The sequence below is a fragment of the Streptomyces sp. CNH189 genome (assembly GCF_000527195.1).
The window spans coordinates 227,597-342,939 of the sequence record NZ_AZUS01000001.1; the positions used below are offsets into that span (position 1 = coordinate 227,597).

The following is a 115,343-nucleotide window of genomic DNA, read 5'->3' on the forward strand; positions in this document are numbered from 1 at the left end:
CGAGGGGTCCGCGCTTGCCGTGCGCCCTGCTGCTCACGGCCTGGTCCTCACCCGGGGCACCCCGCCACGGACGGAGGGTTGCCGGACAGCCGGCCGGGGCCTTGTGGCTGTCACTCATGACCTGACAGGGAAATTACGTGAGGTGACCGGCGTCCCGCAACCCGAGTCCGGATCGCGGGACAACCGCACGGTTCTCAGGCGTTGCTGACGGCCACCCAGCGCTCCAGGACGCGCTTGGCGGAGCCGGAGTCGACCGACTCGGCCGCCTTGTCCATCCCGGCGCGGATCTGCTCGGTGAGCGTGCCGCCGCCCGGCTCCAGCGCCACCAGCGCCGCCGCGGAGTTCAGCAGCACCGCGTCCCGCACCGGGCCCCGTTCGCCGTCCAGCAGGCGGCGGGCGACCTCGGCGTTGTAGGAGGCGTCGGCGCCGCGCAGCGCCTCCACCGGCACCAGCTCGATGCCGACGTCACGCGGGTCGAAGCTCTCCTCGGTCACCGCGCCGTCGCGGACCACCCACACCCGGGAGGTGCTGGTGGTGGTCAGCTCGTCCAGGCCGTCGTCGCCGCGGAACACCAGCGAGGAGTGGCCGCGCCCAGCGAACACCCCGGCCATGATGGGCGCCATCCGCGGGTCGGCGACGCCGACCGCCTGGGCCTTCACCTGGGCCGGATTGGCCAGCGGGCCGAGGAAGTTGAACACCGTGCGGATGCCGAGCTGGCCGCGGGCGGCAGCCACGTGGCGCAGCGCCGGGTGGAACTTCACCGCGAAGCAGAAGGTGATTCCGGCCTCCTCGGCGACCTCGGCGACCCGGCGGGGGGTGAGTTCGAGGTTGACGCCCAGCTTCTCCAGGACGTCGGAGGCGCCGGAGGCGGAGGACGCGGCGCGGTTGCCGTGCTTCACGACCTTCGCGCCGGCGCCGGCCACGACGATGGAGGACATGGTGGAGATGTTCACCGTCTTGGCGCCGTCGCCGCCGGTGCCGACGATGTCGACGGTGGCGCCCGGTACGTCGATGACGTTGGCGTGGGCGTACAGCGCCCGGACGCAGCCGGTGATCTCCTCGACCGTCTCGCCCTTGGCGCGCAGGGACACCGCGAAGCCCGCGATCTGCGCGTCGGTCGCCTCGCCGCGCATGATCAGGTCCATCGCCCAGGCGGTGTCGTCGGCGGACAGGTTCCGTCCGTCCAGGAGGCCGTTCAGCAGGGCGGGCCAGGAGCGGCCCGCCGCGTTGTCGCCTCCAGCGGGGGTCACAGCGCTCATGGTCGCTCCTGACGGTCGTAGCGGGTGGCCGGGACCGGCGCGGTCCCGGACCCACCCTATCCAGCCCCGGGTACGGCGAAGGGCCCCCGTCCGCAGAACGGACGGGGGCCCTTCACTGTCGTGTGGCGACGGGTGGAGTACTTGAGGGATCAGTGGTGGCCGTGGCCGCTCGTGATCTCCTTGTACTCCTCGACGGTCGGCTTCGGAATCTGGGACTCCTCGCCGTAGAAGCCCTTGCTGAGCTTCGCGCGCAGCTTCTCGCCGGCCTTCACCTTGCGCCGGACGCCGTTCTCGTCGACCTCCGGGCCGAGCTCGAGCGGCCGGGGCTGCTCGTGCGCGGTGAGGGTGTACAGCTGCTCCTGGCTGAGCGGCTCGTGCACCTCGATGAACTCACCGTGCGGCAGGCGCTTGATGATGCCCGACTCGCGGCCGTGCAGCACCTTCTCCTTGTCCCGGCGCTGCAGACCGAGGCAGATGCGCTTGGTGATGACGAACGCCACGACCGGGGCGACGAAGAACGCGATCCGGACGAACCAGGTGATGGCGTTGATCGACAGGTGGAAGTGCGTGGCCCAGATGTCGTTGCCGCCGCCGATGAGGAGCACGAAGTACAGCGTCATCCAGGCGACACCGAACGCCGTGCGCGTCGGGGCGTTGCGCGGGCGGTCCAGGATGTGGTGCTCGCGCTTGTCGCCGGTGACCCAGGACTCGATGAACGGCCACACCGCGATGGCCGCCAGGACCAGCGGGAAGATCATCAGCGGGATGAACACACCCAGGACGAGCGTGTGACCCCAGAAGTTGATCTCCCAGCCCGGCATGACACGGATCAGGCCCTCGGAGAAGCCCATGTACCAGTCCGGCTGGGCACCGGTGGAGACCATGTCCGGCCGGTAGGGGCCGATGGCCCAGATCGGGTTGATCGTGGCGATCGCCGCGACGGCCGCGAGCACACCGAAGACCAGGAAGAAGAAGCCTCCGGCCTTGGCCATGTACACCGGCAGCAGCGGCATGCCGACCACGTTCTTGTTGGTCTTTCCGGGGCCCGCGAACTGCGTGTGCTTGTGGTAGAAGACCAGGATCAGGTGCGCCACCACGAGGCCGAGCATGATGCCCGGCAGCAGCAGGACGTGGATCGAGAAGAACCGGGCCACGAAGTCGTCGCCGGGGAACTCGCCGCCGAAGAGGAAGAACGAGATGTACGTGCCGACGATCGGCACGGACAGGATCGCGCCCTCCATGAAGCGGATACCGGTGCCGGAGAGCAGGTCGTCCGGGAGCGAGTAGCCGGTGAAACCGGTGAACATGCCCAGGACGAGCAGCAGGAAGCCGAACAGCCAGTTGATCTCACGCGGCTTGCGGAACGCGCCGGTGAAGAACACGCGCATCATGTGCACGAACATGCCGGCCACGAAGATCAGCGCGGCCCAGTGGTGGATCTGCCGGATGAGCAGACCGCCACGGACGTCGAAGCTGATGTCCAGCGTCGACTTGTAGGCCTCACTCATCAGCTGGCCCTGCAGCGGGACGTAGCTGCCGTGGTACTCCACCTCGTTCATCGACGGGTGGAAGAACAGCGTCAGGTACACACCCGTGAGGATGATGATGATGAAGCTGTACAGGCAGATCTCACCCAGCATGAACGACCAGTGGTCGGGGAAGATCTTGCGCATGTTGGCCTTGGCCAGGGAGTAGATCCCCAGCCTGCCGTCCGCCCAGTCGGCGACCCGCTCACCGGCCGGTGCCTTCCCGCGCGAGCGGGAATCGGTGCTGGTCGTAGTACTCATCCGCGCTCCCAGAAAGCAGGGCCGACGGGCTCTTCGAAGTCGCCGAGCGCTTCGAGGTAACCCTCGTCGTTCACGCCGATGCGCAGCTGCGGCAGCGGGTGACCGGCGGGACCGAAGATCACCTTGGCGCCGTCGGAGAGGTCGAAGGTGGACTGGTGGCAGGGGCACAGCGCGTGGTGCGTCTGCTGCTCGTACAGGGAGATCGGGCAACCGACGTGGGTGCAGATCTTCGAGTAGGCAAGGATGCCCTCGTGCGACCACTCGAGCGAGCGCCTGTCCTTGATGTCGTCCGGCTGGATGCGGACCAGCATCAGGGCGGCCTTGGCGATCTCGGTCTGGAACCCGTGGTCGTGCTCCTCCAGGCCTTCGGGCTTGGCGAAGGTCAGCGAACCCACGATCAGGTCCGACGGGCGCAGCGGCTCGTTGGTGTTCATGTTGACGAGCAGCTTGCCCTTGCCCCACAGGGTGTGGCGCAGCTTGTCCTCGGGCAGCGGCCCGAGGTCGCGCAGCAGCACCACACCGGAGAGCGGGAACAGCGCCAGCGCGCCGAACATGGTGTTGCGGATCAGCTTCCGGCGGCCGATCACCGACTCCTTGGCGCCCTGGCGGAAGTCGTCCATGACCTTCGCCCGGAGCTCGGGAGAGGCCTCGATCGGGTGACGTTCGTCGGTCAGCTCGTGGTCCGACATCAGCGTGCGGGCCCAGTGGACCGCGCCGGCGCCGATGCAGAACAGGGCCAGGCCGAGCGTCATGCCCAGCGCGAAGTTCAGCGCGCTGATGTGGCCGAGCGGCCAGATGTAGACCGACTTGTCGACCGGGATGGCCACGTACGAGGCGATGAAGCCGACGGTGGCCAGCATCGACACGGTGAACAGCAGGGCCACCATGCGCTCGGACCGTTTGGCGGCCCGCTCGTCGATGTCCTGGATCCGCGGCTCGTGCGGCGGCAGGCCGGGGTCGGCGAACGGGTTCTGCTCGTTGGCGAGCTTCACCGCTCCGTGGCCGGTCTCCTGCGCTGCGGGCAGGTTCTCTTCGGGAATGTCTTGGCTACTCATGACTTCTTGGCCTTTGCGGTCCGAGCGGCGACCCAGACGGCGACCGCGATCAGGGCGCCCAGTCCGAAGACCCAGGCGAACAGACCCTCGGAGACGGGGCCGAGGCCTCCCAGCGACAGGCCGCCGGGGCTCTCGGTGTCCTCGCCGTTGACCGCGTTCAGGTACGCGATGACGTCCTTCTTGTTCTGCTCCGACAGCGTGGTGTCGGGGAAGGAGGGCATGTTCTGCGGGCCGGTGAGCATGGCCTCGTAGATGTGCTTCGGCGAGACGCCGTCCAGGCTCGGGGCGTACTTGCCGTGCGTGAGCGCACCGCCCTTGCCGGTGAAGTTGTGGCACTGCGCGCAGTTGTTGCGGAACAGCTCACCGCCCTTGGCGGCGTCGGCACCCTCGGGGCCGTACTGCGCCTCCGTCGGGATGGCCGGGCCGGCGCCCAGGGAGGCGATGTACGCCGCCAGCTGGTCGATCTCGGCCTGGCTGTAGATGTTCCTCTTGCGCGGGACCTGCGCGCTCTGCGAGGTGGCGGCCGGCATGCGGCCGGTGCTCACCTGGAAGTCGACCGCCGCGGCGCCCACGCCCACCAGGCTGGGGCCGTCGGACGTGCCCTGGCCACCGGTGCCGTGGCAGCTGGCGCAGCCGACCGTGTAGAGCTTCTGGCCCTCCTTGATCGTGAGGGACTGGGCGGTTTCGTCGGCCTGCGCCTTGTCCGCGGGTGCGAACACGGCGTACAGCCCCCCGGTGCATGCCAGCGCGAGGAGTAGGACGACGAGCGCCGCCAGCGGATGGCGTCGTCGTGCGGAGAGCTTTTTCACGGATTACCCCGGTGTCAGGATCTTCTGCGTCGATGCTTCTGTTGGGTGCGCTGTGTCCAGCGCGCGCGGATGAGGGCCCGCCTACTTGATCATGTAGATCGTGGCGAAGAGGCCGATCCAGACGACATCGACGAAGTGCCAGTAGTAGGACACGACGATGGCCGCGGTCGCCTGTTCGTGGGTGAACCTCCGGGCCGCGTAGGTCCGGCCCAGGACCAGCAGGAAGGCGATCAGGCCGCCCGTCACGTGCAGGCCGTGGAAGCCGGTGGTCAGGTAGAAGGCCGAGCCGTACGCGTCGGAGGAGAGGGACAGGCCCTCGTGCTTGACCAGCTCGGTGTACTCGAAGACCTGGCCGCCGATGAACACCGCGCCCATGATGAAGGTGACGATGAACCACATCCGGAGCTTCTTCACATCACCGCGCTCGGCGGCGAAGACGCCGAGCTGGCAGGTGAGCGAGGAGAGCACCAGGATCGTGGTGTTCGTCGCCGAGAACGGGAAGTTCAGCAGGTCGGCCTTCTCCGACCAGAATTCCGGTCCCGTCACCGATCGCAGGGTGAAGTACATCGCGAAGAGGGCCGCGAAGAACATCAGCTCGGAACTCAGCCAGATGATGGTTCCGACGCTGGTGAGGTTCGGTCGGTTGACCGACGGGTGCGCGTGCCCGGTGTCTACTGTCGTTGCTGTCGCCACGCCGACATTATGTCGGTCGCTTATCCCGCCCTCACTCCCGGGGGTGCCGTTCGGTGTGTTCGCCCCTCCTGGACTGCCCGTATGGCCCATGGAAGCCCCCTTCGAAGCCGTGTCCGAACCAGTGTTGACGGGCGGTCCGAGGGGGTAGCATCCGCGCCATCGGTACCCGAGGGTCCCGACCGAGCCGTGCCCTCTCTCTTACGCGTGGAGGAACAATGCAGGCGACCGCCACGGTGCTGGTCTACAGCGACGACGCCAACACCCGGGAGCAGGTGCGGCTCGCCACCGGGCGGCGCCCGGCGCCGGACGTGCCCCTGGTGGAGTTCGTCGAGTGCGCGACGCCGGCGGCCGTGCTCAAGGAGCTGGACCGCGGCGGCATCGACGTGTGCGTGCTGGACGGCGAGGCCGTTCCGATGGGCGGCATGGGGATGTGCCGCCAGATCAAGGACGAGATCTACAACTGCCCGCCGGTGCTGCTGCTGATCGGGCGGCCGCAGGACGCCTGGCTGGCGACCTGGAGCCGCGCGGAGGCCGCGGTGACGCTTCCGGTGGAGCCGGTGGAGTTCGCGTCCGCCCTGGCCTCGCTGCTGCGGCGGAAGGCGCTGGCGGGCGCCTGAGCCACCCTGCCGCGGCGGGGCGGTGCCCCGCCGCGGTCCTGTGACGCCTCCCGCGGGCCTCATACGGTCGCGGGACGCAGGCGCGCCGCCTCCCCGGTGTCGGGCGCCGTCCCGCCGGCTGTCAGGGCGCTGCCGGCGCGCCACTTGTCCCAGTCCAGGTTCCAGTCGCCGAAGCCGTTGCCGAACGGCTCCATCGTGTCGCCCTCGGAGTTCACGACCTCGACGAGGTCGCCCTGACGGAAGGTGTCGAAGAACCACTCGGCGTCGGCGGTGCTCATGCCCACGCAGCCGTGGCTGACGTTGGCGTGGCCCTGGGAGCCGACGGACCACGGGGCGGCGTGCACGTACTCGCCGCTCCAGGTCACCCGGGTGGCGAAGTGCACGTCCAGGTCGTACGACTCGGACGAGCCCTCGGCGATGCCCACGGTGGTGCTGCGCATGCGTACGAAGCGTTCCTTGGCGAGCACCACCTTGACGCCGTTGCGGGTCTCGAAGCCGGGCTTGCCGGTGGTGACGGGGATCTGCTTGATCTCCTCGTCGTTCTTGAAGACCGTCAGCCGGTGCGTGGCCGCGTCGGTGAGGGCTATCACCCGGTCGCCGGTGCGGATCGTCAGCGGCTTCGCCGCGCCGCCCCTGAGCCGGTCCCCGATCCTGATGCCCTCCAGGTTGCTGCGCACCTGGACGGTGGCCTGGGCGGGCCAGTAGTCCTTGGGACGGAAGTGCAGCTTCTTGTCGTCGACCCAGTGCCAGGCGCCGGTCACGGCGGGCGTGGAGTCGACCTTCAGGCCGCGTTCCACGACGGCCCGCTGGGCCCGGTCCTTGACCGGCTCGCTGAGTTCCGCGACGAGCGGCTGGCCGACGCCGTACGTGCCCGCCTCGGGGCCGAAGGTGACGCCCAGCCGCTTGGCGGTGCCCGGCTTGCCCGTCGTGAAGGTGAGGACCTTGCGGCCCGGCGCGCCGTCCTCGTCCTCGGTGCTCACGCGGACCGTGTACTGGACGTCGGCGGCCAGCGGGGTGGTGCTGTGCCAGCGGCTGCCGTCGGCGGCCAGTTCGCCCGCCAGACGGCGTCCGGCGGCGTCCACGGCGATGACGTCCGTGATACGCCCGTCGGAGTCCTCGGCGACGATCTCGAGGGGCTTGTCGGGGTCGGCGGGCTTGCCCTCTTCGAGGGAGCCGCTGAAGGAGATCTGGTCCGCCGCGTCGTACGGCTCGGCGGACAGCGGGCTGCCGTCGGAGGAGCAGCCGGTGACGCCCGCGCCGAGGGCCGTCACCAGCAGCGTGCAGCCGATGAGGCGGCCCCGGCGGGCCCGGGGGCCCCGGCGGCCGGTCCGGGGGGACTCTGTGTCTCTCATGGCCTCACGCTAGGAAGCCGGGGCCGCACCGGCTCACCGGGGCGGCCCGAACGGGTGAGGCGGATGCGGCAAAAACGGGAGCCCGGACCCTCCTGACGGAGTGTCCGGGCTCCCGGGTGCCTGGCGGCGTGCTACTGGGTGCGGTTCTCACCGCGGTAGTACTCGAAGACCCAGCCCCACAGGCCGATCAGCAGGATCGGCGCCGAGAAGTACATCAGCCACCAGCCGATCGCCACGCCCATGAAGGCCAGGGCGCCGCCCACGGCCAGGGCCAGCGGCTGCCAGCTGTGCGGGCTGAAGAACCCGACCTCGCCGGCGTCGTCGGCGACGTCCGCCTCCTTGTTGTCCTGGGCACCCACGTCGACCCGCCGGGCCGTGAAGCCCAGGTAGAAGCCGATCATGATGCTCAGGCCGAAGGCCAGGACGAGGGCGGTGGTGCCGACCGGCTCCTTCGACCAGAGGCCGTAGACCACGGCGATGGCCAGGAAGAAGACACTCAGCCAGACGAACATCTTGCCCTGGATCTTCACTTGCCGGCCTCCTTGCCGCCGGAGAGGGCCTTCTCGCCGTGACCGGCGTTCTCGAGCTCGTCGAGCGCGGCGATCTCCGGGTGGTGCAGGTCGAACGCCGGGGATTCGCTGCGGATCCGCGGCAGGGTGAGGAAGTTGTGCCGGGGCGGCGGGCAGGAGGTCGCCCACTCGAGGGAACGGCCGTAGCCCCACGGGTCGTCGACCTCGACCGGCTTGCCGTACTTGGCCGTCTTCCAGACGTTGTAGAAGAACGGCAGCAGCGACATGCCGAGCAGGAACGAGGCGATCGTCGAGACCGTGTTCAGGGCCGTGAAGCCGTCCGCGGCGAGGTAGTCCGCGTACCGGCGCGGCATGCCCTCGACACCCAGCCAGTGCTGGACCAGGAAGGTGCCGTGGAAGCCGATGAACAGCGTCCAGAAGGTGATCTTGCCGAGCCGCTCGTCGAGCATCTTGCCGGTGAACTTCGGCCACCAGAAGTGGAATCCGGCGAACATCGCGAACACCACGGTGCCGAACACCACGTAGTGGAAGTGCGCCACCACGAAGTACGAGTCGGAGACGTGGAAGTCCAGCGGCGGCGAGGCCAGGATGACGCCGGTCAGACCGCCGAAGGTGAACGTGATGAGGAAGCCCAGCGTCCACAGCATCGGTGTCTCGAAGGACAGGCTGCCCTTCCACATGGTGCCGATCCAGTTGAAGAACTTCACACCGGTCGGGACCGCGATCAGGAAGGTCATGAAGGAGAAGAACGGCAGCAGCACACCGCCCGTGACGTACATGTGGTGCGCCCACACCGTCACCGACAGACCCGCGATCGCGATGGTCGCGCCGATGAGGCCCATGTAGCCGAACATCGGCTTGCGGGAGAACACCGGGATGATCTCGGAGACGATGCCGAAGAACGGCAGCGCGATGATGTACACCTCTGGGTGACCGAAGAACCAGAAGAGGTGTTGCCAGAGCAACGCCCCGCCGTTCGTCGAGTCGAAGATGTGTGCCCCGAACTTGCGGTCCGCCTCCAGGGCGAACAGCGCGGCGGCCAGCACCGGGAAGGCGAGCAGCACCAGCACACCGGTGAGCAGCACGTTCCAGGTGAAGATCGGCATGCGGAACATCGTCATGCCGGGAGCGCGCATGCAGATGATCGTGGTGATGAAGTTGACCGAGCCGAGGATCGTGCCGAAGCCGGAGAAGGCCAGACCCATGATCCACAGGTCGGCGCCCAGGCCCGGCGAGCGGACCGCGTCCGACAGCGGCGAGTAGGCGAACCAGCCGAAGCCGGCGGCGCCGTCGGGCGTGAGGAAACCGCCGATCGCGACGAGCGAGCCGAACAGGTAGAGCCAGTAGGCGAACATGTTCAGCCGCGGGAACGCCACGTCGGGCGCGCCGATCTGCAGCGGCATGATCCAGTTCGCGAAACCGGCGAACAGCGGCGTCGCGAACATCAGCAGCATGATCGTGCCGTGCATCGTGAACGCCTGGTTGAACTGCTCGTTCGACACGATCTGCAGGCCCGGGCGGGCCAGCTCGGCGCGCATCACCAGGGCGAGCACGCCACCGATGACGAAGAACGCGAACGACGTCGCCAGGTACAGCGTGCCGATCGTCTTGTGGTCCGTGGTGGTCAGCCACTTGACCACCACGTTGCCACGGCTCTGGCGCCTGACCGGCAGTTCGTCCTCGTAGTGGGACCCTGCTGCCGCGGCACCCTGGGGTTCGTTGAGGATGCTCACAGGATGTTCGACTCCCGGTTCTTCTCAGGGCCGGACTGCTCGATGCCCGCGGGCACGTAGCCGGTCTGCCCCTTCTTCGCGAGGTCCTTCAGGTGCTGCTCGTACCGCTCGGGGGAGACGACCTTCACGTTGAACAGCATCCGGGAGTGGTCGACGCCGCAGAGTTCGGCGCACTTGCCCAGGAAGGTGCCCTCACGGTTGGGGGTCACCTCGAAGGCGTTGGTGTGGCCCGGGATGACGTCCTGCTTCATCAGGAACGGCACCACCCAGAAGGAGTGGATGACGTCACGCGAGGTCAGCACGAAGCGGACCCGCTTGCCCTCGGGCAGCCACAGGGTGGGGCCCGGGTTGTTGGTCTGCGGGTTCCGGGTTCCGGGGATGCCGCAGTCGTAGACACCGCCGGCGTCGGCCGGGAAGGCCTCCTTGTAGCGGTCCGGAATCGGGTCGAGTTCCTTGGACGTCTTGGCGTCGCCCGTGGAACCCTCGACGTTCTCGACGTAGTTGAAGCACCAGCTCCACTGGAAGCCGACCACGTTCAACGTGACGTCGGGCTTCTTGTCGAGCTTCAGCAGCTCGGATTCGTCGCGCGCGGTGAAGTAGAAGAACACCGAGACGATGATGAGGGGGACCACCGTGTACAGCGCCTCGATGGGCATGTTGTACCGGGTCTGCGGAGGTACTTCGACCTTGGTGCGGCTGCGCCGGTGGAAGAAAGCACTCCACAGGATCAGGCCCCACACCAGCACGCCGACGGCGAGCGCGGCCGCCCAGGACCCCTGCCACAGGGAGAGGATCCTCGGGGCCTCTTCCGTGGTGGGGGTGGGCATGCCGAGGCGGGGGAAGTCCTCCCATGTGCAACCGGTGGCGGTCGCCAGGACCAGGCCCGCGGTCAGTGCCTGCAGCAGCTTCCGCCGCATCGGGCGCCGCGGCTTGGGGGTACCGCCCACGCCTTCCAGGCCGTGGGGGAGGTCGGAGCCGTTGGGACTCACGTAGCGCCTTCCCGAGAGTCTCGCCCGCGCTGTTCGGCTGCGGCCTGGCCTTCTCGCTGGTCGGTCGCCGCCCTGCGTCGGGCAGGGGTTTGGATGTTTATGCGGACCAAACCCTAGCCGACGCTCTCCGAGGGGTCGCGGGGAGGGGTGCCGTACGCGCCGCGGGTTACGTCGAGCGCCTCATCATCCGGGGGTACGGGCGTCGTGGCGGCTGCGGCGTCGTCGTGGTCGATCGCGCAGTTCCCCGCGCCCCTGAGGGGGTTAGCGTTGCCGTGTGTCCTACTTCGATGCTGCTTCCGGTGCTCCTCTTCATCCCGTCGCCCGTCAGGCGTTGATGGCCTCTCTGGACGAAGGGTGGGCGGATCCCGCGCGGTTGTACAAGGAGGGGCGGCGGGCGCGGCTGTTGCTGGACGCGGCGCGGGAGGCCGCCGCGGAGGCGGTGGGCTGCCGCCCGGACGAGCTGGTGTTCACGCCGTCCGGCACCGCGGCCGTGCACGCGGGGATCGCGGGCGCGCTGGCGGGCAGGCGGCGCACCGGGCATCACCTGATCGTGTCGGCGGTCGAACACTCTTCTGTACTCCATGCGGCGGAAGTTCACCGGGCGGGCGGCGGCACGGTCACCGAGGTCCCGGTGGACCGTTCGGGTGCCGTGAGCCCGTCCGGGTACGCGCGGGCGCTGCGGGAGGACACCGCACTGGCCTGTCTGCAGTCCGCCAACCACGAGGTGGGCACGGTCCAGCCGGTGGCCGCCACGGCGGAGGCGTGCCGGGCGGCGGGGGTGCCGCTGCTGGTGGACGCGGCCCAGTCGCTGGGCTGGGGACGCGTGGAGGGCGACTGGTCGCTGCTGGCGGCGAGCGCCCACAAGTGGGGCGGACCGTCGGGGGTCGGGCTGCTGGTGGTGCGCAAGGGTGTGCGCTTCGCGCCCCAGGGTCCGCACGACGAGCGGGAGTCGGGGCGGGCGGCCGGGTTCGAGAACCTGCCGGCGATCGTGGCCGCGGCGGCGTCGCTGCGGGCGGTGCGGGCGGAGGCGGCCGGGGAGGCGGCCCGGCTGCGGGAGCTGACGGAGCGGATCCGGGTACGGGTGCCGGGCGTGGTGCCGGACGTCGAGGTGGTCGGTGACCCGGAGCGGCGGCTGCCGGGCGTCGTCACCTTCTCCTGTCTCTATGTCGACGGGGAGACGGTGCTGCACGAGCTGGACCGGGCCGGCTTCTCGGTGTCGTCCGGCTCCTCCTGCACCAGCAGCACCCTGACACCGAGCCATGTGCTGAAGGCGATGGGGGTGCTCAGCGAGGGCAATGTGCGCGTCTCGCTGCCGCCGGGCACGAAGGAGGAGGACGTCGAGCGCTTCCTCACCGTGCTGCCGGAGGTGGTGGCCGGGGTGCGGGAGAAGCTCGGCGCGCCGGTGTCCCGGACGGACGTGGTGACCGAGGAGCGGGACGAGGCGCTGGTGGTGGACGCGCTGGGACGCCGCTGCCCCATTCCGGTGATCGAGCTGGCCAAGGTGATCGGCGAGGTGCCGGTGGGCGGCCTGGTGCGGGTCCTCGCGGACGACGAGGCGGCCCGGCTGGACATTCCGGCGTGGTGCGAGATGCGCGGGCAGGAGTACGTCGGTGAGCAGCCGGCGGACCGGGGCGCGGCCTATGTGGTCCGCCGGCTGTCCTGACCCGGGTCAGCTCAGGTGCTGACGCACCTCGTTCGCGGCGTCGTCGCCGTAGGCCTTGGTGAAGCGCTCCATGAAGTGGCCGCGGCGCAGCTGGTACTCCTGGGTGCCGACGGTCTCGATGACGAGCGTCGCCAGCATGCAGCCGACCTGCGCGGCGCGCTCCAGCGGGACGCCCCAGGCCAGGCCGGACAGGAAGCCCGCGCGGAAGGCGTCACCGACGCCGGTGGGGTCGGCCTTGCGCTCCTCGTCGGGGCACGCGACCTCGATCGCCGGCTCGCCGGCCCGCTCGATGCGCACGCCGCGGGCGCCGAGGGTGGTGACCCGGTGGCCGACCTTGGCGAGGATCTCCTCGTCGCTCCAGCCGGTCTTGGTCTCGATGAGCCCCTTCTCGTACTCGTTGGAGAAGAGGTAGGTCGCCCCTTCCAGCAGTATCCGGATCTCCTCGCCGCTCATCCGGGCGATCTGCTGGGAGAAGTCGGCGGCGAACGGGATGCCGCGGGAACGGCACTCCTCGGTGTGCCGCAGCATCGCCTCGGGGTCGTCGGCGCCGACGGACACCAGGTCGAGGCCGCCCACGCGGTCGGCGACGGTCTTCAGCTCGATCAGCCGCGCCTCGCTCATCGCGCCCGTGTAGAAGGAGCCGATCTGGTTGTGGTCGGCGTCCGTGGTGCACACGAAGCGGGCGGTGTGCAGCGTGTCGGAGATGCGGACCGAGTCGGTGTCGACGCCGTGCCGCTCCAGCCAGGCACGGTACTCGTCGAAGTCGAAGCCGGCGGAGCCGACCAGGATCGGGCGGGTGCCCAGCTGGCCCATGCCGAAGGCGATGTTCGCGCCCACCCCGCCGCGTCGCACGTCGAGGTTGTCGACCAGGAAGGACAGCGAGACCGTGTGCAGCTGGTCCGCGACGAGCTGGTCGGCGAACCGGCCGGGGAAGGTCATGAGGTGGTCGGTGGCGATGGAGCCGGTGACTGCGATGCGCACGGCGTGGATTCTCCTGAGGGAGGCGGTTTGACACTTCACGCTACCGGGTGTGAACGGCCCGTAGAAGCAGCCGAAACTACCCGATAGTAGCTCTTTCTTCGCAACCTCCGGCGTGCGTACGGTGCCGACATGACGAACATCAAGGTCCACAGCACCGCTCCGGCCGACCTCGAGGGCGACCTGACCTCGCTGCGCGGCGACTGCGCCCGGATGGTCCCGCACTGGTCGGTCCCCGAGCGGGCGGCGGCACGGCCGGTGTCCCCCTCCCTCATCCACGGCGTGAGCGTGCCGTCCACGTCCGCGCGGCTGCTCGACGCCATGTCGGACTACGGCGACTGAGCGGGCGCGGGGAACCGCGCGCTCCCCCACTGCGTCCCATCGCTGTCCCCCGTAGAGGGGATGTGGGATACGAACCCTCGGCGACCCCGGTGCGACCGGGCAGGGTCCGCATGGGACAGCTGTGCAGGCGAAGGAGCGATGCGGTGAACACCGAGCGACCCGACCACGACGACGAGCCGCGCCCCGCCCCGGGCGACGCGCCCGACACCGGGGGCGCACCGCAGGAGCGCGAGCCGGGGCGGGCGCGGGCGGACGCACCGGATCGCGGTGCCTCCGCGTCCGCGCCCTCCGACGGTCCCGCGGACGCTTCCGCCGCCTCCGAGGCCGGGGGGACCGAGACGGTCACCGCGGGCGCGGGCGCGAGTGAGGCCCGGCCTTCCGAGGCGGAGGCCCCCGGCCCGGCAGCCGCGGAATCCGCCGCGAGCGACGGGGAGCCGTCGGCCGGTCCCGAGAAGTCCGGCCGGCCCGGCGCGAGCGCCGCAGGCCCCGGCGCGAGCGCCGACAGGGCGGAGGAACCGGCCGCGGGCGAGGAGCCCGGCGCGACGGCCACGGGCGAGGCCCAGACATCCCACGCGCCCGGGGCCGGCTCCGCCGGGGCCGAGGCCGGCGACGACGAACCCGTGGTCGGGGGGTCGCACGACGCGCACGGCCGCTCCGGCGCCCCCGCCGGCCGGCGCCGGTCGCCCGTGCTCGTCGCCTCCGTCGCCGCCGCCGTGCTCCTGGTCGGAGGGGGTGGAGCGTACCTCGCGGCCGGTGCCGGTGAGGACAAGGGGGCCGGTACGACTCCCGGGGCGAACGGTGACCCCACTCCCCCGCCGCTCGCCCTGGACGGCTTCTCCGAGAGCGGCCCGAACGGCATCGCACCGGGCGAGCCCAACCCCTACGGCGCCACCTACCGCGCCGACGGCACGCTTCCCGAGGGCCCGGACACGGCGCCGGTGTACCACGCGCGGGGTCAGGTGACCGAGGACAAGGTGGTCGCGCTGGCGAAGGCGCTGGGCATGCAGGGCCGGCCGGTGGCCGAGGGCGCCTCGTGGCGGATCGGCGGCCAGGACGGCTCCGGACCGACCCTGCGCGTCGACAAACAGGCCCCCGGCACCTGGACGTTCAGCCGGAACATCCCCGGCGGCGACAACTGCAAGGGCGCCACCTGCAAGGCACCGTCCGGCACCGGCGGTCCCGCGGTGAGCGAGGCCGCCGCGAAGAAGGCCGCCGCGCCCGTGCTCAAGGCCGTGGGCCAGGACGAGGCCAAGCTGGACGCGAGCCAGCTGCTGGACGGCAGGCGCGTGGTGAACGCCGACCCGGTGGTCGGCGGGCTGCCGACGTACGGCTGGACGACCGGGGTGGTCGTCGGCGCCGGCGGTGAGGTGGTCGGCGGCAGCGGCCGGCTCGCGGAGCCGGTGAAGGGGGACACCTACCCCGTGGTGAGCGCCGACGAGGCGCTGGCCTCGATGAACGGTGCTCCCGGCGCCGGTGACCGGGTGGAGATCGGCGGCTGCGCCACCCCCGTACCGCTGGAGGACGGGCAGCAGCGGGAGGAGCCGTGCGCCCCGGCGACGAAGCCGGCCGGTGACACCGTCTCGGTCGACGACGCGGTGTTCGGGCTGGCCGCGCACTCGGTGGACGGGCGGCCCGCGCTGGTGCCGTCCTGGCTGTTCGAGGTGCGGCCGGCGGGTTCGGACAGTCCGTTCACCGTGACGCACCCCGCGGTCGCGCCCTCGTTCCTCGCCTCGCCGACCGGGTCCGGGGAGCAGCCGGGCGAGCGTCCCTCGCGGCCGGGTGACGAGCCGACGTCGGCGCCGGCCACCAGGGACGTCGCGGTGGAGGGCTACACCGCCGAGGGCGACGAGCTCACGGTGACCTTCTCCGGCGGCGTGTGCGCCGACTACGCGGCGACGGCGAGCGAGAGCGGCGGCCGGGTCACGGTGAAGGTGACGGAGACGCCCTGGCCGGACAAGGTGTGCATCATGATCGCCAGGCAGTACCAGCAGACGGTGCGGCTGGACGCGCCGCTCGGCGACCGCAAGGTCGTGGACGCGCGGGGCGAGGCGGTGCCGCTGCACAAGGAGGGCGCCCGCCTGCCTGCGCCCCGCACCCGCTGACCGCCGGGCGCGTACGACGAAGGCGGCGGCTCCCGTGTCCACGGGGCCGCCGCCTTCGTCATGTTCCGGAGCGATACTCCGGGCCGAGCGGTCCGCTCAGCTGAAGGAGTCGCCGCAGGCGCAGGAGCCGGTGGCGTTCGGGTTGTCGATCGTGAAGCCCTGCTTCTCGATGGTGTCGACGAAGTCGATGGTGGCGCCGCCCAGGTACGGGGCGCTCATGCGGTCGGTGACGACCTTCACACCGCCGAAGTCCTTCACCACGTCGCCGTCGAGCGAGCGCTCGTCGAAGAAGAGCTGGTAGCGCAGGCCGGAGCAGCCGCCGGGCTGGACGGCGACGCGCAGGGCGAGGTCGTCACGGCCTTCCTGGTCGAGCAGGGCCTTGACCTTGGACGCGGCGGCGTCGGTCAGGACGATGCCGTCGGTGACGGTGGTGGTCTCGTCCGATACGGACATCTACATCTCTCCCGGGTTGTACGGAGACTGCTTGCCGACGGTTGCAACCGGCGGGACCGCGGATTCATTCCGGGCCGGGCGCGTGATTTCCTCGCCTCGCTCTTCATGCTCGCACACGCCGTGCGGAGCGGAAACCGTCCCTTGTCGGGCCTGACGGGAATGAACGGGCGGCCGCCTAGATTCACGTCACATGGACGCTATCGCCATCGTCAAAGTGACGTGAACCGGTTATGATAGATAGCGTCATTTCGACGAGAAGTCGCCAGAACAGAAAGGGTGCGTGTCGTGACCACCGCCCAGACCCCGGAGCTCGACGTCCAGCCGACGCCCCTCGCCCTGCTGCTCCTCGGCCGTGAGGCCGACCCGAGGAGCGAGCGCGGTGTGGAGTGTCCCGGCGACCTCCCCTCGCCGTCCGACCCGGACCTCGTGGAGCGCGCCCGCGCGGCCAAGGAGAAGCTCGGGGACAAGGTCTTCGTCCTCGGCCACCACTACCAGCGTGACGAGGTCATCCAGTTCGCCGACGTCACGGGCGACTCCTTCAAGCTGGCGCGGGACGCGGCCGCGCGCCCGCAGGCCGAGTACATCGTCTTCTGCGGTGTGCACTTCATGGCCGAGTCCGCCGACATCCTCACCGGCGACGACCAGAAGGTGGTCCTGCCGGACCTCGCGGCCGGCTGCTCCATGGCCGACATGGCCACCGCCGAGCAGGTGGCCGAGTGCTGGGACGTGCTGACCGAGGCCGGGGTGGCCGAGCAGGTCGTCCCCGTCTCGTACATGAACTCCTCCGCCGACATCAAGGCCTTCACCGGCAAGCACGGCGGCACGATCTGCACCTCGTCCAACGCGAAGCGGGCTCTGGACTGGGCGTTCGAGCAGGGCGAGAAGGTCCTCTTCCTCCCCGACCAGCACCTGGGCCGCAACACGGCGGTGCGTGACATGGGGATGTCGCTGGACGACTGCGTCGTCTACAACCCGCACAAGCCGAACGGCGGTCTGACCGCCGAGGAGCTGCGCGCCGCGAAGATGATCCTGTGGCGCGGCCACTGCTCGGTGCACGGCCGGTTCAGCCTGGACTCGGTGAACGAGGTCCGCGAGCGCATCCCGGGCGTCAACGTCCTGGTGCACCCCGAGTGCCGTCACGAGGTCGTGGCGGCGGCGGATTACGTGGGCTCGACCGAGTACATCATCAAGACGCTGGAGGCGGCCCCGGCCGGTTCCAAGTGGGCCATCGGCACCGAGCTGAACCTGGTCCGCCGCCTGGCGAACCGTTTCGCTTCCGAGGACAAGGAGATCGTGTTCCTCGACCGCACGGTCTGCTTCTGCTCGACGATGAACCGCATCGACCTCCCCCACCTGGTGTGGGCCCTGGAGTCCCTCGCCGAGGGCACCCTGGTCAACCGCATCGAGGTGGACAAGGAGACGGAGGCGTTCGCCAAGCTCGCCCTGGAGCGCATGCTGGCGCTGCCGTAGCCGGCCACCCCGCCCTCACCCCGGCACGGGCTCCCGGTCGGGGTGGGCGGGGTCCAGCGAGAACAGATCGCCCTCGAACGTGCTGACGACCAGGGCGCCGTCGTGCAGCAGCACCTGCGCCGACTCCCGGCCCAGGTTCTCCGCCCGTCGGGCACGCGGCAGGGTCTCCCACAGTGGGGTTCCCTTCGTGGCGTCGAGGGCGGCGACCCGGCCGCTGGCGGTGGAAAGGTAGACCACGCGGGCCCGCGGATCGTGGGTGACGCCGGAGGGCTGCTCCAGGCTGGTCCGGGTGGTCCACAGCCGGGCGCCGGTCCGGGCCGACACCGCGGTGAGCCGGCCGGAGGACGAGGCGCACCACAGGACGCCGTCCGCGAGCGTCACGTCTCCTTCGAGCTCGTGCGCGAGCCGGGTCGTGGTGGAGCGGCCCGTGCCGGTGTCGACCAGCCGGATGCGCGTGTACGCGTCCCTCTCCTCGTCCTCGGACCGGTCGAGCAGGAGGACGCGCCCGTCGAACGATCCGAGGGGCACGGAGCCGTAGGGCGCCTCGGCGGTGTGCGCCGTGCCGTCGGTTCCGTCCAGGGTCAGGAGCACCCGGTTCTTCGCGGGCGCCTGGGCGGGCCCGCACAGCAGGAGGGCGTCGGCTCGGGAGCTCGCCCAGTCGCAGTACTGCCCTTCCGGCAGCGCGGCCGTCCAGCGCTCGGCGCCGGTGCGTGCCGAGCGGGCGACGAGCGTCCGGCCGCTGTCGTCGTCCGGGACGACCACGAGATCGCCGTGGAGGTGAGCGCGGGCCTGACCGGCATTCAGGCCGCGGTGCCACAGGCGCTTTCCGGTGCGCGCGTCGAGGGCGCTGACCGAGGTCCGGATCCCTCCGTCCTGGCTGGGGAGGTACTGCTGCTCGACCACCACCGTGCCGTCCACGACCCCGAGCACCGAAAAGCCGAACCCGCCCTTTCCTTGGGCGGACGGCACCCCGTCGGCGCGCCAGACGACCTGCCCGGTGGACGCGTCGATCCGCAGGGGCAGTGTCCCGTCGCCCGCGCAGAACACGGCGTTCCCGTCCGCCGCACACCGCGGGGCGGAGAAGCCGCCCAGCCCGGCCACGTCGGACGCCCGCCTCACCCCGCTCGCTGCTGTTGCCTCCACCGTCGTCTGCCACGGCCGCCATCCGTCCGGTGGGGCGGCCCACCGCGAGGACGCGGCGACGTCCGTGCCCTCCCGGCGGCCGTCGTCCCCGGGGCCGGAGAGGACGTAGGCCGTCAGCCCGAGGGCGAGCGCGACGGCGGTCCCGGCCACGGCCCACCGTCTGCGGGCACGGCGCCGACGGCGGGCGGGCGGCTCCGAGGCGGACAGGGCGTCCGAGCCGGTGCCGGGGGTTCCGGCGGGCTGTGTCCGTACGAGGGCCAGCTCGCCGGTGCGCAGCCGGACCGTGGCGCCCTCCTCGTCGCCGGTCCCCGGCAGCGCGGCCATGAACCCGGTTGCCAGGGAGCCCGGTCCCGGCCGCTCCCCGGGGTCCTTGGCCAGGCAGCGCTCCAGCACCGGGCGCAGGGGGTCCGGAACGTCGTCCAGGACCGGGTCGTCGTGGACCACCCGGTACGCCGTCAGATAGGGGCTGTCCGCGTCGAAGGGGCCGCGGCCTGTGGCGGCGAAGACGATCAGGGCGCCAAGGGAGAACACGTCGGAGGCCGGGCCCACCGAGCGGGCGTCGGTCAGCTGCTCCGGGGACATGAACGGCGGGGTGCCGATCATCTGGCCGGTCTCGGTGAGGGTGTTGTGGTTCTCGACCGCGCGCGAGATGCCGAAGTCGATGACCCGGGGGCCGTCGTCGGCCATCAGCACGTTGGCGGGCTTGAGGTCGCGGTGGACGACCCCGGCGCGATGGATGTCCCGCAGCGCCTCCACCAGGCCGAGCGCCAGCCGCCGCAACTCGGTGCGGTTCAGCGGGCCCTCGTCGCGGATCCGCGCGGCGAGCGAGGGGCCGGGCACGTACTGGGTGGCCATCCAGGGGCGTTCGGCGTCCGGGTCGGCGTCCACGACGGGCGCAGTGAAGACGCCGCTCACCTTGCGGACGGCGGCGATCTCCTGGCGGAAACGGGTCCGGAAGACGGGGTCCTCGGCGTACTGGGCGTGCACCACCTTCACGGCGACCTCGCGGCCGGACCGCGATCTGCCCCGGTAGACGGCGCCCATGCCGCCGGCGCCGAGCCGGTCCAGCAGCCGGTAACCACCGACCGACTTCGGGTCGTCCTTGCGCAGCGGCACCCCGAGCCCCTCCCCCGTGAGCCAGTTCGAGGCCCCAGCATAGGGAACGGCGAAACGGTGACGGCCGGTTCCCGAACCGGTTGTTCCGGTTCGGGAACCGGCCGTCACGCGTCACGCGGTCAGACGGACGCGGGCCGCGTCTCGTCGGAGGAGGCGTCCGGCGCGTGCGGCGCCGGCTGCTCGGGCAGGCCCGCCTTCCCGGCCCGCTTCGCCGCGCGCTTCTTCGCGCGGCGCTCCTTGCGGAGCTCCAGCATCGCGTAGAGCGTCGGGACGAGGAGCAGGGTGAGCAGGGTCGACGTGATCAGACCGCCGATCACCACGACCGCGAGCGGCTGGGCGATGAAGCCGCCCTCGCCGGTGACGCCGAGCGCCATCGGGAGCAGGGCGAAGACGGTCGCCAGGGCCGTCATCAGGATCGGCCGCAGTCGGTGCCGGCCGCCCTCCAGCACGGCCTCGACCACGCCGTAACCCTGCTTGCGGTACTGGTTGATCAGGTCGATCAGCACGATCGCGTTGGTGACCACGATGCCGATCAGCATCAGCATGCCGATCATCGCCGGGACGCCCATCGGGGTGCCGGTGATCAGCAGCAGGCCGATCGCGCCGGTCGCCGCGAACGGGATGGACACCAGCAGGATCAGCGGCTGGGCCAGCGACCGGAAGGTGCCGACCAGCAGCATGAAGACGATCGCGATCGCGGCCAGCATGGCCAGACCCAGGTTGACGAACGCCTCGTCCTGGTCCTCGGTCACGCCGCCGATCTCGGCCGTCGCGCCCGCGGGCAGCGTCAGCTCGTTGATCTTCGTCTGGAGCTTCGTGCCCACGGCGCCCGTGTTGTCACCGACCGGGCGGGCGGTCACGGTGGCCGAACGCTGGCCGTCGATCCGGGTCATGGAGACCGGACCGTCCACCACCTGCACGGTCGCGATGTCACCGAGCTTCACCGCGCCGAGGCGCAGCTCGCGCAGCTGGTCCACGGTCGTCGCGGGCCGCGCCGAGCGGATCACGACGTCGCGCTCGGCGTCGTCGAGGACCGCCTTGCCGACCGGGGTGCCCTTCACCGACTGGGCGACGGCCATCCCGAGGGTCTGGGCGTCGAAGCCGGCCGCGGCGGCCTTGTCGTTGGGCTTCACCGAGATGCGGGGCACGCTCTGCGCGAGGTCGCTGGTGACGTCCGTGACGTCGTCCAGCGAGGCCACCGCGTCGCGCACCTGGTCGGCCGCCTTGCGCAGCACCTGCGCGTCGGCGGCCTTGACCACCACGCTCAGGTCCTGGCTGCCGAAGCCGTCGCCGGCCGCCACGGTGGTGGTGCCGATGCCGTCGAGCTCGCCGAGGCCCTTCTCCAGGCTGTCCCGCACGTCCTCGGAGGACGCGGAGTCCTCCAGCATCACCTGGTAGCTCGCCTGGTTGGTGTCCGTGCCGCCGCCGAAGGCGGCCATGAAGCCGGACGAGCCGACCGTCACCTGGTAGTCCCGCACGCCCTCGGTGTCGTCGAGCAGCCGCTCGACCTTCTTGGCCTGGGCGTCGGTGGCGGCCAGGCTGGTGCCGGGCTTCAGCTTCTGCTGGACGGTGAGGACCTGCTGCTCGCCCGCGTCGAAGAAGTTGGTCTTCAGCAGCGGCGCCATGGCGAAGGTGGCGATCAGCACGACCACGGCGATGGCCACGCTGGCCAGCCGGCGCCGGGTCGCGAACCGCAGCACGCTCACGTAGGTGCGCTGCAGGCGGCTCCTGGCCTCCTTCTCCTCCGCCAGCCGGCGGGCCTGTTCGGCGTCCTCCGGGGTGTCCTTCGGGGGGCGCAGGAACCAGTACGACAGCACCGGGACGACCGTCAGCGACACCAGCAGGGACGCCAGCAGCGCGGCGGTGACGGTGAGACTGAAGGAGCCGAACAGCTCGCCCACCATGCCGCCGACCAGGCCGATCGGCAGGAACACGGCGACCGTGGTGAGCGTGGCGGAGGTGACCGCGCCGGCCACCTCGCGCACCGCGTTCATGATGGCCGTCTGGCGTTCCTCGCCGTAGCCGAGGTGCCGCTTGATGTTCTCCAGGACGACGATGGAGTCGTCCACGACGCGGCCGATGGCGATGGTCAGGGCGCCGAGCGTCAGCATGTTCAGGGACAGGTCGCGGGTCCACAGCACGATCAGCGCGAGCACCACCGACAGCGGGATGGACACCGCGGTGACGAGCGTGGAGCGGACCGACGCGAGGAAGACCAGGATCACCAGCACGGCGAAGAGCAGGCCGAGCGCGCCCTCGACGGTCAGGCCCTCGATGGCCTTGGAGACCGCGGGGCCCTGGTCGCTGACCACGGTGAGGGTGGCGCCGTCGCCGAGGTCCTCGCGCAGCTCGGGCAGCTTGTCCTCGACGGCCTTGGAGATGGCGACCGCGCTGCCGTCGTGGTCCATGGTGGCCATCACGGCGAGGCTCGGCCTGCCGTTGGTGCGGGTGAGGGAGTCGGAGCCCGCCTCCTCCTGACGCACGGTGGCGACGTCACCGAGGCGGACGGGCTTGCCCGCGCCGGGCGCGGCGGTGACCATCAGGTCCTGGATCTGGCGCACCGAGGTGAGGCCGCCGCCCACCTGGACGGTGCGGTTGGCGCCGTTCTCGTCGAAGGAGCCCGCCGGTACGGTCGCCCCGCCGGCCTGCAGGGCCTGCGCTATCGACTGGGTGCTCAGGCCCGCCCGGGCGAGCTTCGCGGCGTCGGGGACGACGGTGACCTGGAGGTCGCGTACGCCGTCCACCAGGACCTGGCCGACGCCGTCGATGCCCTTCAGCGCGGGTACCACCGTGCGGTCCAGCTGGTCGGCGAGCGCCTGCTGGTCCTGGTCGGAGGTGACGGCGAGCACCACGGTCGGGATGTCGTCCGTGGAGCCGGCGACGACCTGCGGGTCCACCCCGGTCGGCAGCCGGGGGCCGGCCCGGTTCACGGCCTGCTGCACATCGGCGACGAGCTGCTGCGTGTTGTTGCCGAAGTCGAAGGACGCCATGATCACGGCGTTGCCCTCGCTCGCCTTCGAGGTGACGCCGGAGATGCCGTCGACGGCCTCCAGGCTGTCCTCGATGGGCTCGACGACCTGCTTCTCGACCACGTCCGGCGAGGCGCCCTGGTAGGGCGCGATCACGGAGACCATGGGCAGTTCGATGGTGGGCAGGAGCTGCTGCTTCAGCTGTGGAATCGCGATCGCCCCGAAGACGAGCGCGATGATCGACATCAGTCCGATCAGCGCCCGTTGCGCGAGGCTGAATCTGGACAGCCAGGACATGGGTCAGGGTCTCTTTTCCGTCGAGCGGCGAAAGTCCGGCAGGGGGCGCGCGCACAGTGGGCGGCCCGCTCTACACCCTGAGCCATCGCGGGGGCCGATCCGTAGACCCGAGGTCCAATCTCTCCGGGGGCTCGTACTCCCGCCGCAGTACGCCCGCCCGGGCTCAGTCCACCCTTGGACGGACCAGCCCGGACTCGTAGGCGATCACCACGAGCTGCGCCCGGTCGCGGGCGCCCAGCTTGGCCATCGCGCGGTTGACGTGCGTCTTCACGGTGAGCGGGCTGACCTCGAGGCGTTCGGCGATCTCGTCGTTGGAGTGGCCGCCGGCGACCTGGACGAGCACCTCCCGCTCGCGCACGGTGAGCGAGCCGAGGCGCTCGGCGCGATCGGGGTCGCTGTCGGGGCCGGAGGGGCCTTCCTGGGCGAGGAAGCGGGCGATCAGGCCCTTGGTGGCCACCGGGGACAGCAGTGCCTCGCCCCCGGCGGCGATGCGGACCGCGCCGAGCATCTCGCCGGGTTCGGAGCCCTTGCCGAGGAAACCGGAGGCGCCGGCCCGCAGCGACTGCACGACGTAGTCGTCGACCTCGAAGGTCGTCAGTATCACCACCCGCACCCCGGAGAGCGCGGGGTCGGCGCTGATCTCGCGGGTGGCGGCGAGCCCGTCGGTGCCGGGCATGCGGATGTCCATGAGGACGACGTCGGGGAGGTGCTCGCGCGCCAGCCGGACCGCCTCCGCGCCGTCGGACGCCTCGCCCACCACCTCCATGTCCGGCTCGGAGTCGACGAGTACCCGGAAGGCGCTGCGCAGCAGGGCCTGGTCGTCGGCGAGCAGGACACGGATCGTCATGCGGTCTCCAGCGGTGCGTCGGTCACGGGCGGCCGCCCGGGGCGGTGGAGGTGCGGGGCTCGACGGGCAGGATCGCATGCACGCGGAAGCCGCCGCCGTAGCGGGGGCCGGTGGTCAGGGTGCCGCGCAGGGCGGTGACGCGTTCCCGCATCCCGAGCAGGCCGTGCCCGCCGCCGGGAGTGTGCTCGTGGCCCCCGTCGCTGCCGTCGTCGAGCACGGTGACCTCGATGTGCGGTCCGATGCGTACGACGCTGACCTCGGCCCGCGCGCCGGTCCCGGCGTGCCGCTGCACGTTGGTCAGCGCCTCCTGGATGATCCGGTACGCGGCCAGGTCCACGGCGGCGGGCAGTTCGGTGCCCTGGTCGGCGCGGGCCACCTCGACGCGCAGGCCGGCGTTGCGGAAGGTGCCGGCGAGTTCGTCGAGGCGGTCGAGACCGGGGGCCGGCTCGGTGGGGGCCTCCGGGTCGCCGGACTGGCGCAGCAGGCCGACGGTGGCGCGCAGTTCGCCGAGCGCGTGCCGGCTGGCCTCGCGGACGTGGGCGAGGGCCTCCTTGGCCTGGTCGGGCCGCTTGTCCATGACGTGGGCGGCGACCCCGGCCTGGACGTTGACCAGGGCGATGTGATGGGCCACCACGTCGTGCAGGTCGCGGGCGATGCGCAGCCGCTCCTCGGCGACCCGGCGGCGGGCCTCCTCCTCCCGGGTGCGTTCGGCCCGTTCGGCGCGCTCGCGGATGGCCTGGACGAAGGCGCGGCGGCTGCGCACGGCGTCCCCGGCGGTGGCGCCGATGCCGGTCCAGGCGAAGATCGCCAGGTTCTCCTGGGCGTACCAGGGCAGGGGTCCCGCGGCCATCGCGGTGCCGGTCAGGACGGTCATGGTGAGCAGGCCGAACCGCCAGGTGGTGGGGCGGTCGGTGGTGGCGGCGACGGTGTAGAGGGCGATCACCGCGCACATGGCGACGGGCGCGCGGGGGTCGCCGGTGACGGACTCGACGACGGAGAGACCGCCGGCCACGCCCAGCACCGTGCGGGGGGCGCGGCGCCGGAAGACGAGCGCGGCGGCGGCGAGCGTCATCAGGACCAGGCTGAGCGGGTCGGGGGTGCGCAGACCCCAGCGGACCCCCTCGGGGTCGTGCGGGTCGACGAACGACCCCGCGACCATGCACAGCAGGACGCCGACGGCCAGCGCCGCGTCCACTGCGGTGGGGTGGGCCCGCGCCCTGCACCGGGCGCGCGTCAGGGTGCTCACGGCTGCTTGCGGTGACCGGGGCGGACGCCCGTGCGGCGCGCCCCGGCTCCCCCCTCTCTGCGGACGATCGGACCAGGTCTTCCCGGGACGCCTCAGGTCCCCGGGATGAGGCCGTCGTCGGTGAGGAGGTCACGGACCTCCTCGAGGGTGGCGTCGGGGGACGGCAGGATGAGGTCGGACGGCTCCAGGGAGTCGTCCGGCACCGGCTCGCCCAGCTCGTGCACCTTGGCCAGCAGTGCCTTGAGCGTCGCGCGGAAGCCGGGACCGTCGCCGTTCTCCATCTCGGCGAGCAGTTCCTCGTCCAGCTTGTTCAGCTCGGCGAGCCGGCTCTCGGCCAGCGTCACCTGCCCCTCCCCCATGATCCGTACGATCATGTCGCCCTCCTCGGCGTGGGCTACTGCTTGTCGAAGCGCGGGGTGTCCTGTGGCTGCTGCTGGGCCTGGGGCTCGGCCTGTCCCTGGCTGCCCTCGATGGCCTGCCGGTCACCGGAGCTTCCGCCGGCCAGCTCGGCCTTCATGCGCTGCAGTTCCAGCTCCACGTCCGTGCCGCCGGAGAGGCGGTCCAGCTCGGCCTGGATGTCGTCCTTGTGCATGCCGGACTGGTCGTCGAGGGCGCCGGAGGCGAGCAGCTCGTCGATCGCGCCGGCCCGCGCCTGGAGCTGGGCGGTCTTGTCCTCGGCGCGCTGGATCGCCAGGCCGACGTCACCCATCTCCTCGGAGATGCCGGAGAAGGCCTCGCCGATCCGGGTCTGCGCCTGCGCGGCGGTGTAGGTGGCCTTGATGGTCTCCTTCTTGGTGCGGAAGGCGTCCACCTTGGCCTGGAGCCGCTGCGCCGCGAGGGTCAGCTTCTCCTCCTCGCCCTGGAGCGTGGCGTGCTGCGTCTCCAGGTCCGTCACCTGCTGCTGGAGGGCGGCGCGGCGGGAGAGCGCCTCGCGCGCCAGGTCCTCGCGGCCGAGCGCGAGCGCCTTGCGGCCCTGGTCCTCCAGCTTGCCCGACTGGGACTGGAGCTGGTTGAGCTGGAGCTCCAGCCGCTTGCGAGAGGTCGCCACATCGGCGACGCCCCGGCGGACCTTCTGGAGCAGCTCCAGCTGCTTCTGGTACGAGTAATCGAGGGTTTCGCGCGGGTCCTCGGCCCGGTCAAGGGCCTTGTTCGCCTTCGCGCGGAAGATCATCCCCATACGCTTCATGACACCGCTCATGGGCTTCGCGCGCCCCCTTCTGACGGACTCCAGCTCCAGCACCTGCGACAGAACCCACAGTACGGGCCCTGCATCCATTACCGCACTGTTCGGGGACGGATGCGCTCATCCCCAAGGACGACTGAGTACCCTCCCGGTCCGGCGTGAGGAGTAGGTGGTTCCCCGGGACGGCCTGCCGGTCTTCCCCAAGATCCCCGCTACGTCCCCTTCTGTCCTAGGGAAAGACGTCCGGTGTTGCCGGATCGTTCCCCGCGGGGCTGGGGTCCAACCCCGGCCACCCCGTACCCTTGGGTTTTGTGTTCCGTAGCCGTGCCAAGGAAGAGAAGGCCGCCGCCGACAAGGCGACGATGACCGACTCCAGTCAGCCCCGTCACCCCGAGGCCCCCAAGGGCCGCCCCACGCCCAAGCGCAGCGCGGCCCAGTCGCAGCGCCGCAGCGTGGCCAACACGAGCATGACGCGCAAGGACGCCTCCAAGCGTCAGCGCGAGGAGCGCCGTGCCGCGATGGAGCGTCAGCGCCAGGCGCTGGCCAGCGGCGACGAGCGTTACCTGCCCGCGCGCGACAAGGGCCCGGTGCGCCGGTTCGCCCGCGACTACGTGGACTCGCGGTTCAACATCGCGGAGTACTTCCTGCCGATGGCCGTGGTCATCCTCGTACTGAGCCTGGTCCAGGTGCCGCAGCTGCAGAACATCGCGCTGCTGCTGTGGCTCGTGGTCATCGTGATGATCGTGCTCGACTCGATCGTGACCGGCTTCCGGCTGAAGAAGACGCTCGCCGAGCGCTTCCCGGACGAGAACCGGCGCGGCGCGGTCGCCTACGCCCTGATGCGCACGCTCCAGATGCGCCGGCTGCGGCTGCCCAAGCCCCAGGTCAAGCGCGGGGAGCGGCCCTGAGCACGACGCCGTTCACGGACGGCACGGCGCGGGGCCTGCCGAGCGGGCTCGGCGGACTGCGTGACGTCGTCCGCGAGGAACTGGTGGCCCGCCAGCTGGAGGAGCAGATAGTGGGGCGCTTCCCGGTCGGGCGGCGGCTGCGTGTGCTCGACGTCGGCATGGGCCGGGGGGCGCAGGCGCTCCGGCTGGCCCGGGCCGGCCACCAGGTCACGGGTGTCGAACAGGACGCCGCGTCGATCACGGCCGCCCGGGAGACCTTCGCCGGGGAGCCCGAGGGCATCCGGGAGCGGATGCGCATCATCGAGGGCCACGCCGGGGACACCGGTGTGCACTTCCTGCCGGGCAGCTTCGACGTCGTGCTCTGTCATGGCGTGCTCATGACCGACGTCGAGGAGCCGGACGCGCTGCTCGCCGGGGTGGCTCGGATGCTGGCGCCCGGCGGGATGCTGTCCCTGCTGGTGCGTAACGGCGACGCCGCGGCGATGCGGGCGGGGCTGTCCGGCGACTGGGACGGCGCGCTGGCGGCGTTCTGCACGCCCACGGCGTCCTACGGGCTGAAGCGGCTGACCGCGACCCTCGCCGGGATCGGCGCGCCGCTGCACACCTGGTACGGCGTGCGGGTCTTCACCGACACGGTGGCGGACGACGTGGTGCTCCCCGACGGCCTCGACGCGGTGCTCGCGGTCGAGGACCGGGCCGGGCGGACGGACCCCTACCGGGGGGTCGCCTCGCTGCTGCACCTGTGCGGGGTCCGGGGCTGAGGACTCAGCCCCGGCAGGCGGACGCGTCCCCGCCCGGCGAGGCGGGGTGACCCGCGGCCCGCCCCGGGGCTCACGCCCCGTCGTCGGCGGATTCGGTCTCCGTCTCCGTCTCCGTCTCCGCGTGGAGGCTCATCGGACCGTAGATCTCCGTGCCGTCCTCCGAGAGGCGCACCTGGTCGGCGCCGCCCTCCAGGAGTGCCTTCCAGTTCTCCCCGATCCAGGACTCGGCGTCCCCCTGCGTGGGGAACTCCTCCGGCGGCACCGCGGGCTCGACCTGCGTCCCGTCGGCCTTCTCGAACCGCCACGTCCATGCCGCCATGTACGCCTCCCATGGTGTGAGCTCACTGCACGACAGAAGCCGGATCTTGGTCCGGCTCCTGACCAAGAGCGTAGTCGGACGGGCATCGGCTGTGGGGAAAGGTGAGAATCGGGGCGTGGAACTGACTCTGCTCGGCACCGGTGCCCCCGCGGGACTGCCCCGCCCCGACTGTCCCTGCGCCGCGTGCGCGTGCGCGCTCGGCCCGGACGCGCGGGCGGCCACCTCGCTGCTGGTGGACGGCGCGCTGCTGCTCGACCTGACGCCGGGCGCGGCCTTCGCCGCCGCCCGTGCGGGACGTTCGCTGGGCGGGGTGCGCCAGGTGCTGCTGTCGCACCCGCACGACGGCCCCGCGGTGGAGGTGCCGGCCGGGCTGCCGCAGCCGGGACGGGTGCCGGACGGGCGGGAGTTGGCGCTGCTGACGGGGCATCGGGTGCGGGCGGTGGCGCTGGACGCGCCCGGCACCGGGTACGCGGTGACCGGTCCGGACGGGCAGCGGCTGCTGTACCTGCCGCCCGGCGGGGCACCGGCCGGGCTGGAGGCACCGGCCGAGCCGTACGCGATGGTGGTGCTGGACGTCCTGGGGCGCCCCGACGCGCTGGCGCGACTGCGGGAGGTGGGCGCGGTGGTCCCCACCACGGACGTGATCGCCGTCCATCTGGACCACGACGTGCCGCCGGGCGCCGAGGTACGGCGCCGGCTGGCGGCGGCCGGGGCGCGTGCCGTGCCGGACGGCACCACGCTCGAGGTCGGCGTCTACGAGGACGTGCCGGACGTGCCGCGGCGCACCCTGGTGCTGGGCGGGGCCCGTTCGGGCAAATCGGTGGAGGCGGAGCGGCGCCTGGAGGCGTTTCCCGAGGTGCTGTACGTGGCGACCGGCGGCTCGCGCAACGGGGACACCGAGTGGGCGTCCCGGGTGTCCGCGCACCAGGAGCGGCGGCCGGGTTCCTGGCGCACGGTGGAGACCTGCGACCTGGTCCCGCTGCTCAAGGACGACGGCCCGCCCCTCCTGGTCGACTGCCTCTCGCTGTGGCTGACGGACGCGATGGACGCGGTGGGCGCGTGGGACGACGCGGAGTGGGCGGACGGCGGCGAGCGGGCCCTGCGGGAGCGGGTGCGGGCACTGACGGACGCGGTGCGCGGGACCCGGCGCACGGTGGTCGCGGTCTCCAACGAGGTCGGCTCGGGCATCGTCCCGGCCACCGCGTCCGGGCGCCGCTACCGCGACGAACTGGGCCGCCTGAACGCGGCGTTCGCCCAGGAGTGCGAGCAGGTGCTCCTGGTGGTGGCGGGCCAGGCACTGCCCCTGCGGGGCTGAGGAGCCGCCCACGACACCGTGAGGCGGTGCCACGACGCCCCGCTCGGCACCACCGGGCAACGGCCCGCCCGCCACCGAACCTCACGCACGGTCCACAGGGCAACGACCGCCGGGGGCAGGGCCCCGCTCGTGCGGATGCCCGGGGCCACGGCGCCCGCTCGCGCGGATGCCCGGGGAGCGGGCCGCCGGCCACGGCACGGGGGCGCAGGTGGGACGACAGTGGGTTCGTGCGGGCTCGGGCCGGTTTTCTCGGGTGCCGTCGCGTTACGGGAGCGTGGGCGCGGGGGGAGCCGTCACGGTTTGCGGGCGATCACTCGGTAGGTGTTGGCGAACGGGGTGTGGCGGGCCAGCGGGGCGAGGGCCAGGTCGGCCGCCGCGGCGGCGACGACCAGCGGGGTCCCCGCGCTCAGCAGCACCGTCCGCAGGCGCTGTTGCGCCGGTGAGGACGGGACCGCCCGCCAGGGGGTGTCCGGGGCGGGCAGCGCGTGGGAGAGAGCGAGGGCGGTCAGGCCGGCCAGGTCGTGCGGCACGTGCGCGGCGCGCTGCCCGGCGGTGACGATCTCGCAGCCGCGTGCCAGGAGTTCCTCGCGGAGGTTGCGGCGGGGCAGCAGGTGCAGTCGGCGGGGCTGGTCGTAGGGCAGCCACCAGCGGCCGAACAGCGTGGCGTACACGCAGCGGGGGTCGAGCGTCTCGATCAGCAGGTGGCCGCCGGGGCGCAGCGCGTCCAGGGCGGCGTGCAGTTCGGCGCGCGGGTCGGTGGTGCGCTCCAGGTGGTGCAGCAGGCTGACCACGTCGTAGCGGCCGGCCACCCGGGCCAGCACCCCGGGGTCGGTCAGCGGCCCGACGTGTGCCTCCTCGACCCGCCCGAGATCACGGGCCCGCTCCACACGCACCGTGAGGTCGGTGCCGTCGAACGCGGTGTACGGGAAGAACTCCCGCGCGGTCTGCGGGAATCGGGCGAGCCCGGTGCCGACGTCCAGCCAGCTCTCCGGCTCGCCGAAGGGCAGCATCGCGCGGGCGGCGGCGCGGCGCCGGTGCCGTACGGCGTGCAGGGCGAGGACCCGCTCGGTGGCGGGGTCGCGGGGGGCACCGCGCACGGCCCGCCGGTAGAAGGCCAGGCCCTCGGGGGTGAGCCGGGGGTTCTGGAAGGTGTGGCCGCAGTCGCGGCACTCGTCGACGGTGAACAGTCCGGGCCGGTGCCGGCGCAGGTCCCCCGTCCTCAGCCGGGTCCGCAGCCGCGCGGAGCCGCACCAGGGGCAGTCCGCGCGGCGCGGTTCGTGCACCCGGGCGGAGCCGTGCGGGGCGGGGAACGCGGTGTCGGAGGCGGTGGCGGACATGGGCGGCTCCCGGCGTGAGGGCGTACGGCACGCGGGTGGCGCGACGTGCGGGGACGGTCGGGGACGGACGGAGGGATCTCCGGCATTCTCGAGCAAAACGTTACGTACGGGAGGGCCTCGCGGGGTGGATCACCGCCGGGGTGGCGTGGTGGGGGTGAGGCCGCGAACGCGGGGACGACCGGCGCACCGGGGTGTTCGACCGGGGCCGGTACTGTTCGGCGAATGAGCTCGCTTAATCTCGACGACTTCACCGATCTGATCGAGCGTCCGGACAGCGGGGTGCGCCGTGACGCGGAGGAGCACCGGGCCCGCCTGGACGTCCCGCCCGGGTCGCTGGGCCGCCTGGACGACCTCGGTGAGTGGCTGGCGGCGGCGCAGTCCGCGGTGCCGGTGCGGCCGGTCGAACAGCCGCGGGTGGTGCTGTTCGCGGGCGATCACGGCGTCGCGGAACTGGACGTCTCCTCCCGTGCCGCGGGCACCGCCGTGGAACTGGTGCGGGACGTGCTGGAGGGCGGCCGGCCGGTCTCCGTGCTGGCGCGGCGGCTGGGCGTGCCGGTGCGGGTGATCGACATGTCCGTGGACTGCGACCCGGCGTCGCTGCCCGAGGACGTCGTACGCCACCGGGTGCGGCGGGGCAGCGGGCGGATCGACGTCGAGGACGCGCTGACCGCGGAGGAGGCGGAGGCGGCGTTCCGCGCGGGGATGGCCGTGGCGGACGAGGAGGCCGACTCCGGTACGGATCTGGTGGTGCTGGGCGACGTCAGTGTTGGCGGCACGACGGCGGCGGGCGTGCTGGTGGCCGCGTTGTGCGGGACGGACGCGTCGGTGGTGACCGGGCGGGGCGGTCTGGCGATCGACGACCTGGCGTGGATGCGCAAGTGCGCGGCGATCCGGGACGCGTTGCGGCGGGCCCGGCCGGTGCTGGGTGACCAGTTGCGGCTGCTGGCGACGGTGGGCGGGGCGGACCTCACCGCGATGACGGGGTTCCTGCTGCAGAGCGCCGTGCGGAAGCTGCCGGTGCTGCTGGACGGGGTGGTGACGGCGGCGTGTGCGCTGGTGGCGCAGCGGGTGGCGTTCCGCGCGCCGGACTGGTGGCTGGCGTCGCACATGAGCGGGGAGCCGGGGCAGGCGAAGGCGCTGGACCGGATGGCACTGGAGCCGTTGCTGCCGCAGGGGGTCAGGGTGGGGGAAGGGGCGGGGGCGTTGCTGGCGCTGCCGTTGGTGCAGGCCGCGGGGGCGCTGGCCGCTGAGTTGCCGGTACGGGAGGGTGTCGCCAAGGGCGAGTGAGGCTGGCGCCCCTCCGGGACGCGGGGGGTTGGTTTCCGTCCGGGACGCGGGGCCCCTTGGAGACGCGGGGCCCCTTGGGGACGCGGGGGCGAGGAGTGCCCCTTAGGGGCGCGGGGAACTGCGCGAAGGGGGTCCGGGGGCGAAGCCCCCGAAGGGGCAGCGGGGGTTGCCCTCCCGTTTGCGCAGTTCCCCGCGCCCCTTGGGGGGTGATGTTCCCTCCCCGTGCTCCTGGGGCAGGTGGGTCCGCTCCCGTATCGCGCAGTTCCCCGCGCCCCTTGGGGGGTGATGTTCCCTCCCCGTGCTTGCGGGGGCATCGTGGGGGCGGCAACCACCGCCGGGGGTCTCACCTCGCGCGTTCCAAGGGCTTGGGCGGGTCCGGTTTGCCGCCCAGCCAGTCCTGCAGTGCCCGAGCCGGGCGGGCCCAGCGGCGGTCGTGGTGGTAGGCCCGCAGGAGGGACCTTGCGCGGGCCCGGTGCCGCCGGCGGTAGAAGCGTTTCGCCCACGGCGAGCCGGGGCGGGCCAGCCGCAGCGAGCCGACGAGCGCCACGAGCGGGATGATCACGCCGAACACCGCGAGCCGCACCTTCCCCTTGCTCAGGGCGATCAGCGCGAAGCCGAAGTTGACGGCGATGCCGGTGAGGGCGCCCGCGCGGTTCTGCAGCTCGTCCTGGGAGAGGTCGTTGACACCGAACGGCGCGAACCCGAGCAGCAGCAGCCCCACCAGCGCCGCCGTGAGCACCACCATCTCCACGCTCTTGCGCCCGGCCTCGGACCAGTACACGTCGTCCAGGTGGAGGATCAGCGCGAACTCGTCCAGGACCAGTCCCGTACCGACGCCGAAGAGCACCGCGCTGAAGTACGAGCCGAAACCGTGTCCGCCGCCCGCCACCGAGCCGAAGCCGCCGATCACGGTGAGGATGACGCCGGGCACCACGTGGTGGATGTGCACCGAGCCCGCGGTGACGTTGCCGAAGGGGCCTTTGCCGGCCCGGATCAGGCGGGTGATGATCCGGGTGATCACGAAGGTGAGGACGAAGGCCACCAGCGCGAGAAGCAGCGGGAGCTTGCCCGGCTCGATGATGTTCCGCTCCAGCCACTGTCCCATATGCGCACTTTATCCAGGGGTGCGGGCAGCGCCCTGCTGACCGCCGGGTAATCTGCGCCGGTGCCCGCGCCCTCATCCGCCTCCCCCGCCGACGGACTCCGTTTCGCCTTCGGCACCCTCACCGTCCTCCCGGCCGGGCCCACCCGCTGGGACCGTGCGGCCGCGCGGGCCGGCATGCTCTGCGCACCCGTCGTCGGACTGGTGGTGGGCGTGATGGCCGCGGGGACGGGGCTGGTGCTGCTGCTCCTCGGCGCGGGCCCGCCGCTCGCCGCCGTGGCCTCCGTCGCCGTGCCCGCCGCGCTGACCCGGGGCCTGCATCTGGACGGGCTGGCCGACACCGCGGACGGGCTGGGCAGCGGCAAGCCCGCCGAGGACGCCCTGCGGATCATGAAGCAGTCGGACGTCGGGCCGTTCGGGGTGCTCACGCTGGTCCTCGTGCTGCTGGCCCAGGTGGCCGCACTGGCGCAGGCGTACGGCGACTCCTGGGCGCGGGGCGCGCTCGCCGCCGTGGTGTCGGCGGTCGCGGCGCGGCTCGCCCTCACCCTGGCCGCGCGCCCCGGCGTGCCGCCCGCCCGGCCGGAGGGTCTGGGCGCGGCGGTCGCGGGGGTGGTGCCGGTGCGGGGCGCGGCGGTCGCCGTGCTCCTGGTCACCGGGGTGCTCATGGGCGCGGGCGCGGCCCTGGGGGCGCCCGACGCGCTGCGCGCCGGACTCGCGGTGCTCGTGGCGGCCGGCGCCGCGGAAGTGCTGCTGCGCCATTGCGTACGGCGGTTCGGCGGGGTGACCGGTGACGTGTTCGGCGGGCTCGCGGAGACGGCGGCGACGACCGCGCTGGTCGTCATGTCACTGGGCTGAAACGATCTTCCTTCTCCCCTGGGGAGTGCGTACGGGGCGCCGCTAGCCTGTGGGTCGAACCGGCGAGCGAACGGGGGACGTTGATGTCGGCAGTGCGTCGTGCCATGGCCTGGGTGATCGACTTCGCGCTGGTGGTGAGTGTCGCCTCGCTGCTGGCGGTGCTCACCTTCAACCGGGTATCCGCCCTGGTGACGGACGTACCCGAACTGGCCGCGCGCGGCGGCTTCGACCTGCTCACCTCGCGCGGTGACGTGCTCGGCGCCTCCGGCACCCTCGGCACGTCCCTGTGGGACAAGTCGGTCGGCTACGTCCAGCAGGCGTTCGTGCTGCTGGCCGTCGCCGCGTTCCTCTACCAGTGGGCGTGCCTCGCCCTCGCCGGGCGCACCCTCGGCAAGGCCCTGACCGGACTGAACGTCACCCCGCGCACGTCCCGGCGGGCGGCGCTGCGCGCGGCGGTGACCACGGCCACCGACGTCGCCGTCTACGCGGTGGCCTGCGTGCTGCTGGTGGAGGGCGAGATCCTGCTGTCGGTGCTGGTGTGGCTGGTCGCGGTGGTGCTGTTCCTGCTGAACGCGCTGCCGGTGCTGGGCTCCCGGCGGCGCTCGTTCGCCGACCGGGTGGCCGGCACCTCGGTGACCGCGGTGCGGCTCAGCATGCCTGTCGCCATGAGCCGAGTTCGTACTTCTTGAGCAGCGAACTCAGTTTCAGGCGGCGGGAGTCGGCGCAGAAGCGGGCGGTGGGCAGCTCGTACTCGGCGTGGAGGACGGCCTTGCCCGCCTCGACGAACGGGGTGAGCTCCTCGCACTCGCCGTACTGGGCGCACTGTTCGTTGACCGCGAAGTCGAAGTCGTCGACCAGTTCCGGAATCTGGTCCAGGTCGTTCTTCAGGCCGACGGCCATGCCGCGCTCGTGCGCGAGCCGGGCGATCAGCCGGTTGTAGCGGAGCTGGTCGGCGGCGGTGAGAGGGAAGCCGGTGCGGTTGCGGTAGCCGTCCATGTTGTCCGGTTCGACGGCGTCGAAGCCCTTGTCACGGCACATGTCGAGGCGCTCGGCCATCAGCGGCTCCAGCACGTCGGTACGGCGGATGTCGAGCCAGCGCTCACCCTCCCAGCCGTTGCCCCGGCCGATCACGGACTCCGGGAAGTCGCCGGCGTCCGGGCGGAAGTCCTCCCAGGCCCCGGTGGACAGGTAGCAGATGACCTTGCGGCCGTCACGGTGCAGCGCGGCGACGGTCTCCTTCGAGTGGTGGAAGCCGTCGATGTCGTACACGGGGACGTCGACGGAGGTGTCGAGTCGACCGGTGAGCTGCCACTGCCAGGCGACACCCGGCCGCGGCTGCCAGCGCCCGTCCGACGGTCCGGGGGACGGCCGCGCGTCCGTCCCCGGACCCCCGCCGCACCCCGCCAGCGCCAGGACCAGGGCCAGCAGGCCGACCACCACCCGCACTCTTCTCACCGGACGCTCCCCACCCACTCGTGCCGCCGCACCCCGGCGGCCCGACGGCACTCCCATGATCACCCGCCCCGCGCCCCGCAGGCACACGAACCGGCCACCGCCCGCAGCCCCTGCCGCCCGGTCCGGCACGGCCGGAGACACCCGCCACGCCGGTCCCGCCCGACGGCACCCCCGGACCACAGCACCGGCTCCGCCGCCCGAGGCGGACGGACACCCGCAACGGAAGCCCGGGACATGCCGCCCCCGAGCGGCCCCCTGCCGGACGCGGCGCGGCGGCGTGCGCCCTGGCGGGGCACGGGGCGGGCGTGCCCCGCCGCCAACGCCGCGCCGCCCGGCCGGAGGTACCCGCCGTACGGCCCCCGCCGGTGACACGCTCCGGCGCCGGGTGCCAACTCCGCCCTCCCGCGGCGCGTAGGCACACGCGGGAAGGCCCCGAACGGGGCGCGCCCCCTGGCCCTGGCCGGATGCGGCACGCCACGGAGCCCGGCGGGCGCCAGTGGGGGTGCCCTGTCCGGAACGAACACAGGACACACGCCCCCCGCCGCCCCGGCCGGACCTACCCGCCTGCCGGTCCCGGCCGATGGCAGACTCCGGGCCGGGGGACCGACCCCGTCCTCGCGAGGGCGGGGAGGCACCTGCCGTTGGGGGCGCCGTCCCTGCCGGGCGCGGACCGCGGCGTCGCAGAAGGTGACCGCCGGGGCGCGGGGCGGGCGGGCGCTCGACGCGGTATGGACCGCGCCGGGGCGGGGCACCCGGCGCGGGGCCGGGTGCACCGGCCATGAGGGCGGGCGCGTACGCGCGTAGGCTCGGGGCGAGTGTTCGCCGTACCGGGGAGGCCCCGACGGGATCGCACCCGGACGTCACGATTAGGGTCGGCTGCCGGGCCCGGTCGACCCACACCTTTCGGCCACTGCAACTTCACATCGGAAGCGAGAACTCACCACCGTGACTGCTCTGACTCTCAGCACCGCCGCGGTCGCCGGCCTGCGCGCCGACGCGATCGTGATCGGTGTCGCCAAGGGCTCCGCGTCCAAGCCCGGGGGACCCGTCGTCGCCCCGGGCGCCGAGGCCGTGGACCAGGCGTACGACGGCAATCTGGCCGGTGTCCTGGAGACCCTCGGCGCGTCCGGTGCCGAGGGCGAGGTGACCAAGCTCCCCGCGCCGGCCGGCTTCAAGGCGCCGCTCGTGGTGGCGGTCGGCCTCGGCGCCCAGCCCGGCAAGGACTCCGGTTACGCCGCCGAGGCGCTGCGCAAGGCGGCCGGTGCCGCCGCCCGCGCCCTCACCGGCACGAAGAAGGCCGCGTTCGCGCTGCCCCTGACGGACGCCGCCGACGCCGGCGCGGTCGTCGAGGGCGTGCTGCTCGGCGCGTACTCCTTCGACGCCTACAAGGACCAGGGCGACGCGAGGAACGGCAAGAACGGCAAGGCCCCGCTCGCCGAGGCGGCGCTGCTCGGCGGCAAGCCCCGCGACAAGGCGTACAAGGCGGCCGTCGAGCGCGCCGTCGCCGTGTCGGAGGAGCTCAACCGCGCCCGTGACCTGATCAACACCCCGCCGAACGACCTCAACCCCGAGGCGTTCGCGGCGATCGCCCAGGCGGCCGCCAAGGAGCACGGCGTCAAGGTGCAGGTGCTCGACGAGAAGGCCCTCGTCAAGGGCGGTTACGGCGGCATCCTCGGCGTCGGCGCCGGCTCGGCGTCCGGTCCGCGCCTGGTGAAGCTGTCGTACACCTCGTCCAAGGCGAAGAAGCACCTCGCCCTGGTCGGCAAGGGCATCACCTACGACTCGGGCGGCATCTCGCTGAAGCCGGCCGGTCACAACGAGACGATGAAGTGCGACATGAGCGGCGCCGCCGCGGTGTTCGCCGCGGTCGTCGCCGCCGCCCGCCTGGGCCTCGAGGTCAACGTCACCGGCTGGCTGGCGCTGGCCGAGAACATGCCCTCCGGTTCCGCGACCCGCCCGGGTGACGTGCTGCGCATGTTCAGCGGCAAGACGGTGGAGGTGCTCAACACCGACGCCGAGGGCCGGCTGGTCCTGGCGGACGCCCTGTGGGCCGCCTCGCAGGAGAAGCCGGACGCCATCGTGGACGTGGCGACCCTGACCGGCGCCATGATGCTGGCGCTGGGCAGCCGCACCTTCGGCATCATGGCCAACGACGACGACTTCCGCGCCGTCGTGCACGAGGCCGCCGAGGAGGCGGGCGAGCCGGCCTGGCCGATGCCGCTGCCGGACCACCTGCGCAAGGGCATGGAGTCGGCGACCGCCGACATCGCCAACATGGGTGAGCGGATGGGCGGCGGCCTGGTCGCCGGGCTGTTCCTGCGCGAGTTCGTCGGCGAGGGCATCACCTGGGCCCACCTCGACATCGCGGGCCCGGCCTTCAACGAGGGCGGCCCCTTCGGCTACACCCCCAAGGGCGGTACCGGCTCCGCCGTGCGCACGCTGGTGCGGCTGGCGGAGCGCGCGGCCGACGGCGAGCTGAGCTGACGCATCCTCGGGTGACGGGGCCTCGCACGCGGGTAGGGCGAGGCCCCGTCACCGGGACGTGGGACGTCTCACACCACGGCCCGGCGTCTCGTACGGCCCCGACAAGTGCGAGGATAGGGCTCGGCAGGACAGGGCCCCACTGAAGGGCCGAGAACAAAGAGCGGCCGGACACCAGCCGCCGACCGGTCACTGGAGACCGGCGTGGCGCACATGCATGGAGGACGTGACGTGGCGAACGACGCCAGCACCGTTTTCGACCTAGTGATCCTCGGCGGTGGCAGCGGTGGGTACGCCGCGGCCCTGCGCGGGGCGCAGCTGGGCCTGGACGTCGCCCTGATCGAGAAGGGCAAGGTCGGCGGTACCTGCCTGCACAACGGCTGCATCCCCACGAAGGCCCTGCTGCACGCGGGCGAGATCGCCGACCAGGCCCGCGAGAGCGAGCAGTTCGGTGTGAAGGCCACCTTCGAGGGCATCGACATGGCGGCCGTCCACAAGTACAAGGACGACGTCATCGCCGGCCTGTACAAGGGTCTTCAGGGGCTGATCGCCTCCCGCAAGATCACCTACATCGAGGGTGAGGGCCGGCTGTCCTCCCCCACCTCCGTCGACGTGAACGGCCAGCGCGTCCAGGGCCGCCACGTCCTGCTGGCGACCGGCTCCGTGCCGAAGTCGCTGCCGGGCCTGGAGATCGACGGCAACCGGATCATCTCCTCCGACCACGCCCTGGTCCTGGACCGCGTGCCGCAGTCCGCGATCGTCCTGGGCGGCGGCGTCATCGGGGTCGAGTTCGCGTCGGCGTGGAAGTCCTTCGGCACCGACGTCACCGTCATCGAGGGCATGAAGCACCTCGTCCCGGTCGAGGACGAGAACAGCTCGAAGCTGCTCGAGCGTGCCTTCCGCAAGCGCGGCATCAAGTTCAACCTGGGCACCTTCTTCGAGAAGGCCGAGTACACCCAGGACGGCGTCAGGGTCACCCTGGCGGACGGCAAGACGTTCGAGGCCGAGGTCCTGCTCGTCGCCGTCGGCCGCGGCCCGGTCTCGCAGGGCCTGGGCTACGAGGAGGCCGGGGTCGCCATGGACCGCGGCTACGTCCTGGTCGACGAGTACATGCGCACCAACGTCCCGACGATCTCCGCCGTCGGTGACCTCGTCCCGACGCTCCAGCTCGCCCACGTCGGCTTCGCCGAGGGCATCCTGGTGGCGGAGCGTCTGGCCGGTCTGAAGACCGTCCCGATCGACTACGACGGTGTCCCGCGGGTGACGTACTGCCACCCCGAGGTCGCCTCCGTCGGCATCACCGAGGCCAAGGCCAAGGAGATCTACGGTGCGGACAAGGTCGTCGCCCTGAAGTACAACCTCGCCGGCAACGGCAAGAGCAAGATCCTGAAGACCGCGGGCGAGATCAAGCTCGTCCAGGTCAAGGACGGTGCGGTGGTCGGCGTCCACATGGTCGGCGACCGTATGGGCGAGCAGGTCGGCGAGGCCCAGCTGATCTACAACTGGGAGGCGCTGCCGGCCGAGGTGGCCCAGCTCGTGCACGCCCACCCGACGCAGAACGAGGCGCTCGGCGAGGCCCACCTGGCCCTGGCCGGCAAGCCCCTCCACTCCCACGACTGACGCCCTCAGTCACCGGGCGCGACGACACAGACTTCCGCACTTCTAAGGAGCAACCGAAACCATGGCGGTTTCCGTAACCCTTCCGGCGCTCGGCGAGAGCGTCACCGAGGGCACTGTCACCCGCTGGCTGAAGGCCGAGGGCGAGCGCGTCGAGGCCGACGAGCCGCTGCTCGAGGTGTCGACCGACAAGGTCGACACCGAGATCCCGGCCCCTGCCTCCGGCGTGCTGTCCTCCATCAAGGTCGCCGAGGACGAGACGGTCGAGGTCGGCGCCGAGCTGGCCCTGATCGACGACGGCAGCGGTGCCCCCGCCGCCGCCCCGGCGCCCGCGGCCGAGCAGGCGGCCCCGCCGGCCCCCGAGCCGCAGCCGCAGGCCCAGCCGTCCACCGAGCAGGCCGCCCCGGCCCCCGCCCCCACCGCCGAGGCCTCGGCCGGCGGCGGTTCGGCACAGGGCACGGACGTGGTCCTGCCCGCGCTCGGCGAGTCCGTCACCGAGGGCACCGTCACCCGCTGGCTGAAGTCGGTCGGTGACAGCGTCGAGGCCGACGAGCCGCTGCTCGAGGTGTCCACCGACAAGGTCGACACCGAGATCCCCGCCCCCGCGTCCGGCACCCTGCTGGAGATCGTGGTCGGCGAGGACGAGACCGCCGAGGTCGGCGCGAAGCTCGCCGTCATCGGCGAGGCCGGCGCCGCTCCGGCCGCCGCCCCCGCCCAGGAGGCCCCGGCCGCCCCGGCGCAGCCCGAGCCCACCCCGGCTCCGGCGCCCGCCCCCGCTCCGGCCGCCCCGGCCCCGGCTCCGGCTCCGCAGCAGGCCGCTCCGGCGCCCGCTCCGGCCCCGGCCGCTCCTGCTCCGGCGCCCGCGCCGGCCCCGCAGGCGCCCGCCGCTGCGGCCCCGGCCGCCGCCCAGGCCTCGGACGACGGCGCCTACGTGACCCCGCTGGTGCGCAAGCTCGCCGCCGAGAACGGCGTCGACCTGTCCACCGTCAAGGGCACCGGCGTCGGCGGCCGTATCCGCAAGCAGGACGTGCTCGCCGCCGCCGAGGCCGCGAAGGCCGCGGCTCCGGCCCCTGCCGCCGCTGCCGCCGCGCCCGCCGCGAAGAAGGCCCCCACGCTGGAGGCCTCCCCGCTGCGCGGCCAGACCGTGAAGATGCCGCGGATCCGCAAGGTCATCGGCGACAACATGGTCAAGGCGCTGCACGAGCAGGCCCAGCTGTCGTCGGTCGTCGAGGTCGACGTCACCCGTCTGATGAAGCTGCGCGCCCGGGCCAAGGACGCGTTCGCGGCGCGCGAGGGCGTCAAGCTCTCCCCGATGCCGTTCTTCGTCAAGGCCGCGGCCCAGGCGCTGAAGGCCCACGCGCCGATCAACGCCAAGATCAACGAGGCCGAGGGGACCATCACCTACTTCGACACCGAGAACATCGGTATCGCGGTGGACTCCGAGAAGGGCCTGATGACCCCGGTCATCAAGAACGCCGGCGACCTCAACATCGCCGGTATCGCCAAGGCCACGGCGGAGCTGGCGGGCAAGGTCCGCGGCAACAAGATCACCCCGGACGAGCTGTCCGGCGCGACCTTCACCATCTCCAACACCGGTTCGCGCGGCGCGCTCTTCGACACGATCATCGTGCCGCCGGGCCAGGTCGCGATCCTCGGCATCGGTGCGACGGTCAAGCGTCCGGCCGTCATCGAGACCGAGGAGGGCACGGTCATCGGCGTCCGCGACATGACCTACCTGACCCTCTCCTACGACCACCGCCTGGTGGACGGTGCCGACGCGGCCCGTTACCTGACGGCGGTCAAGGCGATCCTGGAGGCCGGCGAGTTCGAGGTCGAGCTCGGCCTGTGAACCGACCGGTGAGCCCGGGTCGCTGACCCGCTCCCACGGTGCCCCCGTCCGGAACCCTTCGTGGTGTTCCGGGCGGGGGCTTCGTCATACGGGGCGTGTAAGTCTCGTCTCACCTGGGCGAAAGCGCCCCCACGCGCCCCACCCGGGCGGGCTCCCGGCCGTATTGTCTACTCGTCAAAGCCCCCCGGGGGCCCGCCGGCCCCGCTAAGGAGCCCCTCATGACCGCGCCCGTCGTCCACTCGCTGCGCGAACAGATCCGCGAGCACATCCTGGAAGGGATCATCAGCGGGCGCTGGCAGCCGGGTGAGCGGATCGTGGAGCGGCGGATCGCGACGGAGCTGGAGGTCAGCCAGACGCCCGTGCGGGAGGCGCTGCGGGAGCTGGAGTCGCTGCGGCTGATCGAGTCGGCGCCCAACAAGGGCGTACGCGTGCGGAACCTGACGGCGGCCGACCTGGAGGAGAGCTACCCGGTCCGGGCCGGTCTGGAGGCGATCGCGGCGGAGCTGGCGGCGGCGCGGCTGGCGGAGGACTGCTCGGCGCTGGAGCCGCACGTGGCCGCGCTGTACGAGGCGGACCGGATGGCCGACGGGACCGCGCAGGTGCGGCACACGGTGGGGTTCCACCGGGAGCTGGTGCGGGCGGCCGGCAACTCGGTGCTGCTGCACACGTGGGAGGGGCTGGGGATCGAGGTGTTCACGGCGCTGTCGATACGGTGGCTGGGGACGGTGCAGCAGTCGTACGCGGAGGAGCACGAGGAGTTGGTCGCCGCCTTCCGCCGCCGCGACCCCCGCATCGCGGAACTCGTGAAGTCGCATGTGCTCGGGTGCGCCCCGCGCGCCTAGGGACCGCCGTCGGGGCCGCGTCCCGGACTCCCTTCGCGCCCACACGGCGGAGCCGTACATCGGTACGGTCCCGCGCCCCCGAAGGGGCGCGGGGAACTGCGCGATCGGCCCCCGCCGGCCCGCGGTCGGCACACCTCCGAAGCGCCCCGCGCTCACCGGCGCGCACCCCGCCTCACCTGGGCAAACGCCCAGATCATCCCGTCACCCCGTGCCACCGCCAGAGGCACCCCGTGCCGACTTTCTCGTGATCAAGAGGTTTTACCCCTCAACCCTTTGATCGATCATCGATCACGGAGTTATTGTCACCTGCGGACTTCCACCGAAGTCCGCAGCCCTGTCCTGCCAAAGACCAAGGGCACCCCGAACCCTTCTGAGGGCACCCCCTTCGACTGAGGAAGGCGGCGACATGACGACCGACCCCCACGCCATCCAGCCGAGCGAGCTCGACCAGCTCCCGGACCGCGACCCCGAGGAGACCGCCGAGTGGCAGGCCTCCCTGGACGCCGTCACCGAGGCGGCCGGGCCGCACCGTGCCGCGTACCTGATGCGCCGCACGCTGGAGCGCGCCGAGGGCGCCGGCGTCGCGCTGCCGAAGCTCCTCGAGACGGACTACGTCAACACCATCCCCACCGCCGCCGAGCCCGCCGTGGACGGCGACGAGGCGATGGAGGCGCGGATCACCGCGTGGAACCGCTGGAACGCGGCGGCCATGGTGACCCGCGGCAGCAAGTACGGCGTGGGCGGCCACATCGCCACCTTCGCCTCCGCGGCCTGGCTGTACGAGACCGGCTTCAACCACTTCTTCCGCGGCAAGGAGGGGGACGGCTCCGGCGACCAGCTCTACATCCAGGGCCACGCCTCCCCCGGCATCTACGCCCGCGCGTTCCTCGACGGCCGGATCGGCGAGGAGCAGCTCGACAACTTCCGGCGTGAGGCCGGCGGCAACGGCCTGCCGTCCTACCCGCACCCGCGGCGCCTGCCCTGGCTGTGGGAGTTCCCCACCGTGTCGATGGGCCTCGGCCCGATCTCCGCGATCTACCAGGCGCGCTTCAACCGCTACCTGACCAGCCGCGGCATCAAGGACGTCTCCGACTCCCACGTGTGGGCGTTCCTCGGTGACGGCGAGATGGACGAGCCCGAGTCGACGACCGCGCTCACCCTCGCCTCCCGCGAGAAGCTGGACAACCTGACCTTCGTCATCAACTGCAACCTGCAGCGCCTCGACGGTCCGGTCCGCGCCAACTTCAAGATCGTGCAGGAGCTGGAGGCCCAGTTCCGCGGCGCCGGCTGGAACGTCGTCAAGACCCTGTGGGGCACCGCCTGGGACGAGCTGTTCCAGCTGGACACCACCGGTGCGCTGGTCCGCCGCCTGCGCGAGGTGCCGGACGCGCAGGTGCAGACGTACCAGACGCGCGACGCCGCCTACATCCGCGAGGACTTCTTCGGCAAGGACCCGGCGCTCGTCGAGATGGCGAAGCTGCTGAGCGACGACAAGATCCTCGAGTGCTTCCACGTCTCCCGCGGCGGCCACGAGTCCCGCAAGGTCTACGCCGCGTACCGGGCCGCGCTGTCCCACAAGGGCGCGCCGACCGTGATCCTGGCGCAGACCGTCAAGGGCCACACCCTCGGTGAGGGTTTCGCCTCGAAGAACGCCAACCACCAGATGAAGAAGCTGACGGTGGACGAGTTCAAGGCGATGCGCGACCGGCTCGAGCTGCCGATCCCGGACTCGCGGTTCGTCGACGGTGTGGTGCCCTACGTGCACCCGGGCGCCGACTCCCCCGAGGTCCGCTACCTCCAGGAGCGCCGCGCCGCCCTCGGCGGCCCCGCCCCGGCCCGCCGCGTGCACCCGGTGGCGCCGCTGCCGCAGCCCGCCGACAAGGCGTTCACCGCCTTCGACAAGGGCTCCGGCTCGCAGAACGTGGCCACCACGATGGCGTTCGTCCGCCTGGTCAAGGACCTGGTCCGCGACAAGGAGACCGGCAAGCGCTGGGTGCCGATCGTCCCCGACGAGGCGCGCACCTTCGGCATGGAGAGCCTCTTCCCGTCCCTCGGCATCTACTCGCCGATGGGCCAGACGTACGAGCCGGTCGACCGTGACCAGCTGATGTACTACAAGGAAGCCAAGAACGGCCAGATCTTCAACGAGGGGATCACCGAGGCCGGCGCCATGGCCGAGTTCGTCGCCGCCTCCACGTCGTACTCGACGCACGGCGAGACGATGATCCCGTTCTACATCTACTACTCGATGTTCGGCTGGCAGCGCACCGGCGACCAGATGTGGCAGCTCGGCGACCAGCTCGGCCGCGGCTTCCTGGTCGGCGCCACGGCGGGCCGCACCACGCTGACGGGCGAGGGCCTGCAGCACGCCGACGGCCACTCCCCGGTCATCGCGGCGACCAACCCGGCCGCCCTGACGTACGACCCGGCCTTCGCGTACGAGATCGGTGTCATCGTCAAGGAAGGCCTGCGCCGGATGTTCGGCGAGGCGAAGCCGGACGAGGACCAGAACGTCTTCTACTACCTGACGGTCTACAACGAGCCGCTGCCGCAGCCCGCCAAGCCGCAGGCGGCCGGCATCGACGAGGGCATCGTCAAGGGCCTGTACCGCTTCAACACGGCGGAGTCCGCGGGCCTGTCCCCCGCCGCCAACGCCCCGCGCATCCAGCTGCTGGGCTCCGGCACGGCGATCCACTGGGCGCTGAAGGCGCAGCGGCTGCTCGCCGAGGAGTGGGGCGTGGCCGCCGACGTGTGGTCCGCCACCTCGTGGACCGAGCTGCGCCGCGACGCGATGGAGGCCGACGAGGCCCTGCTGCGCGGCGAGGACCGGGTGCCGTTCGTCCGGCGCGCGCTCCAGGGTGCCGAGGGCCCGGTGCTGGCGGTCTCCGACTACATGCGCCAGGTCCCGGACCAGATCGCGCAGTGGGTCGAGCAGGACTACTCCTCGCTGGGCGCCGACGGCTTCGGTCTGTCGGACACCCGTGAGGCGGCCCGCCGCCACTTCGGGGTGGACGCCGAGTCCATCGTCGTCGCGGCCCTGGCCCAGCTCGCCCGCCGCGGCGAGGTGAAGGCCACCGCGGTGAAGGAGGCCCGGGAGAAGTACGGCCTGTAGGGCCGCAGTTCGCGGGAGACCCCCGTCGTCACGCGTCCGCGCGTGGTGGCGGGGGCCTCTTGCATGATGGGCGCATGCGTGCTGCCCGGTTGATCAAGATGGTGCTGCTGCTGCAGTCCCGGCCCTCCATGACCGCCGCCGAACTGGCCCGGGAGCTGGAGGTGTCGGAGCGGACGGTCACCCGGGACGCGCAGGCCCTGTCGGAGGCGGGCGTGCCGGTGTACGCGGACCGGGGGCGGATCGGCGGCTACCGGCTGGTCGGCGGGTACCGGACGCGGCTGACCGGGCTGGCGCGCGGCGAGGCGGAGGCGCTGTTCCTGTCCGGGGTGCCGGGTGCGCTGCGCGAGATGGGCCTGGAGGACGCGGCCTCGGCGGCCCGGCTGAAGGTGTCGGCCGCGCTGCTGCCGTCGCTGCGGGACGCCTCCCGTACCGCGGCGCAGCGCTTCCACCTGGACGCGCCGAACTGGTTCCGCGAGCCGCGCACGCCCGAGCTGCTGCCCGCGGTGGCGGACGCGGTGTGGGACGACCGGCGGGTCACCGCCCGCTACCTGCGCGGGTCGGGCGATCAGCGACACGAGATGGAGCGAGAGCTGGAGCCGTACGGGCTCGTGCTGAAGGCGGGGGTCTGGTACCTGTGCGCGCGGGTGCCGGGGCGGGACTCCTTCCGGGTGTACCGGATCGACCGGTTCACGGCGGTGGAGCCGGGCGAGCAGCGGTTCGAGCGGGCGGAGGACTTCGAGCTGCCCGCGTTCTGGGAGGAGCGGGCGGAGCAGTTCGCGCGGTCGATCCTGCGGGCGCAGGTGGTGGTGCGGCTGACGGCGGAGGGGATGCGGCGGCTGCCGTACGCGGTGGACGCGGGGGTGGCGCGGGAGGTGCTGGAGGGGGTGGCCGCGCCCGGGGAAGAGGAGTGGGTGACCGTCACCTTGCCGGTGGAGTCGGAGGAGGTGGCTCGGATGCAGTTGGCTTCGCTGGGGGCGGAGGTGGAGGTGCTGGAACCGGTGTCGTTGCGGGAGTTCTTCGTCTCCGAGGCGGAGAGGCTCATGCGGTTGTACCGGGGGTGAGCGGGCGTGGGGGCGCCCAGGGTTTTCGCCCCCTCCACCCCTTCCCTTCCCTGGGCGCTGCGCCCCCAGACCCCCCGTTTGCGCAGTTCCCCGCGCCCCTGACGGGGCGCGGGTCGATGCTTGTTCCGTGATGGACGAGACGGAGTTCTGGGAGCTGGTGGACATCGCCCGGGAGGATGCCGAGGGCGACCCGGAGGAGCAGGCGGACCTGCTCGTGGAACGGCTCGTGCTGCGGGATCCTGAGGCGGTCCTGGACTTCGCCCGTCACTTCGAGGCCCGCTACCACCGCGCCTACCGCTGGGACCTGTGGGGCGCCGCGTGGGTGCTGCTGGACGGGGCCAGTGACGACGCCTTCGACTTCTTCCGGTGCTGGCTGATCGGCCAGGGCCGGGAGGTGTTCGAGGGGGCGCTGCACGATCCGGACGAGCTGGCCGACCTGCTCGGCGACTTCGACGAGGAGATCGACGGCGACGGCGAGGACCTGGGCTACGCGGCGGACGAGGCGTACGAGCAGCTCACCGGGACGGTGGCGCCGGACCTCGGCCTCCCTCCGGCCCCGGCGGAGCCGGAGGGCGCGCCGCTCGACTTCGAGAACGAGGCGCTGCTCGCCGAGCGCTATCCGCGGCTGTGGGAGAGGTTCCGCTCCTGAGCCGCGGTGCGCGGGCGCCGATGCGCGGTCACAGACGCCGGTGGGGGCTCTGCGTGTGGCGCAGGGGGGCCGCGTTGGCCTGCATGAGGGCGGAGGCCGTGTAGGCCGCCGGGCCGAGGACGACGGCCGCCGCGGCGCACAGTGCGGTCCAGGGACGGCGCAGGGCGTCCGCCCAGGGGGTACTTCGGTCAAGGGTGTCGCTCATGGGCTCAGCTCTTCGTTTCGTGCGTCGTCTTCCAGTTCGACGCGCTCTGTGTCGGTGCCGGAGTCCCGGTCGGTGCCGGTGCCGGCGTCGCGGCCCTGGAGGCGGGCCGCGAGGTCCCTGATCTCCGGGAGCCGCGCGTGCAGGGCGGCGCCCGGGCAGTCGGTCATGTAGCCGTCGCTGTGTCCCGCGACGGCGGGCAGGGTCGCGGCGGTGCCGGCCGCGTAGCGGCTGCCGCCGTTGCTGGAGACCAGCCGGACCTCGGCGCGCGGGTCGGTCCCCGAGGGGCCGAGCTTCCAGGCGGTCACGGCGGCGATCGCGCGCAGCATCACGTCGGGTACCTCCGCGCCCTCGGTGAAGGTGCCGAGGGCGGCGACGCCGGCGGTGCGGTGGTTGAAGCCCTGGGTGTGGGCGCCCGTGACGGGGCGGTCGGAGCCGCCCGCGCGGCCCTCGTAGACGGTGCCGCAGCGGTCGACGACGAAGTTGTAGCCGAGGTCGTCCCAGTCGCGGCCCTGGGTCTGCCCGTCGTACAGGCCCCGGATGATGCCGGGGGCGTCGGCGCAGTCGTAGCCGTTGGGCGAGTCGGTGTGGTGGACGAAGACGGCGACGACCTGGTCGTCGTAGCGCGGCGGGGGCTGGTCGCGGGCGGCGTCACCCAGCCAGACCGAGCGCGGCACGATGGACGGCCGGGGCGCCTGGAAGGCGGGCGCGGGGCGGGCGGCGGCCTCGGCGTCGGAGGTCTCGGCGGCCCGCTCGACGCCGTACGCGGTCAGCACCAGGGCGACGGCAGCGGCCACGCCCGGCAGACAGCCGAGCGGTACCGCGACGGCTCGGGGCAGGCGCGGGGAGCCGGGCCAGCCGGGTATCCGGGGGGAGCGGGGTTTCCGCGCTCCGCGCGGTCGTCTCCTGGGGACACGCATAGTGCCACTGTGGGTGCGGTCGGCGGGCTCCGCGAGATCTGCTCTGCCAGTCGGTGGAACCATCGTCCCGGTGCGTGACGTTTTCCCCTGTGCACGCGCGTCTCGCGGGCACCCTCCCCGCGTCCGGCCGGCGCGTGGCTGATCATCGGGCCCTTAAGCCCCGTATGGAGGGTCGGTGGTCCCGAGAGAAAGGCGGCGTGCGTGGATCTGCTCGACATCCTGCTGATGCTGGTCGTCCTGGCCTATGCGGCGTCCGGTTACCGGCGCGGACTGGTGGCCGGCTGCGTGTCGCTGGCCGGATTCGTGGGCGGCGCGGTCGTCGGCGTGTGGATCCTGCCGTGGGTGATGGACCTGGTGACACCGGGGACGACGCGGGCGACGGTGGCGGCCGTGTTCACGGTGCTGCTGCCGGCCGTGGTGGGGCACGAACTGGCGGGGCGGCTCGGGCTGCGGCTGCGCCGTGAGCTGGACCGGGGCCCGCTGCGGGTGGCGGACGGGGTCGGCGGGGCGGCGGCCAACGCGGTGGCGGTGCTGATCGTGGCGTGGGTGGCGGCGAGCGTGCTGGGCGCGTCCTCGTCACCGCTGATCACCTCGGCGATCCGGGACTCACGGCTGCTGGGCGCGGTGCAGGACGCGATGCCGGACACCACCCCGGCGTGGTTCTCCCGGGCCACCTCGGCGCTGACCGAGGCGGGCTTCCCGCAGGTGTTCAACCCCTTCGAGAACGAGTCGACCGCGGAGGTCGCCGCGCCGTCCGGGGACAACGTCACCGCGGCCGCGACCCGGGCCGCGCAGCGCAGCACCGTGAAGGTCGAGGGGGTGGCCGGCACGCAGGGCCGCGAGGGCAGCGGGTTCGTGTACGCGCGGGAGCACGTGATGACCAACGCGCACGTGGTGGCCGGCATCGACGAGCCCACCGTGCGCGTGGGCGGCGTCGGGCGGACGTACGAGGCGCGGGTGGTGCTGTTCGACCCGCAGACGGACGTGGCCGTGCTGCACGTGCCGGACCTGCGGGCGCCGCTCCTGGCCTTCGACGACGACGCCGAGCGGGGCGAGGCGGCGGTGGTGGCGGGCTATCCGCAGGACGGCGACCTGAACCTGCAGGCGGCGACGGTCGCGGCGCGGGTGCAGGCCCGCGGACAGAACATCTACAACGACGGCCCGGTCACCCGGGAGATCTACTCGATCCGCTCCACGGTCCGTCCCGGCAACTCCGGCGGGCCGCTGCTGACCACCGACGGCCGGGTGTTCGGCGTGGTGTTCGCGCGTTCCACCTCGGACGCCGAGACGGGGTACGTGCTGACGGCGGACGAGGTGGCGGACGAGGCCGCGCGGGCGGCGGAGGCGACCACGCCGGTGGACACGGGGCAGCCGGTGACGTCGTAGCGGGGAGTCCGCGCCGCGGGGGCCCGGCGCTCACGGCGCGGAGGCCCGCGGGCCGGTCACGGCGCGGAGGCCCGCGGGCCGGTCACGGCGCAGGGGCCCGCGGGCCGGTCACGGCGAGGGAGCCCGCGGACGGGTCACGACGCGAGGGCCCAAGGGGCCGGGGGCCAGCCCAGGAGCCCGCAGGCCGGTCACGGCGAGGGAACCCGCGGACGGGTCACGACGCGAGGGCCCAAGGGGCCGGGGGCCAGCCCAGGAGCCCGCAGGCCGGTCACGGCGAGGGAACCCGCGGACGGGTCACGACGCGAGGGCCCAAGGGGCCGGGAGCCAGCCCAGGAGCCCGCAGGCCGGTCACGGCGCGGGGCCCCAGGGGCCGGTCAGATCAGGCGCAGGCCCATGGACACGTCGTCGACGTACCGGCCGTCGAGGAAGAACTCCTCCGGCTGCACGCCCTCCACGACGAAGCCCTCGGACGCGTACAGCGCGCGGGCGGCCGTGTTGTGGCCGAGGACCCGCAGGGTCAGCCTGCGGCCTCCCCGGCGGCGGGCCTCCGCCACGGCGGCCCGCACCAGGGCCCGGCCCGCGCCCTTGCCGCGCGCCTCCTCCGCGACGGCCAGGCCGCGGATCTGCAGGACGTGCGTGTTGCACTTCAGCTCGGTGGGGTGGCCGAGGCGGACGTAGCCGACGAGGCGGCCCTCGTCCTCGGCGACGAGGTGCGCGTCCGGACCGCAGGCCGGCCGGAAGAACGGCTCGTCCGGCCCGGGCGGCGGCGTGACGGCGTGCAGCGGGGACCACGTCTCGTGGTCCAGACGGGCCAGGTCGCCCTCGTCGTCGGGGCGGGCGGTGCGTATGAGCGGTTCCGGCATGCGCGTCACTCTACGCGCCGGTTCGGGCCGTGATTTCCGGTGCGGCAGGGGCAGGATGGACGCCATGGAACATGCGCGTATCGCGGTGGCCGGGGCGTCCGGACTGATCGGCCGTGCCCTGGCGCGGTCGCTGACGGCGGAGGGGCACACGGTGCTGCGGCTGGTGCGCCGCGCGCCCCGGTCGGCGGACGAGATCCGGTGGGACCCGGAGCGGGGGACGGTGGACGCGGCCGGGCTCGCCGGGTGCGACGCGGTGGTGAACCTGGCCGGTGCGGGGGTCGGCGACCGGCGCTGGACGGACGCGTACAAGGAGCTGATCCGGTCCAGCCGGGTGCGGGGCACGACGGCCCTCGCCGAGGCCGTGGCCGGGCTCCCCGAGGACGCCCGGCCCCGGGTGTTCCTCAACGGCAGCGCGATCGGCTACTACGGCGAGACCGGCGACCGGGCGGTGGACGAGAGCGCGCCCCCGGGTGAGGGGTTCCTGCCGGAGGTGTGCGTGGCGTGGGAGGCCGCCGCGGCGCCGGCCCGGGAGGCGGGCGTGCGGACCGTGTTCGCGCGCACGGGGCTCGTGGTGGCGGGCGGCGGCGGGGCGTGGGGCCGGCTGTTCCCGCTGTTCCGGGCGGGGCTCGGCGGGCGGCTGGGCGACGGGCGCCAGTACTGGTCGTACATCGCGCTGCACGACGAGGTGGCGGCGCTGCGTCATCTGCTGGACACCGACGGGCTGTCCGGGCCGTTCAACCTGACCGCGCCGGAGCCGGTGACCAACCGTGAGGTCACCGAGGCGATGGGGCGGGTGCTGCGCCGGCCGGCCGTGTTCGCGGTGCCGGCGCCGGTGCTGCGGACGGTGCTCGGGGAGATGGCCGGGGACGTGCTGGGCAGCGCGCGGGTGGTGCCGGCACGGCTGCTGGAGTCGGGGTTCCGCTTCGCGTTCCCGCGGGTCGAGGGGGCGATCAGGGCGGCGCTGTGACGGTGTGGGGGCGTGCACGGTGATCCGCGTGCCCCGCCGGGCGCCGTCCGCGACCGGGCCGTACCGGGCAGCGACCTTTTCTGACCCCTCTGCGACCGGTTGATGCCCGCGCGGGGTGCGTATGCGACCGTCGTGCGCCCGTGCTCTGTCCGTGCGCGACTGACCCGGTGACCGGTCACCGGCCTAACCTCGAGCCGAACTCGGGTATCCCTGGGGCCTGTTGAGGGCATGACGTCTCCAGCGCCCGCGCAACCTCGAGGAGGGGCACGTGCTTGAGCCCACGTACCAGGCGGACGTCGTCGTCGTGGGAGCCGGGGTGGCCGGACTCTCCGCGGCACGACGACTGACCAGCGCAGGAGTCTCGACCGTCGTCCTGGAGGCCGCCCATGAGGTGGGCGGCCGCATGGCGACCGAGAAGGTCGACGGCTTCCGACTCGACACCGTCGGACGGCTGTTGTCCACGGCATGCCCCGAACTCCACCTCACCCCGGGGCTGGAGGACCTGGTGCTGCGGCCCTTCGCGCCGGGTGTCCTGCTGCACAGCGACGGACGACATCATCGTGCGGGCGTCCAGCCGGGCACCCGGCGCGCACGGGGAGCGCGGAGCGCGAGGGGCGCACTCCACGCGGTGCGCGCCCTGGCGAGTGCCCCCCGCCCGGGGCCGCGCAGGCCGGTGGCGGTACCCGGGCGTCAGGTGTCCGTGCCCCGCAACCGCGCCGGTGCCCCGCTCGGCACGGCGCTCGACCAGGCCCGTCTGGGCGCCGCCCTGGACCGGCTGGCGGGTGCGCCGGTGGAACGGCTGCTGGCCCGCCCCGAGACGACCGCCGCGGAGGCCCTGGCGGCCCGGGGGCTGCCCGTCCGCACCGTCGACGGCTTCCTGCGCCCGCTGCTGGCCGCCCTGTTGTGCGACCCGGAGCTCGGTACCTCCAGCAGGTCCGCGGACCTGGCCCTGCGGGACTTCGCGCGCGGCCGGCTGTGCCTGCCGGAGGGCGGGTCGGAGGCGCTGTCACAGCTGCTGGCGCGGTCGCTGCCGCCGGGCACGGTGCACACGGGGGTGCGGGTCACCTCCGTGTCGACCACGTCGGTGACCACGGCGGAGCACGGGGTGGTCCGGTGTGCCGCCGTGCTGGTCGCGACCGGTGCGCGGGCCGCGGCGGAGCTGCTGCCGGGGCTGCGGGTGCCGGACTTCCATCCGGTCACGGTCGTGCACCACACCACCGACGAGGCGCCGGGCACGGACACCTCGCTGCTGCTGGACGCGGACCGGGGCGGGCCGGTGGCGCACACCGCCGTGGTGAGCCGGGTCGACCCCTCCCGCGCCCCGGCCGGCCGCACGCTGGTCACCTCGGCGGTCCTCGGTCCCCCCGCGACGGACACCGACACCGCCGTGCGGATGCACCTGGCCCGGCTGTACGGGGTGCCCACGACGCGGTGGGAGACGCTGGCGGTGCGGCACACGGCGGACGCGGTCCCGGCGATGCGCCCGCCGCACGACCTGCGCCGGCCGGTACGGCTGCTGGCGGGGCTGTACGTCTGCGGCGACCACCGCGACAGCGGCGCGGTCCAGGGCGCCCTGCGCTCCGCCGACCGAGCGGCCACGGCCCTCCTGACGGACCTGGGCGTCGACCGCCCCCTCCACACGGCCGACCCCTTACCGACAGCCCGAGCGGCCTGATCCACCGGCACGGGCGAGCAGACCCGCTCGCCCCCGCCCCGGCACCTGCCCGGCCACCGAAACCGTGTCCGCGCCCCGCGTGACCTGACCGCAGGGCGCGGACACGCTTCACCCCACGGCACGTACGCCTTGGACAGCACGCCACGCGCCCGCGTCGGCGGCGGCGTGCACCGCCCCGGCACTCGGCCCGGCGCCCGCTGCCCGGGCACGCGCGCGGGACGCGCACGGCGGCACTCCCCGGCCCGACGACGCGGCCCGGCGGGGATGCGGCTCGCGCGTGTCCGTCGCGGCCGCGTCGGCCACCGGCCCACCCGGCCAGGCCGGCGCGCGCCATGGTGCCGCGGTCACGCGGCATGACGACGGCACACAGCCCGAGCCGGAAGGCCACCCGGGCCCCCGCGGGCACCGCCGGACGCGCCGCCCCCGTGACCGGCGGCCGAACCGGCGCAGGTGGACCGCCCGCGAGGCGGGCGGGTCAGGCGTACGTGGAGACCCTGTCGCGGTAGGTGCGGACCGGGGCCGCGTCGCGGTAGGGCTCCAGGCGGCGTTCGAAGTCGCGGACGTACTCGACCGCGCGGACCGAGCGCATCTCCGCCGCCTGGGCCGCCGCCTCCGCCGCCAGCTGGCACGCCTGGTCGAGTTCGCCGAGGCCCAGGCGGGCGGTGGCGAGGACGACGCGGCAGAACAGCCGGCTGCGGGCGTACCCGGGCCCGCGCAGCTGCAGCGACCGTTCCGCGTGCTGGGCGGCGGCGCGGAACTGCTGGAGGTCCCGGTGGCAGTGGCCGAACTCGTCGGCGAGCTGGGCCTCGTCGAAGAAGCGCGCCCAGTGGGGCACCTCGTCGCCGGGCCGCGCCGCGTCCAGCGCGCGTTCCGCGCGGACCAGGGCGGCCGTGCAGGCCCGTACCTCCCCGAGCACCCCGTGCCCGCGCGCCTCGGCGGCGTGCAGCAGGGCCTGGACGGCGGGCGGGGCGGAGCCGCCCGCGCCCTGCTGAGCCACCCGGGCGAGCTGCACGGCCTCCCGTCCGTGGCCGAGGTAGACCGCCTGGCGGCTCATCGTGACGAGCACGTAGGCGCCGTACGCGCGGTCGCCGGCCGCCTGGGCCAGCCGGAGCGCCTGGACGAAGTACCGCTGGGCGAGCCCGTGCGCGGCGATGTCGTACGACGTCCAGCCGGCCAGCCGGGTCAGGTCGGCGGCGGCCGCGAAGAGCCGCCGGCCCAGCTGTTCGCCGTACGTCCCGCGGAGCATCGGCTCGCACTCGTGCTCCAGGTAGCGCACGAGGGCCTGGCGGGCGTGCCCGCCGCCGTACGCGTCGTCGAGGGTGCGGAACAGCTCGCCGACCGAGCGCAGCGCGGAGATGTCACCCCCTGACACCCGGTAGCCGGGCCCGCGTTCGGCCCCGCCGCGCCGGCGGGCGGTGAGTTCGGCGGGCGTCACGGGCCGCACCGGCCCCCGCCCCTGGGCGGGCACCCGCACCGGCTCGGCGCGGGCCACCTTCTCGTCGGGCCGGCCGATGAGCCAGTCCCGGCTCGGCACCACCAGCCCCGCCGAGGTGAAGGCGATCTTGCGGAGTTCGGCGTGGCTGCCGGAGTCCTTGCGCCAGAGTCCGCTGACGATGTCGACGGCCTCCTCCGGGGTGGCCGCGAACTCCAGTCCCGCGTAGACGGGCGCGCAGGCGTCGAGGCCCAGGTCCTGGGCGCTCAGCCTGCGTCCGAGGCGCCGGGTGAAGACCTCGGCGATCAGCGCCGGGGTCGTGCCGCGTGGCTGCTGTCCGCGCAGCCAGCGGGTCACGGAGGTCTTGTCGTATCTCAGGTCGAGCCCGTGTTCGAGACCGAGCTGGTCCACGCGACGGGCGAGTCCCGCGTTGGAGAACCCCGCTTCTGCGATGAGCGCGGCGAGCTGTCGGTTGGGGGTGCGCTGCGCGGGTCGTTCCGTCATCTGCGGTGCGGTCTCCTGCCTTACGGCTGTGGGTGTGCGCGGATTGCCTGTGAGCAGCCCTTATGGCCTCACGGTCGGCGCGAATGTAGCGGAGAGTGAACACTCGGTCGCAGAGATCGACCGGCATTCATCCGATCGTGTGAGGATTGCCCGAATGCTGACGAGCGGGCCACGGACGGCTGCCGGCCGGGGGTCCGTCGAACGGTCGTACAGTGGCGTGGGTGCGTTTCGCGCCTGACGACCTTCTAGGGAGGCGCTTGCCGTGAGTGAGTTGCGGTTCGTGCGGATGGGCTTCGGTGCCGAGGCCGTGGACTATCAGGTGGCCTGGGACGAACAGCGCCGGGTGCACGCCGCGCGGTTCGCCGACGAGGTGCCCGACACCGTCATCCTGCTCGAGCACCCGCCCGTGTACACCGCCGGGCGGCGCACCGAGGACAGCGAGCGGCCGCTCGACGGCACCCCCGTCATCGACGTCGACCGCGGCGGCAAGATCACCTGGCACGGCCCCGGCCAGCTGGTGGGCTACCCGATCCAGAAGCTGCCCCGCCCGGTGGACGTGGTCGCGCACGTCCGCCGCCTGGAGGAGGCGCTGATCCGCACCTGCGCGGAGTTCGGCCTGGAGACCACCCGGGTCGAGGGCCGCAGCGGGGTGTGGGTGCTGGGCGACCCGGTCGAACGGCGCCCGGCGCTCGGCGGGCTCTCCCTGGACTTCGACCCCCGGCTCCAGGACGACGAGTTCGATCCCCGGCTGAACGGCCCGGAGTACGCCCCCTCCAACGCCGGCCAGCGCCGCGAGGACCGCAAGATCGCCGCGATCGGCATCCGGGTCGCCAAGGGGGTCACGATGCACGGCTTCGCGTTCAACGTGAACCCCGACAACAAGTGGTTCGACAAGATCATCCCGTGCGGCATCCGCGACGCGGGAGTCGCCTCCCTGGCGAACGAGCTGGGCCGCGACGTAACGATCGAGGAGGTGCTGCCGGTCGTGGAGCGGCACCTGACGGACGTGCTCGTGAACGCCGAGCTGAAGCCGCGCGAGATCGAGCGGACGCCCGCCTGACGGCGACCCCGCGGGACACGGCATAACCAGGGCGCGGCCGGCGTTGCACGTCGAGGACGAGCAGGCCGTGTGAGGGCGCGGCCGGCTGCCAACGGCAGGCCGGCACCCTCGCCGGGCATACATATCAACGGGCGTACGCTTGACCACGCCGAAGAATCAATCGCTAGGAGCCGGTCGTGTCCGCAGTCGCACCCGACGGACGCAAGATGCTGCGCCTGGAGGTCCGCAACAGCCAGACCCCCATCGAGCGCAAGCCCGAGTGGATCAAGACCCGGGCGAAAATGGGCCCCGAGTACTCCAAGATGCAGAACCTGGTCAAGAGCGAAGGTCTGCACACCGTCTGCCAGGAAGCCGGCTGCCCCAACATCTACGAGTGCTGGGAGGACCGCGAGGCGACCTTCCTCATCGGCGGCGACCAGTGCACCCGGCGCTGCGACTTCTGCCAGATCGACACCGGCAAGCCCGAGGCGCTGGACCGTGACGAACCGCGTCGCGTGGGCGAGTCGGTCGTCACCATGGACCTGAACTACGCCACCATCACCGGCGTCGCCCGCGACGACCTGGAGGACGGTGGCGCCTGGCTGTACGCCGAGACCGTGCGCCAGATCCACGCGCAGACCGCGGACCGCGCCGAGGGCCGCACCAAGGTCGAGCTGCTCGCCCCCGACTTCAACGCGGTGCCCGAGCAGCTGGCGGAGGTCTTCTCCTCCCGCCCCGAGGTCTTCGCGCACAACGTCGAGACGGTCCCGCGCATCTTCAAGCGGATCCGCCCCGGCTTCCGCTACGAGCGCTCCCTGAAGGTCATCACCGAGGCCCGTGACGTCGGCCTGGTCACCAAGTCCAACCTGATCCTCGGCATGGGCGAGACCCGTGAGGAGGTCAGCGAGGCGCTCAAGCAGCTGCACGACGCCGGCTGCGAGCTGGTGACCATCACGCAGTACCTGCGGCCCTCGGTGCGCCACCACCCCGTGGAGCGCTGGGTCAAGCCGCACGAGTTCGTGGAGCTGAAGGAGGAGGCCGAGCAGATCGGCTTCTCCGGCGTGATGTCCGGTCCGCTGGTCCGTTCCTCGTACCGCGCCGGGCGGCTCTACCAGATGGCCGTCGAGAAGCGCGGCGCGTACGTCGCCTCGCAGGCCGTCTGAGCACGTCCACGCACAGCGGGCGTGAGCCGTCGCGGGGCCTCGCCCCAGCCCCCGCCGGCAGGCTGTGAATTCACGCACAAGGCCCTACCGCCTGGTAGTGGCCGAGAGCACGCGGTCCCGGCCGTCCTCCCAGTTGAGGGCACAGGCCGGGGCCGCGTCGGCGTTCCGGGGCCCGGCACGGAGGCTTCATGCCTGTTTGACCGGTCGGTCACGCCCTGGTAACACCAGTCAGTGAGCCTGGAATCACAGCACGCCACCCATCCGCCGGCATCGAGGGAGACCGTCACCATGCAGGCCGCGCCCGTCCGCGCCACCGCCATCCCATCCCTCTCCACCGCCCTGCGCGCCGTTGAGTCCCTGCTCATGAGCGGCGGCCAGCGCACCGCCCGGCGCAACGCCTGGACGTCGGTCCTGGAGGACCGCCGCCGCGCCAAGGACCGGGTCGAGGCGCAGCGCGTGCTCGACCAGACGGTGCTCACCCGCCCCTGAGCGCCCGACCCCGGCACTGCCGTCGAAGGCGCTCCGGGGGACACGTAGACTTCATGGCATGGCGAGGAAGGAACCCGCAGCGGACGCTGCGAACCCCGGGCGACTGAAGCAGATCGCTCTGACCTACAAGATGACCCGCAGGGCCGACAAGAAGATCGGTCTTGTACTCGCGGCTGTCGGAATCGTCACCTTCGGTGTCTTCCTCGCGATCGGCTTCTTGATCGGGCACCCCATCTATCTCGGCATCCTGGGCCTCCTGCTCGCCTTCCTCGCGTCGGCGATCGTGTTCGGCCGCCGGGCCGAGCGGGCCGCCTTCGGTCAGATGGAGGGACAGCCGGGCGCCGCCGCGGCCGTGCTCGACAACATCGGCCGTGGCTGGACGACGACTCCGGCGGTGGCGATGAACCGCAGCCAGGACGTCGTGCACCGCGCGGTCGGCAAGGCCGGCATCGTGCTGGTCGCCGAGGGCAACCCGAACCGGGTGAAGAGCCTGCTGGCCGCCGAGAAGAAGAAGATGAACCGCATCGTCGCGGACGTCCCGGTGCACGACCTGATCGTGGGCAACAGCGAGGGCCAGGTGGAGCTGAAGAAGCTGCGCACCACGATGCTCAAGCTGCCCCGCGTGCTCACCGGCCCTCAGGTCACCGCGACCAACGACCGGCTGCGCGCCCTGGGCGACCTGATGAGCAACATGCCGCTGCCGAAGGGGCCGATGCCCAAGGGCATGAAGCTGCCGAAGGGCGGCGGGCAGCGCGGCCGCTGAACCCCGTACCCGTACGTGACACACGACGACGGGGGCGCCGGAATCGGATTCCGGCGCCCCCGTCGTCGTGTGTCGGCGCGTCGTGTGCCGGCGTCGTCGTGCTACCGGCGGAGCCGGATCAGATCCGCACCTCGACCGTGCGGGCCAGCCGGTCGTGCAGGCCGCGGCCGTCACGGTCCCAGACGAGGGCGGGGATCGCGAGGCACAGCAGCGCGGAACGCAGCAGACCGCGCAGCGGCTGCACCCGGCCGCTGTCCACGGCGACCACGCGCAGCCCGAACAGGCGCTTGCCCGGCGTGAAGCCGATCGTGCCGACGGTCAGGACGCTCAGCACCAGGAACACCAGCAGCGCCCAGTTGCCGGTGCGGGCGTCGTAGCCGTCGGTGAACAGACCGTATGCGATCAGCAGGCACAGGCCCCAGTCGACGGCGAGGGCGCCGATCCTGCGGCCGGGGCGTGCGATCGAACCCGGTCCCTGTTCCGGCAGCCCCAGCTGCTCACCCCGGTAACCGAAGTCGGCACCGGCCTCCTCCATGGCCGCGCGCGGGCCGGACAGCCATGATCCGATTGCTTGCCTGTTGTCCACCCGTCCACGGTACTGCGACCGGCTATGACCGGGACACGGCGGGGTGTGCCGGGGCTACCGTGGAAGAGTGGCGGTTAACTTGTGCGAAACAAACGGGTCACGCCCGAGAAATGACCCGTCCCTAGGGTCGAGTGCAGCGTGTGCCCCCCGCACTGGCCGCACGAACGATCTACCACCCCGGCGGGACGGTCGGGAGTAGGAGGAGCTGGATGTTCCAGAACGCCGACGAGGCCAAGAAGTTCATCGCGGACGAGGACGTCAAGTTCATCGACGTCCGCTTCTGCGACCTGCCGGGTGTGATGCAGCACTTCACGATCCCGGCGTCGGCCTTCGACCCGGCCGAGGAGCTCGCCTTCGACGGCTCCTCGATCCGCGGCTTCCAGGCCATCCACGAGTCCGACATGGCGCTGCTGCCGGACCTGTCCACCGCGCGGGTCGACCCGTTCCGCCGGGACAAGACGGTCAACATCAACTTCTTCATCCACGACCCGATCACGGGCGAGCAGTACTCCCGTGACCCGCGCAACGTGGCCAAGAAGGCCGAGGCGTACCTCGCCTCCACCGGCATCGCCGACACCGCGTTCTTCGGCCCCGAGGCCGAGTTCTACGTGTTCGACAGCGTGCGCTTCAAGACCTCGGAGAACGAGTCCTTCTACCACATCGACTCCGAGGCGGGCGCCTGGAACACCGGTGCGCTGGAGGACAACCGCGGTTACAAGGTCCGCTACAAGGGCGGCTACTTCCCGGTCCCGCCGGTCGACCACTTCGCCGACCTGCGCGCCGAGATCTCCCTGGAGCTGGAGCGGTCCGGCCTGCAGGTCGAGCGCCAGCACCACGAGGTGGGCACCGCCGGCCAGGCCGAGATCAACTACAAGTTCAACACGCTGCTCGCGGCCGCCGACGACCTGCAGCTCTTCAAGTACATCGTGAAGAACGTCGCCTGGCGCAACGGCAAGACCGCGACCTTCATGCCCAAGCCGATCTTCGGTGACAACGGCTCCGGCATGCACGTCCACCAGTCGCTGTGGACGGGCGGCGAGCCCCTCTTCTACGACGAGCAGGGCTACGCCGGCCTGTCGGACACCGCCCGCTACTACATCGGCGGCATCCTCAAGCACGCGCCGTCGCTGCTGGCCTTCACCAACCCGACGGTGAACTCCTACCACCGTCTGGTCCCGGGCTTCGAGGCCCCGATCAACCTGGTGTACTCGCAGCGCAACCGCTCCGCCGCGATGCGCATCCCGATCACCGGCTCGAACCCGAAGGCCAAGCGCGTCGAGTTCCGCGCCCCGGACTCCTCCGGCAACCCGTACCTGGCCTTCTCGGCGCTGCTGCTGGCCGGCCTGGACGGCATCAAGAACAAGATCGAGCCGGCCGAGCCGATCGACAAGGACCTCTACGAGCTGGCTCCCGAGGAGCACGCGAACGTGGCGCAGGTCCCGACCTCCCTCGGCGCCGTGCTGGACCGCCTCGAGGCCGACCACGAGTTCCTCCTCCAGGGCGACGTCTTCACGCCGGACCTGATCGAGACGTGGATCGACTACAAGCGTCAGAACGAGATCGCCCCGCTGCAGCTGCGTCCGCACCCGCACGAGTTCGAGCTCTACTTCGACGTGTGACAGCACCCCAGGTCGGAGCGGGTTTCCGCTCCCCTGGGCCGCGTGTGGGCCGTCGGCCGTGTCCTTCCTCGCCGGAAGGGCACGACCGACGCCCGTTCGGGCCCGGCACCCACAGCCGGGCCGTCGCTCAGGTCAGCCCATCGGCTGCACCGGGCCGGCGTCCGCACCCGGAGCGCCGAACGCGGCATCAAAGGCCCTGCGGACACGGTCCCCCGGCTGTCGGCATGAGGTGCGTGCACGACCGGCCCGCTCCCGCTCGCGGCGATGGGCTCGGTGATCCACGGCTACCTCCGTACGACCCGCGTCCGGGACCCGAGGCCCGCCCCTGCCCTGCGCCCGGAGCCGCGGCCCGAGACGGCCCGACCGGACGGCCGCGGCGGACGACGCCGAGCGCGCGCGGTCCGCTGTGGCCGGGTGGTCCGCTTCGTTGTCTACTGGGACTTGTGTGACGCGCGCGACAGAGCGGAAGCCGTACCCGATTCTCCGAGGCGATTCTCGTGAACATGCACGCCCGAGCACTTGTCGCTGCCACCGGAACAGTCCTGCTGCTGTCCGGGACGACCGTAGCCCACGCCGCCGGCGCCCCGTCGGCGACCGCGGCGAAAGCGGCGTCCTCCGTGACGGTGACCACCAAGAACACGCCACTGGGAAAGATCCTCGTCAACGAGAAGGGTCACACCCTCTACCTGTTCGAGTCCGACAAGAAGGACAAGTCCACCTGCAACGACGCCTGCGCCGAGGCATGGCCGCCGCTGAAGGCGGACGGCAAGCTCGTCGCCAAGGGCGGCGTGGACAGCAAGCTGCTCGACACCATCAAGCGCAGCGACGGTTCGAAGCAGGTGACCTACAAGGGGCAGCCCCTCTACACGTTCGCCGACGACACCAAGGCCGGGCAGACCAACGGCCAGGGCGTCGACGCCTTCGGTGCCAAGTGGTTCGTGCTGGGCACCGACGGCAAGAAGATCACCAAGCAGCCCGCGTCCCAGAACGGCGGCTACTGACCGTCCGCGTCACGTCAGCCCCGGCGTGTCGAACCCGTTGAGCTGCCACAGCGCGGCGGTGTACCAGAGCAGGGCGATCGCGCAGAACAGCAGACCGCCCACGAGAGGCAGCGTCCACCCCGGGAACCGGTGGCTGCGCACCACGAGCACCTTCGCGGCGAAGGCGCCGTACAGGACGCAGCCGGTGACCGAGTGGATCGCCACCCGTGGCGACGTCGTCTCGACGCCGTACGCGCTCAGGCACTGGTAGGCGATCGGCACCGAGAGCAGGAAGGCGAGCAGTCCGGTCACCCGGTGCGCGAGGGGCACGGCGCGCGGTGCCCTCTTCGACCCGGGCAGCAGGCCGTACATCCAGGCGGCGAGCAGAAGCTGGACCAGCGCGAGACCCAGCAGGGCGCTCCCCAACCGGGCCTTGAGCTCCATGGCCTCGTCGTACCGGGCGCCGAACAGGCTGCTGTTCGGGTCGGGCGTCAGGCCCTGCCCCACGAACCAGATGCCCAGGCCCACGGCCACGGGGATCAGCAGCAGGGCCGCGGCACGCCCCTTGCCCGTCGCGCGGCGGGAGGGATCGGGTTGCTGTTCCACGAGGGCTCCGTACGAAGGGCGACGACCGGAACCCTCACCATGGCGTCGCCCTCGCCCGCCGCCCGGCCGACCGCTCCGCCGCCCCACCGGAAATCACCCGATGGACGGCCCATGTGTGACGGACGCCATGCCGGCCGCGGGGTGCCCGGACAACGCCGCCGGGCCCCACCGCGAACGGTGGGGCCCTCCGACATCGGTTGCACCCCCGTCCCTGGTCGTCCAGGGGCGGGGGCGGCGTCGTGTGTCCGGAATGCTTCCCTCCAGGCGGGTGGGGGAGGGATCCTTGGCGTGACACTGCTGTTCGAGAGAAGGTCACGGGGATGTCCGAGCAGGACGACGACAAGCGCGAGTTCGATCTCAGGTGGGCGGACGGCGCCGAGCACAAGGAGCCGTCGGCCCGCGCCCGCATGCTTGCCGCGCGCTGGAAGGACAACCCGCCCGGGCCGGTGCCGTTCCGCGCCGACGCGGAGCACCGGGGGCGGCGGTCGTCGGGACGCTCGTCGTGGGTGTCGACGGTCGTCATCCTCGGCTGCGTCGCCGCCGTGATCGTCCTGCTCGGCTACGCCGACATCGGCCCCTACTGATCCCGCCGGCGGCGAGTTCCCCGGCGACGACTTCGTGGCCCGGTTCTCCTCCTCAGTCGTTCCGGGCGACGGCGACCGTCGGTGAGGTGCGGGAGGCGCGCAGGGCGGGCACCGTCCCCGCGGCGGCCGTCACCAGCACCAGGGCGCCGAACACCGCCGCGAGCCGCCCCGCCGGCACGGTGAAGGGGGCGCTCGCCTCCGCGACCCGGACCACCAGCCAGGCGTACGGCATGCCGAGGGCCAGGCCCAGCACCCCGCCGAGGACGCCGTAGAGGGCGCACTCCGCCGTGACCATCCGGTGCACGGCGGCTCCGTTGAGGCCCAGGGCCCGCAACAGCCCGAACTCGCGCCCGCGCTCGACGACGGTGAGGCTCGCCGTGGTCGCGACGCCGGCGACCGCCACCAGGACGGTCAGGCCCAGGACCATGATCACGGTCGTGGCCGTCGTCCGCAGGTCGTCCGACGGCCCGGCCTCCGCGGCCGTGTCCTCGGCGACGACGCGCCCGTCGCCGCGCTCCGGGCCGGTCAGCTCGGCGGTGACGGCCCGGTGCGCGCGCGTCCGCCCCTGTGCGGAGCCCTGGGCCGCGTCGGCGGTGACCACGGTGGGCGCGGGGTCCGCTCCCATGCGGGTCAGGTCGGCGGCGCGGACGAAGAAGTTCCCGCCGTGGGGTCCGGCCCCGGGCAGCGTCGCCGCCACGGTGAGCCGCACGGGGCGGCCCTCGAACGTCAACGTCACCCGGTCGCCGGCCTCGACGCCCAGCCGGTGGGCGTGATCGGCGTCCACGACGACGTGCGCGGGCGCCAGCGGGCCGAGGGAACCGGTCCGGGCGGTCAGGCCGGTGCCGGAGCGGACGGTGCCGAGGCCGAGGTCGGAGACGGTCGCGCTGCGGGCGCCTTCGACGACCTCCGCCGTGCGGAACGCGGTCACGCCGGTCAGTTCGGGACGGGCGGCCAGGTCGGCGGCGAGCGTCCGGTCCAGCGTCCCGCCGTCCTCCGCGTACAGACGGAAGTCCGCGGGCGCCTCCACCGCCTGCCGGTAGCGCTCGTACGCCTGCAGGGAGGCGAGGCAGACCAGGGTCGCGCCGACCAGGCAGACGCCGAGCGCCACGACCACCGACACCGAGGCCGCCCGTCCCGGCGCTCCCCCGACGCCCGCGACGGCGAGCCGGCCGGCCGCACCGGTACGGCGCAGGGGCACGGCGACGGCCGCCAGCACCGGCCGTACCAGGAGGGGGCCGAGGGCGACCAGGGCCAGGAAGGCCAGCCCGCCGGACAGCACCACGACGGTCAGCGCCGCGAACCGGTCGTACCCGGCGTCGCCCGGCTCGGGCAGCCCCGCGTACTGCTGCCAGGCGAGGAGCGCGGCGCCCGCCGCGCACAGCAGGCCCAGCAGGGTCCGTCCGGTGCCGCCGGCCGCGCTCTCCCCGGACGTCGCCGTGCGCAGGGCCCGCAGGGGGGAGACCCGGGCGGCGGTGAGGGACGGCGCGAGGACCGCCACGGCCGCCAGGAGACCGGTGCCGAGCACGGTGAGGACGGCTTGTACGGGCGGGATCGAGGAAGGCACGGACAGGTCGTGGCCGAACCGCGCGCCGACCGGCGGGACGAGTCGTCCGCAGCCCCAGGCGGCCAGCACGCCGGCCGTGCCGGCCAGCAGCCCGACCACCGCCCCCTCCGTGACCAGTGCCGCCGCGAGCCGTCGCGAGGTGGCGCCGAGGGCACGCAGCAGCGCCAACTGGCGTACGCGCCGGGCGAAGACGATGCGGAAGGTGGACGTGGCGACGAGCACGGCCGCGCCGACGGCCACGGTGAGGAAGACGGCGACCAGCTCCAGACTGTCGCTCGCCTCGGCCACCGCCGCCCGGGCCTCCTCGTCCCGCACCTCGTCCCCGGAACGCACCAGCGCCCCGGGCACCGCCCGCCGGATCCGTTCCGCCGTCTCCGCGGCGCCGGTGGACGTGTCCGTACGGAGGTCGACGCGGGAGTGGCCCGGCGTGCCGAGCAGCCGCGCGAGCTCGGGGCCGGGGGCGTATCCGGTGGGCTCCGCCGCGTCGGTGGCGGTGCCGCGGACGATGCCGCTGACCCGGACCCGCACGTGCCGGGTGCCGTCACCGTCGGCCTCGGGGAGCAGCAGGGTGAGCGTCGATCCGGGTGCGAGTCCGAACTCCCGCGCCGCCCGCGTGTCGACGGCCAGCCGGCCGGGTCCGGAGGGGTAGGTGCCGTCGACCGGCCGGACCCGCGCGAGGGGGCCGCTGCCGGGGTCGGCGGCGAGGGCCAGGTAGCGTTCGACGGCGCTGCCGCCGACCGGGAGGCCGCCGTCGATCCGGCCGACGGCCTCGGTGACACCGGGCGTCCGCCGGATCGCGCCCAGGCGGGCCTCGTCGAGGTCCGCCCCCTCGCCGGGCGTGACCACCAGCGACACCGCGTCGGGTGTGCCGCGGAACCTGTCGACGACGGTCGCGGTGATGATCTGCTGGGCCATGACGGCCCCGAAGACGACGAAGGCGGCGATCAGCAGCGACAGCCCGGTCGCCGCGAGCCTCCCGGGCCGCCGCAGGAGTTCGGCCACCTGGGAGCCCAGCACGGTCGCGCGCCACGGGGTGCTCATCGCCGCCTCCCCGGGGTGCCGGTGACGAGGGCGGGGGCCGGCCCGCGGGGGGTGGTGCGGTCGTCGCCCACGACGCGTCCGTCGGCAAGGGTCAGCACCCGGTCCGCGTACCGCTCGGCGGCGGGGTCGTGGGTGACCATCACGACGGTCTGGCCGAGTTCGTCGACGGACCGGCGCAGCATGGTGAGGACCTCGGCGCCGGCCCGGGAGTCGAGGTTGCCGGTGGGTTCGTCGGCGAAGACCACGGCCGGCCGGGACACCAGCGCGCGGGCGACGGCGACCCGCTGCTGCTGGCCGCCGGACAGTTCGGCGGGGCGGTGCCCGATCCGGTGGGCGATGCCGAGGACGTCGCAGAGGTGGTCCACCAGGTCGCGGTCGGGACGGGCCCCGGACATGGTGACGGGCAGCACGATGTTCTCGTAGGCGGTGAGCTGCGGCAGCAGGTTGAACGACTGGAAGACGAACCCGATCCGCCTGCGGCGCACCCGGGTCAGCTGCCGGTCGGACAGCCGGGTGAGCTCCGTCCCGTCCAGGACGACGCTGCCGGAGGTGACGGTGTCGAGTCCGGCGGCGCAGTGCATCAGGGTCGACTTCCCCGACCCGGAGGGGCCGACGACGGCGGTGAACCGGGCCCTGCCGATGGAGACGGAGACGTCGTCGAGGGCCCGTACCTCGTCGGTTCCCTGGCGGTAGGTCTTCACCAGGGCGGTGGTGGTGATGACGTCGTCCGGCGTGCGGCCGGGGACGGCGGTGTGGACGGTCATGGCGCGCGCTCCCGCTCCCCGGGTCAGGAGCCGAGCGGCGGCATGGACAGGGTGACGCCGGAGTCCGCGCAGTGTCCGCGCGCCTCCTCCTGGAGGTCCCGTACGTCCTTCGCGGAGGGCGTCTCGGGGGACTTCCGGGCGGTCTCCAGCGCCCATCCCTCGTACCGGGAGATCTTCGCGCCGAGGTAGCCGTCCTCCATCGTGGCGCGGCGTTCGGCGCCGGTCTCCTTCCACCACGTCTCCGCCTCCGGCACGGAGCCGGTGGCGATCCGGGCGGCCTCGGTGACGATGCGCCGGGCCAGCTCGCAGTCCTGGACGGACGCCTGGCTCGGCTCGTTGCGGTCCTGCCACCAGTACGCGCCCCCGGCGGCCAGGGCGGCGACGGCCGTGGCGGCGACGGCGCCCAGGATCAGGCGGTCGCGCTTGCGGTTTCGTCCGGTCGTGGGTGTGGTGGTCGCGTCGGCCATGGGTTCCTCCCGTGTCTTCTCGGCCGCGTCCGGCGGCACTGAGAAGTCTGGGATCCGGGGGCCCCCGGCGGATCGGCCTCGGATGGGAGATCGCGGGCGGCGGATCCGGCCCACCGGTGGGGGCGCCTTCTGCGCCTCAGGGGGCAGAGGAGGGGCGCGCCTCTGCCCCCTGGGGTGGAGGCGGAGGAGGGACGGACTCGCCTCGCCCCTGCTCCGGAGGCGGCAGGGGAAGGGCACGCTCCGCCCCGTGACTGGAGACGGCCCAGGAGGGGCGCGGCTGCGCCCCATGAGTGGAGCCGGCGGACGGGCAGGCGCGCCTGCGCCACCTGAGGTGGAAGCGGCAGAGGACGGACTCGCCCGTCCCCTGGGGTGGAGGCGGCGGAGAGCGGTGCGCCTCCGCCCTCCGAGGAAAGGCCTCAGGACGCCGGGCGCACCAGCCCGGACTCGTACGCGAACACGACGGCCTGGGCGCGGTCCCGCAGGTGCAGCTTCGCCATCAGGTTGCCCAGGTGCGTCTTCACCGTGGCCTCCGCGACGTACAGCTCCGCCGCGATCTCGGTGTTGGACAGTCCCCGGGCGACCAGGCCGAGGACGTCCCGTTCGCGGCCGGTGAGCAGTTCCAGCCGTTCGGCCTGACCGTTCGCCGGTGCCAGCCGGTCGGAGACCCGGTCGAGGAGCAGCCGGGTGATGCGCGGGGCCACCACCGACTCCCCCGCGGCCAGCACCCGGATGGCGTTGACGACCTCGTCGGCGGGGGCGTTCTTCAGCAGGAAGCCGCCGGCTCCGGCGCGCAGCGCGGCGAACGCGTCCTCGTCGTCGTCGAAGGTGGTCAGCACCAGCACGCCGGGCGGGTCGTCCCGGCGCATCAGCCGCTCGGTGGCCCGGATGCCGTCCAGCACGGGCATGCGGACGTCCATGATGACGACGTCCGCCTCCACCGTGTCCAGCAGGTCGAGGGCCTGGGCGCCGTTCTCCGCCTCGCCGACGACCTCGATGTCGTCCTGACCGGCCAGCACCATGGTGAAGCCGGCCCGGATCAGCGGCTGGTCGTCCACCACGGCCACCCGGATCGGCCTGTCCGTTCCCGTCATCTCTTCGTCCTCACCGGAATCGAGGCACGTACGTGCCATCCGCTGCCCAGCCGGGGGCCGGCCTCGAAGGTGCCACCGGCGAGCTCCACCCGCTCCCGCATCCCCACGAGCCCGTTCCCTCCGGACGTCCCCACGCCCCGGCCGGCGAGGGCGCCGGCTCCGTCGTCGGTCACGTCGATCAGCAGTGTGCCCCGCTCCTCACGGAGCCGGATGTCGACCCCGGCCCCGGTCCCGGCGTGCCGGAGCACGTTGGTGAGGCACTCCTGGACGATACGGAAGGCCGTCATCTCCTCCGCCGGTGACAGCCGTCCCTCGTCGACCTCGACGGAGAGGTCCACGGTCAGTCCGGCGGTCCGCGCGCGGTCCGCGACGACCTCGATCTCGTGGAGGGTGACCAGCCGCCGGTCCTCCTGCGTGCCCTCGGTGTCCGGACGCCCCTCGCGCAGCACCCGCACGATGCGGTGCATGTCGTCGATGGCGTCGCGGCCGGTCGCGGCGATGGTCTTCAGCGCGGACTCCGCCATGTCGGGCGACTTCCGCAGCACGGCCCCCGCGCCGTCGGCCTGAAGGGTCATCACTGCCAGGCTGTGCGCGACGACGTCGTGCAGTTCGCGGGCGATCTCGGCCCGTTCGCGGGCCGCGGCCAGCCGGACGCGCTGCTCCTGCTCCCGCTCGGCGGCCCGGGCGCGGGCGGCCTGGCTCTCGGCGTAGAGGCGCCGCGTGTGGAGGGCGAAGGCGGTGAGCCACACCGTCAGCGTCAGCCCCCAGTAGACGAGGAGCATCCCGCCGTCGGCGAACGGCTCCATGCCCAGCAGCGACGCCCCGACGGTGCCCGCACCCGTCGCGAGCAGCACCGCGCCGCCCGCGGCGTACGACATCCAGGGGATCCGGGAGTGGTGGACGACCGACATCATGGCGAACAGCACGGCCACGTCGTACGCGGCGGGCGCGTGCGCCGGCGGGTCGGCCACGTACGGCTCGTACAGGAGGAACTGCGCGAGCGCGAGCGCCATGACGGCCGCCATCACGGTGGCGGGGTGTTTCCTGCGGGCGAGCAGGGCGAGCGCCATCAGCCCGCCCAGGAGCAGGTCGTAGTCACCGGCGTAGCGCTGTGCCGCCAGCAGGACGGCCAGGGCGAGGACGATGTCGGTCGCGGGGCCGAGGGCGCGTGCGTACCGGCCGGACGGCGTGATCCACGGTATCGGGGCCGTGCTCTCCTCGACCAACCGTCCTCCCTCTCTCCTCCACCGGGCCCGACCGGACAAGTGCCGGGCCGCCCGGACGACTTCGGGGTGTGCGGCACCCCGCCGCCCATACTGCCCGAGCCCGTGGCCGGTCACGGCACGACGGTGCCGGGCGCCCCAGGACGGGGCGCCCGGCACCGGGTCGCGGGTCTCAGCGGTTGTAGCGCATGAACGCGCGCACCATGTGGCAGGTGGTGCCCGACGGCGGGTGGACGCCGATCAGCTCGGCGGCGCCGCGGATCGTCTCGTCGCGCGCCTGGCTGGGCAGGTAGACGCCGGAGTCGAGCAGGGCGATGGCGAGGCGCATCGCCTTCAGCCTGCGGTTGTGGGTGACGTACCACTCGCGCGGGCGGCCCGGGGGCAGCGGGCGCTTCTCCACCGGCGCGCAGGGCAGTTCGAGCAGCACCGGACGCTTCGCGGTGGACTGGGTGGGCAGGGGCTTCGGCTTGAGGGCGGCAGCGGGCACGGGCATCCTCCTGTCGCGGTCGGGGCGGTCGGCCGGGGTCCACGGCGACCTCGGCGACTCCCTCGAACACTTCCTCCATTCTACGTCCCGGCACTGACAATCAGCAGGCTCGCTTCGGCCAACAAGTGCGCTGGTGAGCGCGGGTTTTGGGAGCGCGTCACGGATGGTGCGCGAGATACGAGGGAGCACCCCAGGAAATCGAACAGCGTCGGCCGGGCGTACCGTGTGCGGCATGGAGATCTGGATCAATCCGGCCTGTTCCAAGTGCCGCAGCGCGGTCAGCCTGCTCGACGCGGAGGGGGCCGACTACACCGTCCGCCGTTACCTGGAGGACGTGCCGTCCGAGGACGAGATCCGGGAGGTGCTGGAGCGGCTCGGACTGGAGCCGTGGGACATCACCCGGACCCAGGAGGCGGCGGCGAAGGAGCTGGGCCTCAAGGAGTGGCCGCGGGACGCCGGCGCGCGGGACCGCTGGATCGCGGCGCTCGCCGCGCACCCGAAGCTGATCCAGCGGCCGATCATCACGGCGGACGACGGCACGGCGGTGGTGGCCCGCTCGGAGGAGGCCGTACGGGACGCGCTGTCCCGCTGACGTCCTGCCCCACCACTCCTGTGACGCAGGCCACTTGGGCCACTTGGGCCGGCCGCTGAGCAACCGCGTTCGGTATCTCGTACATAGCGGCGTACGCTCCCCCGACCCCCTTGGAGTCGCGCATGTCGCGCAGGAGAACTCTCGGCCCGAAGAAGAAGCTGGCGTTGCTGCTGAGCGCCGCCACGGTGGCGGGCGGCGGTGCCTTCGTCATGGCGACCACATCGAACGCGAGCCCGCCGTCGGCCACCACCAAGTCGGCGGCGGACTCGACGGTCTGTCAGGGGCTGGCCACCGCGCTCGGCAACAACCAGCGGTTCATCGCGGGCCAGCGGGCCAACCCCGACGCCCAGTCCGAGGCGCGGATCGCCAACCGCGAGGCGGTCGTCGCCCAGATCCAGCTGCAGCAGGAGGCCTCCGGGTGCACGGTGGGGGAGTCGGCTCAGGACTCCCGGCCCGCACAGCCGCAGCAGCCTGCCCCGTCCCAGCCCGCCGCGGGCGGCCAGGACGGACAGGCGGGACAGGACGGACAGGCGGGCCAGAACGGCGGCGGGGCCGCCGCCGGTGAGCAGGTGTGCAACGGCTCGACCGTCACCCTCTCCGGTGAGGCGGGCGCCCCGGCCGCGTCCAGCAACCAGTTCCCGGCCGGCACGAAGCTGAAGGTCACCAACCTGGACAACGACAAGTCCACGACGGTGGAGGTCACCTCGGTGTCCGGCAGCTGTGTGCTGCTGAACGACGCGGCCTTCGAACAGGTCCGCGAGCCGGGCAAGTTCCTGATCCGCAGGGCGCTGATCGAGAAGGTGGGGTGAGGTCCTGGTGCGCCCGGAGGCCCGCCGTTCCCGTCCGGGAGCGGCGGGCCTCCGCACGTCGGGATCGGCGGCCTCGTCACGTCCGGAACGCCGGGCCTCTTCACGTCCCATCGCATACACCGGGCCCCCCTCCCCCGGGCCCTCACGGAGTGGCGCCGGGCGCACCGGCGTCCGGTAACACGGGGTTCACACCCGGGCAACGGTCGGGAAATCGCCTGTTGACAAGCTGCGGGGCATCGACGGCGGCGCCCCAGTGCCGCAGCGCCGCAGCATCCGCACCAAGCGCGCCCAGACCCACCCCGAAGGATGTGGACCGTGAGCTTCAAGGCCGAGTACATCTGGATCGACGGCACCGAGCCGACCGCCAAGCTGCGGTCCAAGACGAAGATCCTGGGCGACGACGCGAAGGGCGCCGACCTGCCGATCTGGGGCTTCGACGGGTCCTCCACCAACCAGGCCAAGGGCCACGCCTCGGACTGCGTGCTCAAGCCGGTCTTCGTCTGTCCCGACCCGATCCGCGGCGGCGACGACGTCCTGGTGCTCTGCGAGGTCCTGAACACGGACATGACGCCGCACGAGTCGAACACCCGCGCCGCGCTGGCCGAGGTCGCCGAGAAGTTCGCCGCGCAGGAGCCGATCTTCGGCATCGAGCAGGAGTACACCTTCTTCAAGGACGCCTACCCGCTCGGCTTCCCGAAGGGCGGCTTCCCGGCCCCGCAGGGCGGCTACTACTGCGGTGTCGGATCCGACGAGATCTTCGGCCGTGAGGTCGTCGAGGCGCACCTGGACAACTGCCTGAAGGCGGGTCTGGGCCTGTCCGGCATCAACGCCGAGGTCATGCCCGGCCAGTGGGAGTTCCAGGTCGGCCCGCTGTCCCCGCTGGAGGTCTCCGACCAGCTGTGGGTGGCCCGCTGGCTGCTCTACCGCACCGCCGAGGACTTCGGCGTCGCCGCCACCCTCGACCCCAAGCCGGTCAAGGGCGACTGGAACGGCGCCGGCGCGCACACCAACTTCTCCACCAAGGCGATGCGCGAGTCCTACGACGCGATCATCACGGCCGCCGAGTCCCTGGGTGAGGGTTCCAAGCCGCTGGACCACGTGAAGAACTACGGCGCCGGCATCGACGACCGCCTCACCGGCCTGCACGAGACCGCCCCGTGGAACGAGTACTCGTACGGGGTCTCGGACCGCGGCGCCTCGGTCCGCATCCCGTGGCAGGTCGAGAAGGACGGCAAGGGCTACATCGAGGACCGCCGTCCCAACGCCAACGTCGACCCGTACGTGGTGACCCGTCTGCTGGTCGACACCTGCTGCACCGCGCTGGAGAAGGCCGGCCAGGTCTGATCCGCGCCGCGATCCGTGCGAGGGGCGTCCACCGGAAGGTGGGCGCCCCTCGCGCCGTCTGCTTCAATGGACCCATGGCCGGCTTCCGCACCCACCACGCGACAGGTCGACGCGACCTGCAGCCGTTCTGGCCTTCCCGTCAGCACCACGACTTCGACCGGGTGTGTTGTCGCGCGACGAACGCGCCGGCCCTCTGACGCCCGGATTCCTTCCCGGCCTTCGGCCGCCGCGCACCGCGTACGTCCTCGACGACCCTTCGCGCGAAAGAGCTGACGTCCCATGGCGACCACCCCTTCCCTGTCCTCCCCCTCCCCCGTCCCGCCCGTCCCCGCCGCCCGGTCCCGGCTGCGCGCCGTCGACCGGGACGGGACGGTGACGGTCGCGGACCTGCTGCCGCCCGGCGCCACCTGGCTGCCCGCCCCGCCGGACGCCGTGCCCGTGCTGCCCGGCCGGCCCCCGATGGTCGGCTACCTGGTGCTGGTCCCCGCCGACCCGCGGCCGCCGTTCCCGCAGCCGGTGACCGCACCGCCCGGCCCCGCGGACGACGACGCGCTGATCCAGGTCGACCCGGTGCGGCGCACCGCCGAGGTCGCCGGCCGCCAACTCGACCTGACCTACCTGGAGTTCGAGCTCCTCGCCCATCTCGTCGCGCACCCGGACCGGGTGCACACCCGGGACCACCTAGTGGGCACGGTGTGGGGCTACGGCCATGTCGGCGACGGGCGCACGGTCGACGTCCACATTGCCCGGCTGCGCCGCAAGCTCGGTCCCGGGTTCCGCGACGCCATCCGCACAGTGCGCCGCGTCGGCTACAAGTACGTCCCGCCGGTGCGGCGCTGAGCGGCCGGGCGGTCCGGCGCGCGGTACGGCGCCGGACCGCCGGTCTGCCGACAGCAGAAGCGCGTTCCCCGGTGCCGCCCGGCCGGGCAGAGTCGGCGGTATGAGACTTCTGTTGCTGGGTGGTACGGAGTTCGTGGGCCGGGCCGTCGCCGAGGCGGCCCTCGCGCGGGACTGGGAGGTGACCGTCTTCCACCGCGGGCGGCACGAGGCGCCCCCGGGCACCCGGGAGCTGCTGGGCGACCGCACCGAGGTGGACGGGCTCGCGGCGCTGGACGAGGAACCGGGCACGTGGGACGTCGTCGTCGACACCTGGTCGTCCGCCCCGCGCGCGGTACGGGACGCGGCGCGGCTGCTGCGGGACCGCGCCGGACGGTACGTGTACGTGTCGAGCTGCTCGGTGTACACCTGGGCGCCGCCCGCCGGGTACGGCGAGGACGCCCCCGTGGTGGAGGGCGCCTCCCCGGACGCCGGCGTGACGGACTACGCGCGGGACAAGCGGGGCGGCGAGCTGGCCGCGGTGGACGCCTTCGGCGCGGACCGTTCGGTGCTGGTACGGGCCGGGCTGCTGCTCGGGCCGTACGAGAACGTCGGCCGGCTGCCTTGGTGGCTGAACCGCGTGGCGCGCGGCGGTCCGGTGCTCGCCCCCGGCCCGCGGGACCTGCCGCTGCAGTACGTCGACGGGCGTGACCTCGCGGAGTGGATCCTCGGCGCGGCCGAGCAGGGGCTGAGCGGCCCGTACAACCTGATGTCGCCGCAGGGCCACACCACCATGGGCGAGCTGCTGGAGGCCTGTGTGCGGGTGACCGGCGGGCCGGCCGAGCTGCGGTGGACGGCGCCCGAGGTGGTCCTCGACGCCGGGGTGGAGCCGTGGACCCAGCTCCCGGTGTGGGTGCCGCCGCACAGCGACCTGCACGACGCGCTGCACTCGGCGGACGTCTCCCGGGCGGTCGCGACCGGGCTGCGCTGCCGGCCGGTCGCGGAGACCGTCGCGGACACCTGGGCCTGGCTGCGGGACATCGGCGGCACGGCACCGCAGCGCCCCGACCGCACGGTCAAGGGGCTGGACCCCGAGGTGGAGGCGAAGGTGCTGGCCACCGCCCCGGGGGTGTAGCCAGCCCCACCCCGCAGGCGGGGGCCGGACCCAGTGTGCCGCCCGGCGCGGACGGTGAGACTGGGCCCATGACCACCGGGACGCAGGCACACGACGGACGGAACGCGGCGCGGGAGTTCCCGCTCGCGGCGGTACGGGGACTGGCGCTGGCCCTGGTGTCGCTGCCGGGGGCGGTGGTGTGCTTCGTGGCGGCCGTGGTGTCGGTCTGCCTGATCCCGATCGGCGTCGGCATCGTCACCACGCCGTACGTCCTGAAGGGTGTGCGGGCGTTCGCGGACTGGCGGCGGGTGCTGGCGGCCGAGTGGGGCGGGGTGCGGATCCCGCCCGCCTACCGGGCGCTGCCGAAGGACGCGAACCCGTGGGCGCGGACCTTCGGCATGCTGGGCGATCCGGCGACCTGGCGGGACCTGCTGTGGCTGTTGGTCGACATGACGGCCGGCTTCGTCACCGCGCTGCTGCCGGCCGCCCTGCTCGCCTACCCGCTGGAGGGGTTCGCGGTGGCGGCCGGGCTGTGGCGGGTGCTGCCGGACCCGTGGTGGTACGGCTTCGTGCCGGTGTCCGGGCAGGTGTCCGCGCTGGGCGCCGCCGCGCTGGCCCTGGCGCTGCTGGTGGTCGGACACTTCACCGCCGCGCGCCTGCTCCGCGTCCACTTCCTGCTCACCCGGGCCGTGCTGGGCTCCGGCGGCCGGGAACTGGCCGAGCGGGTGCGGGTGCTGACCGAGACCCGGCGGGACGCCGTGGACACCTCGGCCGCCGAGCTGCGCCGCATCGAGCGGGACCTGCACGACGGGGCGCAGGCGCGGCTGGTGGCCGTGGGGATGGATCTGGGGACGATCGAGGCGCTGATCGAGAAGGACCCGGGGCAGGCGCGGGAGCTGCTGGCGCGGACCCGGCAGTCGTCCGCGGAGGCGCTGACCGAGCTGCGGGACCTGGTGCGCGGTATCCATCCTCCGGTGCTGGCCGAGCGGGGGCTCGGGGACGCGGTGCGGGCGCTGGCGCTGCGGCTGCCGGTGGTCACGGAGGTGGACGTGACGCTGCCCGGGCGGGCGGACGCGCCGGTGGAGTCGGCCGCGTTCTTCGCGGTGAGCGAGGTGCTGGCCAACGCGGTGAAGCACTCCGGCGCGGACCGGATCTGGGTGGACCTGCACCACGCCGACGGTTGCCTGCGGGTGACGGTCACCGACAACGGGCGGGGCGGCGCGGTGATCGGGGCCGGTTCGGGTCTGGCCGGGGTGGAGCGGCGGCTGGGTACATTCGACGGCGTCCTGGCCGTCAGCAGCCCCGTGGGCGGTCCCACCTTGGTCACCATGGAGATTCCGTGCGTGTTGTCCTAGCCGAAGACCTCTTCCTGCTGCGTGACGGACTCGTCCGGCTGCTCGGGGCGCACGGCTTCGACATCGTCGCGGCCGTGGGGTCCGGGCCGGAGCTGACCCGGGCGCTCGCCGAGGAGGAGCCGGACGTCGCCGTGGTCGACGTGCGGCTGCCGCCCACCCAGACCGACGAGGGGCTGCAGTGCGCGCTGCGGGCCCGGCGCGAGCGGCCCGGATTGCCGGTGCTGGTGCTCTCCCAGCACGTGGAGCAGCTGTACGCGCGCGAGCTCCTGGCGGACGGCGTCGGCGGGGTGGGGTATCTGCTGAAGGACCGGGTGTTCGACGCGGAGCAGTTCGTGGACGCGGTCCGGCGGGTGGCCGCGGGCGGTACGGTCATGGACCCGCAGGTGATCCAGCAGCTGCTGGCGCGGCGGTCCGGCGCGGACCGGCCGCTGGAGCGGCTGACGCCCCGGGAGCTGGAGGTGCTGGAGCTGATGGCGCAGGGCAGGACCAACGCGGCCGTCGCGGCCCGGCTGGTGGTGACGGAACGGGCCGTCGCGAAGCACACCGCCAACATCTTCGCCAAACTGGGCCTGGAGGTGTCGGACGACGACAACCGCCGCGTGCTGGCGGTTCTCGCGTATCTCGACCACGGCCGGTGATACCGGACGACCGGCTTCACGCCGGGTGGAGAACCGGCAACTGCCGGTGCGTGATTGGCTGTTGAAACATACGGGACCGCACTGACTTCTCATCGATTCGCGTGACGGGTGAACACCCGGGGGGCGGGCCGCGTACTCATGGGCGCCGCTTCCCCTCACGGGCGCCTCGATGCCCCGCAATGGGATGCCCCGCAAGGAAGTCAGAGGAGTTCCATGGGACGCAACACAAGAAAACGCCGTACACCGCTGGCCACCAAGGTGATAGCCGGGGCGGCGGCCCTGGCCATCGGTGGGGGCGGTCTGGTCTGGGCCAACTTCTACGCCTCGGCGCACGAGGAGAACGGGGGGCACAACGCCACCAAGTCGGGGCAGGCCCGGGTCGCCACGATCAACTGTCCGGACGTCGGCCAGAAGCTGACCAAGGTGCCCCGCAAGGCGCGCTGGGGCGTCGCGCGGGAACTGGCGCGGCTCGACCGTCAGATCACCGACGCGTACACGCGCCTCGCCGAGACGCGCCAGGCGCAGGCGGGCGACGCGAACTACGTCGACAACGCCATCCTCGGCCCGCTGAAGTCCAAGCGCGCGGCCACCCTGGACCGCATCGACATCAACATCAAGCGGGCCGGAGGCCAGGCGCGCGACCTCGGCCGGTTCGCCCGCTGCCAGGGTGTGCCCGCGGAGCAGCAGCCCGGGGGCAACGACGGCGGCCAGAACGACGGCGGCCAGGACGGCGGCGGCCAGAACGACGGCGGTCAGGACGGCGGCGGCCAGAACGACGGCGGCCAGGGCGACGGCGGCCAGGGCGACGGCGGGGGTCAGGACGGCGGCCAGGGCAACGGCGGGCAGGCCGGCAACGGTCCCGTGGCGGACGACTTCGTCAAGATCGAGGACGTGCAGCCGAACTCCCGCAACCTGCCAGGCGGCCTCGCCGCGAACGGCGGCACCGGCTCGACCGGCAGCTTCACCACCGAGTGCGGCAAGAACGACAACGCGCTGCGCAACTCGGACAACGTGATCGTCGCGCCCGGCGTCAGCAACGGCGCCCAGCACCAGCACGACTACGTCGGCAACCAGGCCAACACGGCCTTCGCGAGCGACGAGGACCTGGCGAACGGTGAGACCACCTGCCAGAACCAGGGCGACCGGTCGTCGTACTTCTGGCCGGTGCTGCGGATCCAGGACGGCACGCAGGACATCGACCAGGACCAGCCGGGCGGCGGCCAGGACGGCAACGTCGGCAAGATCGTGGCGCCCACCGAGGTGAACCTGAAGTTCGTCGGCAACCGGACCGGCGACGTGGTCGCGATGCCCCGGGCGCTGCGCATCATCACCGGTGACGCCAAGGCCTTCACCAACGGTCTGAACAACGCCAACACCGCCTGGAGCTGCACCGGCTTCGAGGACCGGCAGGTGACGGACAAGTACCCGATCTGCCCCGAGGGCAGCGGCGTGGTCCGCACGACCAGCTTCCAGAGCTGCTGGGACGGGCAGAACAGCGACAGCGCCAACCACCGCACGCACGTCGACTTCGTCGAGGCGGACGGCACCTGCTCGAACGGCTTCCAGGCCATCCCGCAGCTCCAGGTCCGCCTGGTGTACGACAACATCCCGGCCCCGCAGATCGACAACGGGCAGCTGGTGAGCCCGTACGCGGTGGACACCTTCCCGGAGCAGCTGCACAAGCCGATCACCGACCACAACGACTTCATCAACTTCTTCGACGAGAACCTGATGAACGAGATGGTCGAGTGCATCAACAGCGGCCGCGACTGCCAGTAGGCGGGCGGGCCCCGGCCCGGGGTGACCGGTAGAGGGAAAGGGCGAAGGCCGGCGGTGGGAGTTCCCACCGCCGGCCTTCGGTGTGTCCGGTGCGCGGCCGGGTCAGCCGTGGTGGCCGCCCTTGTTGTGGCTGCCGCCGGGGTTCATGTGCTCGGACCCCTCCTCCAGATCCCCGCCGAGGCTGGACCGCAGGGCCTCGACCGTCCTCTCCTCGCCGACGGCGACCCACTTGCGGCCGACCAGGTAGTAGCCCCCGTAGTCCTTGGCGGTGTTGAGCCACTCGCGCTGCCCCCGGTCGGTGGAGAAGGTGGCGAGGACGTACTTCTCGTCGCCCTTCTCGCAGAGCGCCTGGCGGATGGTGTCGGCGTCGGTCTGCATGTCGGGGTCGCACTTCGCCTCGGCGGCCAGGTGTTCCAGGCTGCCGGTGGCGGTGGGCGGCACCTGGTCCTCACCGCTGCCGCCGGACCCGCAGCCCGTCAGCGCCAGGGCCGCCACCGCGCAGGTCAGCGCGAGCGTCGGTCGGGTCACCCTCATGTGTTCCTCCGGTCTTGACGGCGACATCGTGGGGCGGCGACATGCCGCACGGAGCCCCGGCCTGGGGCCCTCGGCATTCGATACGGCCGCGGCGCGCCCCGTGCTCAATCGCGGGGCCACGTCCGCCGGTCCCGCCGGCTGGGGGACGCGTGGGTCAGGTGACCATCCACGGATTCGCTCGTTCTGCTGAACGTGCAGTCACAGGATGTCGCCGCCCAGTCCCCCGTGCCCTCCTCCCCGGCCGGTCCGGTCGTGGACGTCGAACAGGCCGAGGCCGCGCTCGTCGAGCACTATCCGCGGCTCGTGCGGCTGGCCTACCTCGTGCTGCCCTCCCGGATGGGCCGCACCCGGCGGGTCCTCACCGCGCACGCCCTGGTCCAGCGGGCCCTGCCCCGGGGCCGCGCCGCCGCGCCGCTGATCCCGGCGCAGACCGCCGGCCGGGACGGCGACCCCGGCTACGCGCTGGTCCGGCTCCAGGTGGTCCGTACGGCGCTGGAGGCGGGGCTGCCGCTGCGCCGCCGCGGCCTGCCGAAGCGGGCCCAGCTGCCGCCGCTGCTCCCCCACGTGTGGGGGCTGAAGGTGTTCCCGCGGCCGGGCGGGGCCGACGAACTCGCTCTTGACCAGCGGCTGTCCGCACTGTCCGGCCCGGCGCGTGCCGCCCACGCCCTGCGCGGCCTCGAACGGCTCCCTGACGGGGACGTGCGCGGGGTGCTGGCCGGCGCGGGTGTCGCCGACGTGGACGCCGCGCTGCGGGAGGCCGACGGCATCCCGGACCCGTACCGGCTGCTGGACTCCCCCGAGTTCGACCCCTGTTCGCTGCAGGCCCGGCCGACGGACCTGCTGCGCCGCCGCCGGCACCTCAAGGCCGGGCTGGTCGGGGCGGCGGCGCTGGCGGTGTGCGGGGCGCTGCTCTCACTGCCCGGGGACGGCTGGGGCGCCGACGGCCCGGCCGCTCCCCCGTACGCGCAGAACCCGGCCGCGCGGGCCGCGCTGGACCCCGCGAAGCTGACCCGGGCGCCCGCCTCGGCGTGGAAGACGTCCGCGCGCACCGACTTCTCGGTGTGGCCGGCGCGCGGCGCGCTCACCGGCGACCGGGCGCTGCTGCGCCGCGCCCTCGCGGTGTGGGCCCGGCCGGGCGAGGGCGTCAAGGCCACGGCGACCCCGGGCACCCCGTCCGGCGGGCCCGCCGGACCGCCCCAACTGCTGTACGCGGGGACGGTGGACGGCGCCCGCGTGGTGATCCTGCACGACGGCTGGCGCCTCGCCCGGTACGCCGAGCCGGAGCACGGCACCCGGGGCGCGGCCCTGGACCTGGCCCGGGTCGACGGTGCCGGGCGGGCCGGGGCGAGCGCGGTGGTGCTGAGCCGTTCGGACGGCAACGTCCGTTTCCTGGTGGCTCCTTGGGTGCGGGAGGCGGGCGAGCGGGACCTGCGCGAGCCGGGCTCCGGTGCCATGGACCTGGCCCTCGACGGCGGGGTGACCGCGCCCTTCGTCTCCGTGGTGGGGCGGGAGCCGTGCACCACGTGGAACGCGCTGGAGCTGACCGACGGCACCGGTACCCGGGTGCTGACGGACCTGGGCGAGCTGGTCCCGGCCCGGCTGACCGCCGGGCGCCCGGGTGAGGCCGACGACCTCTCCGGGGCGAAGGAGCTGCGCGCCTGGGCCCCGTACGCCTGCTCGCTGGCCGTGATGCGGTCGGCAGGCGTCCGCAGCGTCAACGCCTGGACGTTCGCCGGGCAGCCGCTGCCGGACGCCGACGGCGAGGCGGAGTGGCTGTGCACCCGGGCCGAAACCTGGCGGGGCACCGGGGCGCGGGTGCTGGCGCAGTTCCACACACCGGGCGCGCGGTACGGGGCGGTGGCGGCGACGGCGCAGGACGTGCCGGCGTGCGGGGAGCGGCGGCCGGAGGTGCTCGCCGGGGTGTTGTGGAAGTCCGCCGAGGGCTCCTGGTACCTGCTGGCGGCCGGCAGCGCGGGCGTGACCGGCGTGGAGGCGACGGGAGGGATCGAGGGCAGGGTGAAGGGCCGTCTGCTGTCCGTGCGGGCCGAGAAGGGCGCCCGGGCGGACCTCGAGGGCACACTGGAGGACGGGGGGCCGGTCGGCGGGCTGCGGTGATCCGGGGAACACCGGTGCCCGGTCCGGCCCATGGGCGGCCGGAATCAATCGGTAAGGTGTTCGTATGACTACCGGGGTGCGTCGCAGGTTGGGAGTCGAGGAGCGTCGGCAGCAGCTGATCGGCGTGGCCCTCGAACTGTTCAGCAGCCGTTCCCCCGACGAGGTCTCGATCGACGAGATAGCGTCCCGTGCCGGCATCTCGCGCCCGCTCGTCTACCACTACTTCCCCGGCAAACTCAGCCTGTACGAGGCGGCGTTGAGGCGCGCCGCCGAGGACCTGTCGTCGAGGTTCACGGAGCCGCACGAGGGCCCGCTGGGCTCGCGGCTGCGGCGCGTGATGGCCCGGTTCTTCGACTTCGTCGAGGAGCACGGCCCCGGTTTCTCCGCCCTGATGCGCGGCGGCCCCGCGGTGGGCTCCTCGACCACCAACGCTTTGATCGACTCGGTGCGTCAGGCCGCGTACGAGCAGATGCTCGCGCACATGGGTGTGGTGGATCCGGCGCCGGCGCGGCTGGAGCTGGTGGTGCGCTCCTGGATCTCGCTCGTCGAGTCGACGGCGCTGATCTGGCTGGACGGGCGGCGGGTGCCGCGCGAGGAGCTGGAGGCGCAGCTGGTGCAGGACTTCGCGGCGCTGGCCGCGGTCGCCGCCGCGCGGGACGAGGAGATGGCGACGCTGCTGCGCGGCCTGGTGAAGCAGGAGCCGGGCGACGGCCCGTTCACCGACCTGGCCGCCCGGATGATCGCGCTGGCCGAGGAGTGAGCCCGGCGGGGACGTGGGGGCTGCTCGTCGAGACAACCGTCGGCACCGGCCAGCGTAAGCATGTCGAGACGCATGTCGTCGCGCACGTCACCGGGTCGCGGGAGGAGGCGCTGGCGGAGCTGGAGCGGCGCGCCCGCTCCCACTCCCCCGCGCATCCGCTGAGCCCGAAGCGCCGCCGTCTGCTGCGCACCGGCGACGGGTTCCTGCTGGTGGTGGACGGGTCGTGGCAGTCGTTCGCGACCCGGTTCACGGTGGCGGAGCTCCTGGAGGACTCCGACGCGCCGCGCGAGCCGGAGCCTGTCGTCGAGGAGCCTGTCGCCGAGGAGGCGCCGCCCGCGCCGCCTCGCCCGACGCCGGAGCAACTGGCCGAGCGGGACGGGGACGGCGTGCCCGTGCTGCCGTCGTGGCTGGGCCGTCGCGACCTGTCCTGAGGGCCTACTCGCCCTCGAACTTCCGGTAGGACGGGTCGAGGTCGCGGACCTCGGCGGAGGCGTGCGGCATCCGCCCGTCGGCCGGCTTCACGTACTGCCGCAGCAGCTCCAGGACCGCCTCGGTGAGCCGGGCCTTGGTCTCGTCGGTGCGGCCGGCCAGCAGGGCGATGTGGACGTGCACCAGGGCGTGCCCGTCGGTGTCGGGGCCGACCACCGGGTCCTCGGTGCGCCGGAAGCGCGTCTTGCACGCGGGCGGTTTCGCCGCCGCGATCTCCACCACGGCGGAGTGCAGCTCCCGCGCGAACGCGGGCCGGTCGAAACCGTCCGCCAGGTTGTCCGAGTAGTCGACGGTGATCTGCGGCATGGGCCCTCCTGTTGCAGGTCAGGAGGGCCCACCCTAGCCGCAGCCCCTCAGGGGGTCAGCCGGTGGTGGTGAACACCGCGACCGTGCGGGCCGGCACGGTGAACGTGCCGGTCCCCCTGTCGTACGACGAGGTCTTCACGACCGCGTCCCCGCCCAACGCCTGCACGGGGTGCAGACGGTGGCCGGTCCCGGCGAGCGCGGCGACCCGCTGCTGCTGCCGCTCGGGCGTGGCGTTGAAGACCACGACCAGGTCGCCCAGCCTCATGGTGATGACGCCGGGCGTCTCGTCCTTCCCGGACAGCGGGAAGGACAGCCGGGACTGCACCTGGTCCGCGGTGCCGAGGGAGAACGCCTTCTCCGTCGTACGGATCCGCAGCAGGTCCCGGTAGGCGGCCGAGGAACCCTCGATCTGCGGGCAGCCCACCGTGACGGCGCCGAGCAGCGGCTTGGCGTACGGCCACTTGTCCTGGTTGTCGGCGGCCGGCGGCAGACCGCGGCCCATGCCGTTGCCGTCCGCGCAGTTCCAGTGGATCGCGTTGAACCAGTCGCCGCTGTCGTAGGAGTTGCGGTCCAGGGACTTGGAGCGCAGCAGGTCGGTGCCCGCCTGGGAGAGCGCCGGGCCCTGGGAGAGGGCGGCCGTCGCCATGGCGAGGACCTGCATGCGCGCCCGGTCCGCGGCCGGGGTGTCCTTCGGCAGCTTGAAGGCGAGCGCGTCGAACAGCGACTCGTTGTCGTGCGCGTCCGCGTAGGCGAGGGCGTCGCCGGGGGCGGCCGCGTAGCCGGCGGGGGCGCCGTTGTAGTCGACCTGGGAGCCCTTGACCTCCTTGCCGCTGGTGTCGGTGAACGTGTAATCGGCGAGGTTGCCGCTCAGGCCCACCTTGATGAGGTCCTGGTAGTGCAGCAGGCGGGCCCTCTGCTCGGCCGGGGTGCCGTTGGCGGCCGAGGAGTTGGGGTCGGTGTAGAGGCCGGAGGCGAAGCCCTGCACGCCGGGGTCCTCGTCGAAGGGTCCGCCGCCGCGCACGGCGTCACGGGCCCGGTCGGAGAAGGTGGCGACGCCGGTGCCGGCCATGTTCTTCTGCGTGGCCTGCTCGAAGCGGGCGTCGTCGGCGATCTCGCCGAAGTTCCAGCCCTCGCCGTACAGGATGATCTTCTTGCCGTCGACGCCGTCCTTCTTCAGGGTGAGGGCGTCGAGGGCCTTGCGGACGGCGAGGATGTTGGCCTTCGGGTGGTGGCCCATGAGGTCGAAGCGGAAGCCGTCGACCTTGTACTCCTTGGCCCAGGTGACGACCGAGTCGACGACCAGCTTGCCCATCATGGCGTTCTCGGGCGCCGTGTTGGAGCAGCAGGTGCTGTTGGCGACGGAGCCGTCCGCGAGCAGCCGCTGGTAGTAGCCGGGCACGATCCGGTCCAGGACGGAGGTCTTCGCCTGGCCGTGGGCGGCGGTGTGGTTGTAGACCACGTCCATCACCACGCGCAGGCCGTCCTCGTTGAGCGCCTTCACCATCTGGCGGAACTCCACCGTGCGGGCGGTGCCGTCCGGGTCGGTGGCGTAGGAGCCCTCGGGGACCGTGTAGTGGTACGGGTCGTAGCCCCAGTTGAAGGCGTCCTTCGCGGCGGCCTTCGCGACGCACTCCTGCTGCTTGTCGGAGTCGGCCGGGTAGGAGGCCAGGTCGCAGTCGACGGTCGCCTGGTCGGACTTCCTCTCGGGGATGGTGGCGATGTCGAACGCGGGCAGCAGGTGCACGTACGAGGTGCCGGCCCGCGCCAGCTCGCGCAGGTGCCTGCTGCCGTCGCTGTCCTTGTCGGTGAAGGCCAGGTAGGTGCCCCGGTGCCGCGCCGTGCGGTCCTCGACGGAGAAGTCGCGGATGTGCAGCTCCTGGATCTGCGCGTCCTTCAGCGGCACCGCCTTCGGCTTGGTGTAGCCGTCCCAGCCGCGCGGCTGGAGGGACCGGTCGGCCAGGTCGACGACGAGGCTGCGCTCGGAGTCGGTGGTCAGGGCGGTCGCGTACGGGTCGGTGACCTTGTTGGTGACGAGCTCGCCCGCGGCGGGCGCCCACACGGTCACCGCGTACCGGTAGGCCGTGCCCTTCCAGGAGGCGGGGCCGGTGACGGACCAGACGCCGGTGGCGTCGTCGCGGCGCATGGCGACGGTACGGCCGCCGATCTCCAGGGCGACCTTCCGCGCCGTCGGCGCCCACACGGACAGGGTGGGCCGGTTGTGGCGGAACACCGGGCCGAGCTGCGCCTTGGTGGCTCCGGCCGCGTACAGGTCGTCGAGGACGCCCGCGATCTGCACGCCGGTGGCCGCGAGGACCGCGCCGGTGGCCGCGCGCTGGGTGGCGACGACCTGACCGCGCAGGGCCTCGCGGACCCGGTCGCGGTCACGCGGGTCGACGGTCCAGGCGGTGCCGTTCGCGAGGTGGGGGAACGTCGCCTTCTGGGCGTCGGTGAGGGCCGACTTCGCCAGGCGGATCCAGCGGGCGTCACCGATGTCCAGCTTCCCGTCCCGTACCGCGACCGAGCCGGTGCGGGAGGCGAGGAGCTGGGTGGAGGCGGCAGCGGCGGAGCCGTCCCACACGAGGGTGGAGCGGTCGATCCAGACTGCCTTGGAGGTGGTCAGGTCGAGGGCGGCCGCGGACCCGGCGGGCTGCGGCAGCAGGTACTTCTCCTGCCCGCTCACCAGCCACACCTCGTGGCCGTTCGCCTTGAGGTCGAGCGACTGGTCGGTGGGCAGGTCCTTCTCGTCGCCCTTGTGGAGGATGTAGCTGAGGCTGGTGGCACCCTCGGCGAGCGGCACCTCGAAGACAGCGCCATAGGCATCAGTCTTCACCGGTTCCAGGGGCTTCGACCAGTCGGTGGGGTTCGCGGCACCGGTCCAGGTGTGCAGGCCCCAGCCGTCGTAGTTCCCGTCGGCGCGGTGGTAATGCAGGACGGCCTTGGTGGTGTCCTGCGCCGGGTACTCGGGCCGCTCGGTGGTGACGGTGTCGTCGCCCTGCTTGATCCAGACCTCGCCGGTGCGGGTCACGTCGATCGTGCGGTCGGTGGCGACGTCCTTGTTGCCGTCCTTGTCGACCACCAGGAAGCCGGCGTCGGAGGCGCCCGGCTTCAGCTTGACCCAGGCGAAGGCGCCGTAGGCGTCACGGCCGGTGAAGGCGTGACCGGCGGGCCACTCGGTGGCCTCGCCGTCGGCGAGGTCGCCCCAGGCGTACAGGCTCCAGTCGTCGTAGTCGCCGTCGGGGCGCTGGTAGTGGACGATCGCGTGGTCACGGGAGGCCGCGGTCGGCTCCTCCTCGACGGGCGGGGTGCCGGTCGTGGACGCGGCCAGGGCGCTCGCGGTGCGGCCGGCCGAGTCGATCACGACGGCCTTGTAGCGCAGGGCGGTGCCGGCGGGCACGTCCGCTTCGATGGTGTGGGTGACCTTGTAGGGGGCGTGGTCGGCGGAGCCGAGGGTCTGCCACGTCCCGTTGCCGGTCTGGGCGGCGAAGACCACCCGGTTGAGCTGACCGCCCTCCACGTCGGCGGTGACCTCGACGGTGCCGGTGGCGCCCGCCTCCGGGGCCTTCAGGGTGAGCGTGGGCTTCGCCTCGGGCCTGCCGAGCGGGGCGGCGGCCTTCAGGACGATCGCCGAGCGGGCCGGGACGGAGACGGTGATCTTCCGGTCCGCGTCGCTGCGCACGGTCGCGTCGGTGCCGTGGACGCCCTTGAAGGTCGTCCGGGCGGAGCCGGTCGCGAAGGTCGCGTTCTTCGTCTCGGCGGCGTTGTTGAAGGCGACGACGTACTCGGTGGTGTCGTTGCCGGTGGCGGTGCGCGAGAAGGCGTAGACGCCGGGGCCGTCGTCGGCGTACCGCTCCTGCTGGACGCCGTCGGTCAGCGCCGGATGCGCCTTGCGGAGCTTGGCGAGGGCGCTGATCTGCCGGTAGAGCGGGGAGCGGGTGTCGTAGGTGTCCTCGGCGTGGGTGCGGCCGGTGCCGATCAGGTCGTCGTCGAGGTAGTCGGCGGTGCGGGACGCGAAGAGGGTCTGGCGGGCGTCCTTGTCGCCGCCGGCGCCCGTGAAGCCCTGCTCGTCGCCGTAGTAGACGACCGGGTTGCCGCGGCTGAGGAACATCAGCTCGTTGGCCAGACTGTCCCGCTGCAGCAGCTCCGCGTCGGACGCCTTCGGGTTGTCCTGCGTGAGGAAGGTGCCGATACGGCCCATGTCGTGGTTGCCGAGGAAGGTGACCTGCTCGTAGGCGTTGGCCTTGTCGGTCGTGTACTTGAAGTCGTCACCGAGGACGGAGGCGAGCTTCTTGGCACTGCCGCCCTGGGAGGCGTAGGAGCGGGCCGCCTCCTGGAAGGGGAAGTCGAGGGTGGCGTCGAGCCGGCCCCGCGTGACGTAGGGGGCGGTGACGTTCGTGTCGGAGGAGTACACCTCGCCGAACATGAAGAAGTCGTCCCGGCCGCGCTTCGCCGCGTAGGCGTCGAGGGCGGTGGCCCACTGGGTCCAGAACTCCATGTTGACGTGCTTCACGGTGTCGATCCGGAAGCCGTCTATCCGGAAGTCCTTCACCCACCGCTGGTAGATCTTCTCCATGCCGTCGACGACCTCGGGACGCTCGGTCCACAGGTCGTCGAGCCCGGAGAAGTCACCGTACTCGGCGGACTCCCCGGCGAAGGTGGAGTCGCCGCGGTTGTGGTACATCGCCGGGTCGTTGAGCCAGGACGGCACCTTGAGCCGCTTCTTCGCGGCGGGCACGACCGGGGTGCGCGGGAAGGAACCGGTGTCCACCCGCGGGAACGTCCGCCTGCCGTCCGAGTAGTCGGCGTCGTCGAAGGGCACGCCGTCCTCGGTCAGGTACGGGAAGGCGCCCTTGGAGAGGTAGTCGGAGGACTTCTCCTCGTACTGGACGACGTCGGCGGTGTGGTTGGTGATGACGTCGAAGAAGACCTTCATGCCCTTGGCGTGGGCCTTGTCGACGAGGGTCTCGAGGTCCTTGTTGGTGCCGAAGTGCGGGTCGACCTGGGTGAAGTCGGTGATCCAGTACCCGTGGTAGCCGGCGGAAGCGTCCTTGCCGGCGCCCTGCACGGGCTGGTTCTTGAAGAGGGGCGCCATCCAGATGGCGGTGGTGCCGAGCCCCTTGATGTAGTCGAGCTTCTGGGTGAGGCCCTTGAGGTCGCCGCCCTGGTAGAAGCCCTTGTCGGTGGGGTCGTACCCGTGGGTGAGGCGCGAACCGGACAGTCCGCCGCGGTCGTTCCCCCGGTCGCCGTTGGCGAAGCGGTCCGGCAGGACGAAGTAGAACTGCTCCCGCGTCAGGTCGTGCCGCGCCGGGGCGGCGGCCAGCTTCGCGTCCGAGGGAGGCGCGGGCGGGGTGGCGGCTCGGGCGGCGACCGGCTGCACCAGCGCTGCGGCGAGCGCGGCCACCGTGACGGCGGCGACGCGTCGGCCCCGCGCGGTGCGGCGCCCCGGGGGCGCGGGCCATCTGGGTATCAAGGCGTGAACTCCTTGCGCTTACGGCTCATTGGGTCCGACCCCACACCCCGGCGGGGGCTGTTTCGGCCACATCACCGGAGCGTCGGCGTGACCGTACCGTCGTTGAAAGCCTTACAGCAATACTTCTGAAACCGACGGCAAGAACTTCCAGCGGGAGGTATCCGGCACGGGCGGACGAGTCCGGCACACAGATGTGCGCGCCGCCGGTCACCTGACGGGCGACCGGCGGCGCGAAGGCGTCCGGTGACGATCCGTCAGGCGGCGGTGGTGGCGCAGATGACGTCGTAGGGCCGGCCGATCGCCCAGGTCGGTGTCAGCGGGTCCGTGGTGCCCGACGGGCACTCGGCCTCGGTCTTGACCAGGCCGAGGACCTTGTAGTCGGCGGAGCCGGCCTGTGCGCAGGCGATCTCCCGGGCTTGGGCGTCGACGCAGTCGCCCTTCACCAGCCGGCCACCTCCGGCACCCGCGTCGTCCGACGACGGCTCCGACGAGGACGACGACGGATCGGAGGACGGCGAGGACGAGGACCCGTCGTCGTCGAAACGGTTCCACGCGGCGATGATGCCGATCAGGATCAACGGCACCATCACCGCCTGAAGGCACCCGGCCGCACGTCCTCCGGGACGCCGGGTGGTGTTGTTCGCAGCCATGTGGACGCGCTCCCCCCGCGGCGCGTCCGGCGATCGCGTGGAGGGATCGCGCCGCGCCTCCTCACCCGGCGGGGGCGCCTGATCACCCCGCGTTCACGCTAGCGTCCGGCGACCGTGGATCCGGTCGCCGGACGGCACAGTCGTGCTTCAGCAGGAGGACTTGCCGGCATGCACGGCGAGGGCCGTGTGGGCGCCCAGGGTCGCGGTCAGTTGTCCCGAACCGTTCACCGTCACCGGGGAGTTGCTCTGCACGTCGCAGTACGTGCCCGCCGGGAGGGAGGTCTGGTAGGTGCGGGTCAGGGAGCCCGACTCGTGGTTGACGGCCACGAAGCCCTTGCTGCCCCGGCCGAAGGCGATGGCGTCACCGCCGTTGTCCCACCAGTTGGTGACCGCCTGGCCGCGGGTGGCGTTGCGGAAGCCGACCATGGACCGGATCTCGGGCCAGTTGTGCTGGCACTTCCAGCCGCTCTGCCAGCAGGCGTCCACCCGGCCGCCGTTGGGCGGTCCGGCGTCCTGGTTCGTGAACTCGTAGCCGGAGTTGATGTCCGGGGCGCCGTAGGGCCAGGCCAGCATGAAGACGTTGGCCAGGGTGTAGGTGGCGTTGTCCTTGTAGCTGAGCGTGGAGCCGTTGCGCTCGGTGTCGTGGTTGTCGACGAAGACACCCGCGACGGAGCTGTTCATGTAGCCCCAGCCCTCGCCGTAGTTCTTCAGGTAGGCGAGGTTCTCGCTGTTGAAGACGCGTTTGAGGTCGTAGGCGTAGCGGAACTCCTGCACGTCCCCGTTGCCCGTGTACTCGGTGGGCTGGACGGCCTCGCCGGCGCCGTGGATGACCTCCTGCTTCCAGTACACCGACGGGTTGGTCAGGCGGGACTTGATGTTGGCGAGGTCGGCGGCCGGCATGTGCTTGGCCGCGTCCACACGGAAGCCGTCCACACCGAGGGAGAGCAGGTCGTTCATGTACCCGGCGATGGTCTTGCGGACGTACTCCTCGCCGGTGTCGAGGTCGGCGAGGCCCACCAGTTCGCAGTTCTGGACGTTCCAGCGGTCGCCGTAGTTGTTGATCTCCGACGTGCAGTTGTCGAAGTCGTAGGAGGAGTACAGGCCCGGATAGTTGTACTTCGTGTACGACGAGCCGCCGGTGCCCGTGCCGCTGCCGGCCGACATGTGGTTGATGACGGTGTCGACGACGACCTTCACACCGGCCGAGTGACACGTGTCGACCATGTTCTTGAAGGCGGTGCGGTCGCCGAGGCGTCCGGCGATCCGGTAGCTGACGGGCTGGTACGACGTCCACCACTGGGAGCCCTGTATGTGCTCGGCGGGCGGGGAGACCTGCACGGCGCCGTAGCCGGCGGGGCCGAGGGTGGTGGTGCACTCACGGGCGACCGAGGCGAAGTTCCACTCGAAGAGGACGGCGGTGACGTCCTTGGTGCCGGGCGGGGAGGCCTCCGCCACAGTCGGGGTCATGACAACCGAGGCGGCCGCGAGGGCGGCGATCCCGGCGAGGGTTCTGCGTGCCATGTGGGGTCCTTCTTCATCGAAGGGGGTGTGGGGATACCGGCACAGGTGGTTGAAGCTTCTTGCAGAAAGCTTCAGCAACCTTGCGGCAACGCAGATGTTAGAGGCCCGCAACCCGAAAGGGCAGCGGGCCGTACCAACTTGAAGGAAAAAAGTTGCGGGGCGGACGACCTGACGACCGTCAGGCGGTCGTCCACCACACGGTCGTGTCGGCCGCGACGGTGGCCTCGCCGCCCGCCTCCTCCACGTCACCGCTGGTGATCAGCACCCGTCCGTGGGCGGGCACCGTCACCGGCGCGTCCGTGGTGTTGGCGACGCACACGAAGTCCCCGCGCCGGAAGGCCAGCACACCCTCGGACGCCGGCAGCCACTCCACCGCGTCGCCGGCGCCCAGGTCCGCCTGCTCGCGGCGCACGGCCAGCGCGGAGCGGTACATCTCCAGGGTCGAGCCCGGCCGGCCGGTCTGCGCCTCGACGCTCAGCTCACCCCAGCCCTCCGGCTGCGGCAGCCAGCTGCCGCCGTCACCGAAGCCGTACGACGAGCCCGCGCGGGTCCACGGGATCGGCACCCGGCAGCCGTCGCGGAAGCCGTCCTGGCCCGCGCCGCGGAAGTACGCCGGGTCCTGGCGCACCTCGTCCGGCAGGTCGACGACGTCCGGCAGGCCCAGCTCCTCGCCCTGGTAGACGTAGGCCGAGCCGGGCAGCGCCAGCATCAGCAGGGTCGCCGCGCGGGCCCGGCGCAGGCCCAGCTCGCGGTCGCCGGCCTCGCGGATCTGGGTGCCCAGACCGGCCGGGTTGGCGAAGCGGGTGGCGTGCCGGGTGACGTCGTGGTTGGACAGCACCCAGGTGGCGGGGGCGCCGACCGGGCGCATCGAGTCGAGGGTGCGGTCGATGACCTCACGCAGCTCGGCCGCGTCCCAGTGGGTCGCCAGGTACTGGAAGTTGAACGCCTGGTGCAGCTCGTCCGGGCGGACGTAGTTGGCGGTGCGCTCGACGGTCGGCGTCCACGCCTCGGCGACGAAGATGCGCTCGCCGGAGTACTCGTCGAGGATCAGCCGCCACTGCCGGTAGATGTCGTGCACGCCGTCCTGGTCGAAGAACGGGGTGACATCGTTGCCCAGCAGCCGCATCTCGTCGTGGGAGCCCAGGTCCGGCAGGCCCTCGGCCTTGACCATGCCGTGGGCCACGTCGATGCGGAAGCCGTCCACGCCCATGTCCAGCCAGAACCGCAGGATGGAGCGGAACTCGTCGCCGACCGCCGGGTGCTCCCAGTTGAAGTCGGGCTGCTCGGGCGCGAAGAGGTGCAGGTACCACTCGCCGGGCGTGCCGTCGGGCTCGGTGACCCGGGTCCAGGCCGGGCCGCCGAAGATCGACTCCCAGTCGTTGGGCGGGAGTTCGCCGTTCTCGCCCTTGCCGGGACGGAAGTGGTAGCGCTCCCGCAGCGGCGAGCCGGGGCCCTCGGCGAGGGCGCGCTTGAACCACTCGTGCTGGTCGGAGGAGTGGTTGGGCACGAGGTCGACGATGATCCGCAGGCCCAGCGCGTGGGCGTCACGGATCAGCGCGTCCGCGTCGAGCAGGGTGCCGAACATCGGGTCGACGGCGCGGTAGTCGGCGACGTCGTAGCCGGCGTCGGCCTGCGGTGAGGCGTAGAAGGGGCTCAACCACACGGCGTCCACCCCGAGGTCGCGCAGGTACGGCAGACGGGAGCGGATGCCTTCCAGGTCGCCCATGCCGTCGCCGTTGCTGTCGGCGAAGCTGCGCGGGTACACCTGGTAGATCACCGCGTCCCGCCACCAGTCACGGCGCCGCGCGACGGTGGCGACGGCCGAGTCGGTCGTGGGGGTCGGGGCCGGGGCGGCGGAGTGCTGCTGGCTCATGTCGTCCTTGATACGGGGTTCGGGCAGGGAAGCGGGTGAGGGCGGGCGGCGAAACGAGACGGTTGCGGTGACAGCGGGGTCGGATGGCCACCGCAACCGCCTCGGACCCGGGGAGGGGCAGCGCCCCCCAAGGGGCGCGGGGCTCTGCCGATACGCGGCTCCGCCGCGTGGGCGCGACCAGCCACGAAGAACGCGAAGCCGGCCGACGGCAGTCACCCCGAACGGCGTTACCCCTTGGTGCCACCGGCCGTAAGACCGGCGACAAGGTTCTTCTGCACGAGATAGAAGAACGCGGACACAGGTATCGCGATCAGCACAGCCGTCGCGGCCATCAGATTCCGCTGAGCGTCGTGCTCACTCACGAAACTCTGCAGACCCACCGCCAGCGTGTACTTCTTGTCGTCGAGCATGAACGTCGTGGCGAAGGCGACCTCGCCGAACGCGGTGATGAAGCTGTAGAACGCGGCGACCGCGAGTCCCGGCTTGGCGAGCGGCAGGATCAGCCGCGTGAACGTGCCGAACGGGGACAGTCCGTCGACGCGTCCCGCCTCGTCGATCTCGAACGGGATGGTGTCGAAGTAGCCCTTCATCAGCCAGGCGCAGTAGGGCACCGCCGTCGAGCAGTAGACGAGGACGAGTCCGAGGTAGCTGTCGATGAGCTGCAGGTCCGAGAGGATCTGGTACATCGGGACCATCAGGACGGCCACCGGGAACATCTGGGTGACCAGCAGCACCCACATGAACTTCTTGTAGCCCGGGAAGCGCATGCGGGAGACGGCGTAGCCGGTGGTGGCGGCGACGAGGACGCCGATGACCGTGGTGCCGAGCGAGACGATCAGCGAGCTCTTCAGCCAGTCGAAGAAGTTCGTGTTCTGCAGGACGAACGAGTAGTTGTCCAGCGTCATCTTGCCCCAGATGCCGCCGGGACGCAGATAGTCGTCCTTGTCGGGGCCGAGGGACAGGAAGACCAGCCAGGCCACCGGGAACAGCGCGATCAGGCTGGCCACGATCAGGATGCCGTGGGAGGTGAGGCGGCCCAGCGGGCTGACCTCACCGCGCCGGGGGCCCTTGCGGGGCGCGGCCGCGGGAGCGTCGGCGGGCCGGCCCGCCTCGGCGGCGGTGGGGAGGGTCGAGGTGCTCATGAAGACTCCCGCCTCAGATCGTGAGCTGCTGGTCGTTGCGGTTCAGCCAGCGGCGGTAGAAGGACGTGAAGACGATCAGGACGGCCAGCAGCAGCATGCCGTAGGCCGCGGACTCGGCGAACTCGCGCGGCTGCTGTCCGAAGCCGAGCTGGTAGGCCCAGGTCACGAGGATCTGCGCGTCCGGGGCGGTGTTGCCGAACAGCAGGAAGATGATCGCGAACTGGTTGAACGTCCAGATGATGCCGAGCAGCACCACGGTGGAGCTGACCGAGCGCAGGCCGGGCAGGGTGACGTGGCGGAACCGCTGCCAGGCGCTCGCGCCGTCCATCTCGGCCGCCTCGTAGAGGGTGCTGTCGATGGACTGCAGTCCGCCGAGCAGGGACACCATCATGAACGGCACACCGCACCAGGTGTTGACCATGATGGCCGCGAACCGCTGCCAGAAGGAGTCCTCCAGCCAGGCCGGGGTGGGCAGGCCGAGGAAGTCGAGGCCGGAGTTGATGATGCCGGCGTCGGCCAGCATGAAGCGCCAGCCGAAGACGGTGACGAAGGTCGGCACGGCCCACGGCAGGATCAGGACCAGCCGGTAGAAGGTGCGCCCGCGCAGCTTCTGGTTGAGCAGCAGCGCGAGGCCCAGGCCGATGCCGTAGTGCAGGGCGACACAGGCGGCCGTCCACACGATCGTCCAGATGAAGTGCGACCAGAACCGGTCGTAGGCGGTCTCGCCCCACAGGATCTCGGCGTAGTTGTCGAGGCCGATGAACTTGTAGGTGGCCTCGATCTCGTTGACGCCGATGGTGCGCGCCGAGTTGAGGCTGTCCGCGTCGGTCAGCGTGAGGTAGAAGCCGTAGACCAGGGGGTACAGCACGATGACGCCGAGCACGACGGCCACCGGCGCGATCATGGCGTAGGCGTACCAGTGCTTCTGGTAGGAGTGCTTCAGGCGCTGGCCCGGCCCGGGGCGGGGCGCGCGGTCACCGCGGCGCTTGCCGGTCGCGCGGTCGATGGCGACTGTCATGGTTCGGCACCTTCTGGATGATCAAGGAGTACGGCAACAGGCCGGCGGCCGCCGGACCCTCCCTCCTGGAAGCGGGTCCGGCGGCCGTACGGGCATTACTTGCTGAAGTCCGGCACCAGCTTGGTGAACGCGGCCTCCGCGTCGCCCAGGCCCTTGTCCAGGGACTCCTTGCCGCTGGCGATCTGCGGCAGCTCGTCGTCCATCGGGCCCCACAGGGAGCTGTACTCCGGCAGCGCCGGGCGCGGCTGGGCGGCCGAGAGGACCGTCTGGTAGCCGGCGATGCCGGGGTCGGCCTTGACCTTGTCGGTGTAGGCGTCGTCGCGCGTGGGCAGCGTGGAGTTCTTCAGCGCGATGGTCTCCTGCGCCTTGGCCGAGGTCATGAACTTCACGAACTTCAGCGCGGCCTCCTGCTTCTCCTTGCTGGAGCCGGCGTAGACGGAGAGGTTGTGGCCGCCGGTGGGGGCGCCCGCCTTGCCCGCGGAGCCGGCCGGGACGGTGGCGATGCCGAGGTTGTTCTTGTCCTTGAAGGCGGAGCCCTTGTAGAAGTTGGTGATCTCCCACGGGCCCTGGACGATCGAGGCGACCTTGCCGTTGACGAACGCGTCCTGGATGTGGGCGTAGGCGTCGGCGGTCACGTCGGCCTTGTGCAGGCCCTTGCCCTTGAACAGGTCCAGCCAGGTGCCGTACGCCTTCTTGGCCTCGGCGGACTTGATGGTGATCTTCTTGGCGTCGGCGTCGACCATGTCGGTGCCCTCGCCGTACAGGAACGGCTGGGCGTAGTAGCCGGCCGTGGAGCCCCAGTAGCCGTCGACGCCCGTCTTGTCCTTGATGGTGGCGGCGGCCTTCTTCAGGTCGTCCCAGGTCTTGGGGGCCTCGACGCCGGCCTTGGCGAACAGCGCCTTGTTGTACACGAAGGCGAGGGTGTCCGTGGTGAAGGGGACGCCGTAGGTCTTGCCCTCGTACGTGGCCTGCTCGAGCAGGTTGGACTTGAACTTGTCCTGCTCGGCGAGGGCCTCGGTGCCGTCCAGCGGCAGGAAGAAGCCCTTCTTGGCGAAGGCGGGGGTCCAGCCGACCTCGGAGCGCAGCACGTCGGGAGCGCCCTTGGAACCGGCGGCGGTGTCGAACTTGTTCTGCGCCTGGTCGAACGGGACGTTGACGAAGTTGACCTTGACGTCCTTGTTGGCGGCCTCGAACTCCTTGACCAGGGCCTGGTACGTCGGCGCCTCGTTGGTCGCGTTGGAGGTGTCCCACCAGGTGATGGTGACCGGACCGCCGGCCTTGTCGCCGCTGTCGCTGTCGCCGCCGCAGGCCGTCGCCGCGAGGGCGAGGGACGCCACCAGCGCGGTGGCCGCTATGCCACGCCGCATGAGGTTCTCCTTGAAGGTTAAAGCCCGTGAGGCGGGAACGGCCCCGTCTGCCGTCCCGCGAGGTGCCGACTGCGCCGTTGCGGCGGCCGGGCGACGTGAACGTAACAGCGTGGGAACTTTTCCGAAAGACCTTGCAGAAAAGTTTTGCAAGGACCCTCGACAGTTATGCCGTCGTGACCCGTTCTCGACCGTCGCGCAACCCTGATATCCGCCCGTACGCCGGGGGTTCGGACAGTTGTGCAAGACTCTGCAAGCACTTGCCATCCGTTGCCGCCGGGGGAATCATCCGTTGCGGAGCGGACGCCGACCACGACTTGAGGGATCGCGATGAGCCAGCAGCCCACCACGGGCCGTCCCACGGCGCGCACCAGGCGTCCGATCGGTGTGCAAGGCGACAATCGGCAGATACAGTCCGGTCCTGTGACCACACGGCTTGCTGATATCGCTGCTCAGGCGGGGGTGAGCGAGGCGACCGTCAGCCGGGTCCTGAACGGGAAGCCGGGCGTCGCCGCCACCACCCGTCAGTCCGTACTCGCCGCCCTCGACGTACTGGGCTACGAGCGGCCGGTGCGGCTGCGGCAGCGCAGCGAGGGCCTCGTCGGACTGATCACCCCGGAGCTGGAGAACCCCATCTTCCCGGCGCTGGCCCAGGTGATCGGGCAGGCCCTGACCCGCCAGGGCTACACCCCGGTGCTCGCCACCCAGACCCCCGGCGGGTCGACGGAGGACGAGCTGACCGAGATGCTCGTGGACCGCGGGGTGGCCGGCATCATCTACGTCTCCGGACTGCACGCGGACACCACCGCCGACATGCAGCGCTACGAGCGGCTGCGGGCGCAGGGCGTGCCGTTCGTGCTCGTGGACGGTTTCTCGCCGAAGGTGCAGGCGCCGTTCATCTCCCCCGACGACCGGGCCGCGATGGCGCTGGCGGTCACCCACCTCGCGTCCCTCGGCCACACCCGGATCGGGCTGGCGCTCGGGCCCAAGCGGTTCGTGCCGGTGCAGCGCAAGATAGAGGGCTTCGTGCGGGCCGTGCAGGAGCAGGTGGGGCTCGGCGCGGAGACGGTCGAGACGGAGCTGATCCAGCACTCGCTGTACACGCTGGAGGGCGGTCAGGCCGCCGCCAGCGCGCTGATGGACCGGGACTGCACGGCCGTGGTGTGCGCGAGCGACATGATGGCGCTCGGCGCGATCCGGGCGGCCCGGCAGCGCGGTCTCGAGGTGCCGGACGACATCTCGGTGGTCGGCTTCGACGACTCACCGCTGATCGCCTTCACCGACCCGCCGCTGACCACGGTCCGCAAGCCCGTCCCGGCGATGGGGCAGGCCGCGGTGCGCACGCTGCTGGAGGAGATCGGCGGAACGCCCGCTCCGCACAGCGAGTTCGTGTTCATGCCCGAACTGGTGGTGCGCGGGTCGACCGCTTCGGCACCCGGGGACCGCAATCGTCCGTAGGGTGGAGAAAGCATCCCTTCCTCCCCCTCCCCGGGAGGAGACGGACCGCCTCTTCCCGGGGCAGAACATGCGGGCCGGTCCCGACCGGGGGATGATCTGAGCTAGTGGTCTTTTCTGGCAGACTCTGCGCTTATGGGTGACTCGACCGTGACGACGCTGAAGGGCCGTGAACCGGCCGCAGCAAGCCCCGTCGAGGAGACGACGGGGACGGGTCGCCTGCGCCGGCTCCGCGCTCCCCGCCGCCCCCGGCTGTGGTTCGAGATCCTGCTCATCGCGGTGAGTTACGCGACGTACTCACTCGTACGCAACGCGGTGCCCGAACAGCGGGCGGAGGCCCTGCGCAACGCCGACTGGATCTGGCGGCTGGAGGGCCAACTCGGCACCGCCTTCGAGGAGTCCGTCAACCACGCGGTGAACTCGGTGACCTGGCTGGTCGTCGGCATGAACTACTACTACGCCACCCTGCACTTCGTGGTGACCCTGGGTGTGCTGGTGTGGCTCTACCGCAGACATCCCGGCCGCTACGCGGCGACCCGGCTGGTCCTGTTCGTCACCACCGGCTTCGCCCTGGTCGGCTTCTACCTGTTCCCGCTGGCCCCGCCCCGGCTGATGAACGGCCAGAACTTCATCGACACCGTGCTGGTCCACCAGACCTGGGGCTCGATGGCCTCGGGGGACATGAAGAACGTCTCGAACCAGTACGCGGCGATGCCCTCGATGCACATCGGCTGGTCGCTGTGGTGCGGGCTCACGCTCTTCGCGCTGGCCTCGGTGCCGTGGGTGCGGGTGCTGGGCCTGGTGTACCCGGTGCTCACGCTGGTGGTGATCGTCGCCACCGCCAACCACTTCTGGCTGGACGCGGTGGGCGGCGTGCTGTGCCTGGCCGTCGGCTACGGCGTCGCGCTCGCCTGGTACGGCCGGCGCCCCTCCGCGCTCCCCCGGCGCATCCCGGAACCGTCCGCACCTCCGGCACCCGAACACGTCCCGCTGCAGAAACTGCCCTGACGCCCGGGCGCGGACCGCCTACGCGCCGCCGTAGAACAACTCCTCCACCACGCCTCGGGCGCGGCGGGCCGTACGGCGGTAGGCGTCGAGCATGTCGCCCGCGTGGCCGGAGCCGTAGCCCAGGTAACGGCCGACGGCGGCCAGTTCCCGGGGCACGGTGGGGAAGGTGTCCCCCGCGCGGCCTCGGACCAGCATCACCGCGTTGCGGACGCGGGTGGCCAGCACCCAGGCCTCGTCGAGGGTGCCGGCGTCCTCCTCGGACATCAGCCCGGCCTCGCGGGCGGCGGCCAGCGCCTCGCGGGTCCGGGTCGTCCGCAGCCCCGGCACCTCGGCGCCGTGCCGCAGCTGGAGCAGCTGCACCGTCCACTCCACGTCGGACAGCCCGCCCGGGCCCAGCTTCGCGTGCAGCTTGGGGTCGCCACCGCGCGGCAGCCGTTCGGACTCCATACGGGCCTTGAGCCGACGGATCTCCCGGGCCGCGTCCTCGTCCAGCCCGCCGGCCGGGTACCGCAGCGGGTCTATCAGCTCCACGAAGCGGCGGCCCAGCTCCTCGTCGCCGGCGACGGGCTCGGCGCGCAGCAGCGCGTGCCGCTCCCACACCAGCGCCCAGCGCCGGTAATACGCCTCGTAGGAGCCGAGGGTGCGCACCAGCGGGCCCGACTTGCCCTCCGGGCGCAGGTCGGCGTCGACCAGCAGCGGCGGGTCCGCGCTGGGCACCTGGAGCAGCCTGCGCATCTCGGCGACCACCTTGTTCGCCGCCTCGGACGCCTCCCGCTCGTCCACGCCGTCGCGCGGCTCGTGCACGAACAGCACGTCCGCGTCGGAGCCGTAGCCCAGTTCGTGCCCGCCGAAGCGGCCCATGCCGATGACCGTGAACCGGGTGGGCAGGGTGTCGCCCCAGCCTTCGCGGACCACCGCGCGGAGCGTGCCGGCGAGGGTGGCGGCGGTCAGGTCGGACACGGCGCCGCCCACCAGGTCCACCAGGGCGCCCTGGTCGGCCTCGGCGGGCTGCGACTCGGTGCCGTAGGAGCCGACGATGTCGGCGGCGGCCGTGCGGAACAGCTCGCGGCGGCGCACCCCGCGGGCGGCGGTGACGCCCTGCACGGCGTTGTCGGCGCGGCGGACCGCGGCGAGGACCTCCTGCTCCAGGGAGGCACGGGAGCGGGGGGTGAGGCCGCCGCCGTCCCCGTCACCGAGCAGCGCCACCGCCTCGGGGGCGCGCATCAGCAGGTCGGGCGCGAGCCGCCCGGCGGACAGCACCCGGGCGAGGTTCTCCGCGGCGGCGCCCTCGTCGCGCAGCAGCCGCAGGTACCAGGGGGTCTTGCCGAGGGCGTCGGAGACCTTGCGGAAGTTCAGCAGGCCGGCGTCGGGGTCGGCGGAGTCCGCGAACCAGCCGAGCAGCACGGGCAGCAGGGTGCGCTGGATGGCGGCCTTGCGGGTGACGCCGGAGGCGAGGGCCTCGAGATGGCGCAGCGCCGAGGCGGGGTCGGCGTAGCCGAGGGCGACCATGCGCTCGCGGGCCGCCTCGGCGCTGAGCCGGGCCTCACCGGGGGCGAGCGCGGCGACCGCGTCCAGCAGCGGCCGGTAGAACAGCTTCTCGTGCAGCCGCCGCACCACGGAGGTGTGCCGGCGCCACTCGCGGGTCAGCGCGGCGACCGGCTCGGTGCGCAGCCCCAGGGAGCGGCCGAGGCGCCGCAGGTCGGCCTCGTCCTCGGGCACGAGGTGGGTGCGGCGCAGCCGGTAGAGCTGGATGCGGTGCTCCAGGGAGCGCAGGAAGCGGTAGGCGTCGTCGAGCTGGGCGGCGTCGGCGCGGCCGACGTAGCCGCCGGCGGCGAGGGCCTTCAGCGCGTCGAGGGTGGTGCCGCTGCGCAGGGAGGCGTCGGCACGGCCGTGCACCAGCTGGAGCAGCTGCACGGCGAACTCGACGTCCCTCAGGCCCCCGGGGCCCAGCTTGAGCTGGCGGTCGACCTCGGCGGCGGGGATGTTCGCGACGACCCGGCGGCGCATCTCCTGCACGTCGGCGACGAAGTTGTCCCGCTCGGCCGCCTGCCACACCAGCGGCCTGAGCGCGGCCGTGTACTCGGCGCCGAGCGCGAGGTCGCCGGCCACCGGGCGGGCCTTCAGCAGCGCCTGGAACTCCCAGGTCTTGGCCCAGCGCTGGTAGTAGGCGAGGTGGGAGGCGAGGGTGCGCACCAGTGGGCCGTTGCGGCCCTCGGGGCGCAGATTGGCGTCGACGGGCCAGATGGAGCCCTCGACGGTGGTCTCCGAGCAGATCCGCATCATGTGCGAGGCCAGCCGGGTGGCGGCGCGCAGTGCCTTGTCCTCGTCGGCGTCGCCGGCCGCCTCGCCGACGAAGATGACGTCGACGTCGGAGACGTAGTTCAGCTCGTGGCCCCCGCACTTGCCCATCGCGATCACCGCGAGCCGGCACAGCGCGGCGTCCTCCGGCGCGTCGGCCTCGGCCAGGGCGAGGGCCGCGCGGAGGGTGGCGGTGGCCAGGTCGGCGAGCTCGGCGGCGGTCTGGGACACCTCGACGGTGCCGCAGACGTCACGGGCGGCTATGGACAGCAGGCAGCGGCGGTAGGCGACGCGCAGCGACACCGGGTCGGTGACGTCATCGAGACCGCGTTCGAATTCCTCCACGCCGGGGTGCAGGTCGCGCGGCTCGTAGGTGACCAGTGCCTGCCAGTCGCGCGGGTGCCGGGCCAGGTGCTCGGCGAGCGCCTCGGAGGCGCCGAGCACCCCGAGCAGCCGGTCCCGCAGCGGCTTGGCCGCTATCACGGTGTCCAGCAGTTCCTGGCGGGCGGTGGCCGTCTCCTGCGCCTCCAGCAGCCGCACCAGTCCGTGCAGCGCGAGGTCGGGGTCGGCGGTGCCGCCGAGGGCGTCCAGCAGCACGGGGTCGTTGCGCACGGGCGCCAGTTCGGGGCTGTCGAGGAACCGCTCGGCGTCCGACGGATCGGTGAAGCCGTGCCGCAGCAGCCGCGTGAAGGTACTGCTCCTGCGCCCCGGCGCCGACGTCATGCCCGGCCTCCCTCGTGCCTCGGATCAGGGTCGTACGGCCCTGAGCCTAACCGGAGGACGCGATCACGGCCCCGGAGTGGCCCGCGGTGATTTTCGGGGCCGGGCGGGGTCTGATGAGGAGACCGCGGTTCCGCGGTCGCGTCCTTCCGACCGTCGAGGAGTTCCCATGACCGACGTTCCCGACACCCCCGCCGAGCCCGAAGGCCGTCTCGATCCCCGCTACAGCGACCAGCGGGCCGGGGCGCCGCCCTGGCCGGAGGTGGAGCGGCTGATCGCGGAGGCGGAGCTGTTCTGGATCTCCACGGTGCGTCCCGACGGCCGGCCGCACGTCACCCCGCTCCCGGCGGTCTGGTCGTCCGGCGCCCTGCACTTCTGCACCGGCCCCGAGGAGCGCAAGGCGCGGAACCTGACGGAGAACCCGCACACCGTGCTGACCACCGGCGTCAACACCTGGGCGCGGGGCTACGACGTGGTCGTGGAGGGCCGCGCGGAACGCGTCACGGACGACGCTCGTCTGCGCGGTCTGGCCGCGCTGTGGGAGGAGAAGTACGGCGACTTCTGGCGCTTCGAGGTGCGGGACGGCCATTTCCACCACGGGTCGGGCCGGGCTGTGGTGTTCTCGGTGGCGCCGCACACCGTTTTCGGATTCGGTAAGGGTGAGCCGTTCAGCCAGACCCGGTGGCGGTTCGCCTGACGCGGTACCCGACGAAGGAGCCGGAGGCTCACATGGACATGACCCTCGAAGTGATCCCGCTGCCGGTGAGCGACATCGACCGGGCCCGGGACTTCTACCGGGACAAGGTCGGCTTCCACGTCGACATCGACCAGGAGGTCATGCCGGGCATGCGCATCGTCCAGCTGACCCCGCCCGGCTCCGGCTGCTCGATCGCCCTCGGCGAGAGCATCTGGGAGATGACCCCGGGCCCCACCCCGGCCCCCGGCGCCTACCAGGGCCTCCAGCTCTGCGTCGCCGACATCGAGAAGGCCCACGCGGAGTTCGTGGCGCGCGGCCTGGAGATCTCCGAGCCGGTCCGCTACGCGGACTCCGACGGCGCCACGTTCATGCACTTCACGGACCCCGACGGCAACGGCTGGGCGGTCCAGGAGTACCGCCGCCGCGCGACGGAGCCTTTGCACAAGCTCCTGTCGGAGCAGGCGGGGTCGTAGAGGATCGGCTCGCCCAGATCGAAGGTCTCGTCATCGGACACGAACGGCTCGCCCCGCAGGCGGTGCGCCGCAGCGATCCGGTGGATGCCTTCACGGATCACTTCCGCCTCCGGCGCTCCCAGGCGGTCGGCGGCCTCCTTGATCAGGAGCAGGTCTCCGTCGTCGACACGCCAGGTGACGCGCCTCAGCGCCATCTCCGCATGGTAGGACCCGCACACCACGAGAGCGGACCGGCGTCACTCGTTGGCATGCAGCGAGGTAGTTCCCGTCCCTGGGCCTCACCGGCCCGCCTGGCGTCGGGCACGTCGCGATACGACGCGTACGGCAAAGGGGTGCGGATGTCGGTGGACGGTGAGGCGGTGCGCCTCGCGGACGAGGCTCAGATGCGTGGAGAGTCATGACCCACACCCCTGACCGGGACACCCCGACGCTGCCGTGGTTCCGGAGCAGCTACAGCGGCAGCGGGGACGGAGACGACTGCGTGGAGGTCGCGACAGCCCCCGGTTCCGTCCCCGTCCGGGACTCCAAAGCGCCCGACGGCCCCCGGCTCACCGTCATGTCCGCCGCGTGGAGCCGCTTCGTGTCGCACAGCGCCCGCTGAGGCCGGGGGCCGCCGTGAGGCGGCCCCCGGGTGGGTCAGCTCGCGTACGTCTCGAACTCCGCGATGCGCGGGGTGCCCGAGGCGTTGGTGATCTCGAGGGTGATCTTCTTCAGGGAGGCCGGGGAGAAGCTGACCGTCCCCGCTCCGCTGCCGGAGGCGAGGACGGCGCCCGTGTCGTGGTTGAGGATGCGGTAGGCGCCGATGGTGCCGGAGCCGGAGGCCAGGCGGATGCTGACCTTCGACACGGTGGTGGCGGAGCCCCACTTCACCGACACGGAGCCGGTGGTGCCGGAGGGCGACCAGTAGGTGCTCGCGCTGCCGTCGGTCACGTTGCCGTAGCTGGTGCCGGAGGCCTTGGAGGAGCCGTCGGCGCCCGCTCCGAGGCTGAGGTTGGTGCCGGCGGGCGGGTCGGTGGGACCGGGGTCGGTCGGCTCACCCGGGTCCGTCGGGCCGGGGTCGGTCGGGTCCGGGCTCTGCGGGGTGCAGCTGCCGTCCGACACCTTCAGGCCCTTGTTGGCGCCCGCCGTCTGCGCCACCACGTTCGGCACGCAGTTCGCGCCGTCGAGGGTGTAGCGGTAGGGGATGCTCACCGAGGTGTTCGACGTCGGGTTCGGCCCGGCCGGGTTGGTGTCGCCGCCGCGGGAGGACCAGGTGACGTTGTCGAAGACGTTGCCGCCGACCTGCCAGTAGCCGGCCTCGCTCGTGTAGAAGGTGCCCAGGACGTCCTTGGAGTCCTCGAAGTAGTTGTTGTCCACCTTGGCGCGGGCGCCGGCCCGGGAGTTGATGCCGGACTCGTTCAGACGCTTGTAGTGGTTGTTGTAGATGTGCGCGACGCCGCCACGCAGCAGGGGCGCGCGGGAGTCGATGTTCTCGTACAGGTTGTGGTGGAACGTCACGTACCCGTTGGAGCGGTCGCTCTCGCTGGAGCCGATGAGGCCGCCGCGCCCGGAGTTGCGCAGCACGCTGTAGGACAGCGTCACGTACTGGGTGTTGTCCTTCATGTCGAACAGGCCGTCGTAGCCCTCGGACTCACCGCCGGACGCCTCCAGGGTGACGTGGTCGACCCACACGTTCCTGACGTCGCTCTCCATGCCGATGGCGTCGCCGCCGTTCGACGTGGGCGAGCCCGACTTCTTGACGTTCCGCACCGTCACGTTCTGGATGACGATGTTGCTCGCCTCGCGGATGTGGATGCCCAGCTGGTCGAAGACCGCGCCGTTGCCGACGCCCACGAGGGTGACGTTGCTGACCTGCTTCAGCTCGATCTTGTCGGCGGCGGTGTTGCAGCTGGGGCCGGACACCTTGGTGGTGTTGCCGTGGTTGATGGTGCCCTCGACCTGGATGGTGATCGGGGTCGAGCTGTCGGCCCGGCCGCAGAGGGCCTGGTGGATCGCGGTGCCGGTGGTGGCGCGGACCGTCTGTCCGCCCGCTCCGCCGGTGGTCCCGCCGTTCTGGGTCGCGTAGCCGGTGACGCCCCCGGTGGCGGCGGACGCGGTGGTGGTGGACAGCGCCACGCCGGTCGCTGCCGTGAGGGCTCCCGCGGCAAGTAACGCGGAGAGCCGTACGGCGACTGCTCGTCTCATGGTCGTCTGGCCTTTCGTCATTCACTGTCATGGGCATGTCAGTGCAGCCGATGAGGGAGGGCGGGGTGAGCCTGGCCCATCGGAGGAGAAAGCGCTTTCTGTCTGTGTGCCGCGACAGTAGAGCCACACCCGCGGGCTGGCAAGGTTCCGCGCGGGAACGGAGCGAGGGCTTCCGAATCGGCGTGGTGATCCAACGGCGAGAGCCGGGCCCACTAGGACGCCATCTGACCTACATGGCTCCTAACGTGTTCCTCGTCGCGCCGAACCGCACGGAACGGACGCACGAGAACCACAGCCACGACTGACGAAGGCGGAAACCATGACCGTGAACCAGCTGACCAACGACGAGTCCGCCGAGGCCCCCGCCGTCAGGGGCGAGCACGCCGATCTGCTGGAGACGCTCGCCAAGCACCGCGACTTCCTGCGGTTCACCACCCGCGGCCTGACCGACGAGCAGGCGGGCCTGCGGACGACGAAGAGCGAGCTGTGCCTGGGCGGCCTGATCAAGCACGTCACCGCGTGCGAGCGGAGCTGGGTGGGCTTCATCCTCGAGGGCCCGTCCGCGATGCCGGACTTCACGGCGATGACGGAGGAGGACTTCGCGCGCCGGGCCGACGACTTCAGGATGCTGCCCGGTGAGACGCTCGCCGGCGTCCTGGACGCGTACGCGGAGGTGGCCCGCCGAACGGAGGAGGTCGTCGCCGGCCTCTCCGACCTGAACGCGTCGTGGCCGCTGCCGAAGGCGCCGTGGTTCGAGGGCCAGCCCGAGTGGAGCGCGCGACGGGTGCTGCTGCACATCCTCGCCGAGACCGCCCAGCACGCGGGCCACGCGGACGTCATCCGGGAGGCGCTGGACGGCGCCAAGACGATGGGGTGACGGCCCAGGCCGTTGAACACGCGAACGGGGCCGGCGGTCGTCGACCGTCGGCCCCGTGGTGTCCGTGCCGGGGAGGTCGCAGGCCTCGGCCTGCGCTCACAGCACCGGCAGCAGGTTCTTCAGCTCGAAGGCCGTGACCTCCGAGCGGTACGCCTCCCACTCCTGCTTCTTGTTGCGCAGGAAGAAGTCGAAGACGTGCTCGCCGAGGGTCTCGGCGGCCAGGTCGCTGCGTTCCATCAGGCTGAGCGCCTCGCCCAGGTTCTGCGGCAGGGGCTCGATGCCGAGGGCGCGACGCTCCGCGTCGGACAGCGCCCAGACGTCGTCCTCGGCGCCCGGCGGGAGCTCGTAGCCCTCCTCGATGCCCTTCAGGCCGGCCGCGAGGAGCAGGGCGTAGGCCAGGTAGGGGTTGGCGCCGGCGTCGAGGGAGCGGACCTCCACGCGGGCCGAGCCGGTCTTGCCGGGCTTGTACATCGGCACCCGGACCAGGGCCGAGCGGTTGTTGTGGCCCCAGCAGATGTACGAGGGGGCCTCGCCGCCGGCGCCCGCGGTGCGCTCGGAACCGCCCCAGATGCGCTTGTAGCTGTTGACCCACTGGTTGGTGACCGCGGAGATCTCCGCGGCGTGCCGCAGCAGCCCCGCGATGAAGGAGCGGCCGACCTTGGAGAGCTGGTACTCGGCGCCGGACTCGTAGAAGGCGTTGCGGTCGCCCTCGAAGAGGGAGAGGTGGGTGTGCATGCCGGAGCCCGGGTGCTCGGAGAACGGCTTGGGCATGAAGGTCGCCTGCACCCCCTGCTCCAACGCCACCTGCTTCATGACCAGGCGGAACGTCATGACGTTGTCCGCCGTGGACAGCGCGTCCGCGTAGCGCAGGTCGATCTCCTGCTGGCCGGGGGCGCCCTCGTGGTGGGAGAACTCCACCGAGATGCCCATCGACTCCAGCATGGTGATCGCCTGGCGGCGGAAGTCCATGCCGACGTTCTGCGGGGTGTGGTCGAAGTAGCCGGAGTTGTCCGCGGGGGTCGGGCGGCTGCCGTCCACCGGCTTGTCCTTCAGCAGGAAGAACTCGATCTCCGGGTGGGTGTAGAAGGTGAACCCCTGGTCGGAGGCGCGGGCCAGCGCGCGCTTGAGGACATAGCGCGGGTCCGCGAAGGACGGGGAGCCGTCCGGCATGAGGATGTCGCAGAACATGCGGGCGGTGCCGGGTGCCTCGGCGCGCCAGGGCAGGATCTGGAACGTCGACGGGTCCGGCTTGGCGATCATGTCGGACTCGTACACGCGGGCGAAGCCCTCGATCGCGGAGCCGTCGAAGCCGATGCCCTCGTCGAAGGCCTGTTCCAGCTCGGCGGGGGCGACGGCCACGGACTTGAGGAAGCCCAGGACGTCGGTGAACCACAGGCGTACGAACCGGATGTCGCGCTCCTCCAACGTCCGGAGCACGAACTCCTGCTGCTTGTCCATCTTCCGCTTCCCCATTCTTGCCGGTCAGGCCGCCCGCTCCTCCCGGCCCCCGGGAGACGGTCCGGCACTCGAGCATCCCACCACACCAGCGTTTCATACGCGTTGCCGGGCCCGGCCGGACGAGAGGCCCCGGACGGGACCGCCGGCGCCATCAGGTGCGCGGCTCCTCCGCTCATCCTGCCCGGTCGGACCGGCCGCCACGACAGCGCGCGGCCCGCACGCCCGGCTCCCCGGCCCGTGGAACCGCCCCCCGCTTAAATTGGTATCCGTGATGCAAGTTTTAATGGGGGCGCAGGCATCCGAGCGACGAGGAGACCCGATGCTTTCCGACCAGTCCGCCGCCACCGTCCGCGCCACCCTTCCCGCCGTGGGCGCGTCCCTCGGCGAGATCACCGAGCGCTTCTACGCCGGCATGTTCGCCGCCCGTCCCGAGCTGCTGCGCGACCTGTTCAACCGCGGCAACCAGGCCGCCGGCACCCAGCGCCAGGCCCTCGCGGGCTCCGTCGCGGCCTTCGCCGCACACCTGCTGGACCACCCGGACCGGCGGCCCGACGCCATGCTTGCGCGCATCGCGCACAAGCACGCCTCCCTCGGCGTCACCCCGGACCAGTACGGGATCGTCCACGAGCACCTGTTCGCCGCCATCGCCGGTGTCCTGGGCGACGCCGTCACCCCCGAGGTCGCCGCCGCCTGGGACGAGGTCTACTGGCTGATGGCGAACGCCCTGACCGCCGTCGAGAAGCGGCTGTACGAGGAGCGCGGCGGCGCCGTCTGGCGGCCGTGGGAGGTCGTGGAGCGGGTCACCGAGACCGAGGACGTCGTGACCTTCCGGCTGCGCCCGGCCGACGGCGGGGCGGTGCGCGAGTTCCGCGCCGGCCAGTACGTCTCGGTGCGCGTCCCCCTCGCGGACGGCGCCCGCCAGATACGGCAGTACAGCCTCTCCGGGGCCCCCGGCCCGGACCTGCGGCAGTTCAGCGTCAAGCGGGTGCACGAGGGACCGGCGCCCGACGGCGAGGTGTCCACCCACCTCCACGCGCACGTCCGCGTCGGCGACGTCCTGGAGCTGTCCGAGGCCTACGGCGACCTGGTCCTCGACGCCGACGCGGACACCCCGCTGCTGCTGGCGTCCGCCGGGATCGGCGTGACGCCGGTCGTCGCGATGCTCGGGCACCTCGCCGACTCCGGGCACCGCGCCCCGGTCACCGTCGTGCACGGCGACCGCTCCCCCGCCGACCACGCCCTGCGCACGGACCACGAGGCCTACGCGGCGAAGCTGCCGGACGCGACCGTGCGCTTCTGGTACGAGCGGGACGCCCCGGCGGGCGCCGGCACCGGGTACGTGGACCTCGCGGACGTGCCGGTCGCGCCGGGCACCCGCGCGTACCTGTGCGGGCCGCTGCCGTTCATGCGGACGGTGCGCGAGCAGCTGATCGCCAAGGGGGTGGCCCCGGCCGACGTGCACTACGAGGTGTTCGGCCCGGACCTGTGGCTCGCGAAGTGAGCGGCCCCCGCGCTAGCGGACGCGGGGGACGCCGAGCAGGAGCGGTCCCGTCGGGTCGGCGGTGAGGTCCGCCACCGTGAGCGGGTCCAGCGAGGCGTAGAACGCCTCCTGGGCCCGCCGCAGCGCGCCACGCAGCCGGCAGTCGGAACGCAGCGGGCAGGGGGCGGTGGAGGCGGCGCCGTCGCAGTCGACGACGTCCCCCTCGCCCTCGAACGCGCGGACCAGGGCTCCGACGGAGGCCCCCCGGCCCTTCTCGGTCAGGGACAGGCCGCCGCCCCGGCCGCGCCGGGCGGTGAGCAGCCCCATGTGCTGGAGCTCGGCGACGACCTTCGCGGCATGGGTGTACGGCACGTCCATGGCCGCCGCGACGTCCCGCGTCGTGGGATTGGTGTCACCGGCCACGGCGAGGCGCATGAGGACCCGCAGGGCGAGGTCGGTGGAGCGCAGCAGCCGCATACCGGGAAGCGTAGGTAATCGGAATCCTGGCTCAAAATTTCCGGCCGGATCTTCACCAGGTCCCCCCGGTCCCCGACCGGCCCCGGGGCGCGGCCGGCGCACGTGTCCGGTCCTCGCCTGCGCCCCCTACGGCTCGCCCGTCTCCGCCATTACGATCAGCTGACCCGATCACCACTCCGGCCCCACCTTCTCCGACCCGAAGGACACCGCCATGGGCTCCGCCAAGAAGAGCAGCGCGTCACGCACGGCACGCATAGAGGAGATGCGGCGCGCCGAGCAGGCCCGCGACCGCCGCAACCGGATCCTCGTCGTCGCCGCCTCCGTGGTGGTCGTCGCGGGCCTGGTCGCCGGCGGGGTGGTACTGGTGCAGGCGCAGTCGGACGACGGCGGCGGCAGCAGCGCGGCGGACGACTCCAGGAGCGCGGGCAAGTTCGTCACCGGCGCGGACGGCGTGCGGGCCTGGAAGGGCACGCTGGACCGCAACCACGTGACCAAGGCCGTGGACTACCCGGTCACGCCGCCCGTGGGCGGTGACCACAACCCGGTGTGGATGAACTGCGACGGGGACGTCTACGAGGACGAGATCGACGCCACCAACGCGGTCCACTCCCTGGAGCACGGCGCGGTGTGGGTGACGTACAACGGCGACGCGCCGAAGCCGGACGTGGAGGCGCTGGCGGCGAAGGTGAAGAAGACGCCGTACACGCTGATGAGCCCGGTCGACGGGCAGAAGGACCCGCTGGTGCTGACCGCGTGGGGCCACCAGCGCACGGTGACCGGCGCCGACGACCCGGCCGTGGACGCGTTCCTGGAGAAGTTCGTGCAGGGGCAGCAGACGCCCGAGCCGGGTGCGGCCTGCACCAACGGACTGTCGAAGTGAGGCGGTCCGCCCTGGTGGCCGGGGTCGTGGCGGCGGTGCTCGCCGTGGCCGTGGCCGTCGGGTGGACGGTCGCCGCGGCGGCCGGGGACGAGGGGTCCTCCCCGGCCGCGGTCCCGTCCGCGGACTCCGCGGACGCCGGGTTCGCCCGGGACATGGCCGTGCACCACCAGCAGGCCGTGGAGATGTCGTACGTGGTGCGCGACCGCACCGACGACGAGGAGGTCCGGCGGCTCGCCTACGACATCGCCCAGACCCAGGCCAACCAGCGCGGCATGCTGCTGGGCTGGCTCGATCTGTGGGAGCTGCCCAAGGTGTCCGCCGACCCGCCCATGACCTGGATGGGGATGGGCGACGCGGCGGCCGGCGAGGACGGCGCGCTGATGCCGGGCATGGCGACCGACGCGGAGATGGCACGGCTGGGCCGGCTGGACGGCAGGCAGGCCGAGGTCTTCTACCTCCAGCTGATGACGGCCCATCACCGGGGCGGGGTGCACATGGCCCAGGGGTGCGTGCGCGCCTGCGAGGAGGGGGCCGAACGGCGGCTCGCCCGCGGGATGGTCGAGGGGCAGGAGTCGGAGATCCGCCTGATGGCGGGGATGCTGAAGGCCCGGGGGGCGTCCGCACGCCCGTGACGGCCGGGGCCGGCGGGGCGTCGTACGGTGGTCCCGGACCTACGCACCGCACATCGCGTCGCTCTGACGATTACACTGGCCGCGTGCCTCAACTACGACTCGCCCTGAATCAGATCGACTCGAGCGTCGGCGACCTCGCCGGCAACGCCGAAACGATTGTCCGCTGGACCCGGCACTCCGCCGGGCAGGGGGCGCATCTCGTGGCGTTCCCGGAGATGGCGCTGACCGGGTATCCCGTCGAGGACCTCGCCCTGCGGTCGTCCTTCGTGGAGGCCTCCCGGGCGTCCCTGCGCGCCCTCGCCGCGCGCCTCGCCGAGGAGGGCTTCGGCGACCTGCCGGTGGTGGTCGGCTACCTCGACCGCAGCGCCGCCGCCCAGCCCAGGTACGGGCAGCCCGCGGGCGCGCCGCGCAACGCCGCGGCCGTGCTGTACGGGGGTGAGGTGGCGCTGGCCTTCGCCAAGCACCACCTGCCGAACTACGGCGTCTTCGACGAGTTCCGGTACTTCGTGCCCGGTGACACCCTGCCGGTGGTGCGGGTGCGCGGGGTCGACGTCGCCCTCGCCATCTGCGAGGACCTGTGGCAGGACGGCGGCCGGGTGCCGGCCGCGCGCTCGGCGGGCGCCGGGCTGCTGCTGTCCGTCAACGCCTCGCCGTACGAGCGGGACAAGGACGACACGCGGCTGGAACTGGTGCGCAAGCGGGCCCAGGAAGCCGGCTGCACCACCGCGTACCTGGCGATGATGGGCGGGCAGGACGACCTCGTCTTCGACGGCGACTCGATCGTCGTCGACCGCGCCGGTGAGGTCGTGGCCCGTGCGCCGCAGTTCTCCGAGACGTGCCTGGTGGTCGACCTGGACCTGCCGGCCGCTGCCGCCGACGCTCCGGAGGGCGTGGTGGACGACGGGCTGCGCATCGAGCGGGTGGTGCTGTCCGAGGAGCCCGTCCCCGCCTACGAGCCGGAGCACACCGGCGGCTACGCCGAGCGTCTCGACGACGACGAGGAGGTCTACTCCGCGCTGGTCGTGGGCCTGCGGGCGTACGTCGAGAAGAACGGCTTCCGGTCGGTGCTGATCGGGCTGTCCGGGGGCATCGACTCGGCGCTGGTCGCCGCGATCGCCTGCGACGCGGTGGGCCCGGAGAACGTGTACGGCGTGTCGATGCCGTCGAAGTACTCGTCCGAGCACTCCAAGGGCGACGCGGCGGAGCTGGCGCGGCGCACCGGGCTCAACTACCGCACGGTCGCGATCGAGCCGATGTTCGACGCGTACATGGGGTCGCTGGAGCTGACCGGCCTGGCCGAGGAGAACCTCCAGTCGCGGCTGCGCGGCACGATGCTGATGGCCATCTCCAACCAGGAGGGCCACATCGTCCTGGCCCCCGGCAACAAGTCCGAGCTGGCGGTGGGTTACTCGACGCTGTACGGCGACTCCGTCGGCGCGTACGGGCCCATCAAGGACGTCTACAAGACCCTGGTGTTCCGGCTGGCCCGGTGGCGCAACCGCGCGGCCGAGGAGCGGGGGCAGACGCCGCCGATCCCGGAGAACTCCCTCTCCAAGCCGCCGAGCGCCGAACTGCGGCCCGGCCAGGTCGACACGGACTCGCTGCCCGACTACCCGGTGCTGGACGCGATCCTCGCCATGTACGTGGACCGGGACAAGGGCGCGGACGAGATCGTCGAGGCCGGCTACGACCGCGAACTGGTCGAGAAGACGCTGCGGATGGTGGACCGGGCGGAGTACAAGCGCCGGCAGTACCCGCCGGGCACGAAGATCTCCCCCAAGGGCTTCGGCAAGGACCGCCGCCTGCCCATCACCAACGGCTGGCGCGAGGGGCTGCCTCCGCGGGTGTGAGGACACCGTGTGACGGCGGGCGGGGTGCGACCGGTGTCGCACCCCGCCCGCCGTCATGCCGGTCCGCCCGCGGCTGTCCTGCCGGTCCGTCCGCGGCTGTCCTGCCGGTCCGTCCGCCGCCGTCGATCCGGTCCGTCCGCCCCGGAAGCGCGGGACCATCCGCGGGCGCGGACCGGTCCGCGCGCGCTCCCGCCGGGACGCGCCCGCCCCGCGCCGTCAGTCCCGCGCGGTCGCGACCTTCACCCGTGCCGCTATCGGCAGGTGGTCGCTCCCGGTCGGCGGGAGGGTCCAGGAACTCTCCGGTTCGGCGCCCTTCACCAGGATCTGGTCGATCCGGGCCATCGGGAACGACGCGGGCCAGCTGAAGCCGAAGCCGCTGCCCACCGCGCCCTGTGTGGACCGCATCTGGGAGGTGACGGCGTTCAGGGAGCGGTCGTTCATCGTGCCGTTCAGGTCACCGAGCAGGACGACGTTTGCCAGCGGTTCGCCGGCGATGGCCTCGCCCAGCGCGTCGGCGCTCTTGTCGCGCTGACGGGCCGTGAAGCCGGCCTCCAGCTTCACCCGTACCGAGGGCAGATGGGCGACGTAGACCGCGACCCGCCCGGCCGGGGCGTCCACTGTGGCGCGCATCGCCCGCTTCCAGCCCAGCCGGATGTCCACCGACCGCACGTCGCTGAGCGGGTACTTGCTCCACAGCCCGACCGTACCGACCACCGCGTGGTACTTGTACGTCCCCGACAGCGCCGTCCGGTACGTCGGCACCGCGGACGCCTTGAGTTCCTCCAGCGCCAGCACGTCCGCGCCCGAGGCGGCCACGTCCCGGGCGGTGCCGGACGGGTCGGGGTTGTCGGCGTTGACGTTGTGGGTGGCCACCGTGAGGTCGCCGCCGGCGGCGTTCTTGTCGCTGAGCAGACCGCCGAACAGGTTCAGCCAGACGACCACCGGCAGGATCGTCGCGAGCACCGCCGTCGCCGACCTGCGCACCAGGGCGAGGACGATCAGCACCGGCACGGCCAGCCCCAGCCACGGCAGGAACGTCTCGACCAGACTGCCCAGGTTGCCGACGCGGTTGGGGATGTGGGCGTGCGCCAGCATCACCAGGGCCACCAGGAGGGCGCACACGGCCACCACCCAGCCCCGCCGCCAGATCCCGCGGTCGCCCCGCAGCGCCCCGCCCAGCCGGTGCAACAGGCGCCGAAGCGGGGAGGCAGGGTGCTCGGGACCCTGGCGTCCGTCGTCCGTCTCCGTCATGTACGCCTGCTGCGCCATACCGTCGCCTCACAACCTGCCGTGCACACCGTCGCCCCCGTGTCCGTAAGACCCTAGGGGATGATCGGTTCCTTCCCCGCCGCGCGCGGCGGCCGTACGGGGACGAGGACGTGACGGGCCGCGCCAACAGTTCCGGGGCGGGGTCGCGAAAGCGTCGTCTGTGACGAAACGCGCACATGGTGACCGCGGTCAGCCGCCGGCCGGGCGCAGCCCTTCGAGCAGCGTGTCGACCACCCGTTCGGCGAGGTCGGCGGGGAGGTCCGCGTCGGGCCGCAGCACCGTGCGGACGAGGACGGGGCCCACGACGACGTCGTTGAGCAGTTCCAGGTCGACGTCGGCGCGCAGTTCGCCGTTGTCGCGGCCCCGGCGCAGCACCTCCAGGCCCACCCGGCGGCGCGGCTCGATGACGGTGTCGTGGTAGGCGGCCCACAGGTGGGGGCTGCTCTTCATCTGGGCGCGGACGTTGTGCAGGATCGCCGAGGTCCGGCCGGCCAGGCCGCGCAGCCGCAGGGACTCCAGCAGCACCACCAGGTCGTCGCGCATGGAGGTGCCGGGGAGTTCGGGGTCCGGGGGTTCGGCGGCCCGCATGACGTCGACGAAGAGCTGCTCCTTGCCGCTCCAGCGCCGGTAGATGGTGGCCTTGCCGACGCCCGCGGTGCGGGCGATGCGCTCGATGGAGAGTTCGGCGAGCGGCACGCCGTCCTCCAGGAGCTTCATCACCCCCTCGATGATGGCGTGTTCGACCGCCTCGCTGCGGGGGCGGCCCCGCGCGGGGCCGCCCTGCCGGGGGCCGGTGCCGGCCAGGTCCACGTCGTGACGTCCTTTCGGTGGCGGGACGACGATTCTCCCCGGTCGGCGGTGGCGGCACGCCACCGCCCGGAGGTTTTCGGCCCCTGCTCCCCCTGCGGCCCCCCCCTGGCCCGGGTGTCAGTCGGCGGTGGTCTCCGCCGTGGACACCAGCCGCTGCTCCTCGTCCTCGCCCGGCGGCTCCGCCGTGCGGCCGGGCAGGAACACGGCGACGACGACCGCGCCCAGCACCGCGACACCGGCGCCCCACAGCGCCGTGACGTGCATGGCGTGCAGGAAGGCGCTGTCGGCCGCGTCGACGAGGGCGCCGGCGCGCGGGCCGAGCCGCTCCGCGACGGCCAGCGTGGCCTCGATGGACTCGCCGGCGGCGTGCCGGGCGGCGGGCGGCAGCACCGCGAGGTCGTCCTGGACGGCGCCGCGGTAGGCCGTGGACAGCACCGAGCCGAGGACGGCGATGCCGAGGGCGCCGCCGACCTGACGGAAGGTGTTGCTGAGCGCGGAGGCGGAGCCGGCCTTCTCGCGGGGCAGGGCCTGCATGATGACGACGCTCACCGGCGTCATCACGTGCGCCATGCCGGCGCCCATCAGGAAGAAGATCACCTCGAGGAGCCAGATCGGGGTGTCGCGGTCCAGCAGGGCGAACGCGGCCAGCGTCGCCGCGAGGACCACCAGTCCCGCGGTGGTGGTGGCCTTGTTGCCGAAGCGGTCCACCAGCAGCCGGGCGCGCGGGGCGAAGACCATCTGCGCGGCGGCCAGGGGCAGCATCAGCAGGCCGGTCTCCAGCGGCGAGTAGCCGCGCACGCTCTGGGTGTAGAAGACCGCGAAGAAGGTCACGCCCATCAGCGCGAAGAACACCAGGGCGATGGCGACGATCGCCGCCGAGAACACCTTGTTCCTGAAGTAGCCCATGTCGACGGACGGGTGGTCGCTGCGCTTCTCGGCGATCACGAAAGCGGCGAGCACGGCGAGTCCGCCGCCGATGGCGCCGAGCACGACGGGGTCGCCGAAGTCGGCGAGCTGGCCGCCCTTGATGATGCCGTAGACCAGCAGGACCAGGCCGGCCACGGACAGCACGACGCCCAGCGGGTCGATCC

98 protein-coding genes and 1 riboswitch (1 of these 99 cut by a window edge) are annotated in these 115,343 nt (G+C 72.4%); of the genes, 49 read left to right on the forward strand and 49 right to left on the reverse strand.

Annotated elements, in window-relative coordinates; translation table 11 throughout:
- Positions 1–5: 5 nt before the first annotated feature.
- Positions 6–122, reverse strand: a riboswitch (SAM riboswitch).
- Between the two features lie 72 nt (positions 123–194).
- The 5 genes from trpD to ctaE form a co-directional block, all read right to left on the reverse strand.
- The gene (gene trpD / locus B100_RS0101020) at positions 195–1,259 is read right to left on the reverse strand and encodes an anthranilate phosphoribosyltransferase (protein WP_024882615.1); all 1,065 of its coding nucleotides are present in this window, start codon (positions 1,257–1,259) and stop codon (positions 195–197) included.
- A gap of 149 nt (positions 1,260–1,408) precedes the next feature.
- Positions 1,409–3,046: a cytochrome bc1 complex cytochrome b subunit gene (qcrB, locus tag B100_RS0101025; RefSeq protein WP_024882616.1), complete on the reverse strand. Its 1,638-nt coding sequence runs from the start codon at positions 3,044–3,046 to the stop codon at positions 1,409–1,411.
- Positions 3,043–4,101 (reverse strand): cytochrome bc1 complex Rieske iron-sulfur subunit, encoded by a 1,059-nt coding sequence (gene qcrA / locus B100_RS0101030; protein ID WP_024882617.1) that lies wholly within the window; start codon positions 4,099–4,101, stop codon positions 3,043–3,045. The genes qcrB and qcrA overlap by 4 nt, the downstream gene beginning before the upstream one ends.
- Positions 4,098–4,910 carry a cytochrome bc1 complex diheme cytochrome c subunit gene (gene qcrC, locus B100_RS0101035; RefSeq protein WP_024882618.1) on the reverse strand — a complete coding sequence of 271 codons (813 nt, stop codon included), beginning with the start codon at positions 4,908–4,910 and terminating at the stop codon, positions 4,098–4,100. The genes qcrA and qcrC overlap by 4 nt, the downstream gene beginning before the upstream one ends.
- Positions 4,911–4,991: 81 nt before the next feature.
- Entirely contained in the window at positions 4,992–5,603 is a 612-nt protein-coding gene (ctaE, locus tag B100_RS0101040) for an aa3-type cytochrome oxidase subunit III (RefSeq protein WP_024882619.1), read from the reverse strand.
- A 215-nt stretch (positions 5,604–5,818) separates the two neighbouring features.
- Between ctaE and B100_RS0101045 the strand changes: the two genes are divergently transcribed.
- Entirely contained in the window at positions 5,819–6,220 is a 402-nt protein-coding gene (locus B100_RS0101045) for a response regulator (protein ID WP_024882620.1), read from the forward strand.
- Between the two features lie 59 nt (positions 6,221–6,279).
- On the opposite strand, the gene B100_RS0101050 is transcribed toward B100_RS0101045, so the two are convergent.
- The 4 genes from B100_RS0101050 to ctaC form a co-directional block, all read right to left on the reverse strand.
- Entirely contained in the window at positions 6,280–7,572 is a 1,293-nt protein-coding gene (locus tag B100_RS0101050) for an Ig-like domain-containing protein (protein ID WP_024882621.1), read from the reverse strand.
- A 131-nt stretch (positions 7,573–7,703) separates the two neighbouring features.
- Entirely contained in the window at positions 7,704–8,102 is a 399-nt protein-coding gene (locus B100_RS0101055; RefSeq protein WP_024882622.1) for a cytochrome c oxidase subunit 4, read from the reverse strand.
- Complete coding sequence (gene ctaD / locus B100_RS0101060) at positions 8,099–9,835, reverse strand: aa3-type cytochrome oxidase subunit I (RefSeq protein WP_024882623.1); 1,737 nt, start codon at positions 9,833–9,835, stop codon at positions 8,099–8,101. The genes B100_RS0101055 and ctaD overlap by 4 nt, the downstream gene beginning before the upstream one ends.
- Positions 9,832–10,824 (reverse strand): aa3-type cytochrome oxidase subunit II, encoded by a 993-nt coding sequence (ctaC, locus tag B100_RS0101065; RefSeq protein ID WP_024882624.1) that lies wholly within the window; start codon positions 10,822–10,824, stop codon positions 9,832–9,834. The genes ctaD and ctaC overlap by 4 nt, the downstream gene beginning before the upstream one ends.
- Positions 10,825–11,098: 274 nt before the next feature.
- Here ctaC and B100_RS0101070 point away from each other — a divergent pair, with 274 nt between their 5' ends.
- Entirely contained in the window at positions 11,099–12,487 is a 1,389-nt protein-coding gene (locus B100_RS0101070) for a cysteine desulfurase/sulfurtransferase TusA family protein (protein ID WP_024882625.1), read from the forward strand.
- A gap of 6 nt (positions 12,488–12,493) precedes the next feature.
- Here the strand turns inward: B100_RS0101070 and B100_RS0101075 are convergent, their stop codons facing one another.
- The gene (locus B100_RS0101075; protein WP_024882626.1) at positions 12,494–13,468 is read right to left on the reverse strand and encodes a carbohydrate kinase family protein; all 975 of its coding nucleotides are present in this window, start codon (positions 13,466–13,468) and stop codon (positions 12,494–12,496) included.
- A gap of 129 nt (positions 13,469–13,597) precedes the next feature.
- On the opposite strand from B100_RS0101075, the gene B100_RS0101080 reads away from it, so the two are divergent.
- Both B100_RS0101080 and B100_RS0101085 read left to right on the forward strand, forming a co-directional pair.
- Positions 13,598–13,807 carry a hypothetical protein gene (locus B100_RS0101080; RefSeq protein ID WP_024882627.1) on the forward strand — a complete coding sequence of 70 codons (210 nt, stop codon included), beginning with the start codon at positions 13,598–13,600 and terminating at the stop codon, positions 13,805–13,807.
- Between the two features lie 143 nt (positions 13,808–13,950).
- Entirely contained in the window at positions 13,951–15,909 is a 1,959-nt protein-coding gene (locus B100_RS0101085; RefSeq protein ID WP_024882628.1) for a hypothetical protein, read from the forward strand.
- Positions 15,910–16,005: 96 nt separating this feature from the next.
- Here the strand turns inward: B100_RS0101085 and erpA are convergent, their stop codons facing one another.
- Complete coding sequence (erpA, locus tag B100_RS0101090; RefSeq protein ID WP_019522019.1) at positions 16,006–16,362, reverse strand: iron-sulfur cluster insertion protein ErpA; 357 nt, start codon at positions 16,360–16,362, stop codon at positions 16,006–16,008.
- A gap of 285 nt (positions 16,363–16,647) precedes the next feature.
- Between erpA and nadA the strand changes: the two genes are divergently transcribed.
- Positions 16,648–17,832 (forward strand): quinolinate synthase NadA, encoded by a 1,185-nt coding sequence (gene nadA / locus B100_RS0101095; RefSeq protein WP_024882629.1) that lies wholly within the window; start codon positions 16,648–16,650, stop codon positions 17,830–17,832.
- A gap of 15 nt (positions 17,833–17,847) precedes the next feature.
- Here nadA and B100_RS0101100 read toward each other — a convergent pair whose 3' ends face one another.
- The 6 genes from B100_RS0101100 to B100_RS0101125 form a co-directional block, all read right to left on the reverse strand.
- Complete coding sequence (locus B100_RS0101100; RefSeq protein ID WP_024882630.1) at positions 17,848–20,091, reverse strand: serine/threonine-protein kinase; 2,244 nt, start codon at positions 20,089–20,091, stop codon at positions 17,848–17,850.
- A gap of 119 nt (positions 20,092–20,210) precedes the next feature.
- Positions 20,211–23,357, reverse strand: coding sequence for an efflux RND transporter permease subunit (locus B100_RS0101105; protein ID WP_024882631.1), 3,147 nt, complete (start codon positions 23,355–23,357; stop codon positions 20,211–20,213).
- Between the two features lie 163 nt (positions 23,358–23,520).
- Entirely contained in the window at positions 23,521–24,204 is a 684-nt protein-coding gene (locus tag B100_RS0101110; RefSeq protein ID WP_024882632.1) for a response regulator transcription factor, read from the reverse strand.
- 22 nt (positions 24,205–24,226) lie between these two features.
- Entirely contained in the window at positions 24,227–25,450 is a 1,224-nt protein-coding gene (locus tag B100_RS0101115; RefSeq protein WP_024882633.1) for a histidine kinase, read from the reverse strand.
- 92 nt (positions 25,451–25,542) lie between these two features.
- Positions 25,543–25,824: a PspA-associated protein PspAA gene (pspAA, locus tag B100_RS0101120; RefSeq protein ID WP_024882634.1), complete on the reverse strand. Its 282-nt coding sequence runs from the start codon at positions 25,822–25,824 to the stop codon at positions 25,543–25,545.
- A 20-nt stretch (positions 25,825–25,844) separates the two neighbouring features.
- On the reverse strand, positions 25,845–26,636 hold the full coding sequence (locus B100_RS0101125; RefSeq protein ID WP_486585575.1) for a PspA/IM30 family protein: 792 nt from the start codon (positions 26,634–26,636) through the stop codon (positions 25,845–25,847).
- A gap of 269 nt (positions 26,637–26,905) precedes the next feature.
- On the opposite strand from B100_RS0101125, the gene B100_RS0101130 reads away from it, so the two are divergent.
- Together B100_RS0101130 and B100_RS0101135 are read left to right on the forward strand one after the other, a co-directional pair.
- A complete protein-coding gene (locus B100_RS0101130; protein ID WP_078540659.1) occupies positions 26,906–27,541 on the forward strand; it encodes a DUF3043 domain-containing protein in 636 nt (211 codons plus the stop codon).
- Positions 27,542–27,624: 83 nt separating this feature from the next.
- Positions 27,625–28,302, forward strand: coding sequence for a methyltransferase domain-containing protein (locus B100_RS0101135; RefSeq protein WP_024882637.1), 678 nt, complete (start codon positions 27,625–27,627; stop codon positions 28,300–28,302).
- A gap of 70 nt (positions 28,303–28,372) precedes the next feature.
- On the opposite strand, the gene B100_RS0101140 is transcribed toward B100_RS0101135, so the two are convergent.
- Positions 28,373–28,621: a hypothetical protein gene (locus tag B100_RS0101140; RefSeq protein ID WP_024882638.1), complete on the reverse strand. Its 249-nt coding sequence runs from the start codon at positions 28,619–28,621 to the stop codon at positions 28,373–28,375.
- Between the two features lie 115 nt (positions 28,622–28,736).
- On the opposite strand from B100_RS0101140, the gene B100_RS0101145 reads away from it, so the two are divergent.
- Positions 28,737–29,936 carry a bifunctional adenosylcobinamide kinase/adenosylcobinamide-phosphate guanylyltransferase gene (locus tag B100_RS0101145; protein WP_024882639.1) on the forward strand — a complete coding sequence of 400 codons (1,200 nt, stop codon included), beginning with the start codon at positions 28,737–28,739 and terminating at the stop codon, positions 29,934–29,936.
- Between the two features lie 293 nt (positions 29,937–30,229).
- On the opposite strand, the gene B100_RS0101150 is transcribed toward B100_RS0101145, so the two are convergent.
- The gene (locus tag B100_RS0101150; protein WP_024882640.1) at positions 30,230–31,273 is read right to left on the reverse strand and encodes a class I SAM-dependent methyltransferase; all 1,044 of its coding nucleotides are present in this window, start codon (positions 31,271–31,273) and stop codon (positions 30,230–30,232) included.
- Positions 31,274–31,495: 222 nt separating this feature from the next.
- On the opposite strand from B100_RS0101150, the gene cobT reads away from it, so the two are divergent.
- The gene (cobT, locus tag B100_RS0101155; RefSeq protein ID WP_024882641.1) at positions 31,496–32,560 is read left to right on the forward strand and encodes a nicotinate-nucleotide--dimethylbenzimidazole phosphoribosyltransferase; all 1,065 of its coding nucleotides are present in this window, start codon (positions 31,496–31,498) and stop codon (positions 32,558–32,560) included.
- 343 nt (positions 32,561–32,903) lie between these two features.
- On the opposite strand, the gene B100_RS0101160 is transcribed toward cobT, so the two are convergent.
- Entirely contained in the window at positions 32,904–33,665 is a 762-nt protein-coding gene (locus B100_RS0101160; RefSeq protein WP_024882642.1) for a hypothetical protein, read from the reverse strand.
- Between the two features lie 60 nt (positions 33,666–33,725).
- Between B100_RS0101160 and B100_RS0101165 the strand changes: the two genes are divergently transcribed.
- Positions 33,726–34,517: an adenosylcobinamide-GDP ribazoletransferase gene (locus B100_RS0101165; protein WP_024882643.1), complete on the forward strand. Its 792-nt coding sequence runs from the start codon at positions 33,726–33,728 to the stop codon at positions 34,515–34,517.
- 83 nt (positions 34,518–34,600) lie between these two features.
- Entirely contained in the window at positions 34,601–35,206 is a 606-nt protein-coding gene (locus B100_RS0101170) for an RDD family protein (protein WP_078540660.1), read from the forward strand.
- Here B100_RS0101170 and B100_RS0101175 read toward each other — a convergent pair.
- Positions 35,166–36,029: an endo alpha-1,4 polygalactosaminidase gene (locus tag B100_RS0101175; RefSeq protein WP_078540687.1), complete on the reverse strand. Its 864-nt coding sequence runs from the start codon at positions 36,027–36,029 to the stop codon at positions 35,166–35,168. The two genes, B100_RS0101170 and B100_RS0101175, sit on opposite strands and share 41 nt — an antisense overlap.
- 888 nt (positions 36,030–36,917) lie before the next feature.
- On the opposite strand from B100_RS0101175, the gene B100_RS0101180 reads away from it, so the two are divergent.
- The 7 genes from B100_RS0101180 (at position 36,918) to B100_RS0101210 (ending at position 47,583) form a co-directional block, all read left to right on the forward strand.
- A complete protein-coding gene (locus B100_RS0101180) occupies positions 36,918–38,456 on the forward strand; it encodes a leucyl aminopeptidase (RefSeq protein ID WP_024882646.1) in 1,539 nt (512 codons plus the stop codon).
- Between the two features lie 228 nt (positions 38,457–38,684).
- Positions 38,685–40,073, forward strand: a complete 1,389-nt coding sequence (lpdA, locus tag B100_RS0101185; RefSeq protein ID WP_024882647.1) for a dihydrolipoyl dehydrogenase — start codon at positions 38,685–38,687, stop codon at positions 40,071–40,073.
- A 61-nt stretch (positions 40,074–40,134) separates the two neighbouring features.
- The gene (sucB, locus tag B100_RS0101190) at positions 40,135–41,919 is read left to right on the forward strand and encodes a 2-oxoglutarate dehydrogenase, E2 component, dihydrolipoamide succinyltransferase (RefSeq protein WP_024882648.1); all 1,785 of its coding nucleotides are present in this window, start codon (positions 40,135–40,137) and stop codon (positions 41,917–41,919) included.
- 218 nt (positions 41,920–42,137) lie between these two features.
- Positions 42,138–42,761: a GntR family transcriptional regulator gene (locus tag B100_RS0101195; RefSeq protein ID WP_024882649.1), complete on the forward strand. Its 624-nt coding sequence runs from the start codon at positions 42,138–42,140 to the stop codon at positions 42,759–42,761.
- Positions 42,762–43,167: 406 nt separating this feature from the next.
- Positions 43,168–45,873 carry a pyruvate dehydrogenase (acetyl-transferring), homodimeric type gene (gene aceE, locus B100_RS0101200; RefSeq protein WP_024882650.1) on the forward strand — a complete coding sequence of 902 codons (2,706 nt, stop codon included), beginning with the start codon at positions 43,168–43,170 and terminating at the stop codon, positions 45,871–45,873.
- 74 nt (positions 45,874–45,947) lie between these two features.
- Positions 45,948–46,934 carry a helix-turn-helix transcriptional regulator gene (locus B100_RS0101205; RefSeq protein WP_024882651.1) on the forward strand — a complete coding sequence of 329 codons (987 nt, stop codon included), beginning with the start codon at positions 45,948–45,950 and terminating at the stop codon, positions 46,932–46,934.
- Positions 46,935–47,064: 130 nt separating this feature from the next.
- On the forward strand, positions 47,065–47,583 hold the full coding sequence (locus B100_RS0101210) for a DUF4240 domain-containing protein (RefSeq protein WP_024882652.1): 519 nt from the start codon (positions 47,065–47,067) through the stop codon (positions 47,581–47,583).
- A 28-nt stretch (positions 47,584–47,611) separates the two neighbouring features.
- Here B100_RS0101210 and B100_RS37150 read toward each other — a convergent pair whose 3' ends face one another.
- Both B100_RS37150 and B100_RS0101220 read right to left on the reverse strand, forming a co-directional pair.
- On the reverse strand, positions 47,612–47,788 hold the full coding sequence (locus B100_RS37150; protein ID WP_199785195.1) for a hypothetical protein: 177 nt from the start codon (positions 47,786–47,788) through the stop codon (positions 47,612–47,614).
- Positions 47,785–48,591 carry a peptidoglycan recognition protein family protein gene (locus tag B100_RS0101220; RefSeq protein ID WP_486585581.1) on the reverse strand — a complete coding sequence of 269 codons (807 nt, stop codon included), beginning with the start codon at positions 48,589–48,591 and terminating at the stop codon, positions 47,785–47,787. Before B100_RS0101220 ends, B100_RS37150 begins: the two co-directional genes overlap by 4 nt.
- Positions 48,592–48,906: 315 nt before the next feature.
- Here B100_RS0101220 and B100_RS0101225 point away from each other — a divergent pair, with 315 nt between their 5' ends.
- Complete coding sequence (locus B100_RS0101225) at positions 48,907–50,091, forward strand: MarP family serine protease (RefSeq protein WP_024882654.1); 1,185 nt, start codon at positions 48,907–48,909, stop codon at positions 50,089–50,091.
- Positions 50,092–50,465: 374 nt separating this feature from the next.
- Here the strand turns inward: B100_RS0101225 and B100_RS0101230 are convergent, their stop codons facing one another.
- Positions 50,466–50,954, reverse strand: coding sequence for a GNAT family N-acetyltransferase (locus tag B100_RS0101230; protein WP_037722361.1), 489 nt, complete (start codon positions 50,952–50,954; stop codon positions 50,466–50,468).
- 64 nt (positions 50,955–51,018) lie between these two features.
- Between B100_RS0101230 and B100_RS0101235 the strand changes: the two genes are divergently transcribed.
- Both B100_RS0101235 and B100_RS0101240 read left to right on the forward strand, forming a co-directional pair.
- On the forward strand, positions 51,019–51,921 hold the full coding sequence (locus B100_RS0101235) for a TIGR01777 family oxidoreductase (RefSeq protein WP_024882656.1): 903 nt from the start codon (positions 51,019–51,021) through the stop codon (positions 51,919–51,921).
- Positions 51,922–52,189: 268 nt separating this feature from the next.
- Positions 52,190–53,596 (forward strand): NAD(P)/FAD-dependent oxidoreductase, encoded by a 1,407-nt coding sequence (locus B100_RS0101240; protein ID WP_024882657.1) that lies wholly within the window; start codon positions 52,190–52,192, stop codon positions 53,594–53,596.
- 475 nt (positions 53,597–54,071) lie between these two features.
- On the opposite strand, the gene B100_RS0101245 is transcribed toward B100_RS0101240, so the two are convergent.
- On the reverse strand, positions 54,072–55,532 hold the full coding sequence (locus B100_RS0101245) for an NsdA family TPR-like regulatory protein (protein WP_024882658.1): 1,461 nt from the start codon (positions 55,530–55,532) through the stop codon (positions 54,072–54,074).
- Positions 55,533–55,794: 262 nt separating this feature from the next.
- Between B100_RS0101245 and lipB the strand changes: the two genes are divergently transcribed.
- The 4 genes from lipB to B100_RS0101265 all read left to right on the forward strand — a co-directional run bounded on the left by lipB (position 55,795) and on the right by B100_RS0101265 (position 58,986).
- Entirely contained in the window at positions 55,795–56,592 is a 798-nt protein-coding gene (lipB, locus tag B100_RS0101250; RefSeq protein ID WP_024882659.1) for a lipoyl(octanoyl) transferase LipB, read from the forward strand.
- A gap of 176 nt (positions 56,593–56,768) precedes the next feature.
- Positions 56,769–57,734, forward strand: a complete 966-nt coding sequence (lipA, locus tag B100_RS0101255; protein ID WP_024882660.1) for a lipoyl synthase — start codon at positions 56,769–56,771, stop codon at positions 57,732–57,734.
- Between the two features lie 288 nt (positions 57,735–58,022).
- Positions 58,023–58,223: an SCO2195 family GlnR-regulated protein gene (locus B100_RS0101260; protein ID WP_024882661.1), complete on the forward strand. Its 201-nt coding sequence runs from the start codon at positions 58,023–58,025 to the stop codon at positions 58,221–58,223.
- A gap of 58 nt (positions 58,224–58,281) precedes the next feature.
- Positions 58,282–58,986 carry a DUF4191 domain-containing protein gene (locus tag B100_RS0101265; RefSeq protein ID WP_024882662.1) on the forward strand — a complete coding sequence of 235 codons (705 nt, stop codon included), beginning with the start codon at positions 58,282–58,284 and terminating at the stop codon, positions 58,984–58,986.
- Positions 58,987–59,104: 118 nt separating this feature from the next.
- Here the strand turns inward: B100_RS0101265 and B100_RS0101270 are convergent, their stop codons facing one another.
- Positions 59,105–59,572 (reverse strand): RDD family protein, encoded by a 468-nt coding sequence (locus B100_RS0101270; protein WP_024882663.1) that lies wholly within the window; start codon positions 59,570–59,572, stop codon positions 59,105–59,107.
- Between the two features lie 209 nt (positions 59,573–59,781).
- Between B100_RS0101270 and glnA (B100_RS0101275) the strand changes: the two genes are divergently transcribed.
- Positions 59,782–61,191: a type I glutamate--ammonia ligase gene (glnA, locus tag B100_RS0101275; RefSeq protein WP_024882664.1), complete on the forward strand. Its 1,410-nt coding sequence runs from the start codon at positions 59,782–59,784 to the stop codon at positions 61,189–61,191.
- A 503-nt stretch (positions 61,192–61,694) separates the two neighbouring features.
- Complete coding sequence (locus B100_RS0101280) at positions 61,695–62,192, forward strand: hypothetical protein (protein ID WP_078540689.1); 498 nt, start codon at positions 61,695–61,697, stop codon at positions 62,190–62,192.
- A 9-nt stretch (positions 62,193–62,201) separates the two neighbouring features.
- On the opposite strand, the gene B100_RS0101285 is transcribed toward B100_RS0101280, so the two are convergent.
- On the reverse strand, positions 62,202–62,777 hold the full coding sequence (locus B100_RS0101285; RefSeq protein WP_024882666.1) for a DUF6529 family protein: 576 nt from the start codon (positions 62,775–62,777) through the stop codon (positions 62,202–62,204).
- Between the two features lie 320 nt (positions 62,778–63,097).
- On the opposite strand from B100_RS0101285, the gene B100_RS0101290 reads away from it, so the two are divergent.
- Positions 63,098–63,361 carry an SCO2583/SCO2584 N-terminal domain-containing protein gene (locus tag B100_RS0101290; protein WP_024882667.1) on the forward strand — a complete coding sequence of 88 codons (264 nt, stop codon included), beginning with the start codon at positions 63,098–63,100 and terminating at the stop codon, positions 63,359–63,361.
- A 52-nt stretch (positions 63,362–63,413) separates the two neighbouring features.
- Here the strand turns inward: B100_RS0101290 and B100_RS0101295 are convergent, their stop codons facing one another.
- The 6 genes from B100_RS0101295 to B100_RS0101320 all read right to left on the reverse strand — a co-directional run bounded on the left by B100_RS0101295 (position 63,414) and on the right by B100_RS0101320 (position 69,998).
- Entirely contained in the window at positions 63,414–65,966 is a 2,553-nt protein-coding gene (locus tag B100_RS0101295) for an FtsX-like permease family protein (protein ID WP_024882668.1), read from the reverse strand.
- Positions 65,963–66,730 (reverse strand): ABC transporter ATP-binding protein, encoded by a 768-nt coding sequence (locus B100_RS0101300; RefSeq protein WP_024882669.1) that lies wholly within the window; start codon positions 66,728–66,730, stop codon positions 65,963–65,965. Before B100_RS0101300 ends, B100_RS0101295 begins: the two co-directional genes overlap by 4 nt.
- A gap of 23 nt (positions 66,731–66,753) precedes the next feature.
- The gene (locus tag B100_RS0101305) at positions 66,754–67,197 is read right to left on the reverse strand and encodes a hypothetical protein (protein ID WP_037722390.1); all 444 of its coding nucleotides are present in this window, start codon (positions 67,195–67,197) and stop codon (positions 66,754–66,756) included.
- A 416-nt stretch (positions 67,198–67,613) separates the two neighbouring features.
- Positions 67,614–68,288, reverse strand: coding sequence for a response regulator transcription factor (locus B100_RS0101310; protein ID WP_024882671.1), 675 nt, complete (start codon positions 68,286–68,288; stop codon positions 67,614–67,616).
- Positions 68,285–69,514: a histidine kinase gene (locus B100_RS0101315; RefSeq protein WP_024882672.1), complete on the reverse strand. Its 1,230-nt coding sequence runs from the start codon at positions 69,512–69,514 to the stop codon at positions 68,285–68,287. Before B100_RS0101315 ends, B100_RS0101310 begins: the two co-directional genes overlap by 4 nt.
- 169 nt (positions 69,515–69,683) lie before the next feature.
- Positions 69,684–69,998: a hypothetical protein gene (locus B100_RS0101320; protein ID WP_024882673.1), complete on the reverse strand. Its 315-nt coding sequence runs from the start codon at positions 69,996–69,998 to the stop codon at positions 69,684–69,686.
- Between the two features lie 232 nt (positions 69,999–70,230).
- On the opposite strand from B100_RS0101320, the gene B100_RS0101325 reads away from it, so the two are divergent.
- From B100_RS0101325 to B100_RS0101360, 8 genes are all read left to right on the forward strand, one after another.
- On the forward strand, positions 70,231–70,590 hold the full coding sequence (locus B100_RS0101325; protein ID WP_024882674.1) for an arsenate reductase family protein: 360 nt from the start codon (positions 70,231–70,233) through the stop codon (positions 70,588–70,590).
- A 122-nt stretch (positions 70,591–70,712) separates the two neighbouring features.
- Complete coding sequence (locus tag B100_RS0101330; protein ID WP_024882675.1) at positions 70,713–71,399, forward strand: hypothetical protein; 687 nt, start codon at positions 70,713–70,715, stop codon at positions 71,397–71,399.
- A 315-nt stretch (positions 71,400–71,714) separates the two neighbouring features.
- The gene (glnII, locus tag B100_RS0101335) at positions 71,715–72,743 is read left to right on the forward strand and encodes a glutamine synthetase (protein ID WP_024882676.1); all 1,029 of its coding nucleotides are present in this window, start codon (positions 71,715–71,717) and stop codon (positions 72,741–72,743) included.
- A 279-nt stretch (positions 72,744–73,022) separates the two neighbouring features.
- Entirely contained in the window at positions 73,023–73,583 is a 561-nt protein-coding gene (locus tag B100_RS0101340; RefSeq protein ID WP_024882677.1) for a winged helix-turn-helix domain-containing protein, read from the forward strand.
- Between the two features lie 100 nt (positions 73,584–73,683).
- Entirely contained in the window at positions 73,684–74,694 is a 1,011-nt protein-coding gene (locus tag B100_RS0101345) for an NAD-dependent epimerase/dehydratase family protein (protein ID WP_037722362.1), read from the forward strand.
- Positions 74,695–74,762: 68 nt separating this feature from the next.
- Complete coding sequence (locus B100_RS0101350; RefSeq protein ID WP_024882679.1) at positions 74,763–76,028, forward strand: sensor domain-containing protein; 1,266 nt, start codon at positions 74,763–74,765, stop codon at positions 76,026–76,028.
- Entirely contained in the window at positions 76,013–76,666 is a 654-nt protein-coding gene (locus B100_RS0101355; protein ID WP_024882680.1) for a response regulator transcription factor, read from the forward strand. Before B100_RS0101350 ends, B100_RS0101355 begins: the two co-directional genes overlap by 16 nt.
- A gap of 213 nt (positions 76,667–76,879) precedes the next feature.
- The gene (locus B100_RS0101360; protein WP_024882681.1) at positions 76,880–78,445 is read left to right on the forward strand and encodes a DUF1996 domain-containing protein; all 1,566 of its coding nucleotides are present in this window, start codon (positions 76,880–76,882) and stop codon (positions 78,443–78,445) included.
- Positions 78,446–78,547: 102 nt separating this feature from the next.
- On the opposite strand, the gene B100_RS0101365 is transcribed toward B100_RS0101360, so the two are convergent.
- Entirely contained in the window at positions 78,548–78,979 is a 432-nt protein-coding gene (locus B100_RS0101365) for a hypothetical protein (RefSeq protein WP_024882682.1), read from the reverse strand.
- 192 nt (positions 78,980–79,171) lie between these two features.
- Here B100_RS0101365 and B100_RS0101370 point away from each other — a divergent pair, with 192 nt between their 5' ends.
- The 3 genes from B100_RS0101370 to B100_RS0101380 all read left to right on the forward strand — a co-directional run bounded on the left by B100_RS0101370 (position 79,172) and on the right by B100_RS0101380 (position 82,285).
- Entirely contained in the window at positions 79,172–81,094 is a 1,923-nt protein-coding gene (locus tag B100_RS0101370; protein WP_024882683.1) for a hypothetical protein, read from the forward strand.
- 64 nt (positions 81,095–81,158) lie between these two features.
- A complete protein-coding gene (locus B100_RS0101375; RefSeq protein ID WP_078540663.1) occupies positions 81,159–81,854 on the forward strand; it encodes a TetR/AcrR family transcriptional regulator in 696 nt (231 codons plus the stop codon).
- The gene (locus tag B100_RS0101380) at positions 81,851–82,285 is read left to right on the forward strand and encodes a hypothetical protein (protein WP_024882685.1); all 435 of its coding nucleotides are present in this window, start codon (positions 81,851–81,853) and stop codon (positions 82,283–82,285) included. The genes B100_RS0101375 and B100_RS0101380 overlap by 4 nt, the downstream gene beginning before the upstream one ends.
- Before the next feature lie 4 nt (positions 82,286–82,289).
- On the opposite strand, the gene B100_RS0101385 is transcribed toward B100_RS0101380, so the two are convergent.
- From B100_RS0101385 to B100_RS0101420, 8 genes are all read right to left on the reverse strand, one after another.
- Positions 82,290–82,649: a 5-carboxymethyl-2-hydroxymuconate Delta-isomerase gene (locus tag B100_RS0101385; RefSeq protein ID WP_024882686.1), complete on the reverse strand. Its 360-nt coding sequence runs from the start codon at positions 82,647–82,649 to the stop codon at positions 82,290–82,292.
- Between the two features lie 55 nt (positions 82,650–82,704).
- Positions 82,705–88,116, reverse strand: coding sequence for a pullulanase-type alpha-1,6-glucosidase (gene pulA / locus B100_RS0101390; RefSeq protein WP_024882687.1), 5,412 nt, complete (start codon positions 88,114–88,116; stop codon positions 82,705–82,707).
- A 254-nt stretch (positions 88,117–88,370) separates the two neighbouring features.
- Entirely contained in the window at positions 88,371–88,766 is a 396-nt protein-coding gene (locus B100_RS0101395; protein ID WP_037722363.1) for a hypothetical protein, read from the reverse strand.
- 147 nt (positions 88,767–88,913) lie between these two features.
- Positions 88,914–90,287, reverse strand: coding sequence for an alpha-amylase (locus B100_RS0101400; RefSeq protein WP_024882689.1), 1,374 nt, complete (start codon positions 90,285–90,287; stop codon positions 88,914–88,916).
- A 178-nt stretch (positions 90,288–90,465) separates the two neighbouring features.
- Positions 90,466–92,160 carry a glycoside hydrolase family 13 protein gene (locus tag B100_RS0101405; RefSeq protein ID WP_024882690.1) on the reverse strand — a complete coding sequence of 565 codons (1,695 nt, stop codon included), beginning with the start codon at positions 92,158–92,160 and terminating at the stop codon, positions 90,466–90,468.
- Between the two features lie 227 nt (positions 92,161–92,387).
- Complete coding sequence (locus tag B100_RS0101410; protein ID WP_024882691.1) at positions 92,388–93,302, reverse strand: sugar ABC transporter permease; 915 nt, start codon at positions 93,300–93,302, stop codon at positions 92,388–92,390.
- 13 nt (positions 93,303–93,315) lie between these two features.
- The gene (locus tag B100_RS0101415) at positions 93,316–94,320 is read right to left on the reverse strand and encodes a carbohydrate ABC transporter permease (RefSeq protein ID WP_024882692.1); all 1,005 of its coding nucleotides are present in this window, start codon (positions 94,318–94,320) and stop codon (positions 93,316–93,318) included.
- A gap of 95 nt (positions 94,321–94,415) precedes the next feature.
- Positions 94,416–95,687 (reverse strand): extracellular solute-binding protein, encoded by a 1,272-nt coding sequence (locus B100_RS0101420; protein ID WP_024882693.1) that lies wholly within the window; start codon positions 95,685–95,687, stop codon positions 94,416–94,418.
- A 420-nt stretch (positions 95,688–96,107) separates the two neighbouring features.
- Between B100_RS0101420 and B100_RS0101425 the strand changes: the two genes are divergently transcribed.
- Both B100_RS0101425 and B100_RS0101430 read left to right on the forward strand, forming a co-directional pair.
- Positions 96,108–97,142, forward strand: a complete 1,035-nt coding sequence (locus tag B100_RS0101425; RefSeq protein ID WP_024882694.1) for a LacI family DNA-binding transcriptional regulator — start codon at positions 96,108–96,110, stop codon at positions 97,140–97,142.
- A gap of 132 nt (positions 97,143–97,274) precedes the next feature.
- Positions 97,275–98,147: a phosphatase PAP2 family protein gene (locus B100_RS0101430; protein ID WP_024882695.1), complete on the forward strand. Its 873-nt coding sequence runs from the start codon at positions 97,275–97,277 to the stop codon at positions 98,145–98,147.
- Positions 98,148–98,165: 18 nt separating this feature from the next.
- On the opposite strand, the gene B100_RS0101435 is transcribed toward B100_RS0101430, so the two are convergent.
- Positions 98,166–101,168, reverse strand: a complete 3,003-nt coding sequence (locus tag B100_RS0101435) for a bifunctional [glutamine synthetase] adenylyltransferase/[glutamine synthetase]-adenylyl-L-tyrosine phosphorylase (protein WP_024882696.1) — start codon at positions 101,166–101,168, stop codon at positions 98,166–98,168.
- A gap of 166 nt (positions 101,169–101,334) precedes the next feature.
- On the opposite strand from B100_RS0101435, the gene B100_RS0101440 reads away from it, so the two are divergent.
- From B100_RS0101440 to B100_RS0101450, 3 genes are all read left to right on the forward strand, one after another.
- Complete coding sequence (locus tag B100_RS0101440) at positions 101,335–101,862, forward strand: pyridoxamine 5'-phosphate oxidase family protein (RefSeq protein ID WP_024882697.1); 528 nt, start codon at positions 101,335–101,337, stop codon at positions 101,860–101,862.
- Between the two features lie 32 nt (positions 101,863–101,894).
- Positions 101,895–102,335: a VOC family protein gene (locus B100_RS0101445; RefSeq protein ID WP_024882698.1), complete on the forward strand. Its 441-nt coding sequence runs from the start codon at positions 101,895–101,897 to the stop codon at positions 102,333–102,335.
- A 397-nt stretch (positions 102,336–102,732) separates the two neighbouring features.
- The gene (locus B100_RS0101450) at positions 102,733–102,936 is read left to right on the forward strand and encodes a DUF397 domain-containing protein (RefSeq protein ID WP_024882699.1); all 204 of its coding nucleotides are present in this window, start codon (positions 102,733–102,735) and stop codon (positions 102,934–102,936) included.
- Between the two features lie 35 nt (positions 102,937–102,971).
- On the opposite strand, the gene B100_RS0101455 is transcribed toward B100_RS0101450, so the two are convergent.
- The gene (locus B100_RS0101455) at positions 102,972–104,519 is read right to left on the reverse strand and encodes a pectate lyase family protein (RefSeq protein ID WP_024882700.1); all 1,548 of its coding nucleotides are present in this window, start codon (positions 104,517–104,519) and stop codon (positions 102,972–102,974) included.
- A gap of 319 nt (positions 104,520–104,838) precedes the next feature.
- Here B100_RS0101455 and B100_RS0101460 point away from each other — a divergent pair, with 319 nt between their 5' ends.
- Entirely contained in the window at positions 104,839–105,396 is a 558-nt protein-coding gene (locus B100_RS0101460) for a DinB family protein (protein WP_024882701.1), read from the forward strand.
- Between the two features lie 96 nt (positions 105,397–105,492).
- On the opposite strand, the gene glnA (B100_RS0101465) is transcribed toward B100_RS0101460, so the two are convergent.
- The gene (gene glnA, locus B100_RS0101465; RefSeq protein ID WP_024882702.1) at positions 105,493–106,854 is read right to left on the reverse strand and encodes a type I glutamate--ammonia ligase; all 1,362 of its coding nucleotides are present in this window, start codon (positions 106,852–106,854) and stop codon (positions 105,493–105,495) included.
- Positions 106,855–107,173: 319 nt separating this feature from the next.
- Between glnA (B100_RS0101465) and B100_RS0101470 the strand changes: the two genes are divergently transcribed.
- Positions 107,174–108,355, forward strand: coding sequence for a globin domain-containing protein (locus B100_RS0101470; RefSeq protein ID WP_024882703.1), 1,182 nt, complete (start codon positions 107,174–107,176; stop codon positions 108,353–108,355).
- Between the two features lie 12 nt (positions 108,356–108,367).
- On the opposite strand, the gene B100_RS0101475 is transcribed toward B100_RS0101470, so the two are convergent.
- Positions 108,368–108,811, reverse strand: coding sequence for an RrF2 family transcriptional regulator (locus tag B100_RS0101475; RefSeq protein WP_024882704.1), 444 nt, complete (start codon positions 108,809–108,811; stop codon positions 108,368–108,370).
- A gap of 211 nt (positions 108,812–109,022) precedes the next feature.
- On the opposite strand from B100_RS0101475, the gene B100_RS0101480 reads away from it, so the two are divergent.
- The 3 genes from B100_RS0101480 (at position 109,023) to B100_RS0101490 (ending at position 112,173) form a co-directional block, all read left to right on the forward strand.
- Positions 109,023–109,691, forward strand: coding sequence for a thioredoxin-like domain-containing protein (locus B100_RS0101480; RefSeq protein WP_024882705.1), 669 nt, complete (start codon positions 109,023–109,025; stop codon positions 109,689–109,691).
- The gene (locus B100_RS0101485; protein WP_024882706.1) at positions 109,688–110,323 is read left to right on the forward strand and encodes a DUF305 domain-containing protein; all 636 of its coding nucleotides are present in this window, start codon (positions 109,688–109,690) and stop codon (positions 110,321–110,323) included. Before B100_RS0101480 ends, B100_RS0101485 begins: the two co-directional genes overlap by 4 nt.
- Positions 110,324–110,406: 83 nt before the next feature.
- Positions 110,407–112,173: an NAD+ synthase gene (locus tag B100_RS0101490; protein ID WP_024882707.1), complete on the forward strand. Its 1,767-nt coding sequence runs from the start codon at positions 110,407–110,409 to the stop codon at positions 112,171–112,173.
- A gap of 216 nt (positions 112,174–112,389) precedes the next feature.
- Here the strand turns inward: B100_RS0101490 and B100_RS0101495 are convergent, their stop codons facing one another.
- From B100_RS0101495 to B100_RS0101505, 3 genes are all read right to left on the reverse strand, one after another.
- Positions 112,390–113,442, reverse strand: coding sequence for an endonuclease/exonuclease/phosphatase family protein (locus tag B100_RS0101495; protein ID WP_024882708.1), 1,053 nt, complete (start codon positions 113,440–113,442; stop codon positions 112,390–112,392).
- 189 nt (positions 113,443–113,631) lie between these two features.
- Complete coding sequence (locus tag B100_RS0101500) at positions 113,632–114,252, reverse strand: TetR/AcrR family transcriptional regulator (protein ID WP_024882709.1); 621 nt, start codon at positions 114,250–114,252, stop codon at positions 113,632–113,634.
- Between the two features lie 117 nt (positions 114,253–114,369).
- Positions 114,370–115,343 carry the 3' portion of an MFS transporter gene (locus tag B100_RS0101505; RefSeq protein WP_024882710.1) on the reverse strand. 628 nt of this gene lie beyond the right edge of the window, so the window shows 974 of its 1,602 coding nt (coding positions 629–1,602); its start codon lies off the right edge, out of view; the stop codon is at positions 114,370–114,372.

Coding starts and splice junctions, on each gene's coding strand:
- trpD (WP_024882615.1), bottom strand. CDS start 1,259: ATGAGCGCTGTGACCCCCGCTGGAGGCGACAACGCGGCGGGCCGCTCC.
- qcrB (WP_024882616.1), bottom strand. CDS start 3,046: ATGAGTACTACGACCAGCACCGATTCCCGCTCGCGCGGGAAGGCACCG.
- qcrA (WP_024882617.1), bottom strand. CDS start 4,101: ATGAGTAGCCAAGACATTCCCGAAGAGAACCTGCCCGCAGCGCAGGAG.
- B100_RS0101045 (WP_024882620.1), top strand. CDS start 5,819: ATGCAGGCGACCGCCACGGTGCTGGTCTACAGCGACGACGCCAACACC.
- B100_RS0101050 (WP_024882621.1), bottom strand. CDS start 7,572: ATGAGAGACACAGAGTCCCCCCGGACCGGCCGCCGGGGCCCCCGGGCC.
- B100_RS0101080 (WP_024882627.1), top strand. CDS start 13,598: ATGACGAACATCAAGGTCCACAGCACCGCTCCGGCCGACCTCGAGGGC.
- erpA (WP_019522019.1), bottom strand. CDS start 16,362: ATGTCCGTATCGGACGAGACCACCACCGTCACCGACGGCATCGTCCTG.
- B100_RS0101105 (WP_024882631.1), bottom strand. CDS start 23,357: ATGTCCTGGCTGTCCAGATTCAGCCTCGCGCAACGGGCGCTGATCGGA.
- B100_RS0101110 (WP_024882632.1), bottom strand. CDS start 24,204: ATGACGATCCGTGTCCTGCTCGCCGACGACCAGGCCCTGCTGCGCAGC.
- pspAA (WP_024882634.1), bottom strand. CDS start 25,824: ATGATCGTACGGATCATGGGGGAGGGGCAGGTGACGCTGGCCGAGAGC.
- B100_RS0101125 (WP_486585575.1), bottom strand. CDS start 26,636: ATGAAGCGTATGGGGATGATCTTCCGCGCGAAGGCGAACAAGGCCCTT.
- B100_RS0101140 (WP_024882638.1), bottom strand. CDS start 28,621: ATGGCGGCATGGACGTGGCGGTTCGAGAAGGCCGACGGGACGCAGGTC.
- B100_RS0101150 (WP_024882640.1), bottom strand. CDS start 31,273: ATGTCCGCCACCGCCTCCGACACCGCGTTCCCCGCCCCGCACGGCTCC.
- cobT (WP_024882641.1), top strand. CDS start 31,496: ATGAGCTCGCTTAATCTCGACGACTTCACCGATCTGATCGAGCGTCCG.
- B100_RS0101160 (WP_024882642.1), bottom strand. CDS start 33,665: ATGGGACAGTGGCTGGAGCGGAACATCATCGAGCCGGGCAAGCTCCCG.
- B100_RS0101170 (WP_078540660.1), top strand. CDS start 34,601: ATGTCGGCAGTGCGTCGTGCCATGGCCTGGGTGATCGACTTCGCGCTG.
- B100_RS0101175 (WP_078540687.1), bottom strand. CDS start 36,029: ATGGGAGTGCCGTCGGGCCGCCGGGGTGCGGCGGCACGAGTGGGTGGG.
- sucB (WP_024882648.1), top strand. CDS start 40,135: ATGGCGGTTTCCGTAACCCTTCCGGCGCTCGGCGAGAGCGTCACCGAG.
- B100_RS0101195 (WP_024882649.1), top strand. CDS start 42,138: ATGACCGCGCCCGTCGTCCACTCGCTGCGCGAACAGATCCGCGAGCAC.
- aceE (WP_024882650.1), top strand. CDS start 43,168: ATGACGACCGACCCCCACGCCATCCAGCCGAGCGAGCTCGACCAGCTC.
- B100_RS0101205 (WP_024882651.1), top strand. CDS start 45,948: ATGCGTGCTGCCCGGTTGATCAAGATGGTGCTGCTGCTGCAGTCCCGG.
- B100_RS0101210 (WP_024882652.1), top strand. CDS start 47,065: ATGGACGAGACGGAGTTCTGGGAGCTGGTGGACATCGCCCGGGAGGAT.
- B100_RS37150 (WP_199785195.1), bottom strand. CDS start 47,788: ATGAGCGACACCCTTGACCGAAGTACCCCCTGGGCGGACGCCCTGCGC.
- B100_RS0101230 (WP_037722361.1), bottom strand. CDS start 50,954: ATGCCGGAACCGCTCATACGCACCGCCCGCCCCGACGACGAGGGCGAC.
- B100_RS0101235 (WP_024882656.1), top strand. CDS start 51,019: ATGGAACATGCGCGTATCGCGGTGGCCGGGGCGTCCGGACTGATCGGC.
- B100_RS0101245 (WP_024882658.1), bottom strand. CDS start 55,532: ATGACGGAACGACCCGCGCAGCGCACCCCCAACCGACAGCTCGCCGCG.
- B100_RS0101260 (WP_024882661.1), top strand. CDS start 58,023: ATGCAGGCCGCGCCCGTCCGCGCCACCGCCATCCCATCCCTCTCCACC.
- B100_RS0101265 (WP_024882662.1), top strand. CDS start 58,282: ATGGCGAGGAAGGAACCCGCAGCGGACGCTGCGAACCCCGGGCGACTG.
- glnA (WP_024882664.1), top strand. CDS start 59,782: ATGTTCCAGAACGCCGACGAGGCCAAGAAGTTCATCGCGGACGAGGAC.
- B100_RS0101280 (WP_078540689.1), top strand. CDS start 61,695: ATGCACGCCCGAGCACTTGTCGCTGCCACCGGAACAGTCCTGCTGCTG.
- B100_RS0101290 (WP_024882667.1), top strand. CDS start 63,098: ATGTCCGAGCAGGACGACGACAAGCGCGAGTTCGATCTCAGGTGGGCG.
- B100_RS0101295 (WP_024882668.1), bottom strand. CDS start 65,966: ATGAGCACCCCGTGGCGCGCGACCGTGCTGGGCTCCCAGGTGGCCGAA.
- B100_RS0101300 (WP_024882669.1), bottom strand. CDS start 66,730: ATGACCGTCCACACCGCCGTCCCCGGCCGCACGCCGGACGACGTCATC.
- B100_RS0101305 (WP_037722390.1), bottom strand. CDS start 67,197: ATGGCCGACGCGACCACCACACCCACGACCGGACGAAACCGCAAGCGC.
- B100_RS0101310 (WP_024882671.1), bottom strand. CDS start 68,288: ATGACGGGAACGGACAGGCCGATCCGGGTGGCCGTGGTGGACGACCAG.
- B100_RS0101325 (WP_024882674.1), top strand. CDS start 70,231: ATGGAGATCTGGATCAATCCGGCCTGTTCCAAGTGCCGCAGCGCGGTC.
- B100_RS0101330 (WP_024882675.1), top strand. CDS start 70,713: ATGTCGCGCAGGAGAACTCTCGGCCCGAAGAAGAAGCTGGCGTTGCTG.
- B100_RS0101340 (WP_024882677.1), top strand. CDS start 73,023: ATGGCGACCACCCCTTCCCTGTCCTCCCCCTCCCCCGTCCCGCCCGTC.
- B100_RS0101345 (WP_037722362.1), top strand. CDS start 73,684: ATGAGACTTCTGTTGCTGGGTGGTACGGAGTTCGTGGGCCGGGCCGTC.
- B100_RS0101350 (WP_024882679.1), top strand. CDS start 74,763: ATGACCACCGGGACGCAGGCACACGACGGACGGAACGCGGCGCGGGAG.
- B100_RS0101360 (WP_024882681.1), top strand. CDS start 76,880: ATGGGACGCAACACAAGAAAACGCCGTACACCGCTGGCCACCAAGGTG.
- B100_RS0101365 (WP_024882682.1), bottom strand. CDS start 78,979: ATGAGGGTGACCCGACCGACGCTCGCGCTGACCTGCGCGGTGGCGGCC.
- B100_RS0101375 (WP_078540663.1), top strand. CDS start 81,159: ATGACTACCGGGGTGCGTCGCAGGTTGGGAGTCGAGGAGCGTCGGCAG.
- B100_RS0101385 (WP_024882686.1), bottom strand. CDS start 82,649: ATGCCGCAGATCACCGTCGACTACTCGGACAACCTGGCGGACGGTTTC.
- B100_RS0101395 (WP_037722363.1), bottom strand. CDS start 88,766: ATGGCTGCGAACAACACCACCCGGCGTCCCGGAGGACGTGCGGCCGGG.
- B100_RS0101400 (WP_024882689.1), bottom strand. CDS start 90,287: ATGGCACGCAGAACCCTCGCCGGGATCGCCGCCCTCGCGGCCGCCTCG.
- B100_RS0101405 (WP_024882690.1), bottom strand. CDS start 92,160: ATGAGCCAGCAGCACTCCGCCGCCCCGGCCCCGACCCCCACGACCGAC.
- B100_RS0101410 (WP_024882691.1), bottom strand. CDS start 93,302: ATGAGCACCTCGACCCTCCCCACCGCCGCCGAGGCGGGCCGGCCCGCC.
- B100_RS0101415 (WP_024882692.1), bottom strand. CDS start 94,320: ATGACAGTCGCCATCGACCGCGCGACCGGCAAGCGCCGCGGTGACCGC.
- B100_RS0101420 (WP_024882693.1), bottom strand. CDS start 95,687: ATGCGGCGTGGCATAGCGGCCACCGCGCTGGTGGCGTCCCTCGCCCTC.
- B100_RS0101430 (WP_024882695.1), top strand. CDS start 97,275: ATGGGTGACTCGACCGTGACGACGCTGAAGGGCCGTGAACCGGCCGCA.
- B100_RS0101435 (WP_024882696.1), bottom strand. CDS start 101,168: ATGACGTCGGCGCCGGGGCGCAGGAGCAGTACCTTCACGCGGCTGCTG.
- B100_RS0101440 (WP_024882697.1), top strand. CDS start 101,335: ATGACCGACGTTCCCGACACCCCCGCCGAGCCCGAAGGCCGTCTCGAT.
- B100_RS0101445 (WP_024882698.1), top strand. CDS start 101,895: ATGGACATGACCCTCGAAGTGATCCCGCTGCCGGTGAGCGACATCGAC.
- B100_RS0101450 (WP_024882699.1), top strand. CDS start 102,733: ATGACCCACACCCCTGACCGGGACACCCCGACGCTGCCGTGGTTCCGG.
- B100_RS0101455 (WP_024882700.1), bottom strand. CDS start 104,519: ATGAGACGAGCAGTCGCCGTACGGCTCTCCGCGTTACTTGCCGCGGGA.
- B100_RS0101460 (WP_024882701.1), top strand. CDS start 104,839: ATGACCGTGAACCAGCTGACCAACGACGAGTCCGCCGAGGCCCCCGCC.
- glnA (WP_024882702.1), bottom strand. CDS start 106,854: ATGGACAAGCAGCAGGAGTTCGTGCTCCGGACGTTGGAGGAGCGCGAC.
- B100_RS0101470 (WP_024882703.1), top strand. CDS start 107,174: ATGCTTTCCGACCAGTCCGCCGCCACCGTCCGCGCCACCCTTCCCGCC.
- B100_RS0101475 (WP_024882704.1), bottom strand. CDS start 108,811: ATGCGGCTGCTGCGCTCCACCGACCTCGCCCTGCGGGTCCTCATGCGC.
- B100_RS0101480 (WP_024882705.1), top strand. CDS start 109,023: ATGGGCTCCGCCAAGAAGAGCAGCGCGTCACGCACGGCACGCATAGAG.
- B100_RS0101495 (WP_024882708.1), bottom strand. CDS start 113,442: ATGGCGCAGCAGGCGTACATGACGGAGACGGACGACGGACGCCAGGGT.